Annotated in this window: 82 protein-coding genes, 2 tRNA genes and 2 pseudogenes (1 of these 86 running past the window's edge); 43 read left to right on the top strand and 43 right to left on the bottom strand. The window is 41.1% G+C overall.

Annotated features, from left to right (window positions below):
* A pseudogene (locus ACTF5Q_RS05710) lies at positions 1-188 on the bottom strand (UDP-2,3-diacylglucosamine diphosphatase); the annotation flags it as partial.
* A 337-nt stretch (positions 189-525) separates the two neighbouring features.
* Here ACTF5Q_RS05710 and ACTF5Q_RS05705 point away from each other — a divergent pair.
* Entirely contained in the window at positions 526-975 is a 450-nt protein-coding gene (locus ACTF5Q_RS05705) for a GFA family protein (RefSeq protein ID WP_438953690.1), read from the top strand.
* Positions 976-1,073: 98 nt separating this feature from the next.
* A complete protein-coding gene (locus ACTF5Q_RS05700; protein WP_153697240.1) occupies positions 1,074-1,361 on the top strand; it encodes a hypothetical protein in 288 nt (95 codons plus the stop codon).
* A gap of 219 nt (positions 1,362-1,580) precedes the next feature.
* Here ACTF5Q_RS05700 and ACTF5Q_RS05695 read toward each other — a convergent pair whose 3' ends face one another.
* The 8 genes from ACTF5Q_RS05695 to ACTF5Q_RS05660 form a co-directional block, all read right to left on the bottom strand.
* Entirely contained in the window at positions 1,581-1,958 is a 378-nt protein-coding gene (locus ACTF5Q_RS05695) for a nuclear transport factor 2 family protein (protein ID WP_438953689.1), read from the bottom strand.
* Between the two features lie 308 nt (positions 1,959-2,266).
* Complete coding sequence (locus tag ACTF5Q_RS05690) at positions 2,267-2,692, bottom strand: plastocyanin/azurin family copper-binding protein (RefSeq protein WP_438953688.1); 426 nt, start codon at positions 2,690-2,692, stop codon at positions 2,267-2,269.
* Between the two features lie 198 nt (positions 2,693-2,890).
* Positions 2,891-3,049, bottom strand: a complete 159-nt coding sequence (locus ACTF5Q_RS05685; RefSeq protein ID WP_438953687.1) for a hypothetical protein — start codon at positions 3,047-3,049, stop codon at positions 2,891-2,893.
* Between the two features lie 134 nt (positions 3,050-3,183).
* A complete protein-coding gene (locus ACTF5Q_RS05680; protein ID WP_438953686.1) occupies positions 3,184-3,447 on the bottom strand; it encodes a hypothetical protein in 264 nt (87 codons plus the stop codon).
* Entirely contained in the window at positions 3,440-3,898 is a 459-nt protein-coding gene (locus ACTF5Q_RS05675) for a DAK2 domain-containing protein (RefSeq protein ID WP_438953697.1), read from the bottom strand. The genes ACTF5Q_RS05680 and ACTF5Q_RS05675 overlap by 8 nt, the downstream gene beginning before the upstream one ends.
* Positions 3,899-4,400: 502 nt before the next feature.
* Positions 4,401-4,476 (bottom strand) — tRNA-Thr (locus ACTF5Q_RS05670).
* Between the two features lie 71 nt (positions 4,477-4,547).
* The gene (locus ACTF5Q_RS05665; RefSeq protein WP_438953696.1) at positions 4,548-6,089 is read right to left on the bottom strand and encodes an ABC transporter permease; all 1,542 of its coding nucleotides are present in this window, start codon (positions 6,087-6,089) and stop codon (positions 4,548-4,550) included.
* A gap of 287 nt (positions 6,090-6,376) precedes the next feature.
* Positions 6,377-6,631, bottom strand: coding sequence for a DUF2312 domain-containing protein (locus ACTF5Q_RS05660; RefSeq protein ID WP_438953685.1), 255 nt, complete (start codon positions 6,629-6,631; stop codon positions 6,377-6,379).
* A 103-nt stretch (positions 6,632-6,734) separates the two neighbouring features.
* On the opposite strand from ACTF5Q_RS05660, the gene ACTF5Q_RS05655 reads away from it, so the two are divergent.
* From ACTF5Q_RS05655 to aat, 14 genes are all read left to right on the top strand, one after another.
* Positions 6,735-6,953, top strand: coding sequence for a hypothetical protein (locus ACTF5Q_RS05655; protein ID WP_438953684.1), 219 nt, complete (start codon positions 6,735-6,737; stop codon positions 6,951-6,953).
* Between the two features lie 63 nt (positions 6,954-7,016).
* Positions 7,017-7,880, top strand: a complete 864-nt coding sequence (locus ACTF5Q_RS05650; protein ID WP_438953683.1) for an MBL fold metallo-hydrolase — start codon at positions 7,017-7,019, stop codon at positions 7,878-7,880.
* A gap of 37 nt (positions 7,881-7,917) precedes the next feature.
* A complete protein-coding gene (locus ACTF5Q_RS05645) occupies positions 7,918-8,343 on the top strand; it encodes a YeeE/YedE family protein (RefSeq protein WP_438953682.1) in 426 nt (141 codons plus the stop codon).
* Complete coding sequence (locus ACTF5Q_RS05640; protein WP_438953681.1) at positions 8,340-8,771, top strand: DUF6691 family protein; 432 nt, start codon at positions 8,340-8,342, stop codon at positions 8,769-8,771. Before ACTF5Q_RS05645 ends, ACTF5Q_RS05640 begins: the two co-directional genes overlap by 4 nt.
* A 20-nt stretch (positions 8,772-8,791) precedes the next feature.
* Complete coding sequence (locus ACTF5Q_RS05635; protein WP_438953680.1) at positions 8,792-9,229, top strand: TIGR01244 family sulfur transferase; 438 nt, start codon at positions 8,792-8,794, stop codon at positions 9,227-9,229.
* A 161-nt stretch (positions 9,230-9,390) separates the two neighbouring features.
* Entirely contained in the window at positions 9,391-10,746 is a 1,356-nt protein-coding gene (locus ACTF5Q_RS05630) for a substrate-binding protein (protein ID WP_438953679.1), read from the top strand.
* A gap of 103 nt (positions 10,747-10,849) precedes the next feature.
* Positions 10,850-11,881 (top strand): branched-chain amino acid ABC transporter permease, encoded by a 1,032-nt coding sequence (locus ACTF5Q_RS05625; protein ID WP_438953678.1) that lies wholly within the window; start codon positions 10,850-10,852, stop codon positions 11,879-11,881.
* 2 nt (positions 11,882-11,883) lie between these two features.
* Positions 11,884-13,080 (top strand): branched-chain amino acid ABC transporter permease, encoded by a 1,197-nt coding sequence (locus ACTF5Q_RS05620; protein ID WP_438953677.1) that lies wholly within the window; start codon positions 11,884-11,886, stop codon positions 13,078-13,080.
* Between the two features lie 10 nt (positions 13,081-13,090).
* Complete coding sequence (locus ACTF5Q_RS05615; RefSeq protein WP_438953676.1) at positions 13,091-13,849, top strand: ABC transporter ATP-binding protein; 759 nt, start codon at positions 13,091-13,093, stop codon at positions 13,847-13,849.
* 11 nt (positions 13,850-13,860) lie between these two features.
* Entirely contained in the window at positions 13,861-14,598 is a 738-nt protein-coding gene (locus tag ACTF5Q_RS05610) for an ABC transporter ATP-binding protein (RefSeq protein ID WP_438953675.1), read from the top strand.
* 63 nt (positions 14,599-14,661) lie between these two features.
* A complete protein-coding gene (gene acs, locus ACTF5Q_RS05605) occupies positions 14,662-16,605 on the top strand; it encodes an acetate--CoA ligase (RefSeq protein ID WP_438953674.1) in 1,944 nt (647 codons plus the stop codon).
* A 173-nt stretch (positions 16,606-16,778) separates the two neighbouring features.
* Positions 16,779-17,267 (top strand): acetyl-CoA carboxylase biotin carboxyl carrier protein, encoded by a 489-nt coding sequence (gene accB, locus ACTF5Q_RS05600; RefSeq protein WP_438953673.1) that lies wholly within the window; start codon positions 16,779-16,781, stop codon positions 17,265-17,267.
* Positions 17,268-17,276: 9 nt separating this feature from the next.
* On the top strand, positions 17,277-18,623 hold the full coding sequence (gene accC / locus ACTF5Q_RS05595) for an acetyl-CoA carboxylase biotin carboxylase subunit (protein ID WP_438953672.1): 1,347 nt from the start codon (positions 17,277-17,279) through the stop codon (positions 18,621-18,623).
* A gap of 92 nt (positions 18,624-18,715) precedes the next feature.
* Positions 18,716-19,357 carry a leucyl/phenylalanyl-tRNA--protein transferase gene (gene aat / locus ACTF5Q_RS05590; RefSeq protein WP_438953671.1) on the top strand — a complete coding sequence of 214 codons (642 nt, stop codon included), beginning with the start codon at positions 18,716-18,718 and terminating at the stop codon, positions 19,355-19,357.
* Here the strand turns inward: aat and ACTF5Q_RS05585 are convergent.
* The 5 genes from ACTF5Q_RS05585 to ACTF5Q_RS05565 form a co-directional block, all read right to left on the bottom strand.
* On the bottom strand, positions 19,306-19,692 hold the full coding sequence (locus tag ACTF5Q_RS05585; RefSeq protein WP_438953670.1) for a DUF2155 domain-containing protein: 387 nt from the start codon (positions 19,690-19,692) through the stop codon (positions 19,306-19,308). The genes aat and ACTF5Q_RS05585 overlap by 52 nt on opposite strands.
* Entirely contained in the window at positions 19,692-20,141 is a 450-nt protein-coding gene (mlaD, locus tag ACTF5Q_RS05580) for an outer membrane lipid asymmetry maintenance protein MlaD (protein ID WP_438953669.1), read from the bottom strand. Before mlaD ends, ACTF5Q_RS05585 begins: the two co-directional genes overlap by 1 nt.
* A gap of 13 nt (positions 20,142-20,154) precedes the next feature.
* Positions 20,155-20,538: an NADH:ubiquinone oxidoreductase subunit NDUFA12 gene (locus ACTF5Q_RS05575; RefSeq protein ID WP_438953668.1), complete on the bottom strand. Its 384-nt coding sequence runs from the start codon at positions 20,536-20,538 to the stop codon at positions 20,155-20,157.
* A gap of 71 nt (positions 20,539-20,609) precedes the next feature.
* On the bottom strand, positions 20,610-21,878 hold the full coding sequence (clpX, locus tag ACTF5Q_RS05570) for an ATP-dependent Clp protease ATP-binding subunit ClpX (protein ID WP_438953667.1): 1,269 nt from the start codon (positions 21,876-21,878) through the stop codon (positions 20,610-20,612).
* A 117-nt stretch (positions 21,879-21,995) separates the two neighbouring features.
* Positions 21,996-22,622 (bottom strand): ATP-dependent Clp protease proteolytic subunit, encoded by a 627-nt coding sequence (locus tag ACTF5Q_RS05565; RefSeq protein ID WP_438953666.1) that lies wholly within the window; start codon positions 22,620-22,622, stop codon positions 21,996-21,998.
* A gap of 187 nt (positions 22,623-22,809) precedes the next feature.
* Between ACTF5Q_RS05565 and ACTF5Q_RS05560 the strand changes: the two genes are divergently transcribed.
* Positions 22,810-23,823: a GlxA family transcriptional regulator gene (locus ACTF5Q_RS05560; RefSeq protein WP_438953665.1), complete on the top strand. Its 1,014-nt coding sequence runs from the start codon at positions 22,810-22,812 to the stop codon at positions 23,821-23,823.
* Between the two features lie 56 nt (positions 23,824-23,879).
* Positions 23,880-25,061 carry an FAD-binding domain-containing protein gene (locus ACTF5Q_RS05555; protein ID WP_438953664.1) on the top strand — a complete coding sequence of 394 codons (1,182 nt, stop codon included), beginning with the start codon at positions 23,880-23,882 and terminating at the stop codon, positions 25,059-25,061.
* 90 nt (positions 25,062-25,151) lie between these two features.
* On the opposite strand, the gene ACTF5Q_RS05550 is transcribed toward ACTF5Q_RS05555, so the two are convergent.
* The 11 genes and pseudogenes from ACTF5Q_RS05550 to ACTF5Q_RS05500 form a co-directional block, all read right to left on the bottom strand.
* Complete coding sequence (locus ACTF5Q_RS05550; RefSeq protein WP_438953663.1) at positions 25,152-26,414, bottom strand: FCSD flavin-binding domain-containing protein; 1,263 nt, start codon at positions 26,412-26,414, stop codon at positions 25,152-25,154.
* A 22-nt stretch (positions 26,415-26,436) separates the two neighbouring features.
* A complete protein-coding gene (locus ACTF5Q_RS05545) occupies positions 26,437-26,697 on the bottom strand; it encodes a c-type cytochrome (protein WP_438953662.1) in 261 nt (86 codons plus the stop codon).
* Positions 26,698-26,883: 186 nt separating this feature from the next.
* Positions 26,884-27,645 (bottom strand): annotated as a pseudogene (locus ACTF5Q_RS05540) (c-type cytochrome); the annotation flags it as partial.
* Positions 27,629-28,891: a sulfite dehydrogenase gene (soxC, locus tag ACTF5Q_RS05535; protein WP_438953661.1), complete on the bottom strand. Its 1,263-nt coding sequence runs from the start codon at positions 28,889-28,891 to the stop codon at positions 27,629-27,631. The gene soxC and the pseudogene ACTF5Q_RS05540, both read right to left, overlap by 17 nt.
* A 34-nt stretch (positions 28,892-28,925) precedes the next feature.
* A complete protein-coding gene (gene soxB, locus ACTF5Q_RS05530) occupies positions 28,926-30,623 on the bottom strand; it encodes a thiosulfohydrolase SoxB (RefSeq protein ID WP_438953660.1) in 1,698 nt (565 codons plus the stop codon).
* Positions 30,624-30,719: 96 nt separating this feature from the next.
* Positions 30,720-31,559, bottom strand: a complete 840-nt coding sequence (gene soxA / locus ACTF5Q_RS05525) for a sulfur oxidation c-type cytochrome SoxA (RefSeq protein ID WP_438953659.1) — start codon at positions 31,557-31,559, stop codon at positions 30,720-30,722.
* Between the two features lie 49 nt (positions 31,560-31,608).
* A complete protein-coding gene (gene soxZ / locus ACTF5Q_RS05520; protein WP_153697144.1) occupies positions 31,609-31,938 on the bottom strand; it encodes a thiosulfate oxidation carrier complex protein SoxZ in 330 nt (109 codons plus the stop codon).
* 15 nt (positions 31,939-31,953) lie between these two features.
* Positions 31,954-32,376, bottom strand: a complete 423-nt coding sequence (gene soxY, locus ACTF5Q_RS05515; protein WP_438953658.1) for a thiosulfate oxidation carrier protein SoxY — start codon at positions 32,374-32,376, stop codon at positions 31,954-31,956.
* Between the two features lie 27 nt (positions 32,377-32,403).
* Complete coding sequence (gene soxX / locus ACTF5Q_RS05510) at positions 32,404-32,859, bottom strand: sulfur oxidation c-type cytochrome SoxX (protein ID WP_438953657.1); 456 nt, start codon at positions 32,857-32,859, stop codon at positions 32,404-32,406.
* A gap of 118 nt (positions 32,860-32,977) precedes the next feature.
* A complete protein-coding gene (locus ACTF5Q_RS05505; protein WP_154032574.1) occupies positions 32,978-33,532 on the bottom strand; it encodes a thioredoxin family protein in 555 nt (184 codons plus the stop codon).
* Positions 33,533-33,572: 40 nt separating this feature from the next.
* Positions 33,573-34,310 (bottom strand): cytochrome c biogenesis CcdA family protein, encoded by a 738-nt coding sequence (locus ACTF5Q_RS05500; protein ID WP_438953656.1) that lies wholly within the window; start codon positions 34,308-34,310, stop codon positions 33,573-33,575.
* A 123-nt stretch (positions 34,311-34,433) separates the two neighbouring features.
* Here ACTF5Q_RS05500 and ACTF5Q_RS05495 point away from each other — a divergent pair, with 123 nt between their 5' ends.
* The 3 genes from ACTF5Q_RS05495 (at position 34,434) to ACTF5Q_RS05485 (ending at position 36,309) form a co-directional block, all read left to right on the top strand.
* Positions 34,434-34,781 carry a hypothetical protein gene (locus ACTF5Q_RS05495; RefSeq protein ID WP_438953655.1) on the top strand — a complete coding sequence of 116 codons (348 nt, stop codon included), beginning with the start codon at positions 34,434-34,436 and terminating at the stop codon, positions 34,779-34,781.
* Between the two features lie 68 nt (positions 34,782-34,849).
* On the top strand, positions 34,850-35,191 hold the full coding sequence (locus ACTF5Q_RS05490; protein WP_438953654.1) for an ArsR/SmtB family transcription factor: 342 nt from the start codon (positions 34,850-34,852) through the stop codon (positions 35,189-35,191).
* A gap of 59 nt (positions 35,192-35,250) precedes the next feature.
* Positions 35,251-36,309: a YeeE/YedE family protein gene (locus ACTF5Q_RS05485; protein ID WP_438953653.1), complete on the top strand. Its 1,059-nt coding sequence runs from the start codon at positions 35,251-35,253 to the stop codon at positions 36,307-36,309.
* On the opposite strand, the gene ACTF5Q_RS05480 is transcribed toward ACTF5Q_RS05485, so the two are convergent.
* The 11 genes from ACTF5Q_RS05480 to ACTF5Q_RS05430 all read right to left on the bottom strand — a co-directional run bounded on the left by ACTF5Q_RS05480 (position 36,276) and on the right by ACTF5Q_RS05430 (position 49,360).
* Positions 36,276-36,911: a riboflavin synthase gene (locus ACTF5Q_RS05480; protein WP_438953652.1), complete on the bottom strand. Its 636-nt coding sequence runs from the start codon at positions 36,909-36,911 to the stop codon at positions 36,276-36,278. The genes ACTF5Q_RS05485 and ACTF5Q_RS05480 overlap by 34 nt on opposite strands.
* Positions 36,912-37,059: 148 nt before the next feature.
* The gene (gene ribD / locus ACTF5Q_RS05475) at positions 37,060-38,163 is read right to left on the bottom strand and encodes a bifunctional diaminohydroxyphosphoribosylaminopyrimidine deaminase/5-amino-6-(5-phosphoribosylamino)uracil reductase RibD (protein ID WP_438953651.1); all 1,104 of its coding nucleotides are present in this window, start codon (positions 38,161-38,163) and stop codon (positions 37,060-37,062) included.
* 8 nt (positions 38,164-38,171) lie between these two features.
* A complete protein-coding gene (gene nrdR, locus ACTF5Q_RS05470; RefSeq protein WP_438953650.1) occupies positions 38,172-38,636 on the bottom strand; it encodes a transcriptional regulator NrdR in 465 nt (154 codons plus the stop codon).
* Between the two features lie 112 nt (positions 38,637-38,748).
* Positions 38,749-39,168 (bottom strand): secondary thiamine-phosphate synthase enzyme YjbQ, encoded by a 420-nt coding sequence (locus ACTF5Q_RS05465; protein WP_438953649.1) that lies wholly within the window; start codon positions 39,166-39,168, stop codon positions 38,749-38,751.
* Between the two features lie 29 nt (positions 39,169-39,197).
* Positions 39,198-41,177 (bottom strand): RNA polymerase sigma factor RpoD, encoded by a 1,980-nt coding sequence (gene rpoD / locus ACTF5Q_RS05460; RefSeq protein ID WP_438953648.1) that lies wholly within the window; start codon positions 41,175-41,177, stop codon positions 39,198-39,200.
* A 107-nt stretch (positions 41,178-41,284) separates the two neighbouring features.
* The gene (gene dnaG, locus ACTF5Q_RS05455) at positions 41,285-43,222 is read right to left on the bottom strand and encodes a DNA primase (RefSeq protein ID WP_438953647.1); all 1,938 of its coding nucleotides are present in this window, start codon (positions 43,220-43,222) and stop codon (positions 41,285-41,287) included.
* A 61-nt stretch (positions 43,223-43,283) separates the two neighbouring features.
* Entirely contained in the window at positions 43,284-43,838 is a 555-nt protein-coding gene (locus ACTF5Q_RS05450; protein ID WP_438953646.1) for a sarcosine oxidase subunit gamma, read from the bottom strand.
* Entirely contained in the window at positions 43,831-46,764 is a 2,934-nt protein-coding gene (locus tag ACTF5Q_RS05445; RefSeq protein ID WP_438953645.1) for a sarcosine oxidase subunit alpha family protein, read from the bottom strand. The genes ACTF5Q_RS05450 and ACTF5Q_RS05445 overlap by 8 nt, the downstream gene beginning before the upstream one ends.
* Positions 46,761-47,033, bottom strand: coding sequence for a sarcosine oxidase subunit delta (locus ACTF5Q_RS05440; protein ID WP_438953695.1), 273 nt, complete (start codon positions 47,031-47,033; stop codon positions 46,761-46,763). Before ACTF5Q_RS05440 ends, ACTF5Q_RS05445 begins: the two co-directional genes overlap by 4 nt.
* Positions 47,034-47,078: 45 nt before the next feature.
* Complete coding sequence (locus ACTF5Q_RS05435) at positions 47,079-48,332, bottom strand: sarcosine oxidase subunit beta family protein (protein WP_438953644.1); 1,254 nt, start codon at positions 48,330-48,332, stop codon at positions 47,079-47,081.
* Between the two features lie 80 nt (positions 48,333-48,412).
* Entirely contained in the window at positions 48,413-49,360 is a 948-nt protein-coding gene (locus tag ACTF5Q_RS05430; protein WP_438953643.1) for an NAD(P)-dependent oxidoreductase, read from the bottom strand.
* A gap of 200 nt (positions 49,361-49,560) precedes the next feature.
* Here ACTF5Q_RS05430 and ACTF5Q_RS05425 point away from each other — a divergent pair, with 200 nt between their 5' ends.
* From ACTF5Q_RS05425 to ACTF5Q_RS05380, 10 genes are all read left to right on the top strand, one after another.
* Positions 49,561-50,847 (top strand): homoserine dehydrogenase, encoded by a 1,287-nt coding sequence (locus tag ACTF5Q_RS05425; RefSeq protein WP_438953642.1) that lies wholly within the window; start codon positions 49,561-49,563, stop codon positions 50,845-50,847.
* Between the two features lie 17 nt (positions 50,848-50,864).
* A complete protein-coding gene (gene glpX, locus ACTF5Q_RS05420) occupies positions 50,865-51,833 on the top strand; it encodes a class II fructose-bisphosphatase (RefSeq protein WP_438953641.1) in 969 nt (322 codons plus the stop codon).
* A 9-nt stretch (positions 51,834-51,842) separates the two neighbouring features.
* The gene (gene recJ, locus ACTF5Q_RS05415) at positions 51,843-53,594 is read left to right on the top strand and encodes a single-stranded-DNA-specific exonuclease RecJ (protein WP_438953640.1); all 1,752 of its coding nucleotides are present in this window, start codon (positions 51,843-51,845) and stop codon (positions 53,592-53,594) included.
* Positions 53,595-53,689: 95 nt separating this feature from the next.
* A tRNA-Glu gene (locus ACTF5Q_RS05410) sits at positions 53,690-53,764 on the top strand.
* Positions 53,765-54,091: 327 nt separating this feature from the next.
* Positions 54,092-55,120, top strand: coding sequence for a tripartite tricarboxylate transporter substrate binding protein (locus tag ACTF5Q_RS05405; RefSeq protein ID WP_438953639.1), 1,029 nt, complete (start codon positions 54,092-54,094; stop codon positions 55,118-55,120).
* 73 nt (positions 55,121-55,193) lie between these two features.
* Positions 55,194-55,751, top strand: a complete 558-nt coding sequence (locus ACTF5Q_RS05400; protein WP_438953638.1) for a tripartite tricarboxylate transporter TctB family protein — start codon at positions 55,194-55,196, stop codon at positions 55,749-55,751.
* 12 nt (positions 55,752-55,763) lie between these two features.
* Positions 55,764-57,254: a tripartite tricarboxylate transporter permease gene (locus tag ACTF5Q_RS05395; RefSeq protein ID WP_438953637.1), complete on the top strand. Its 1,491-nt coding sequence runs from the start codon at positions 55,764-55,766 to the stop codon at positions 57,252-57,254.
* A gap of 15 nt (positions 57,255-57,269) precedes the next feature.
* Positions 57,270-58,679 (top strand): acylating sulfoacetaldehyde dehydrogenase, encoded by a 1,410-nt coding sequence (sauS, locus tag ACTF5Q_RS05390; protein ID WP_438953636.1) that lies wholly within the window; start codon positions 57,270-57,272, stop codon positions 58,677-58,679.
* Positions 58,676-60,217 carry an AMP-binding protein gene (locus tag ACTF5Q_RS05385; RefSeq protein ID WP_438953635.1) on the top strand — a complete coding sequence of 514 codons (1,542 nt, stop codon included), beginning with the start codon at positions 58,676-58,678 and terminating at the stop codon, positions 60,215-60,217. The genes sauS and ACTF5Q_RS05385 overlap by 4 nt, the downstream gene beginning before the upstream one ends.
* A 24-nt stretch (positions 60,218-60,241) precedes the next feature.
* Positions 60,242-61,012 carry a sulfite exporter TauE/SafE family protein gene (locus ACTF5Q_RS05380; RefSeq protein ID WP_438953634.1) on the top strand — a complete coding sequence of 257 codons (771 nt, stop codon included), beginning with the start codon at positions 60,242-60,244 and terminating at the stop codon, positions 61,010-61,012.
* On the opposite strand, the gene ACTF5Q_RS05375 is transcribed toward ACTF5Q_RS05380, so the two are convergent.
* Positions 61,009-63,954 (bottom strand): FAD-binding and (Fe-S)-binding domain-containing protein, encoded by a 2,946-nt coding sequence (locus ACTF5Q_RS05375; protein WP_438953633.1) that lies wholly within the window; start codon positions 63,952-63,954, stop codon positions 61,009-61,011. The two genes, ACTF5Q_RS05380 and ACTF5Q_RS05375, sit on opposite strands and share 4 nt — an antisense overlap.
* A gap of 106 nt (positions 63,955-64,060) precedes the next feature.
* Here ACTF5Q_RS05375 and ACTF5Q_RS05370 point away from each other — a divergent pair, with 106 nt between their 5' ends.
* Positions 64,061-65,266: a pyridoxal-phosphate-dependent aminotransferase family protein gene (locus ACTF5Q_RS05370; RefSeq protein ID WP_438953632.1), complete on the top strand. Its 1,206-nt coding sequence runs from the start codon at positions 64,061-64,063 to the stop codon at positions 65,264-65,266.
* A 15-nt stretch (positions 65,267-65,281) separates the two neighbouring features.
* On the opposite strand, the gene rpe is transcribed toward ACTF5Q_RS05370, so the two are convergent.
* The 4 genes from rpe to ACTF5Q_RS05350 form a co-directional block, all read right to left on the bottom strand.
* Positions 65,282-65,974, bottom strand: coding sequence for a ribulose-phosphate 3-epimerase (gene rpe / locus ACTF5Q_RS05365; RefSeq protein ID WP_438953631.1), 693 nt, complete (start codon positions 65,972-65,974; stop codon positions 65,282-65,284).
* 86 nt (positions 65,975-66,060) lie between these two features.
* Positions 66,061-67,620, bottom strand: a complete 1,560-nt coding sequence (locus ACTF5Q_RS05360) for a trimethylamine methyltransferase family protein (protein WP_438953630.1) — start codon at positions 67,618-67,620, stop codon at positions 66,061-66,063.
* Between the two features lie 91 nt (positions 67,621-67,711).
* Positions 67,712-68,398: an HAD family hydrolase gene (locus ACTF5Q_RS05355; protein WP_438953629.1), complete on the bottom strand. Its 687-nt coding sequence runs from the start codon at positions 68,396-68,398 to the stop codon at positions 67,712-67,714.
* A gap of 5 nt (positions 68,399-68,403) precedes the next feature.
* Entirely contained in the window at positions 68,404-68,682 is a 279-nt protein-coding gene (locus ACTF5Q_RS05350; RefSeq protein ID WP_438953628.1) for a DUF3572 domain-containing protein, read from the bottom strand.
* Between the two features lie 174 nt (positions 68,683-68,856).
* Between ACTF5Q_RS05350 and ACTF5Q_RS05345 the strand changes: the two genes are divergently transcribed.
* Both ACTF5Q_RS05345 and ACTF5Q_RS05340 read left to right on the top strand, forming a co-directional pair.
* Positions 68,857-70,746 (top strand): propionyl-CoA synthetase, encoded by a 1,890-nt coding sequence (locus ACTF5Q_RS05345; RefSeq protein WP_438953627.1) that lies wholly within the window; start codon positions 68,857-68,859, stop codon positions 70,744-70,746.
* Positions 70,747-70,830: 84 nt separating this feature from the next.
* Positions 70,831-72,273 carry an amidase gene (locus tag ACTF5Q_RS05340; protein ID WP_438953626.1) on the top strand — a complete coding sequence of 481 codons (1,443 nt, stop codon included), beginning with the start codon at positions 70,831-70,833 and terminating at the stop codon, positions 72,271-72,273.
* On the opposite strand, the gene ACTF5Q_RS05335 is transcribed toward ACTF5Q_RS05340, so the two are convergent.
* Positions 72,270-73,031 carry an NAD kinase gene (locus ACTF5Q_RS05335; RefSeq protein WP_438953625.1) on the bottom strand — a complete coding sequence of 254 codons (762 nt, stop codon included), beginning with the start codon at positions 73,029-73,031 and terminating at the stop codon, positions 72,270-72,272. The two genes, ACTF5Q_RS05340 and ACTF5Q_RS05335, sit on opposite strands and share 4 nt — an antisense overlap.
* A gap of 162 nt (positions 73,032-73,193) precedes the next feature.
* Here ACTF5Q_RS05335 and ACTF5Q_RS05330 point away from each other — a divergent pair, with 162 nt between their 5' ends.
* The 3 genes from ACTF5Q_RS05330 to arsC are packed head-to-tail and all read left to right on the top strand — an operon-like array spanning position 73,194 to position 74,927.
* Positions 73,194-73,541, top strand: a complete 348-nt coding sequence (locus ACTF5Q_RS05330; RefSeq protein ID WP_438953624.1) for a DUF952 domain-containing protein — start codon at positions 73,194-73,196, stop codon at positions 73,539-73,541.
* A complete protein-coding gene (locus ACTF5Q_RS05325; RefSeq protein WP_438953623.1) occupies positions 73,528-74,586 on the top strand; it encodes a quinone-dependent dihydroorotate dehydrogenase in 1,059 nt (352 codons plus the stop codon). Before ACTF5Q_RS05330 ends, ACTF5Q_RS05325 begins: the two co-directional genes overlap by 14 nt.
* Entirely contained in the window at positions 74,583-74,927 is a 345-nt protein-coding gene (gene arsC, locus ACTF5Q_RS05320) for an arsenate reductase (glutaredoxin) (RefSeq protein ID WP_438953622.1), read from the top strand. Before ACTF5Q_RS05325 ends, arsC begins: the two co-directional genes overlap by 4 nt.
* On the opposite strand, the gene ACTF5Q_RS05315 is transcribed toward arsC, so the two are convergent.
* Entirely contained in the window at positions 74,920-76,233 is a 1,314-nt protein-coding gene (locus ACTF5Q_RS05315) for an MATE family efflux transporter (protein WP_438953621.1), read from the bottom strand. The genes arsC and ACTF5Q_RS05315 overlap by 8 nt on opposite strands.
* A 157-nt stretch (positions 76,234-76,390) precedes the next feature.
* Between ACTF5Q_RS05315 and ACTF5Q_RS05310 the strand changes: the two genes are divergently transcribed.
* From ACTF5Q_RS05310 to ACTF5Q_RS05285, 6 genes are all read left to right on the top strand, one after another.
* Entirely contained in the window at positions 76,391-76,762 is a 372-nt protein-coding gene (locus tag ACTF5Q_RS05310; RefSeq protein ID WP_438953620.1) for a MerR family transcriptional regulator, read from the top strand.
* A 75-nt stretch (positions 76,763-76,837) separates the two neighbouring features.
* Positions 76,838-77,236: a MerR family transcriptional regulator gene (locus ACTF5Q_RS05305; RefSeq protein ID WP_438953619.1), complete on the top strand. Its 399-nt coding sequence runs from the start codon at positions 76,838-76,840 to the stop codon at positions 77,234-77,236.
* Between the two features lie 18 nt (positions 77,237-77,254).
* Positions 77,255-79,036, top strand: a complete 1,782-nt coding sequence (locus tag ACTF5Q_RS05300) for an acyl-CoA dehydrogenase C-terminal domain-containing protein (RefSeq protein ID WP_438953618.1) — start codon at positions 77,255-77,257, stop codon at positions 79,034-79,036.
* Between the two features lie 12 nt (positions 79,037-79,048).
* Positions 79,049-79,684 (top strand): glutathione S-transferase family protein, encoded by a 636-nt coding sequence (locus ACTF5Q_RS05295; protein ID WP_438953617.1) that lies wholly within the window; start codon positions 79,049-79,051, stop codon positions 79,682-79,684.
* Positions 79,685-79,694: 10 nt separating this feature from the next.
* Entirely contained in the window at positions 79,695-80,906 is a 1,212-nt protein-coding gene (locus ACTF5Q_RS05290) for an acetyl-CoA C-acetyltransferase (RefSeq protein WP_438953616.1), read from the top strand.
* Positions 80,907-80,914: 8 nt separating this feature from the next.
* Positions 80,915-81,718 carry the start of a 3-hydroxyacyl-CoA dehydrogenase NAD-binding domain-containing protein gene (locus ACTF5Q_RS05285; RefSeq protein WP_438953615.1) on the top strand. Its footprint extends 1,392 nt past the window's final position, so 804 of the gene's 2,196 nt are visible here — the first part of the coding sequence; the start codon lies at positions 80,915-80,917; the stop codon falls past the right edge of the window.

Here is an 81,718-nt window from a genome sequence, read left to right as displayed (position 1 = left end):
CAATGGATTTTCCCGACATGCCAGAAGTCAAATATATCTCCAACCAGATAAATTGTATCTACACGACACTCCCTCAGGAATTCGATTATTGCTTCCGGCTGGCAACCCCGCGCTCCCAGATGTAGATCTGAAATAAAAAGGGTTCTGTGAGATTTTACCTGATCTTTATTCGCAGATGGATATTGCAAGTACCCCTCTCCATTCCTACTCCAGCAAACTTACCTCTTTTAATTTACAACATATTGTTACCTTTTTATGACTGTTACATAAATATTGTGTGACATTAGCAATTTCGAGCCAATAGATAATCTGCCATGCGGTGATGATATATATCCGTGTTTCACCTAGTACGCGTACTCGTTCAGCACTCTTAAAAATATCTACGGCTGCCGCCCCACCCTAAAAAGAGAGCACCTTAATGTGTCTCAGGGTGTGTTGTGAGAGCATTTAAAGCAAGGGTAGTAAGCAATGCTTGAAGTGAATCAAACTAAGTGCTCTGTTGCTAGAAAAGCATGGAGAAAAAATATGCCCAAACATACAGGTGGATGTCTGTGCGGCAAAGTCCGTTTTGAACTCAGCAATGATCCAGAAGTGGCCTATGGCTGTCACTGTCGGTTTTGCCAGAAAGCCACAGGCACAGCGTTTCGCTCTGGTATGAGATATAAAAAAGGAAACGTTTCGTTAAATCACGCTGATCTAAAAACTTACATTTACACCAGTCCTGAACACGGTCGATCATTGAACGTTCACTTTTGCCCATCGTGTGGAACCACGGTAACAGTCACCACGGAACGTTTTCCTGAAGCCCAAGTGATGATGTTGGGAACATTGGACGACCCATCATCCATAACAGTGGATATGCACATGTTTGCAGATGAAGGTATGAAGTGGGTATCCTTCGGAGAAGATGATACGGTTTACGGCAAACATCGTCTTAATTCTGATGGCACTCCTGCAACGCCATTGAATGTTTGATAATGTTAACCAATGAAAAAGCTACTAGTTATACTGTCTGTTGTTCTCTTTGCTAATCAGGCGAGTGCAAGCGCAGATCAAGTTTATAGGAGTTAAAGTTGAATATAGTTACAGTCGTAAAATATAAGGTAAAAGATGGATATGTTGATGACTTCATAAAGGCTATTAACGAATATGATTACTCAAAAGCTCTTTCTATGCGTTTGATTTCCACTAGCGACAATGAGTTCATAAGCATTATGGAATATGATGAAATAGATAAAACAGGTGATGATGAAGTAGATGGAGTTAACTGGCTAGACACCGTAGAACATATGCTCGAGTTCTATGGAGAGAGCAGGACAGATTCATGTTCTGGCTTGGTGTTGGCTGCATATGACCAATAACAACTACTAACCCTACAAGCTACGATACACCGACATCCTGCTAATGTTTAACTGCTTGGCTATAAGCAACACCCTATCTGTGTAAGAGTACAACTACGTATATCCGTCACTTGCGAAGGGTCCTGCGTGCCCACCGCCTAAAATGAGAGCACCTTATTTAGCCTCAGGGTTATTACTAATTCTCTACCCAACCGTACTCGGCCATACAACTAGCAATATTCACATTGGTTTTAACGTCATTGCCCACTTTTGACTATCATCGAAGATGTGCATTTCTTTGACTTTGCCATCCTCCACAACATGATGGTGCCCTACAGACATTTCTAAACCATCAGCTTTAATTGTCCCCATGGTAAAAACATTATTTCCTTCAGCAAACATTTTGACCTTTTCAAAGGCCACACCATCGGGAAAGTGCTTTCCAACACGTGCCATCATTTGCGTCATTAAAGCGTCACGACCATGATACGTACCTGACACAGCATGCATACCATTCATCACACAGATGCAATCCTCTGAAAAAACAGAGGCAAATTTCTCCATATCACCACTAGCAAATGCATCGTATATGACTTGGACAGTTTCTTTGGGGGTCATTACTTTTCTCCTGTTTATCTAAACAGAGGATAATCATCCAATTGTAACAATCGTTTATAGTGTAGATACTGTACTTGAATTCCAATTTCCCTACCCAACTCACAATACCCCTGCTCACTCACAAAGGCGCTTATTTGGATCAGTTCGTTTGCTACGAGTTTAGCGTCTTATATTGCATGATTTTTAACTTTGGGTTTTCTTATTTTAACAAAGAGGAATTTTACGCTTTATCAGAAAAGCAGCATGCCAAAGCTTGCCCAGTAAATGCCTTCAGACCTGCAATTAATGACAACTCGTTTTGGACTGGATTAGCCCAGTTGCTCCATTAGTTCAGCAAGTTTCTCCTGAGCTTTTTTACCGCGAACTTTGGCACCTGATATATCGTTTTGACCGTCACCTACAACGACTACACCCAGCATACCCATCGTTTTGTGGGGTGTGCACTGGTATAAATAAACCCCTGGAGTATCGAATGTAATGCTAACGTCTTTACTTAATTTTGATTTCTTCGGAATATCATATCCATCTGGCGCAGCAATTATCTCAACATTGTGGCCCTTGGATGTTGGTACCCATGTGACCGAATCGCCAACATCCATACGTACCACGTCCTGTGAGTATACCATTTTCGCACCATCGTCGCGTTTGTTCAGCATATCTACGGTTATGTCGGCGGCCTGTGCAGAAAATGCCGGTGTAAAGATTAGTGCCGCTGTAGCTAAAATGTTTTTCATTGTCCTATCCTCTAAAAATTTTGTAATTACCGCTTGCGCGTTAACGTCACCGTAAAGCGAGCGCGCAGTTGAAATATTATAGTGAGCCTACCAATCTAACGAATGCTGAAGAAGCAGTGATATTAGCCGTTGAAGGTAGAGATGGGGCTAGTTAAACTGCCCAAACTATTTTATATAAACTAAAGCTTTTCAACAATTTTACCTTGTTTGAACCCAATGGTCACTGGTTGCGCACAGAGTTGATTTTTTGTGAGATGGATTGTCTTTCAATCGATCTGTAGCCCTAGCGGATATGTATGCAAGCACACTAAAGGTTCCAAGTGTGCCAAACGCCAATATAGTCATGAGTTCACCCATGTTGTTCTCCTGTAAAATAATTAAAACATTACCTGTTTCGTCATATAAAATAATCAATTAAAAAAATTATTTTATATCTAAGTATTTTAAATAAACATTTGTTTTCATATACTTAGAATATATGTGGCATGCTGTCACATAATTAACGAAAGAGAACTGCGGCAAGTAGAAAATACAACAGAAGTCCTATCCAACCAAAGCTTGAAGCGAACAATGCCACTGCAAAAATAATTAGCACAGTAAAGGTTATTTCCGCATAAGTACGGTGCTTTTTCTGTTGTTGGGATACCGGACTCTTGAATTGCACTCGAAATCTGCGATCTAGAAAACTCGAAGGGCCATTGACACTCTACCGCATGAAAGCCGTCGCGCGCTGCGCCGCCGATCCGTTCAACCATCTAAGGGACCGATAATTCGCAACACAGCGACCATCCCTGGATCCTCTAGACCTATCGATTTGTCTGCAAACATGCGTGCGCGGCCAATCTTGTTAGGCAGACCTCGGAAATCCTTTATGGCTTTGACTGCAGCTTGGTGAGCTATCTCGTGCAAATTGCATGAAACACCTCTCGCCGCAATCTCTGCGCGAATGGCCTCCAGAGAATCCAGTGCCGTTTTATCTCCAAGGTTGCTGCGACCGCGGGACAAAAGCGCCTTGTTAACTGTGTCAATGTAATCGACGACCTCACAGGCTTCGATTTTGTCACGACCGACTGTCTCTTTTCCTATCGTCATGAAAGCCACGGCCATGAGAGTCCCGAAGCTAGAACCTGACGCGCGGGAGCAAGCCATCGCGCATGCTTTGAAATGATCGCTAGGTGTGCCCGAATAGTTTCGGGCTCTGCTCAGTACGAGTGATTGGTACGGCCTGCTGATATATTGTTCGACCGATACCCTGAGTTAAAATCATTAAAAAGCAAATAAAAGTATATCGCGCACAGGCGCACTTCGTAAAATTGGCTAGCAGCCTTAACACACCTTCATGACAAACATGACAAAACTCACCTTATCCACCGTTCTATCGATATATGCGCCACCTCCCCACTACGCCTGATAAAGGGGAGTTTGTCATTTCTGTTGTTGGATAACGCTAGGATACGGTAATTTCGCAAAATCAGTGAGCACTGGTATGGATTGCGTTTAGTCACGCAACTGGGACTCAATACAACAAGCCCCTTTCACACAAAAAGGCACAGGTAGCGAACGGGCGCGCGCGCGTTGCAAATGTGGTGCTGTAAATCAAGTAGCCAATAACGCTAAATAACGTAATCAGAACATCATTTGTCTGGCTCATTGTCTGGCTGAAAATTAGATCAAATTAACGCATATTTGGCTAAGTCATTGATTTGAATGGTGCCCCCACACGGACTCGAACCGCGGACCTACTGATTACAAATCAGTTGCTCTACCAGCTGAGCTATAGGGGCACATCGGCGTCATTAAATAAACACTGCGAAATTAGCAAGATTAAAAATAAATTTCTTTTGAGTTTGTCTTTCTACTTCAGTCTATTCGCCCTTGCCAGAAGGACTACAGCACAGAGTCCTACCAACGAAATATATATTGCAGCAGGTGCGGCATTCACCAAATCCTCGAGACTGGCTTGCTCATGTACACGAGTAGACAAGGTATTAAAGTTAAATGGTCTTAATAACAAAGTTGCCGGCAATTCTTTTACACAATCGACAAAAATCAAAAGCATCGCAGAACCGAGTGAGCCTTTTATTATTGGCAAGTATATTCTTTTTAAAATAGATGCTCTATTTTTCCCCAGAGATCGTGCTGCATGCTCCAAATTTGGAGAAATTCGCCCAAGTGCTGCTTCTGTTGCTCCCTGACCAATCGCGAAAAACCTTACAATGTACGCAAGGATTATTGCAAACGAAGTTCCAGTAAAAATTAAACCTACATCAATTTGCGTTAAATAATAAATCGCATCAGCTAAGGCATTATCCAAGGTTGCAAGCGGAATTAGTATGCCAACACCAAGAACAGCTCCGGGCACGGCGTATCCAATTGTTGTCACCGGCATTGTGACTTTTGGCACTTTACCTTTGATCGATTTCATTCCAAAAACCATAAAAATGCTCAGAATTACTGTAAAAATGGCTGCGATTGTTCCAATAAATACTGTATTAAATGTAGCATCGATTAATCCTTTATCCATAAACAATTGAGGATTACTCATGGAATGCTCAAGTAAAATTATCAGCGGCAATGCAAAGCCCAATAAAACTGGCGCTAGACAAGATAAAAAAGCCAAAATATTTGATAAACCCCTCAACCTAATTTTCTGGACTGCCTTTTGCTTCGAAGACATGTTGAAGAATTGCATTTTCCTTCTGGAAAGTTTTTCAAGGCTAACCAGCAAAATCACCATCGTTAAGACCACACAAGCAAGCTGTGCTGCACCGCCTACATTACTTGATTGCAACCAGACACTAAATATACCAGTAGTAAGTGTTTGAACAGCAAAGTAATCTACTGTTCCAAAGTCATTTACTGTCTCCATCATCACAATAGCTACCCCTGCAGCTATCGCTGGTCGAGCAAGTGGTAAGTTTATTTTGAAAAAACGCTGCGATGAAAGTGCCCCCAAGGAACGGGCTACTTCTTCAACACTTGAGGTTTGGTCTCGGAATGCTGCTCTCGTTAACAAGTAAACATAGGGGTAAAGAGATAAGCTTAATACGAAAACAGCCGCCCCAAAAGATCTAATCTCAGGAAACCAATAATCTCTGGCACTTGACCAACCAAAAACACCCCTAAGAACTGACTGAACTGGACCCGCATACTCTAATAAGTCAACTAGAGCGTAGGCTCCAACATATCCTGGGATAGCCAATGGCATCAGTAGCGCCCATTGCAACCATCTCGACCCAATAAACCTGTACCTGACTACAAACCAGGCCGTCAAAGTTCCAATTACTCCAGCGATGGCGCCGACAGATATCATAAGTAGAACTGTAGTAGAAATGTATCGCGGTAGAGTGGTGGCAATTAAATGAGGCCAAATATTATTGGCTGGGAAAAGTGCCATAAAAATGACTGATACTATTGGTAACAATATAAGCGCCGAAATAGATAATGCGCAGATCGCCCAACCAGCATTGGCATTCACTAATAATTTATTTTGACCAGATATGGACGAATTTAAAAAAGCCAATTTTGAATTCCAAATAATAGGTAAGCTAGTTAAAACTTTGAGCGCAAACCTAGTGATAGATGTATAAGAATGTAAATATTAATGTACCATAAATTTTGTCGCAGCAATCTGCAAGTTGCTAGCAATTCATGTCTATCTTAAGGCTCTATCAATTCAATAGTTTACATACCTAGAGCTGATTTATACATACTAAGAACAGCCTCTTCCTCAGCCAAATCCTGCAAATCTCTTCTTCTAAGCACAACTAATTTTCGCAAAATCTTTGTATCATAACCTCGACCTTTAGCTTCAGCCATAACCTCTTTTTGTTGATCTACGATACTTCGTTTTTCTATCTCTAGATTTTCGAACCTTTCAACGAACTGTCTTAACTCATCAGCTGTAACTCGATATGCACTACCACTATTCTCATCCATAATTAATTCCCTTTTTTGTTGTCCGGGTTACTCTGTGGTTGTAAATATAACAAGGTTTCGAATAAGCTTTTTATAATAATTTTTTTAACAGTAGTTGAGGCACATGATATTTGTACTTGTTTGGGGAGGAGCGGCATTATCAATATTTGGATTAATTGGTCTATTATTCAGTATGTATAAGGTTGCGTTGGCTAAAAAAAAGGGTTCATCAGATGAAGAACTACGTGAGTCTATTCAAGCAGCGATGCCCCTTAACTTAGCATCCTTATTTCTGTCGGTTTTAGGCTTAATGTCAGTTACCATCGGAGTTCTAGTTACCTAATAAAGAAATTGATTCATATTCAAAATTTGATATATGTTATATAACACTATAAAAGAGGAATGTATGGCACCCGATATTACATCATTTTTTGACGAAGCTACCAATACTATTTCGTATATTGTTTGTGATCCCAATGGTTCAGCCTGCGCTATAATCGACAGTGTCTTAGATTTTGATTTTGCTTCAGGTCGCACTGATACAAGATCTGCCGACAAACTGATAAACTTCGTAAAAGAAAACAAACTTGATGTGCATTGGCTCTTAGAAAGCCATGTACACGCCGATCACCTTTCAGCTGCGCCGTATATTCAGATGGAAGTTGGTGGAAAAATTGGCATTGGATCACATATTACCGATGTCCAAAAAACCTTTGGAAAAATTTTTAATGAGGGAACAGAATTTCAACGTGATGGCAGCCAATTTGACAAGTTATTTGTAGAGGAAGATACGTTTCATATTGGACAGCTGCGAGGAGACGTTTTGCACACTCCTGGTCATACACCAGCTTGTATGACTTACGTAATCGGTGATGCTGCGTTCGTTGGAGATACCTTATTTATGCCTGATTTTGGAACCGCAAGATGCGATTTTCCGGGTGGATCTTCAGAAAACCTTTTCTCGTCAATCCAGAAAATTTTATCCCTTCCTGATGCTACTCGTATTTTTGTTGGTCATGATTACAAGGCACCAGGTCGTGAGCATTATGCATGGGAGACCACCGTGGGCGAGCAAAAGAAAAAAAATATTCATATTAAATCAGGAAAATCGAAAGAGGATTTTGTTAAATTGCGAGACGAGCGTGATGCTAAACTTGCAATGCCTAAGCTTATAGTTCCCTCACTTCAGGTAAATATGAGGGCAGGTAATATGCCTGAGCCTGATGCGCAAGGCGATGTGTTTCTAAAAGTTCCAATTAACAAAATGTAATTGAATACCAACTACGCCGAAGGATTGAAATAATCAAATGATTATAGACTGGATTTATGGACTAGTGGGTGGGCTGTTGATTGGCCTAGGTGGGTTAATATTACTAATTTTTAACGGGCGTATTATGGGAGCGAGTGGAATTTTAGGCCAGCTAATCGAAGGCAAACAGGACACGGAAAACCTTGAGAGAATTGTATTTTTAATTGGAGTTATCGCTGCTCCTTTGATTATATTACAATTTTCAGATTTCAGCACAACAAATGTGACCAGTAATACGATCCAGCTTGTCCTTGCTGGGCTATTGGTTGGCGCGGGCACAAGGATTGCTAATGGGTGTACATCTGGCCATGGGGTTTGCGGCATATCGCGTTTGTCGTTACGGGGCCTGCTAGCAACTGCTGTCTATATTTCTGCAGGCGCCCTGACAATGGTAACTCTGAGGACTTTTTGGGGATTAATATGATTAGGTTACTAGTATCTTCTGTATCGGGTTTGTTCTTTGGTTTTGGCCTTTTAATTTCAGGGATGACAGACACCGCAAAGGTACAAGGTTGGCTTGATATATTGGGCCAGTGGGACCCAACATTAGCTTTTGTAATGGGGGGAGCTATGATTCCAATGGCTGCAGCGTGGGCTATCATTGCTAAGAAAGCACCCGTATTCGACTTAAGCTTTTCTATGCCATCAAACAAAACAATCGATTTTAAGTTACTATCCGGGTCAGTTTTATTTGGCATGGGATGGGCGTTAGCGGGCCTATGTCCAGGACCGGCCATCGCGGCATTGGGTTTTGGAGGTAATGGAATTATTCTGTTTTTTGTCTCAATGATAGTTGGTATGATATTAACAAAACCAATGCGAATGGGATCAATATCAACTGCAGATGGCTAGGTCAGTTAGGAATAGCAAAATTGAATACTATCTTTATTGATAAAAACTATCACGTTTCACCACAAATTGAACCACATCAAATCGCGGAAATTGCTGAGAAAGGTTTCGTTAAAATCATTTGCAACAGGCCTGATGTAGAAGTTCCAGACTCGTATAACAGCTCACTGATGGCAAAGTTAGCAACGGAAGTAGGAATTGATTTTGAAGTGTTAGAACTTACACATCAGACGATGACCGTTGAAAATGTTAAAAAACAGAGAGAATTTTTTATCAATGCAAACGGACCTGTACTGGCATATTGTGCGTCAGGTACGAGGTGCAGTGTCATATGGGCTTTGGGTGAGGCAATGTCAGGAACAGATGTAAATTATATTTTAGATCAAGCAGCAGCCGCGGGTTACAATTTAAGCGGGTTGAATTCATCACTCCAGAGCTTGTCAGAAAAAAATACTCAATAGTTTGAATGTTTTATTATTTTTGGTAAATTTCATTATTGTAAAAAATATTTGTTGGTCATATTGACACACCCGTTGTTCAGATTATCTCTCTCGAACGCATGGGCGACCATGTCCGAACACATTTATATCAAGTGTGATTATATTATATTACGGAGGAATATATGACTAAAACTAACCTTACACGCAGAAGTGTAATGCAGACCGGTGCCGTCGCGGGCGCAGGGTTGGCTCTGCCGACTATTTTAACAGCAGGAAGCCACGCAGGGTTCGCTAATGCCCCAACAGGTTCAACTGTAACATTAGGATTTAATGTTCCACAGTCTGGACCCTATGCAGATGAGGGAAATGACGAGCTAAAAGCTTATAAACTTGCAGTAGAACACTTAAATGGTGAAGGCGACGGCGGAATGCTGCAAACTTTCAGCTCAAAGGCCTTAGATGGTACAGGAATTTTGGGCAAAAAGGTTGAATATGTAACTGGCGACACGCAAACTAACGCCGATGCGGCGCGTGCTTCAGCACGCTCTATGATCGAAAAAGATGGTGCCATAATGATCACCGGTGGATCTTCTTCAGGGGTTGCTGTTGCGGTGCAATCACTGTGCCAGGACGCTGGTATAATCTTCATGGCTGGTTTGACACACTCAAACGATACTACTGGCAAAGACAAAAAAGCGAATGGGTTTAGACATTTCTTCAACTCATACATGACGGGGGCGGCACTTGCGCCTATACTGGCAGACCGTTACGGTGCTGACAGGAAAGCATATCACCTCACTGCAGACTATAACTGGGGTTACACGACTGAAGAAGCTGTTCGAAATTCAACAGAAGCACTAGGATGGGAGACTGTGGCAGCAGTGAAAACTCCACTGTCACAAACAGACTTTTCATCGTATGTAGCTCCTGTTCTTAATTCTGGGGCAGACGTTCTTATTCTAAATCACTATGGCGGTAATATGGTTAATTCGCTTACATCTGCTGTTGAGTTTGGTCTAAGAGCTGCGCAAGCTAACGGTAAAAATTTCGAAATCGTTGTACCATTATATTCCCGTCTCATGGCGAAGGGCGCAGGTAAAAACGTTGCCGGTATCTTTGGAACGACTGGATGGCATTGGTCATTGGAGAATACCGCAGGCTCCCGATACACCGGAACAAATGCATTCGTTAAATCGTTTGGTGAAAAGTATGGTTACCCGCCATCTCAGGCAGCACACACATGTTACTGCCAGGCATTACTTTACGCAGATGCAGTGCAACGTGGAGGCTCATTCAATCCGTGCTCCGTTGTTGAAGCCCTTGAAGGTTTTGAATTCGATGGCATGGGCAATGGCCCAACACTTTATCGCGCTGAAGATCACCAGTGTATCAAAGACGTTTTGGTCGTTAGAGGGAAAGAGAACCCTGCGAATGACTTTGACTTACTTGAGCTTGTGGACATCACGCCTGCGGAAGCAGTCACTTTTGACCCTGCAATCTTTGGCGGAAACTTGGGTTCGTGTAATCCAGGCGCATAATTTTAATAAGGGCTCCCATATTAAATGGGGGCCTTTTTCCCTTTTACGGTGAAATATTATTTAATAGTGGATGGGTACCTTATACGCCATTCTTGGGGGTTTTATGGACCAAATTATTCTTCAGATACTTAACGGTTTAGACAAAGGCAGTGCTTACGCTCTAATTGCGCTTGGCCTTACTTTAATTTTTGGCACACTCGGAGTAGTAAACTTTGCCCATGGCGCTCTGTTTATGCTTGGAGCTTTTTGTGCCATCACATTTAATCGCATCCTAACAATTTCTCATGTAGTAGTAGATGAAACTCAAAAAGATTTTCTTGGTAATCCCTTAAAAGTTGATATTCCGTATATTTACGATTGGTTTGGGGAGAGCACAGGTCAAGCGCTAATAAATTGGTCAGTCCCACTAGCTATTCTCTTTGCGATACCGGTCATGATTATAATCGGCGTAGTAATGGAACGGGGCTTAATTAAACATTTTTATAAGAGACCGCATGCTGACCAAATTTTAGTCACTTTCGGCCTCGCTATCGTACTGCAAGAAATTGTTAAATATTATTTTGGTGCCAATCAAATTCCTAATCCAGCCCCTGAAGCATTCACCGGATCATTTGATTTTGGCGCAGCCGTAGGCCTAAAAGCAGGTTCGATTATTTATCCATACTGGCGAATAGTGTACTTTAGTTTTGCAATGTTACTCATTGGATCGGTGTTTGCATTTTTACAATTTACGACTTTTGGTATGGTCGTTCGGGCTGGTATGGCGGATCGAGAAACAGTCGAACTCCTTGGAATAAATATAGACAAAAGATTTACTATAATGTTTGGCGTTGCGGCCGCTGTTGCCGGCCTAGCTGGTGTTATGTACACACCGATCAACTCTCCAAACTACCATATGGGCATGGATTTTCTCGTCATTTCATTTGTTGTCGTCGTTGTTGGAGGTATGGGATCACTACCTGGAGCTGTAGCAGCTGGCCTTCTTCTTGGCATATTGGAAAGCTTTGCTTCTATGAGACAAGTTATCGAAGCTCTGCCAGGTATTAATCAGGTTGTGATTTATCTTGCAGCAATTGTCATTCTATTGACACGACCCCGCGGTTTGATGGGCCGAAAAGGCGTCATGGAGGAATAATCATGTTAGGACTAAATAGAAAAGATGCCAGTTTATTGCTTATTGTGGCTATACTCGTCGCTTTAGCGCCAATATTTTTGAACCCTTTTCCTGAGCAATCAGGATTAGCGCAGTTTAACGCTGGGTACCCAGATTTAATGCAACGCTTTGTGATATTTGGTATATTTGCAATTGGCTTCAATATCTTGTTTGGACTAACCGGATATTTGTCGTTTGGGCATGCGGCGTTTCTTGGAGCGGGATCTTATGCTGGTGTTTGGATGTTAAAACTACTCACCATAAATGTTATTCCAGCCATAATTATTTCAACTGCTGTGGCGGGAATATTTGCACTATTCATCGGCTTTATTTCATTACGTCGATCGGGTATTTATTTTTCCATATTAACACTAGCATTTGCACAAATGTCGTACGCTCTGGCTTACTCGGTCCTAACTCCGATTACGGGAGGAGAGACAGCTCTGCAAACCAGCCTTAACGACCCACGAATTTTAGACGGCGGCAATACATCTGGAAATATTCCTGCTCCGTCTATATTTGGATTGCAAATGAGCGATAGCATTCAGGTAGCGTTGGGGGGGTGGTTATGGACCTTTAACGTAGGATACTACCTTGCAGCACTTGTAATGTTATTTTCATTCTATCTATCAATTAGGATTTTCAGATCTCCATTTGGAATTATGCTTCGTGCTATCAAATCAAACCAACAAAGATTAAATTATACTGGGTTAAACACCAAACCCTACATGCTGGCATGCTTCGTTATATCTGGAATGTACGCCGGTTTGGCGGGTGGTTTAATGGTTTCGATGGATCCTCTTGCCGGGGCCGAAAGAATGCAATGGACAGCTTCGGGAGAAGTTGTCCTGATGACCATACTTGGTGGCGTTGGTACATTAATCGGTCCGGTACTTGGCGCTGGTTTAATACAATACCTTGAAAACATTTTTTCGAAAATCAATGACAACATTTTGCATCAGTGGTTTGCGTTTCTGCCAGACGGGGCCGAAGATTTTTTTGTGTCGATTATTTACCCATTCGTAGGCAAAGGGTGGCACCTTACTTTAGGACTAATGTTCATGGCAGTGATTATCTTTTTACCTGGCGGATTAGTGGAACTTGGGCAGAAGTTGGCTTCTATTTTTAAGAAGAGAGGTTCAACACCAAGTAACAATCCAAATACAGAACCTGCGGAATAGAGGAAAATACATGGGAATCCTAGAGGTACAAAATGTAGGAAAGCGCTTTGGCGGATTACAAGCGCTGCAAGATGTAAATCTGAGCGTCAAAGAAAACACAATTCACGCGATAATAGGTCCAAATGGTGCAGGCAAGTCGACTTTGCTAAATTGTCTTGTAGGCAAACTTATGCCCGATACTGGTACGGTCCAATTTGATGGAAATTCAGTTCTTGGAAGATCTCCTTACGAGATAAACCAGATGGGAATATCTCGCGTTTTTCAAACACCTGAAATATTTGGTGATTTGACTGTAATGGAAAACATGATGATCCCAATTTTTGCCAAGAGGGACGGATCATTTGCATTGGATGCATTATCAGATTTCATGAAGCACAAGGATATATTGGAAGCTGCTGAAAAAGTCTTAGAAGAGATGAATATGTTAAATAAGCGGTCGATGCAGGCATCGTCTATGTCCAGAGGGGATAAAAGACGTTTAGAAATTGGAATGTGTTTAAGCCAAGAACCTCGCTTACTTTTATTGGATGAACCAACGGCTGGCATGGCTCGTGCTGATACTAACAATACAATAGACTTGTTGAAGCAAATCGGTGATGAGCGCGATATAACAATTGCGATCATTGAGCATGATATGCATGTGGTTTTCTCGTTAGCCAATAGGATTACAGTCTTGGCGCAAGGAACTCCATTGGTCGAAGATGTACCAGATAAAATTAAGGGACATCCAAAAGTAAAAGAGGCCTACCTTGGTGAAACGGCGCATTAGGGAGATACTTGATGAGTAAAAATTTAGCCTTAGAAACACATGCACCAGCATATTTATCTGTTCACGATATACACGCTTACTATGGCGAAAGCTATATTGTACAGGGTGTAAGCTTCAATGTGCATGAAGGGGAGATACTTGCGCTTCTTGGTCGAAATGGGGCAGGAAAAACCTCAACCCTAAGAACTATAGCAAGATTAGACAATCCTGAGCTTTTAAAAGGCGAAATATGGCTAGATCATAAAAATTTGCATGCCATGAAAAGCTATGAGGCTGCAACTAATGGAATTGCGTTAGTACCAGAAGATCGGCGTATAATTCCAGGGCTGTCAGTGGAAGAGAATATTCAACTCGCGCAGATAGCTGAACCGATAGGCTGGGGCCTCGATAGAATATACGATCTTTTCCCTCGACTAGGCGAGCGAAGAAAGCAAGAAGGGACTACTTTATCAGGAGGAGAACAGCAAATGCTCTCAATAGGTAGAGCCCTAGCGAGAGACATCAAAGTTTTACTTCTTGACGAACCCTATGAAGGACTAGCCCCTGTAATTGTTGATGAAATTGAAAAAACTTTAAACGTGATTAAAGAACAAGGTATCACGACCGTTATTGTGGAACAGAATGCTGTAAGGGCTTTAGAACTTGCTGATCGGTCAGTTATACTAGATACAGGTGGCGTCGTCTTTGACGGCACTGCAAAAGAAGTTTTAGATAACTCAGAATTACGCGCAGAATACCTGGCAATCTAAGAAATTTTTCTGGAAAGACAGTTCCATAGCTGTTTAAATAATAAAAAGTAACAGGAAAGTAAAATGTCTGATCAAATTTACCCACCAAGCGCGGACTTCGTTGCAAACGCTAAAATTAAGAAGTCAGACTATGACAATATGTATGCCGAGTCCATCAATAACCCAGATGACTTCTGGAGCGTACATGGTAAACGTGTTGATTGGATTAAACCATATTCAAAAATTAAAGATGTTGATTATTCCTACCCTAATGTATCTATAAAGTGGTTCGAGGACGGTCAACTAAATGTATCGGCAAATTGTATTGATAGACATCTAGAAGGGCGTGCAGAACAAACTGCAATCATATGGGAAGGTGACAATCCAGATGATAGCAAACACATCAGTTATTCTGAACTTCACCGCCAGGTATGTAAACTATCAAATGTTTACAAGAAACTTGGTGTTAAGAAAGGTGACAGGGTAGTACTCTATATTCCAATGATACCAGAAGCAGCATATGCGATGCTGGCGTGCGCAAGAATTGGAGCAATTCATTCAATTGTCTTTGCAGGCTTTTCCCCTGAAGCATTAGCGTCTCGCATAGAAGATTGTGGAGCGTCACTACTAGTTACAGCTGATGAAGCACCTCGCGGAGGCAAAATAACACCACTTAAAACAAATGTGGATAAAGCTTTAAATATTTGTGGTGACATCACGACTCTTGTCGTTGAAAGAACAAACGGCGATGTGCCAATGAAAAATGACCGTGATTATAGCTACAGCGCTCTTATGGCGGATGCATCAGAAGATTCTACTCCCGAGGCGATGAAGGCGGAGGACCCCCTTTTTATTTTATACACGTCTGGTTCAACTGGAAAACCCAAAGGCGTTTTGCATACGTCGGGAGGCTATCTAGTTTGGGCATCGTTAACACACGAGTATGTTTTTGACTATCATGACGGAGATATATACTGGTGCACAGCAGACGTAGGATGGGTGACTGGACATAGTTATATCGTTTATGGGCCACTGGCAAATGGTGCCACAACGGTAATGTTCGAAGGAGTACCAACTTACCCCGATGCATCTCGTTTCTGGCAAGTTTGTGACAAACATAAAATTAACCAATTCTACACAGCACCGACAGCGATACGAGCATTAATGGGGCAAGGCTCCAAATTTGTTGAAAAATGTGACTTATCGTCGTTAAAAGTGCTTGGAACTGTAGGTGAACCCATCAATCCTGAGGCTTGGAATTGGTATAATGAAGTAGTGGGTAAAGGCAGGTGTCCAATCGTTGATACATGGTGGCAGACCGAAACTGGAGGCCATTTACTTACTCCCATACCTGGTGCAATTGCTACGAAGCCAGGGTCGGCTACCTTCCCATTTTTTTCGATACAACCAGTAATTCTCGATCCTCAAACCGGTCAAGAATTAACAGATAAGGAATGTGAGGGCGTATTGTGTATAAAAGACAGTTGGCCCGGCCAAATGAGAACTGTTTATGGTGATCACGAGAGGTTTATCAAAACCTATTTTTCAGATTATAAGGGTTACTATTTCACAGGGGATGGATGCCGCAGAGACGCGGATGGTTACTACTGGATTACTGGACGCGTAGATGATGTAATAAACGTTTCAGGGCATCGAATGGGAACTGCTGAAGTAGAGAGTGCGTTAGTCGCTCACGAACAAGTTTCCGAGGCGGCAGTTGTGGGTTACCCTCACGATATAAAGGGACAAGGAATATACTGTTACGTCACTTTAATGGCAGGTGAAAAACCGACAGAAGAATTACGAAAAGAGCTTCGTGACTGGGTCCGTAAAGAGATCGGTCCAATTGCATCACCGGACTTGGTTCAGTGGGCACCCGGTCTGCCCAAGACGCGTTCAGGGAAAATAATGCGCCGCATTTTAAGAAAAATTGCTGAGGACGATTTTGAGAGTTTAGGAGATACTTCTACTTTAGCTGAACCAGCTGTTGTTGAGGACTTAATCGAAAACCGAATGAATAGAAAGTAAAGCGTGAGATTATATCACGATAGATTGTGAAATTCGTAGGCTTTAATAAAATTCTTCCCTTTTATTGCAAAAACTGGCACACGCAGTAGCGTGTTCGCCCCTTTTCTTTGATCATTCTTTAATTTAGTTGTAATATGAAAGGATAGGGCAAAATTGCGTCGTATAGGAATAACATGACAAAAAAAAATCGAGATCAGGACGTAGAATTTATTCAATCGCTAGCCAAACTTCTGAACCAAAATAAGCTAACAGAACTGGAAGTAAGCCGCGAATACGGGGAAACAGATAAGATAAACGTGCGGGTCAGTAAGTCTGGATCACCACAAGCTTATCAGGTTGCAACACAACAACCCAGTATGGCTCCTGCTATAGCACCGATTGCGCAAGAAGGATCTTTGGATCAAAATATCAATGACCCAGTTTCACATCCGGGAGCCGTTACCTCACCAATGGTGGGTACAGTCTATATGCAAGCGGAGCCTGGAGCTGAGCCGTTTATATCTGTTGGAAGTTCAGTGTCGGAGGGAGACACGTTGCTGATCGTCGAAGCAATGAAAACAATGAACCAAATTCCATCACCAAAGTCAGGGACAGTTAAACGCATATTTGTTGAAGACGGTGCTGCAGTTGAATTTGGATCACCATTAGTCGTTGTGGAATAAGAGCACCGAATGTTTGACAAAATTTTAATTGCGAACCGTGGCGAAATAGCACTCCGGGTCATTCGCGCATGTCAAGAAATGGGCATTCAAACAGTGGCAGTGCACTCTACTGCAGACAGTGATGCAATGCATGTTCGTATGGCTGATGAGAGTGTATGCGTTGGACCTCCTTCGGGTCTAGAGTCTTATCTCTCAATGCCAGCTATCCTTGCAGCATGTGAAATATCAGGCGCACAGGCAATACACCCAGGTTATGGATTTCTTTCTGAAAATGCTAACTTTGTTCAAGCGGTGGAAGATCATGGGCTTAAATTCATCGGACCAACTGCCAAACATATTCGAATTATGGGTGATAAGATTACAGCAAAAGATACTATGAAGGAACTTGGGGTACCATGCGTGCCTGGATCTGAAGGCGGTGTAGATAGCCTAAATGATGCGCATGGAGTAGCAGCAGATATCGGATATCCAGTGATTATCAAGGCAACTGCGGGTGGCGGTGGTCGAGGAATGAAGGTTGCCAGAACTGCTAAAGAACTAGAAAGTGCTTTCTTAACTGCTAGGGCGGAAGGCAAGGCTGCTTTTGGCAATGACGAAGTTTATATAGAGAAATATCTCACAACTCCCAGACATATAGAGATACAGGTCTTTGGTGATGGCAAAGGTAGAGCTGTACATTTGGGTGAACGAGACTGTTCACTTCAGCGACGCCATCAAAAAGTTTTAGAGGAAGCGCCAGGCCCTTGTATCTCAGACAAAGAACGGAAGTTAATTGGAAAAACATGCGCAGATGCAGTTGCTAAAATTGATTACATTGGTGCCGGCACCATCGAATTTTTATATGAGAATGGAGAATTTTACTTCATTGAAATGAACACACGACTTCAAGTTGAGCACCCAGTAACGGAGGCCATATTTGGCGTGGACTTAGTGAGAGAACAAATTTGCGTTGCATCAGGACAACCACTTTCATTTGTACAGGAGCAGCTTGAAATAAATGGCCATTCAATCGAAGTACGCATTAATGCTGAAAAATTACCTAACTTTTCACCTAGTCCGGGAAAAGTAACCGCTTATCACGCTCCCGGTGGACTTGGAGTAAGAATGGATAGCGCAATTTACAATGGCTACTCAATTCCACCTTACTACGATAGTCTTATCGGAAAATTAATCGTTCATGGTGAGGATAGAAAAGAAGCAATAGCACGTTTAAGACGAGCTTTGGGTGAATTAATCATAGATGGTATAGACACTACTGTTCCATTATTTGAAGAGCTTCTTAATGAGGATGATATCGTAAACGGTGATTATAATATTCATTGGTTAGAGAAGTGGTTAGATAGTAGATTCAAGTAGGGATCTATTCCGAGCTATTTAATTATACATTTGCTTTGTATCGGTTTGTTTGCCAATCTCAAGGCACATAACAATACTGAAGTAATTATTGTATGACTGGAGAGCTGACACCAGACATTCTGCTATCCGCATATCGTGCGGGTATTTTCCCTATGGCCGAAAGTGCGACCGACGAAAACATCTTTTGGGTAGATCCAAAATATAGAGGAATTATGCCACTGAATAACTTCCATGTTTCAAAGTCTTTACGACGAGCAATATTAAAACTGGATTATCAAATTTCCGTAAATACAAGTTTTAAGGAAGTAATAAAAATGTGTGCTGAGAGACCCGAAACATGGATTAATCATGATATACTAACCAATTATTGTCTATTACACCAAATCGGCCATGCGCATTGCCTTGAAGTTTGGTCTGACAAAAAACTAGTTGGAGGTATATACGGCGTATCGATTGGAGCAGTATTTTTCGGTGAAAGTATGTTTTCAAAAAAAAATAATGCATCTAAAATAGCGCTTGCTTATTTAGTAGATAGACTAAAAAAAACAGGCTTTAAACTTTTTGATACTCAATTTTTAACACCACATTTGGCCAGCCTGGGTGCTATTGAAATTCCAAAGACAAAGTACAAAGTTTTGTTATTCCAAGCAGTTGAAAAAACTGCAAATTTCAATGCAAACGACTATTCACCCGATGCATCAGCCATAGCGCAACGAAGGGCCCAAACATCATAACGGGCATGGTCCAAAGGGTTCAATGCAGGTGAAGAGGCTATCATCCATCCGTCAAAGATATTTTTCTGCTCTGGATCTTCACTTATTACCAGACGTACGAACGCATCTCCTGCAGGATTATTTAGAGGAAAACGGCAACCTTTTAATAGTACTGATAGGGTTCCAAAAATAGCAGTATCTCCAGAATAAAGTGGAATGTCTTTTACCTTCCCACTAACTTTATCCAGTCCCCTTAGGATGGCTCCATCTGCAATTTCCGTTTTTACTTCTTGGGATACCAAAAACCCTGGCAAAAAGAGACTAAAAATTAAAAACCAAAGAACTGGTTTAAACATTATTCATCCTTGCCAGTGACAAACTTCATAAGTAATGAAATGAAACTTACTGCACCCTGCGTTTCACCAAACTCTGAACCATCTGTCATAAAGTCGAAGGATCCGCCTGGTAGTATTTCAACAAAACTTCCACCCAAAAGTCCTTCAGATGATATAATTGCAGCACTATCATCAGGCATCTGGTATTCTGGCTTTATAGACAATCGAGCAATAGCCTGAAAAGTTTCTGGATCTAAACTCAAATTTGAGACACTACCAATTTTAACTCCGGCTAGCCGGACATCTGTCCCAACCGTAATACCTTCAGCTGACCTAAACTTCGCATTAACTGTATACTGACCAGCGCTGAATCCAACGTCTGAGAACCTCCAAAGGAAGACCGCAAAGATGATTGCGATACCTAGTACCATTGCCCCGACGATTGTCTCTGCTACATTCCTCGACATCATTCATTCTCTTATGTCACTGTGGAATCCATGGTTCATAATCAGCAGCTTTTGTTTCTTTCGCACTCCGCATTGATCCAGAAGGTGCATAAGCTAAAGGAGATCCTGTCAAATTCTCCTGATGCGGTTTCTCCCATTTCTTTTTCACGACACTTTCTTCGGATGGTGGTTTATCCCAAGTTTTGTGAAGCCATCCATGCCATTCTGGACTAACCCTGCTAGCCTCCACTTCTCCATTATAAATGACCCATCTACGATTATCTTGACGATCACGGAAGTACAAGTTCCCCTGATCATCTTCTCCAACCTTTACACCTTTTCTCCAGGTAAAAATTTGTGTTCCAATTGTCTGACTGTTCCACCAGGTGAAAATTCGCGAAAAGAAACTTCCTAGTCCCATAAAATTCTCCAGCAATATTTTGCCATTTAAAAACTAATTCAACGATATGCTTTGTTTACTTAACACTTTAGTTAACTTGCACTAGCAGGCTCTTTCTGTTTGTCGGCGTAAATCATAAGCGGCTTGGCTTCCGTTGAAGTTATTACTTCATCGTTGATTACTACTTCACTTACCTCTTCCATGCCTGGCAATTCAAACATAGTATCTAGTAACGTATTCTCTAATATAGAGCGTAATCCACGAGCTCCTGTTTTTCGCTCTATCGCTTTCTCAGCTATTGCCTCTAATGCATCGTCGGTGAAGGTTAGTTTAGTATCCTCAATCTCAAAAAGTCGTTGATATTGTTTAATTAAAGCATTCTTGGGCTGGGTCAAAATCGTAACAAGAGCATCTTTATCCAAGTCCTCCAATGTAGCAAGAACAGGTAAACGCCCAACAAATTCTGGGATTAGCCCAAATTTCAATAGATCTTCAGGTTCTAGTTGCTTAAATATCTCCCCAATACCACTTTCATCAATATCACGCACATCGGCGCCAAAGCCCATAGCACTGCCCTTGCCGCGTTGAGAAATCACTTTATCCAAGCCAGCAAAAGCGCCACCACATATAAATAATATATTTGTTGTATCTACCTGTAAAAATTCCTGCTGAGGGTGTTTTCTTCCGCCTTGCGGCGGTACGCTCGCAACCGTACCTTCCATTAACTTTAGTAAAGCCTGCTGAACCCCTTCACCGGAAACATCTCTGGTGATAGAGGGATTCTCTGATTTTCTAGTAATTTTATCGACTTCATCAATATAAACTATACCGCGTTGAGCGCGCTCAACATTATATTCAGCCGACTGAAGAAGTTTTAAGATAATGTTCTCAACATCTTCTCCCACATAGCCAGCTTCAGTTAATGTAGTAGCATCAGCCATCGTAAAAGGAACATCTAATATACGAGCAAGAGTTTGTGCTAACAAAGTTTTTCCACACCCCGTTGGGCCAATTAAAAGAATATTAGACTTTGAGAGCTCTATATCACTGGATTTTGATGAGTGATTGAGTCTTTTGTAATGATTATGTACGGCTACTGACAGCACCCTTTTAGCCATTTCTTGGCCTATCACGTAGTCATCCAAAACATCACAGATTTCTCGTGGCGTAGGAACTCCGTCAGTAGATTTTAAACCAGTTGCTTTAGTTTCTTCACGAATTATGTCCATGCATAATTCGACACATTCATCACAGATAAAGACAGTCGGGCCAGCAATAAGCTTCCGAACCTCATGCTGGCTTTTTCCACAAAAGCTGCAGTAAAGGGTATTTTTGCTATCCGAACCTGACCTAGATGACATATTACTCCTTTCAAAGCCCTAAAGTTCTATTATTACAGCCTTCTTCTTTACTTTAATTGTAGGGCACTCAGTAGCAAGCTACAATGGTATTTTAAATTTTTATAATTAGCTATTGTATTATTTTTCATCATCACTTGTACGCTTTGTCACGATTTCATCAATGAGGCCCCACTCCTTAGCATCTTCAGGAGACATAAAGTTATCCCGTTCAAGGGCTGCTTCGACAGTCTCAAATTTTTGTCCAGTATGATGAACATAGATTTCATTCAATCGTTTCTTGAGCTTTAAAGTTTCTTCAGCGTGTATCATTATATCGGTCGCCTGCCCTTCATAACCACCAGAAGGTTGATGAACCATCACTCGGCTGTTTGGTAGCGAGAAACGCATACCCTCCTCCCCAGCAGTCAGCAAAAGCGATCCCATGGAGGCCGCTTGCCCTATAACAAGTGTAGATACTTTTGGCTTAATATACTGCATTGTATCATAAATGGACAAACCTGAAGTCACTACTCCACCCGGGCTGTTTATGTACATACTTATATCTTTGGTAGGGTTTTCAGCCTCAAGGTGAAGCAGTTGAGCCACTACCAAACTAGACATTCCATCATGAACTGGACCATTTAGAAAAATAATACGTTCTTTAAGCAGTCTTGAGAAAATATCATATGCTCTTTCGCCACGACTAGTTTGTTCCACAACCATAGGAACTAAGGTATTCATATAAACGTCAATTGGATCTTTCATAGATTCTCTGCCTATTATTTTGTAAAGTTCATTTATTGTTCTAGTATTAGCAAAGGGTGGCTGCAATAGCTCAAGCCTAAAAGATTTTATCAAAACTACAGTTTTTCTGGTATCTCTTCTAAAATGCAGGTTCTTGCTAGATAATTAACTTAACTTTACATTTTACATCGCGCGTGGATTAATTCACATGATAAATGATAAATTTGTTTCTAAAGGTGCTGCAAGTTTTACCCTAGATGACAATAGGGAAAAGCAAGTATTTTATTTTTTATTACTACCAAAATTAACAATGCTTGCTTTCAGCTCTGCATTAGAGCCTTTAAGAATTGTCAACCAGCTGACACAAAAAGAGATTTATAATTGGCATATCCTAACACCTGGAAATATGCCTGTTACTTGCTCAAACGGGGTGGTTATAAATCCAGACACAGAATTAGAGGACGTTCAAAAAAATGCTACCATTTTTGTCTGTTCGGGTGTGGAGCCCATGTTTACTGCGGATAAGCAAGTTATTAATTGGATTCGCAAACAACACAGAATGGGATCTAAATTTGGAGGAATTTGTAGTGGCGCCTATGCTCTAGCTAAGGCTGGAATAATCGGACCCTCCAAATTTACTCTACACTGGGAAAACCAACCGGGTTTTATTGAGACTTTTCCAGAGCTATCACCAACACAAAGTCTTTTTGAAATTGAAAAAAACTTAATTACCTGCGGTGGTGGGAGTGCTGCGACTGATATGATGTTGCATTTAATAGAGGAAAGCTTAGGGAGGGAGGTCGCGATTGTTGTTGCGGATATGTGCATTCACAAAAGAGCAAGTGGTCAAAAGGCTCCACAAAAATCCTCGTTATCCGTAGCACTTGGATCCCGCAATCTTCATCTTATTTCGGCTATTCAAGTAATGACGGAAACTGTAGAAGAACCCTTACCATTAGTTAAAATGTGTGAAATTCTAAAAATATCTCGTCGTCAATTAGAGCGGCTATTTAAACGGTATACACAACAATCTCCAATCCAGTTTTACTACTCTCTGCGGCTTGAAAAAGCGCATGCACTTTTAAATGAAACAAATATGTCAATAACAGAAATAGCAACAGCGACAGGCTTCAATAGCGTATCTCATCTATCACGCCAATTTAAGGCAAAATATAGTATCTCCCCCACTTCTTTCCGAAAAGGTTGGCATCTGAACACTTGATTGAATTTTTAATAAACCCTTCTAATTCAAAGAGAGTTGTTAGATTACGAGATGACATGAATAATCATAAAATTATACCTACTAGAGAAGCTGGCCTCGAACGGTTGAAGGCTTTCTTACCTTCAGCTGGCAAAAACTACGCCGCGTTTAGAAACTATGATCTCGGTCAAGAGAAACATTTTAATGTGTCGATGCTTTCTCCCTACATACGTCACCGAGTTTTAACCGAAACCGAAGTCTTAAAATCTGTCCTTCAGTCGCATTCACAAAAAAGCGCAGAGAAATTTATACAAGAGATATTCTGGCGAACTTATTGGAAGGGCTGGTTAGAGATGAGGCCAACAGTTTGGGCTGAATACTGTTCCAACCTAAATAAGCTCTATGATCAATTACAAACACAATCTGGCCTTCGAAGATCTTGGGAGGATGCCTGCTCAGGAAACACTGGTATAGATTGCTTTGATAGCTGGGCGAAAGAATTGTTTGAAATAGGCTATTTACACAATCATTCCAGAATGTGGTTTGCGTCTATTTGGATCCATACACTGGAGCTCCCTTGGGAGCTCGGAGCAGATTTTTTCCTCCGTCATTTACTGGATGCTGACCCCGCATCGAATACTTTGAGTTGGCGGTGGGTTGGTGGAGCTCAAACTATTGGGAAGACGTATATGGCTTCTGCGCAAAACATTCAAAAGTTCACAAAAGGCCGCTTTTACCCAAGAAATTTATCCCGAACTCCTAAAATGATCCAGAGCAGCAATAATCCTGATCGGCTACCTATTTCATTTGATGCTGTTCCAGATAATCCCAAAAATTATGCAATTTTGCTTCATTGGGAAGACATGGATTGGTCAGGATTAAAAGACCTCCTACCAAATGCAAAAAAAATATTCTGTTTGGTTCCAAATAACGAGCCAAAACCATTAATTGCATCTAATTTACAACAAAATTTTAGAAAAAAATTAGTAGACGACTCTTTAATGCGTTGGCAAAAGAACTTTGGATCAGTTAAATTTATAGAGAACTTAGAGGCTTTGAAAAGTGATGCCTTTGACTCCATTTTTACGAATTATATCACAGTGGGTCATACACGCGACTTTATACAAAACTTTGACTGGGGAAGTACAAAATTGATTAAAATCGCACACGACTATGACCGCAGAACCTGGCCTCATGCAACCCATGGATTTTTCCGGTTTAAGGACCAAATAGGGAATTTTTTATTAGCTTTGAATTAATACTATCGTACAAATTCAAATAATATAATTGTAAAACGAGTTTTTATTTAACCCCCAAGTTGACATGGGGGTTAAATAAATATCAATTTATTAGCTAAACATATCAGCGGTAATACCAGAATACCAACCGATAGACTCTTCGTAGGTTGCTTTTCTTAGATCTGCCGCTTCGCCAGTTTTACTTACAAAGCCATCTATTTTAGCAATTTTCTCGTCAGTAGCTTCGTAAGTAGCTCCCACTTTTACACCATCATTAGTGTCAATCAACGACCAACATGTGTTAGAGAATTTAGCAGGAAATACTTTAGAACCTGTCAGTGCTCCTCGAACTGCCATAGCAGCCACTTTTGCTTGTGAGTTCGCTGAATATCCAGATTTAGGCATATCGCCTTGTGCGGAAGCATCTCCAAGCACATGGATGTTTTCATCAATTCGACTTTGCATCGTATGCCCCGATACTGGCGCCCAATTCCCTTCGGTGATACCAGCGATTTCACAAATCCTACCTGCTTTCATAGCGGGTATTACGTTACAGGCATCAACCTTTGTAACTTCTCCATCTATTGTCACAGTCATTGCATCTGGATCAACAGAGACATTACCACCTCCAAATTCAGATCCAATCCAGTCAATCATTCCAGAATAATGGTTGCCCCACCCTTCTTGAAATAAACCCATTTTAGAAAATTTTGGTTTTGGATCAGCCACTATTATTTTAGCTGTTGGATTTTTTGCCTTAAGTAGATGAGCGGTCATTGAAATGCGCTCATATGGCCCTGGAGGGCATCGGTATGGATTAGGTGGTGCTACCATCGCAAAAATACCACCTTGAGGCATCGCTTCAATCTGAGCTTTTAGCAGTTCTGTTTGAGAACCAGCTTTATAAGCATGTGGCATTTTGTTTTGAGCATTTATAGTCCAGCCTTCGACTGATCCATCAATGAAATCAATTCCAGGTGACAAAATTAAGCGATCATAATTTAATGTCGAACCACCAGCTAAACTTACAGTCTTTGCACCTCTGTCTATACCAACAGCCCAATCATGTACCACGTTGATACCGTATTCGGTAGCAAGGTTACCATAGCTGTGACCGATACTATCCAAAGTTCTAAACCCACCGATGTATAGGTTAGAAAAAAAGCAGGTATAATAACTTCTTGTTGGCTCAACCAAAGTTACATCGATTGCACCTTTACTGTCTTTTGCAATATAACGGGCAGCGGTTGCACCGCCTGCACCACCGCCAACGACAACAACCCTTGGCTTGCCACTGGCCATAACGGTTGGTGCAGTTAATGCAGCAGCTATTGCAGCACTACTCCCTATAAAATTTCGTCTGTCTAATTTCATGTTTTACCTCCCATTGAAAACATTAATTTAGTCCTTCAAAATATGCAGCCAACGCTGCAATTTCTTCATTCGATAGTCTTTTTGCCATCATTTGCATAACTGGGTTTTTACGTACTTTCTGTTTATACTCATGCAATGCAATTATTATATCCCGCTTCGATACTCCAATGATGGATGGCACACCAGGAGCTGAGCCCTCTACCTTGTGACATGTCTTACAATCACTCGCTAAATACTCACCGTATTCGGGATCACCCACGATGTTTAGGATTTCAGCTGGCAATTCAATTTCCGCAGAATACACTAAACCTGAATAAAAAAAGCAAACTATCGCTGTAAGTATTCCTTTTAAATGGCACGGCATTCTTTATATTAATCTCTCGCTAGCTAATTTATTATGTTATTTCAGCAAAAAAGTCTCAATAATTCAACATTTTTATGTATTCTTTGTTTTCAGCAAATTTCACGAGCCATCATCTTCGGGTGTCACGTCCAGAACACGCGCCCGCATCGAAACCTCAACATTCAGTTTACAATCTTCCATACATGGATCTCTACTAAATAACGGGTATTCTGTCACATTCCTATCATCAATGATAAAACCCTCTGCGTTAGGCATTTCCACGTCTAAGAAGTTTTCATTTGATAAAACAAAGTCTTCATCATCGATGATATCATTCGAATAAAGAATGTAAGCCAGCATCGCATAAACATCATCATCACTTAAACTTTGTGCATACCCGAATGGCATCGATCTGTGAATATAATCCCACGCAGTTGAAAGATAGGGCCAATATGAGCCTACAGTTTTTAAAGGATCTTCGTCTGCAAGAGTACCCTCTCCGCCAGCTAACTCTGGCCATCTATCTACACCCTCTGCAAAATCCCCATGACAGGCTCCACATTGTTCAGAAAATATTTCTTCGCCATAGCTCACAGAACCTGAACCGACGGGAAGCCCTGTTCCATCAGGCGCAATTTCTAAATCCCAGGCAGTTATTTCCTCGTCCAAAGCTTTTCTTCCCAAACCCAACGTACCGCCTAACTCTCTTGGTGCATTAGATGCATTAGCAGCGGCTATAATTCTTAAATCAAAATCATATTCGGCATTTACCGTTCTTGGTTTAGTAGGTAATTTGGTAATATTCCTGTCGGCAAAGTTATAGGCCAGGGAAAAAATAAAAACTAAGCTCAAACTTGACAGAAAAAATAAGTTACGAGACTTCGACATTTTCAACCTCCCCACCTTTCTTTACCCACCATGTTTGAATGCAATTATTATGATAAATCGAATTAAGGCCACGGACTTTTCTCAACTGCTCTTTGGTCGGCTGAACATATCCAGTCTCATCATGTGCTCGACTTTGAAGAAACATCTCCTTACCATTCCAATCAATATCTAAATAAAAACGTGTTAAAGCCTTTGTCTCTCCAGGCTTTGCAAGTCTTGCTTGATACCAATTCTTACCACCATCGAGAGTAACATCAACGCGAGTTATAGCGCCGTGCCCTGACCAGGCTAAACCAGACACAACTAACGGGCCAGATTTGTGTTTAATGGGGGCTTGTGGGCTTGGAGATGTTATCACAGATTTAGCATCCATGACCCATGTCCACTTCCTGGATGTGCCGTCTGCCAACGTGTCAGTGTATTTGGATGTTTCTTCACGACTTTCTATGGGTTGATCCGTTACCTCGACGCGTCGCAACCACTTTACCCACATGTTGCCTTCCCAACCAGGTACGACTAGTCTAACAGGATAGCCATGCTCTTTACGCAAAGCCTCACCATTTGCCTTGAAAGCCACAAAAACATCATCCAGAGCTTTTTCTATTGGGATAGAGCGGCCATTGGATGATGCATCGGCACCTTCAACAAAGACCCACGAACCCTCGGGTTTTATTCCAGCTTCGTTAAGTAGAGTACGTAACGGAATACCTGTATACTCCATGTTGTGAATCATACCGTGGGTAAATTGAGCCCCATTCAATTGGGCTCCAGCCCATTCCATTCCCGTATTGGCAGCACATTCACAAAAGTATACGTGGTTCTCTCTAGGAAACCGCTCAAGATCTTCATAAGTGAAAATCAATGGTTTCTCTACCAACCCATTAATCATAAGCCTGTAGTCTTCTTTTCTAAGTTCTATAGCTCCTGAATGATGCCTTTCAAAAGCACACCCTTGAGGAGTGATTGTTCCATCCAGTGCGTGGATGGGGGTGAAATTCACTGAACTAATTGTATCCGCGGTGAGCCACTCTACATTTCTGCGAACAACATCAGATTCAAAATCAATCGGCAGTCCGTATGGTGTAGCGTCTACACCATCACCAGTAAACTGAGCCCATTCCTGCATTTCAGTAATCAATGGATCTGGTTCGCTTGCATTTGCTGTCGTACTGGCAGTCAAAGCGGCGCCCCCGACTGCTACTGAGCCTTTTAAAAAAGATCGTCTGGAAGTCTTTATTTTTGTCATATTTATATCAATCTCCAACCAATAGAAAAGCGCATTAAGCGCCTATTACTTGAACAGAATTATTAGGGTTAACTTTTACAATACCATTTCGGCGAATATAATTTTCCACCAGGTCCCAAACCTGCGGTCCCTCCGTACCCTCATTAATTGAAGCCCATCCGGCCACTACATAGTTTTTATAGGGATCAATCTTTTCTCCAGTTTTAAGAAGTGTTAAATCAGTTATTCTCTCACCTTGGGGCTTGTTAATATCTATTCGGTATCCCATACCACCAATACGAACCATGTCTCCACCCTGTTGGTAGTAAGGATCTGGGTTAAAAAGGTTATCGGCAACATCTTCTAAAATTATGTGTATGAATTCACCGGTCATCTCAGTTCGGTAGACCTTGCCGTAGCTCATGGAAGTAACATTCCAGATATCTTCTCTGGTAATGTCTTGTCCTGGCAAAATCGAGGGACCCCACCTTACACCCGGTGACATCGAAATATCTGCTTCACGCTCCTCGATTAAAGCCTGACATATCAAGTCATCCCAAGTACCATTAAAATTTCCTCTGCGATAAAGCAAACTTTCAGACTGTCCAATTACTTCAGACAATTGATCGATATAAGGTGCTCTTTCTCCATCAATGAGAGCGGCCATGTCGGGATCCGGTGTAATAACATCCGAAAAAATCGGTATCAACTTATGTTTGAACCCCATCATCTGCCCGTTACGAACATCCAAATCGATCCTACTTACAAACTTACCGTTGGATCCAGAAGCTACTATTACCGTATCATTGACCAATACTGGCTCTGGAAGAGCGTCATGAGTATGACCTGATAGGATAATATCAATGCCAGTTACAATGCTGGCCATCTTTTTATCTACGTCAAAACCATTGTGAGATAAAACTACAACAAGATCTGCGCCTAATCCACGAACTTCGTCAACCATCGCCTGCATGTTTTCATCTCTAATTCCAAAACTGTACTCTGGAAACATCCAGCTTGGATTGGCAATGGGCATATATGGAAACGCTTGACCTATGACGGCAATTTTTGACCCTCCTCGCTCAAAAAATGTATAAGGCTTAAAATACTCTGCTGGTTCATCCCATTCAGCGTCAAATATGTTTTGACCTAATGCAGGAAAGGGAAGAGTATCAATTATTTCATGTACTCGGTCAGAACCTAGGGTAAATTCCCAGTGGAATGTCATAGCCTCTGTATTGAGCGCGTTCATAACATTAACCATGTCCTGGCCTTGGGTATGGTGACACGTATATGAACCGTGCCAGGTATCACCTCCGTCCAAGAGAATAGCATCTGGCCTATCAGCTCTGATGGATTTAACTACGGTCGCTACTCTATCTAAACCACCTACACGACCATATTCTCTTGCTAGAGCAGAAAAATCGTTATGTGTTAATGCATAGTGGGAACGGCTTCCATCATCTATTCCGTACATCTTTCTAAAATTAGCGCCAGTAATGTGTGGGACCTGGCCAAGAGCACTTCCTACACCAAGATTAATCTCTGGCTCACGAAAGTAAATTGGCTTGAGCTGTGCATGAATGTCGGTAATGTGAATGAGCGACACATTTCCGTATGTGTCAAACCGCAACAAATCATCTTGAGACAGTTTTTGTTGCGCTGCAAGCTTTGAAAACGAACCAAAACCAGAGGCTCCATAAATTGCTGATGTTGCCATTCCTACTTGTAGAAAATCTCGACGGGAAAACATAGTCTACACTCATTTATTATAAATTACATATTCGCATATTTGAATTTGTTTTGCAACAAAAACCCCCAGCCCATTTCTGGGCTGGAGTTTTCAAATTTAGTTTCGGACTGAAGGGGTCTCGATCATCAATCCGTTTGAGCGAGAAGCAACGTACAGTTCGAGGGCCTTGAATTCATCACTTCCCTCTTTGAAAGGTGTTGCTCTGATATTCTTCATACAACCCTTAAATCGACCGTGAATTGTATTAAGTTTGGCATTTTTCAGACGATATGTAGGAAATCCATTAATTTGACCCTGAGATAGATGGTCAGCCCTAATCATATTACCATAATTATCTTCATGGCAATTAGAGCAAGACATATCTAACTGACCAACCCTCTGATAATATAACTCTTTACCTTTTTCCCACATACTTGTAGCAGGGCCATTTATTGCAACGTCAACTGTCATTCCCCGTGACTGAAGGCCAATCAAACCGATCATTCCAGCCATTTTACCACCAGACCATTTCCATTTCTCAGCACCCATTCTTTCAGTTCGGCAATTGTTGACTAATTCGGGTATCGTCTCCAATTCGCCACTGCCGTTCACCCTTGGCATAGAAGCTCTTAAACCTTTAAAAACTTCTGGGGATTCATGACATGATACGCACGCCTTTCCAGCTGACCCGTCCACTGCGTTAAAAGTATCAATGGCCTGATCAATAAAAACAAATGCTGGATTATCAAAATCATCCATTTGAAGTGCCTGTGTTTCATCAGTTCTAAATGTCCATCCAGAATAAATTGTATCAACATTTTCTAAATGCGCTGGCGCCGCTACCGATGTCACGAACGGCTCCTCATTAATAGTAAGCTGTGAGTCCTCACCTGCAATTGTAACAATAGGCGTTGCTACAAGTCCTGCCATCGCAAGTATTATTTTTATAAGCTTCATAACTTTTCTCCCAATAAAAGTTGCACAATTTATCCTACCCAAAGCAATATTATGCCATTTCTACTTTCTTTTTAGTCTCATATACCGACCCATCATCATCGTACCAAGTAAAGTGAAATTCACCTGCTTCAGGAACAACGGCATCAAATGAAAAATACGGGTTGGTTGAAATAGCTCCACCCATCTCAACATCTACTACTGTTTTACCATTAAATGCGCACGTGAAACGATGAATAATTGAACGAGGAATCTTATTACCATCACTATCTTTTCGTTGACCACTCTCCATTTTGTGGCTGATCAATGTTTTCAAAGTCACCATTTCTCCCGCTGATGCAGTTTTAGGAACCTTAACTCTTGGTTTTACACCTTTTGCCATTGTAATATCTCCTCTTTAGCCGCCGCAGCCGCCAATTGTTACTTTTACCATTTTTGAGACTGCTGCAAAAGAGCCATCAGCCATTTCTGCAACTGCTACTACATCTTGAGTGCCAGCCAAACGAATTCGCGTAGTTGCCGCTTGCGCAGCTGCTCCATCGCCAAACTTAAATTTAGCTACACCTGGCAAAGGGTTTCCAGCAGCCATAATTGTAATTACTACGGCACCTGGCGCATCCACAGAAATTGGAACTGTGTTTCCATTTTCAGCAATTTCAGGTGCAGTGAGGTCTATGCCTGATGTGGCTGCATCTGCTCCACCTGTAACACCCATTATTAACTCATTTACAGGTATTGCCGCTGATGACAGCGACGGTAAAATAGTTGTAAGCGCGGCCGCTCCACCTATCACCATTGTATCACGTCTTGTGACTTCCATTATACTCTCCTTTTATACAGTAGCAGCTTATTCTTTTAAGGTCGAAAGATAAGCCAAGACATCTTCAACTTCTTGTGCTTCAAGTATTGTTTTCCCGATAAACTTTTTCAAAGTTCTGTTATACCCTGCGTCTTTGTAAAATGCTGGCATAATAGTACCTTCGAACATCATTTTGGAATTCACCAGAATACCTCTTAACGCTTCCGTTTCATAACGATCTGCCACACCATCAAGCTCTGGCCCAACCTCACCGTGAAATGTTTGCTCGCTCATTTCAGTATTCACGTGGCATGCTAGGCAATTACCTTTTTTTCGGTTCATGAACAACTTCCGACCGTTTGCTGCATCACCTGCAACCCCAGTCAGAGATGCTTGAATTTCTCCACTCTCTCCAAATTGTACGTCCGAAGGCGCAATTGATCCCGCGAAGGAAGCACTGCCCAGTAACGCTGCTGCAAATGCAGTCTTTGCAAATAGTTTCATATTACCTCCCTAAGCTACAGTAAGGTTACCCTACCTTGCTGCTCTCAGCATAGGACACAAAATATGAATCGCGCAACAACAAATTCCAAAAATTGAATAACTATATTTTTTGATATCTCTAGTCAGATTTGGCAGCGCGTCTTTCATTAACCATTCTGGCATGGTATCTCTGAAAATCCTCATCATTATCAAGGAGATAACGCTCTTCGCGCACCCATGTAAAAAGATCTAAAGTTGTACCTGGATGAAAGGCCCCCGGCATCATTGCCACCGCTGCTTGTTGTGCAGTAGCATCTGCCTTTACCTCTTGAGGTAGAAAAATAATTGAAGGTGTGAATAGAATCCCCCATTTTCGTGCCATATCTTTTTCGGGCAAGATTTCACCATCAAAATCTGTAACCTCAATATCTCCATGAAGATTTAACTGCACCACAAAAAAATTATCCTCAATGTAATTTGAAATATTTTCTTTTGAAAAAACCTCTTTGTGCATCTTAGTGCAATATATGCAGCCAATTTGCTCAAAAAATAAAACTAGCCGCTTCCCTTCAGCGTTTGCCTCTTCTAAATCCTCACGCAAATCCTTAAAAGTATCTTGCATCCATTTTGTCTTATGAAGACCATCATCTCCAACCTCTAGAGCTATAACTTGAGTAACAAAAAGTGGGGACATAGCGAGTAGTAAAATTTTTAAAAACTTATTGAACATCGTTTTATACTCCAAACAAATTAGGGAAAGAGACCAACATCCAGTTGGCTAAACCATTAATTGAGTCAGTTATCAAAAGGCCTGCAAAAAAGATTAGTAGCAACCCCATAAACTTTTCTACGTAACCAAGATAGGAACGAAACCGTGCCATAAAATGCAGAAAAGGATTTATGAACCAGGCGGCAATTGTAAAAGGCATGGTCAAACCGACCCCAAAAACAAACAATAACAGCAAACCGCGATAAGCTGTTGTTTCCAATGAGGCCGTCATAATAACAGCAGTTAACACCCCCCCGACACACGGTGTCCAACCTGCAGCGAATGCAACACCAACGACAAAGGAGCCCAGTACATTCATCTTCCGAGTATCTCCAAATTGAATTTGAAACTGACGATCTAGAAATGCAATTTTTATGATTCCTAAGAAATGAAGGCCCATTATTAAAATGATTGCAGCAGCCACCCATCTGAATTCATCTTGATAACTGCGAAAGGTTTGCGAAATAGAAAATGCCGCTGCACCTAGAAGAACGAAAACGCTTATAATCCCAAACGAAAAGCTAATTGAAGATATTAAGGCGCGTCTTCGAATATCATACGGCGTGGTATCATTCGCCTTCAGAGCTGCAAGACCAGATCCTGCCATGTAACTCAAATAAAAAGGGACAATCGGCAATATACAAGGAGAGAAGAAAACAACTAATCCGCCAATGAAAGCTCCCCATACTGAGACGTCCAACATTGGCAAATCCTTGTCTAATTCACATATTCATATTATAGAAGATGTAAGAAGTTGCGTCAATCACGGCTTAGCTCCATGAGAATTTTACTAAAATCACTTACATTCTTCACACTGGCACTTTTTTTGAGTTCTAATTTTCTAAACGCAGCCGATAAGTTCAATCTAATCTACGTTGAGCAGCAGGGATGTATTTATTGTGAGATATGGGATGAAGAATTATCCGCTATTTATCCAAAGACTGATGAAGGAAACTTTGCCCCATTAGTGCGAGTTGACATTAGTGAGTATGAAGAAAAAATTGAATTTGTTAACCCCGTTGTTTTCACACCTACCTTCATACTTACAAAAAATTTAAGAGAAATCGCTCGAATAGAAGGGTATATTGGGGACGATTTATTTTGGGGAATGCTGGAAGTGGTACTTAAACGAGAAACAAATTTTGACGAAGATTTAATAAAAGTAAATGAATAAAATCAAATAGAAATTGAACGCAAAAGCAATTTAGACTAACTTAAAGCAGACTTAAGGATTGAATTGTAATGACACTCCCAGTCATAACAGAGAATATGTCAGAGGACGAACTGGACGCTGTCGTGGAAAAAGCTACTAGTGCGTCTGCTTTTTTAAAGGCGATAAGTCATGAAGGACGTCTGATGATTTTATGTCATTTGGTTTCCGGTGAAAAAACTGTGACAGAACTTGAAGATCTTATTTCAGCAAGACAAGCCGCAGTATCACAACAGTTATCACGGCTGAGGCTTGAGGGACTTGTAGTTCCAAGACGCGATGGGAAAACTATTTATTATCGCCTCGCCGACGATAAGCCTAAACGCGTGCTAGAAGTGGTATATGACCTCTTTTGTGCTGAGAAAGATGATTAATATTGTTGTTTTGATCTGCAAGTAGAAGATCACCTACTAATGTGGGAGTAGTATACGCTATGCTTGAGGCTCTGGATGGAAATGAACTTTCGGCTCTTATTGGTTTAATCGGAGGTATTCTTTTAGGATTAGCGGCTCGCATGGGTAGATTTTGTACACTTGGAGCAATTGAAGATGCAACTTATGGTGGCTCACAAATAAGGATCCGCATGTGGGCAATCGCACTCGGCCTTAGCATTATATCCGTGCACTTTTTATCAAATTTTGGACTAATTAATAGTTTAGAAAGTCTATACCTTTCCAGTGAATGGAACCCATATTCTTCAATAGTAGGAGGTCTTCTTTTTGGATATGGAATGGCAATCTGTGGCAATTGTGGATATGGAGCTCTAGCTCGTCTCGGAGGAGGTGACTTACGCTCATTTGTAATTGTTTTAGTGATGGGAGTTTCTGCTTATATCACCATATCCGGGCCACTAGCAAAAACACGCGTGAGCTTATTTCCTGTGATGCCACTGGAGTCTCCCACCCCACCAAGTTTATCATACCTTGGGTTTCATAGCTTTGGAATTAATCCAGTACTTGGAGGTTCAATAATAGGAGTAATTTTTCTAATTTACGGCTTTTATAACTGGAAAAACAAAATACAATGCAGCTCTATTTTTTGGTCGGTAATTGTAGCGATAGCTATTGTTGCTGGGTGGCTAGGGACATCATGGGTAGCTTCGATATCATACGAGCCAAGTGCAATTCAGTCTTTCACATTTGTTGCACCAGTAGGTGAAACTATTCTTTACGCCATGTACGGAAGTGCCATGAATATAAAGTTTGGTATCGGAGCAGTACTCGGAGTACTAATTGGTGCGTTTATCGGCTCTCTGATAAAAGGTCATTTTCGCTGGGAAGCATGTGAAGACCCACGAGAACTGAAGCGTCAAATCCTTGGCGCCTCAATAATGGGAGTTGGCGCTGTAATATCTTTCGGCTGCTCTGTTGGCCAAGGCTTAACAGCATTCAGCACTCTAAGTTATTCTGCTCCAATAACATTATTCTGCATATTTGTAGGAGCGCGAATTGGTCTTTTTCAACTGATTGAGGGATTTCGGCTAGCCGAGTGAGCGGTCTCTTCATTCACTTCTTTCAATCGTGCCACGTAGCGAGCCAGCGTATCAATCTCTAAGTTTAAATGGTCACCAATTTTTGAAGAGCCCCAAGTAGTTACTTCTTTAGTATGTGGAATTACATTTACTCCAAATTTTGATGAATGAACCTCGTTTACAGTTAGAGAAGTTCCATTTAGGGCGACCGACCCTTTTGGAGCAATAAATTTTTGCAAATCTGAGGGTGCTAAAAAAACAAACCTAGTACTGTCGCCTTCATCCTTCATATCGACTATTTCAACGACCCCGTCGACATGCCCAGACACTATATGCCCCCCAAGCTCATCTCCAACTCTAAGAGCTCTTTCCAGGTTAAGGCTCGTTCCAATCACCCATGTGTTAAATTTCAAGTGGGTCTTTTCAACACTTTCTGCGCTAATCTCTACGTCAAACCAATTAGAACCAGTATTGATTACTGTTAAACAAATTCCGTCACATGCAATAGAAGCACCGATCGCTACAGTACTCATATCATAATTTGTCTCTACACGTGCCCTTAAATCGCCTCGCTTTTCAAGCTCAATAATTCTTCCTATGTCGGTTATTATTCCAGTGAACATGCTACAATCCTTCCGACCTATTTTTTGAAAATTAGAATTTCAATACCTAACTAATCTGGATATCTGGAACTTACCTAGTTAAAAGCAAGATTAGAAGTGCTAGTTTCAAACTAAATTGTTATGATTTTTATACTTTTCTAGAGCTTGATTATTTTACAAACCATCGGGTCATTATATCACCACCCAGAGTTACGGATTCCATTAACTCTAAACGTCTAGCGTCTTGGAGTTTATCAAGTCCTAACGATGCAACTGTCGGCAAACCATCCTCTCCTATAATGATTCCTGCTGTGAAAATAATCAATTCATCTACAAGATTGTTTGACAGCAAGCCTGCGGCTAGATTACTCCCACCTTCGCAATAAACTGAAGTAAGCCCTTCAAGTGCCAAGTTTTTAAGTGCGTTTTTGAGTACAATCTTACCATTGTTAGATTTTGCTTCCAGCAGCTTTGCTCCCTCTTTGGCCCATGTCTCTTTTGTTCCTTCATTTGTATCAGCACCATGGATGATCCAAGTGGGATGTGCCTTCATAGAAGTGAATATTCTGCTATCGTGAGGTAGGTTGATTTTATTCGAAATTAGCACTCGAACAGGGTTTGCTGAACGCGCAATATTTCTTACAGTCAGTCTTGGATTATCTTTCCGAACGGTTCCTGCACCAACCATTATTGCGTCGTTAGACGATCGTTGAAGGTGGACTACTTCTCGCGATTTCTCATTTGTAATCCACTGACTGTCACCTGTTCGTGTAGCAATCCGCCCATCAAGACTAGTTGCTAATTTTAAAGTTACCTTAGGTCTACTTTCGTTAATTTTAGTCAAAAAACCACTATGATCATATTTTGCTTTTTCAGAAAGAACCCCAGTTGTGACTTTAATTCCAGCTGATTTTAACATTAACAAACCAGAACCGTTCACACGCGGATCATCATCTCTAATTGCCACTACAACATGGGCAACACCTGCATCTATTAGAGCTTTTGCACAAGAACCTGTCTGGCCCTCATGCGAGCAGGGCTCCAATGTTACAAAAACAGTTGCTCCTTCAGCCCGATTACCAGCTTGGGCCAATGCCTGAGTCTCGGCATGTGGCCTACCACCATCCCCAGTATTTCCTCTCCCAACTACAACACCATCGTCCACAATAACGCAGCCGACTGAGGGATTAGGCCAGGTTTTACCAAGCCCGCGGCGACCAAGAGACAAAGCTACAGACATATAATGTTCATAAGCCAATGACTGACTAACCATGCTAAAGGCTATTCTTCGACTGGTTTTGGGCGTAGCTCACTAACAAATTTGTCAAAATCATCTGGGTTTTGAAAATTCTTATAAACACTCGCAAACCGAACATAGGCAACAGTGTCAATCCGCGCCAAGGATTCCATAACAATTTCACCAATTTGATTGGAGGGAATATCTGTTTCGCCCGAGCTTTCCAATCTGCGCACAATTCCAGAGATCATTTGATCCATGCGCTCATGCTCAACTGGTCTCTTTTGCAGCGCAATTCGAATAGATCTTTCAAGCTTTGCTCTATCAAATTCTTCTCGACGCCCACTAGACTTTATGACTACTAGGTCCCGCAATTGCACCCGCTCATACGTTGTAAATCGGCCTCCGCAAGCGGAGCAAAATCTTCGTCTGCGAATTGATACATGATCTTCAGCAGGCCTGGAGTCCTTGACTTGAGTATCAATATTACCACAAAAAGGGCAGCGCATTGATCTTCCTTTCAATCAGTTTCATCGAGCATGGGCTGTTGTTCCCAGCTTTCTACCAACAACATATTGTGTCATCATACTATTTGATACACTTTTTTTTCTTCTAGTAAAATTATATGTCGCTTTGCAGCTTTGCTACAACTTCTCTAATCTTTGGAGCTTTCCTATGTTCAAATAAATATATGCCTTGCCATGATCCTAGAGCCAATTCGCCTTTTATTACAGGAATGGTCAAGGAAACTTGACCCAGAGAGGCTTTTATATGCGCTGGCATGTCATCTTCACCCTCGTACCGGTGTGTAAGGTAACTCATGCTGGGATCTGAACTTGACGAAACTAATCGCTGAAAAAAATTATTCAGATCGGTTTTTACTTCCGGATCAAAATTCTCCTGAATGAGTAGACTTGCGGAAGTATGTTTCACAAACAGATGCAATATACCGTCACCAAAAACCCAACTCTTTAGGTCATCGGTAAACTCATAAAGGCCTGATCCCTTTGTATTGATTACGATCTTTTTAAGTTTCGCCAAATTTCCTGTTTACCACTAAAATTAACGCTCTACTGGTCCAAGAAACTTCTTAACTTACGAGACCGACTAGGATGTTTCAGTTTCCTAAGAGCTTTGGCTTCAATTTGCCTAATCCGCTCTCTCGTCACACTGAATTGCTGGCCTACTTCTTCTAACGTGTGATCAGTATTCATACCAATACCAAACCTCATTCGCAAAACACGTTCTTCACGAGGCGTTAGTGATGATAATACTCTAGTCGTCGTTTCTTTAAGATTTTCTTGAATCGCACTGTCGAGAGGCAGAACTGCATTTTTATCTTCTATAAAATCTCCAAGCTGACTATCCTCCTCATCACCAATAGGCGTTTCGAGTGAGATAGGTTCTTTAGCAATTTTCATAACCTTGCGAACTTTTTCAAGCGGCATCTGTAGCTTTTCTGCCAACTCCTCGGGAGTAGGTTCTCGACCTATCTCGTGCAGCATTTGACGGCCAGTCCTGACCAACTTGTTTATAGTCTCAATCATATGGACAGGAATCCGAATTGTTCGTGCTTGATCTGCTATCGAACGAGTAATGGCCTGCCGAATCCACCAAGTGGCATATGTCGAAAATTTATAACCACGCCTATACTCAAATTTATCAACCGCCTTCATTAACCCAATGTTACCCTCTTGAATCAAATCAAGAAACTGTAAGCCACGATTTGTGTATTTTTTTGCAATCGAAATCACCAACCTTAGATTAGCTTCAACCATTTCTCTTTTCGCTTGGCGGGCTTCCTTCTCACCTTTTTGGACTTGTGCTACGATCCTACGAAACTCTGCTATATCCAATCCAATATACTGGCCGACCTGCGCCATATCCGCCCTGAGTTCTTCCGCTTTTTCACGCGACTTTTCGATAAACATTTGCCAGCCACGACCACTTTTTTCCGCCATGCGATCCAACCACCCAGGATCCAATTCATGACCTCGATACTCTTCAATGAAATCCCGACGGTTTATACGTGCCTGATCAGCCAACTTGACCATCGCCCCATCGATTTGCATAATTCTACGATTGATACCGTATAGCTGATCGATAAGTGCCTCTATTCTGTTATTATGAAGATGTAATTCGTTTACAAGCTGCACAATTTCAGCTCTCAGCAACTGATATGTTTCCTCTTCATCAGTAGTAAAATTCATGCTCTTGTTCAAAGCTGCAGAAATGCGAACGTCCTGCATTGTAGAAAGACGCTCGTAGTCATCCGCTATACGGTCTAAAGTTTCTAAAGCTTGAGGTTTAAGGGCAGCTTCCATAGCAGCCAAAGACATATTTGAATGTTCATCATCCTCGTCATCATCGTCGTCATGAATAATCGGATTTCCATCAGCATCTAATTCTGGCTCATTATTTTTTACTGCCGCCTTTTCAGCAGTCACATTTGCAGTATCTATAACTGGCTCATCATCTTCGCCTAGCTGATTTCCGAAAGTTGCTTCAAGATCTATGACATCCCTAAGCAAAATATCTTCATTAAGCAATTCATCGCGCCATATTGTTATAGCTTGAAAAGTTAGAGGACTTTCGCACAACCCTGAAATCATTGTATTTCGACCAGCCTCGATGCGCTTGGCAATCGCAATTTCACCTTCTCTGCTGAGTAATTCAACGGATCCCATTTCCCGCAAGTACATGCGAACAGGATCATCTGTTCTATCTAACTTTTCAGTGTCTCCTGATGAAAGAGCAACATCCTTGGTTCCGGCTGTTGTTACTAGTTCAGTATTTCTATTATCTTCTTCTTCAGCCTCATCATCTTCGATAATATTTATCCCCATCTCCGATAACATCGACATAACATCTTCAATTTGTTCCGACGATACTTGATCGGGAGGCAATACATTGTTTAATTGATCATATGTGATGTACCCACGCTCACGAGCCTCTGCGATCATCTTCTTGACTGCAGATTGACTCATATCTAGGGAGAGATCTGCTTCTTGATCTTCTGATTTTTTATCCTCAGTATCTTTGGCGGCCATTCACAACTCCCAATAATGTTGAATGATTCGTTTTGCGAGAATCAATATACAAATTCACTGATTCGGCCACCCAAATGAACGATAAAAAACATTTTTTGTCGGCTCAGTTAGCTTTTTTTCTTTCCAAAGCTAATGGTTTTCCGGATTTCATCTAGTTTGAGACGTTCTTCTCGGTTTATGTTCAAACCGTTTTGCGCTTGCTCATAGTTGATTGTATCCTCCTGAACGGAACTAACTGTTCGCTGTTTTGCGTTGTTTGCCATTTCAAGTCTAGAGAAGTCTCTTTCATGCCATTCTTCGGGTGGTGTATTATTAATTTCATCCACTTCTACTGATAGACCTCGTTCACTATTGAGCTTTGCAAGTTCCTCCCTCAGAGTTTGTTGACCCATTTCTATTGTACCTTTTACGCGAAGACAGGGTAAAACTCTCAGGTGTGATAAGCTCAAAAGTTTCTCAACTTTCTCACCACCAATTTTCTCCATAAGTTTATTCTTTATTTCGGTTTTGGTTCCTTTGTCTATTTTGACCAGTTCCTTTAGGATCAAATCACAATCGGGACTTGCGAGATCTATCATTACTAACTCATCGTAGAATATCTCAATCAGTTCCGGAAAATTCATCAAGACCGCTATAATTGTAGACTCGCGAATTTGCGCTGATACTGTTTTTTCGTCTGCCGCCACTAAGAAAGATGACTTCGTATAGCTTTGTGGCATCAATCTAGAATTACTTTTAAATTCAGTCTTTCCGGTATTTTGTCTTCCAAAAAATTGCCTACGGGCTTGAAAAAGTGCATCCCTATAGTGATTTTTAAGATTTTTTTCCTTTATTAATGCAATCGCATCCGCGAGGGATTTATCCAATCCAGCTCGCCTCTCGGGACTATCGAAGCTTTTACTTTCTGTTTCTCTTCTCCAGATCAAATCTACCATAGGAACTGCTTCATCGATTAGATTTTTAAATACGGAAGCCCCGTCATTTCGAATTAAGTCGTCAGGATCCTTACCCTCTGGCATAATTGAAAACCTCAATGCCTTACCAGTTCTAAGAAGTGGGAGAGAAAGGTCAATTAATCTGTAGGCAGCACGCAATCCTGCTTTGTCACCATCCAAAGCGATAATTGGCTCGGGTGATATACGCCACATAAGTTGCAATTGTTTTTCAGTAATCGCAGTACCAAGCGGAGCGATAGCTCCATTAAAATTTCCTGAATCTAGGGCAATTACATCCATATACCCTTCGGTAACAATCAAGGGCTCACCCCTTCCAACAGCAGACCTTGCACTTACTAAGTTATAAAGATTACTACCTTTATCAAACAAAGGTGTTTCAGGAGAATTAAGATATTTTGCCCTAGCCGCAGGGTCCAGAGATCTTCCGCCAAATGCAATACACCGTCCCCTGCTGTCACGAATTGGGAACATTACTCGCCCCCGAAAACGATCATATAACCGATTACTCTCATCAGATTTTACAGACATGCCAGTTTCAATAATTGCTTCCAAATCATAACCCTTGTCTATCAATTTCTGAGTAAGAATAGTTTGATCTGCAGGCGCAAAACCTATTTCAAAACGCTCAATAGCATCTGAACAAATTCCACGCTTTTTTAAATACTCGAGTGCATGCTTTCCCTGATTTGAATTAAGTGTGAGGCGAAAAAAATTTACAGATTGCTCCATAATCTCGAGCAATATTTTATTTCGATCGGCTTTTTCTTTGGACTTTGGATCAAATTCAGGCATCTGAAGGCCAACTTCTGAAGCTAGGATCTCTACCGCCTCAATAAAGTTTACATTCTCTGTTTCTTTAATAAAACCGATCGCATCACCTTTAGCTTGACAACCAAAACAGTAATAAAACCCTTTATTATCATCCACATGAAAACTTGCTGTTTTTTCTTGATGAAAAGGACAGGGAGCCCACATATCCCCTCTAGCCTGATTGGATTTACGCAAATCCCACTGGACTTTACGCCCCACTACATCAGAGAGGCAAATTCTAGACCTAAGTTCATCTAAGAATCCATTCGGCAAGCTCATGATTAATCATCAGTCTTTCTTGTATGGTTGTCCAGTCAAACACTTAATCAATAATAGCAACCTAAAAATTTTGTTTAATGACATTCACAGTCTTTTTCATTGAATGCGTTATTTCACTAACCAATGTCTGTGACATTGACCTATAACCGTATATATCAAATTGCTCTTTACCGCTTCTATGAATGGTTACATGCAATAACCCCAGCATGGATCTAGCAACATACCCAGTTTTAAACTTGCTGAAGCGAACATCAATTGGACAGAGACGCTGCAATACCTCTTCCACATATTTGCCTTTAAACCTTAACGAACACCAAGCATCACTTTGATCAATAACGGCGGCTAAATCAGTTAGTGCGAGATTAGGTTTTTCGCCGACTAACAAAGTGAAACTTCCAAACCAAATAGCTCTTACCCCTGAATTTCCCGTAGCCCTGCAAACCTTGGGCAGAAGTATCCCGTGGTTTTCTTTTAGAATTGCAGAGCATTTTTTTTCAAATCCAGGATATGGTGAGATTGAAAAAAGGTAAGAGGGGTCCAATTCGACGAGTTCTAATCCATCAAATTTTACAGGGCATAACCCTGCCGCAGGACTTAATGCCGATAAACTACGCATGCATTTTGTTTCCATCTGGATCATAGAATACAGGATTGCAAACCTCACATTCTAACTGGGTGTCAGCCATAAAATTTACGGCATTTATGCGCTCTCCCCATCGCTCTGGTCCACGCCTAAAGAAAGCTAGCCCAACGTAGCAATTCTCAACAGGTGAAAAGGCTGCCGAAGATATAAAGCCTTGATTATTATCAGCCAGAGGTTCATCGTATATGTTGAAAAGCTGTGATCCCGCCTTTAGGCTACTTGTAGATCCTTTCATTTTTAATCCAACCAGCCGCTCTCTATTGGGATCTAGTAGCCCTGGCCTTTGTGCCATTTTATTTCCAATAAAATCTTTTTTCTGACTTAGCATTCTTTGCATGCCAACGTCATAGGCCGTAGCCCTTCCATCAATTTCAGCATGTGTGATAAATCCTTTCTCCAGGCGCATAACATTCATGGCCTCCATGCCATAAATACCACCTCCATGCTGATCCGCTTCTAACTTGAGAACATTAAAGAGGCTAGCGCCATATCGTGAAGGTATGGCCAGTTCAAATCCTAACTCACCAGAAAATGAAATTCTAAAAAGGCGTGCTTTTACACCCATGACTTTAACTTCACCACAGGCCATGAAAGACCAATCCTTTTTATTAAGAGGCTCATCCAAAATTGATGAAATAACGTCTCTGGACCTAGGGCCAGAAACAGCAAATTGCGCCCATTGCTCTGTCACTGATACAAATCTAACATCTAAATCTGGCCTGTAGGCTTGGTGAACAAAATCTAAATGTCTCATAACAGAACCTGCCGCAGCAGTAGTAGTAGTCATAAGGTATGAGTTTTCTGATAGCCTTGCTGATGTGCCATCATCCATTACGAATCCATCTTCTCTTAACATCAGCCCATACCGAACTCTGCCCACAGCCAGAGAGCTAAAGGAGTTAGTATACACAAAATCAAGAAATTTACCGGCATCTTTCCCTTGAAGTTCGATTTTGCCAAGCGTTGAAACATCACATATCCCAACATTTTTTCGAACACTTAAAACTTCACGATTACAAGACTGCAACCAATCATTCTCACCAATTTTGGGATAATAGCTTGGACGATACCACAAACCAGCTTCAATCATAGGTGCAGCGAGCGCAATCGAGGTAGAATGCGTTGTCGTAAATCGCTCCGGAGCAAATCCTTTATCTCTTCCTGAGGAGCCAATCGCCCCTATAGATATTGGTGTGTAGGGTGGCCTGAAGGTTGTAGTACCAGTGCTTTCGATACTCTCACCACTGGCATCAGCAAGCAGCGCAATCGAGATAACATTCGAACCTTTACCCTGATCAGTTGCCATCCCTTGTGTCGTATAACGTTTCATATGTTCGACACTACTAAAATTTTCGGCTACTGATTGCTTTATGTCTTTTGTAGTTACGTCATTTTGAAAATCTAACCAGGCTCTTTTATGCCCCTCCACAGCCCAAAGTGGACTAATATTATAATCTGCATCCGAGGCCTTGGGGGGCGATTTACTTTTTATCTTAATGCCTTTTGAATTCAATAGTTCATTTACTACTTCTAATACAGATTTAAAGCAGGCCGATGTTGTGAAATGACCATTTGCTGAACCTACAACTTTCATACCGGGAACACTGTTCTCCTTAGAAGTAAAGGCGGCAATTTCACTGTTCCATTCAGGCTTTGAATTGGTATGACAACTTAAATGTATACTTGGGTTCCAACCACCGGCCACCCCAAGACAATCTGTTTGTATTCTCCGTTCCCCTTTTTCATCTCTTATACAAATATGCTCAAGCGCTAGTCTTCCACCTGTATCATAAACTTCAGCCCCTCGAAAAATTGGAAAATCACCCTGGATACCGGCATCACTTCTACTATCGATATAGGCGGCTATTTCCACACCAGCATTGTTTAAATCGTACGCTGTGTTGAAAGCATCATCATTGTTACCAAAAATCGAAACAGATTTTCCTGCCGATACACCATAATGATTTAAGTAACCACGAACTGCACTTGCCATCATAATTCCAGGACGATCGTTATTGCCAAAAGCAATATGACGTTCGATTGACCCAGATGCCAAAATGCTGCTGGAGGCAACTATACGGTGATAACGATCTAGAACAGCATCATTTTCAGAATTTTGAACGTGGTGAGAAAGTCGCTCTAATACACCAAAAGTCCCCTGATCATAGACGCCAAAAACTGTCGCTCGCGAAATCATTCTGACATTATCTAGTGATTTCAACTCAACCAGACAGCTATCGACCCAATCTTTACAATGATCCCCATCTATAATTGTATTTTCAAAACGAAGCTGGCCACCGAAGATTGCATTTTCATCTACCAGTATTACATCCAGGCCGGCCCTTGCCGTTAGTAAGGCGGACAGCAATCCAGATGGACCGCCTCCAATAATCAAAAGATCGCAAAAAAGAAAATTTTGATCATAATTATCATCATCAGTTTTAGAATCTAGCCGTCCTAGGCCAGCTGCGCGACGAATTATTGGTTCATACAAAGCCTCCCAAAACCTTGGAGGCCACATGAAAGTTTTGTAGTAGAAACCAGCGCTTAAAAAGCGAGCAGCAATATCATTTGTGGCCAGAGCATCAAATTTTAGATTTGGCCAAGAATTCTGACTGGTTACTATTAAACCTTGATATATTTCTTGCACTGTAGCCCTAACATTAGGTTCTACTCTTCTACCCTTATGCACTGAAATAAGTGCATTTGGTTCTTCAGAACCGATGCCTAATATACCTCTAGGCCGATGATATTTAAAAGAGCGGCCGACTAAATAGACATCATTTGCAAGAAGTGCTGAAGCAACAGTGTCGCCGAGAAAGCCTTTATACGGCTTTGAGTCAAAATAAAAAGTTATCTCCTTATCTTGGTTCAAAATTCCCTGTGAAGCTATTCTCATGCCCGCACTTCGCCCGTATTTTTCACCAATTCTGTCTTTATAATTTCATGAGTCACCGTATTTCTGGTTACAACTAGCCAGCTATTACAGCCTTTCTCATGATACCATAAATCACGAATTTCGCCCGCTGTATTATCCCTAAGATGTAAAAACTCGTGCCAATCAGAAAGACTATCCTCCAGATTTGGCCGGTGTAAATCCTGTGCAGATCCGCGGTAGTAAAATTCCCTTATGTCTCTTTCGCCACAGTTTGGGCAGAGTATTCTCATTTCAATCAACTCATTCTCTTAAAACATTGTCTTTATCATTTATCTCTAATGCAGGTTGTGTTGCGAACCTGTACCTTCCTCATCCATCAAATGGTATCCAGTTTGAAAACGCTCAAATCTAAAATTCTTTGCAGTATGAAAATGGTTATCAGTAGCTATTAAGTGGGCATAAGCGTATCCGGAAGCTGGAACAGCTTTAAAGCCTCCATAACACCATCCACAATTTATAAATAATCCGCCAACTGACGTTTTATCAATAATTGGGCTACCATCGGGCGACATATCCATTATTCCGCCCCATGATCTTAAAACCTTCGCCTTACCAATCATCGGCATCAGTGCCATACCAGCCTCGAAAACATGCTCCAGTAACGGCAAATTACCTCTTTGAGCATAGGATGCATATCCGTCCAAGTCGCCACCGAAAACAAGGCCACCTTTATCAGATTGGCTAATATAAAAATGGCCCATTCCGAAGCTGACCACATTGTTAATTATGGGCTTGAGTCCTTCGGTTACAAATGCTTGTAAAATATGACTTTCTATCGGCAGTCGGATACCCGCCAACTGAGCTACTTGGCTTGAACGACCAGCGACAACAATCGCAACTTTATTTGCTTCAATTATTCCCCGAGTTGTCTCAACACCAGTTATTCTTCCACTGTTTATGTTGAAGCCAGTTACCTCACAGTTTTGGATTAAATCAACGCCCCTTTGATCTGCAGCTCGAGCATAGCCCCACGCCACCGCATCATGCCTTGCGGTCCCAGCTCTTTTTTGTAGCAAACCACCATAAATTGGGAACCGGGCACTGTTATAATTTAGATACGGTAAAAGTTTTCGCAGGTCTTGCACAGACAACATTTGAGCGTCATCCCCCCTGCTTCTCATTGCATTGGCTCTCCGTACAAATGCATCTCGTTGTCCATCTGAATGGCACAACATTATAAGACCACGTTGGGACATCATAACATTGTAATTGAGATCTGCTTCTAACCCCTCCCAAAGTTTTAGGGAATGACTGTAAAATTCAGAATTTCCAGGTAATAAATAATTAGATCTTACGATAGTGGTATTTCGGCCAATGTTACCACTACCGAGATGTCCTTTTTCAAGGACTGCAACATTTCTTATTCCATGGTTTTTAGCCAAATAGTAAGCAGTGGATAAACCATGACCACCACCACCTACTATTATCACATCATATTTAGATTTTGGACTAGGGTTCCTCCAATGCGGCTCCCAATTCATATTGCCCGTAAGACCTTCTTTAAATATGCGCAATGCTGAGAAGCGCATTCTGTCCTCCATGCTTGCCAGGCAACAAAGTTAGCCAATGACAATACTTTCGTAAAATACATTCTCTCTTTAATGAATAGCTAAACTTTATTCACTTTTACCTCATAACCTGGCTCTTCCGGTTCTTTATCTATCATTTCTGCTGGGAACCCTGGGGCCGTTATATCCAAACCTGTCACACTTTCTAATCTTTTTATGATATTGGGAGACAGCTCTCTCGAGCCAAACCGTTTTATTCCATCTTCAAAAACCTTAATCAACAAAGGATTTAAATCAAGTGGTACATTTTCTCTATCTGCAACTGCTTGAAATAAACCAATATCCTTCGCCACTAAATCCATTGTAAACGAGATGTCTCGGCTGCCATTTAATATAACTTGGCTCTCAGTTTCATGAACAAACGAAGTGCCAGATGAAATTCTAATAGCCTCATAGGCATTTCTCAAATCCAAACCTGCAGCCTTAGAAACCGTAAGGGCCTCTGCACATGATACTAAATTTGCTGTAGCAAGAAAGTTGGTAATAACCTTAAGTATACTAGCACTACCTAGTTCGCCTGTGTGAAGAACCCGCCTACCCATAGTAGTTAACAAAGGTAAGATTATTTCAAATGTAGCTCGATCACACCCAGCAAAAATACTGATATTGCCGGTATTTGCGCGGTGGCAGCCTCCAGATACTGGACAATCAACAGCTTTACCGCCCCTACTGATAACTTCCGCCCCCAGACGCCTTACTTCGGCATCATCTGTTGTCGACATTTCCAACCAGGTTTTTCCCTCTTTTACGAAAGGAAGCATTAACTGCATAACCGAATTGGAGGCGGCAGGACTAGGCAAACAAGTTATTACAAGATCACATAAACGCATTAAATGTGCGGGATCTTCACCAATTCCGGCACCTTTCGATGCAAATTTTTCTACTAACTGACTGTTCAAATCAAAAACGGACAAATCAACTCCATTCCGAAGAAGGCTTCCAGCTAACTTACTGCCGACATTACCCAAACCTATAAAACCAATTTTCATTCTTTTCTCCATAGGTCTAATATGGCCAGCAAATCTTTTTGAGCTTTTCTAAAAGCGACAAATAATGCATTTATAACTTCAAATTAATTATCCATTCTCAAACTATATTATGAGTAATGTGATATCGGTCAGCTGTTGCTTAATATTATCTTTACGGTTAAATCGCATCTGTAGCGCGGAACTCAGTGAAGGAACCCACAATGACCAATCCAATAAAAATCGGTATTGCCGGATTGGGAACGGTAGGCATTGGCGTAGTAAAAATTATCCAACAAAATGAGAAAATACTACAGGCTAGGACAGGCAGAAAAATTGAAATTGTCGCGGTGTCAGCAAAAACGAAAACTAAAAATCGTGGCGTTGATTTGAGCAAGTACCAATGGGAGAGTGATCCAGTCTCATTAGCTAAAAGAAAAGATATTGATATTTTCGTTGAGCTAATTGGGGGCCACACAGGGGCGGCAAAAGATTCCATTGTTGCAGCCATTGATACTGATAAAGACATAGTAACAGCAAACAAAGCATTATTAGCGCACAGCGGACAAGAACTGGCTGAAAAAACAGAAGGTAAAAACAAATTACTCCGATTTGAAGCAGCTGTAGCAGGGGGTATTCCGGTCATTAAGGCTTTAACTGAAGGACTTGCAGGCAACAGGTTAACTCGTGTTATTGGTGTAATGAATGGAACATGCAATTATATTTTGACACGTATGCAGTCATCCGGGTTGAATTACGAAGAAATATTTAAAGAAGCTGAAGCTCTAGGATATTTAGAGGCTGATCCTACTCTTGACGTTGGTGGGATTGACGCTGGGCATAAACTTGCTTTGCTCGCCTCAATTGGATTTGGAACAAAAGTAAACTTTGATGCTGTAGAATTAGAAGGCATAGGACAAGTCTCAATCGATGACATTAATCATGCAGCAGACATGGGGTTTCGAATTAAGTTACTTGGTGTTGCACAACTTAATGGGGACGGCCTCGAACAGCGAATGTCACCATGCTTAGTGCCTGCCACTTCACCACTTGGCCAACTGGAGGGTGGGACAAATATGGTGATGCTCGAGGGCGACCATGTTGGACAGATTATACTTAGTGGTCCCGGAGCCGGAGAAGGTCCCACCGCAAGTGCTGTCATGTCAGACATTATAGATATTGCGAGAGGTGTAAGACTACCTACTTTTGGACAACCGGCAAATACCCTAAAGAAAAGCCATCCTGTTAAATCCAATACCCACGCACCTTACTACTTGCGCTTATCACTCTCAGATAAGCCAGGTGCATTGGCTAAAGTAGCATCGATACTTGGCGATTTTGGAATATCAATAGATCGAATGCGCCAATATGCTCATGCTGATGATCATGCCCCCGTTCTTATTGTCACGCACACCACTGAACCTCAGTTTATTGAGCAAGCTTTAGATAATTTACCTAAAACTGGGGTTATACACGATGAACCAGTCGCATTACGCATTGAACCACTTTAGAGCCAGCGAGCTTTTACATGAATAACCCAAAGATTGAATTCGATGACCGTATGCTTTCCCTTGGATTAGCAAGGGTCTCGGAAGCTGCAGCGATCGCATCCGTCTCGCTTATTGGACGTGGTGACGAAAAAGCAGCAGACGAAGCCGCCGTTAATGCGATGAGAGAGCAATTAAATTTACTTGATATATCCGGAACAGTTGTCATTGGCGAGGGTGAGCGTGATGAAGCGCCTATGCTTTATATCGGTGAAGAAGTCGGCACTGGTAATGGCCCAGGCGTTGACATTGCTTTAGATCCTTTAGAAGGAACTACATTAACAGCGAAAGACATGCCCAACGCTTTAACAGTAATTGCAATGGGGCCTAAGGGTTCTATGCTGCATGCGCCCGATGTTTACATGGACAAGCTGGCAGTCGGTCCCGGTTTTGAACCAGATTTGTTATCTCTTGATATGTCGCCTTATGAAAGAGTTCAGGTATTGGCTGAAGCAAAAAATTGCGATCCGAATGATATAACAGTTTGTATTCTGGAGCGCCCAAGACATCAGGAGATGATAGAGCAAGTGAGATCTACTGGGGCAGCGATTCGCTTAATTTCGGACGGAGACGTAGCAGGCGTTATGCATTGTGCTGAGTCTGAAATAACAGGCATCGATATGTATATGGGGGTGGGAGGAGCTCCCGAAGGGGTCCTTGCTGCAGCGGCTCTTAAATGTATGGGTGGGCAAATCCACGGCAAACTAATATTTAGAAACGACGATGAGAAGTTCCGTGCAGAAAAAGCAGGAATAAATAACCTGTCCCAAATTTATTCAAGAGATGATATGGTTACACAAGATGTTATTTTCGCTGCGACAGGAGTCACTAGTGGGTCACTCTTGGAGGGTATAAAACGCGAAATAACCCATATTACTGCCGAGACAATTTTGATGCGATCAAAAACCGGTTCAGTTCGGCGGATGATTTATCGCGTGCCAAAAAAATAAGGTTCCATTATGGCATTTTTAGGTGTCCATAACTCAATTACGGGAAGGAAATGGATTGGGCCTAATGATGAGCAACACAGGCGTGCAGAAGCCATATCACAAATTACTGGACAAAAGCCACCTGTAGCCAGTGTTTTGGCAAGATTAGCAATCTCTCCCGAAAACGTGGATACGTATTTAAATCCTCTTATCAAAAACTTACTTCCAGATCCAAAACAATTACTTGATGTATCGAAAGCGGCTGAGCGGCTGATACGTGCTCTCGACCATAGGGAAAGAATTGTAATTTTTGCTGATTATGATGTTGATGGGGCGACTTCTGGGGCAATGCTTGTTTCTTGGTACCGGTTTTTCAATTTGGAACCAGATATTTATGTACCCGATAGGATAAAGGAGGGTTATGGGCCCAATGAACAGTCTATGAAAGCACTGTCTTCTAAAAATGACCTAATCATTTGTGTTGATTGTGGGACCATGGGTCATGAGGCTTTGGAGACCGTAAATGAAGGTTGTGATGTAATTATTTTAGATCATCACTTAGGCTCCGAAGTCGATCCCAAATGTCACACTATTGTAAATCCAAACAGACAAGTTGAAAGTGGCAATTTATCATATTTATGCGCTGCAGGGGTAGTATTTTTATCTTTGGTAGAATGCGGCCGTCAATTGAAGAATAGTGGCAAATCGTCACCCAATCTCATGGATTACTTAGATTTAGTTGCTTTGGGGACAGTTGCGGATGTCGCACCTTTAGTAGGCGCAAATAGAGCTTTCGTTCTTCAAGGTCTAAAAATTTTATCGAAAAGACAGCGATTAGGTTTAAAAGTTCTTATGGACAAGTCAGCTCTGAACTCAAGTCCTACGTCGTATCATTTAGGATATCTATTAGGCCCAAAATTGAATGCACCTGGACGAATGGGTCCCGCAGATTTAGCATTGAGGCTTTTGTGCTCGGAGTCGGTTCCAGAAGCCAATGAACTTTGTGAACAAATAGAAGAGTATAATATTAAGAGAAAAGAGATAGAGAATATCGTCCGAGAAGAAGCACTAGCACAAATCGATAAAAACCAGTCTGAAGAAACAATCACTTGGGCAGCGGGGGACGGGTGGAATCCGGGAGTTGTTGGAATTGTCGCATCAAGGCTAAAAGATAAATTCTCTAAGCCTGCAATTGTACTTGGTTTTAATGGCGATCAAGGTAAAGGATCCGGCAGATCCGTTGCTGGTTTTGATTTAGGATTCGCAATTCAACGCCTACAGCATGAAGGGCTCATACAAAAGGGAGGCGGGCATAAAATGGCTGCAGGCTTAAGCCTAACAAAAGAGCAACTAAACCCAGCAATGAGTAGATTGTGCGAACTTGCTAAAAAAGAAGAATTTATGAATTCAGAAGCTCAAGAGGTTCTGGTGGATGGTGTCCTTTTTATTGGTGGTGTAAAGATTGATCTTATTGAGGAATTGGAAAGTTGTGGGCCTTTCGGTTCTGCAATTCGAGAACCAAAGTTTGCATTTTGCGATGTTAGTTTGAGTTTTACTAAAAGGGTCGGTGAAAATCACCTAAAAGTTCGTTTTTCAGATGACAGTGGCAAAACAATGGATGCAATATGTTTCAGGGCTTTTGAAGGAAATCTAGGGCAAGCTTTAATAGAGCATGGTGGTAAAAAAGCGCACTTGATTGGAAAATTAGACGTTAACCATTGGCAGGGCAGAAAATCTCCTCAACTTATTATAGAGGATGCAGCCTGGCCGGAAGAGTTGTAGATACAGTAGCAAGAATGTAAAAAAAAATATGTTCATGCATTTTCTACTTGCACAGCTTCAATGGTTTACATAATAACAGCGAACACAGGCAGAGCGGCCCGTTCGTCTATCGGTTAGGACGCCAGGTTTTCAACCTGGAAAGACGAGTTCGATTCTCGTACGGGCTGCCATTAACACGGTTAAAGCCAGAAAACTCACTTTTATTGACCTTACTTTGATATGATTGATTTGTATTCATGTTGAATTTTAAGTGGAATCGACTTTCTTCAAAATGCCATCATTATTAACCAACAGGAACTTTTTTTTCCCATGGGTTGATTTTTAATAAGCCTGGCTCTAGGCTGATAAGGTCTCGTTACAGTATGTGGGCAATTAACGGTGGAGGAATTACTTGTTTAAAAAATTACTAAAAGCGATTTTTGTTGACAAAATGAACAACACAGCCACCATCAAAAAATGTGATTTAATCTGAATCATTAATCACGGGGAGGAAAAATATGAACTTTAATTTCAGAACACCAATTTCGGCTGTTGTAACAGCAGCTGCACTTACTGCTTTTACCGGCGCTGCTCTGGCGGGTGAGTGTAGAGTTTCAGAAGCGAGCATGGCAAAACCAGGAGGTTTTCCTGATCGAGCTTTGACAATGATAGTACCATATGGGCCAGGAGGTGGTTCAGGACAGGTCGCTGCTGCCATGGCAGAGGCAGTAACAGAATTAACTTCTGTAAGTATAAATCGCGATCATAAACCAGGTGGCTCAGGCACTGTGGGTATGACCGCATATATGGCGGCACCAGCCGATGGATATACAGTTTTAGAACACATCGATGATGCGTCATCTGCACATGCTTTAGATTCGAGCAAACCCAATCCTGCGGTTGATTTGATTCCGCTTGTTATATCTCAAGTTACCTTTTCACAAATTTACATCAGAACCAATGAAACTCGATATACAGACTGGCCTAGTTTTGTTGAATGGGTTCGAGCACAAGATGGAAAAGCCACTATAGCAAACGTGTCGAAAGAAGGGTCCATGGAGCGCGTAATAATGAAATTTATTACTGAAGCCTCAGACATGGAAATACAACAAATTTCATTTGACAAAGGTGCACCAAGATACGGGGCACTGCTTGGTGGCCAAGTTGATGCTCTCTTTGAACAGCCAGGTGATGTGCGAAAATTTCTAGATGCTGATAATTTTAAACCAATACTAACAGTGTTCAATGAACGCCCAGGTGCATTTAGCGATGTTCCGACGCACAAAGAGATGGGCATGGATTTTGAACCGTTACTTCGTTTCAGAGGTTTTTATGTTCATAAAGATGCGCCCTCTGACAGAGTTGACTGGTTAAAATGGGCTTTCCAGCGTGGTTATTGTGAGGATAGTTATCAAGCATTCAATGAGAGTAAATTCATGACTGTAATTGACAGCTACCGCGATACGGACGGTGCCATAGAGATGATCAATGGTGCTATAGCTCAGTATCGAGACGTTTACAAACAAATGGGTTTAGACGTTAAATAAAAGAACCTATTAACGGTTAAAAAAATAAAAGTCCGCGACATCTGTCGCGGACCTGTTATTTGAAAGAATATTCATGGGCAATCTTAAAAATTCCGATCTGGTTGAGATAGTTTTCTGGCTGCTGATAGCAGTAATTTTCTTTTCGGTAAGTTTTAACTTCAATCAACCAATTGAGATTTATAAGTTCGGCGCGACTGGATGGCCTCGGGTGATTCTGGCACTTATAGGTTTAGCCGCACTTGGCAATCTGTACCATTCTTTCAAGAATGGATCAAAAACTCAAAAAGGTAGAGTTGGCGCCAGCGAGGCACCAGATCAAGTCTATTATTCTTCTTTGACCGATTATTTAAAAACAGCATGGATCCTTGTTATTCCACTTCTCTATGCAATCTCTTTAAAACCTGTCGGTTTTTATTTTGGCACACCATTCTTTATTGCATTGGTAATGCTTGCTTGGGGTGAACGCAGAGTCAAATTCATTTTACTGAGCACTTTATTTATCTACGCGCTCTTAATTATACTTTTCATGTTCATTTTAAATGCCCCTCTTCCGCAAGGGAATGTATCACCGTTTTATGATTTCAGTGCTTTTATGTTAAAAATGAAAACACAATTTGATCAACTTTTTTGATGGTAGTATTAAATGCTCGATAATTTTCTTACCGGAACTGCTACACTCTTTGGGGATCCATTTACTGTAGGAATTTTTATTTTTGGTGTAATAGGTGGTATGCTTTTTGGAGCGATACCAGGCGTGAGTATGCTGACTCTTGCCGCAATCCTACTTCCCTTTACCGCGGACTTATCACCATCTCAAGGTGTCATGCTTTTTGCGGTGATTTACTGTACCGGAACTTACGGCGGAGCAATAACGGCCATTTTATTTAATATTCCTGGTGCTCCAGAAAACGCACCAACAGCTTTTGATGGGTATCCAATGACGCAAAAGGGTATGGCAGGAAAAGCAGTTGGTGCTGCAGTGTTATGCTCAGCCGTTGGGGGGGTTGCATCAGCAATTGTGATGATGAGCGCAACGGAACCACTTGCTCAATGGGCAATTATGAACATTGGCCCTCCAGAAATCTTTGCATTAGTTTTTTTTGGTCTAGCTGTTGCTTCATCTGTTGGCGGGCGAACTATTTGGAAAGGTTGGTTGTCAGTACTTTTAGGACTGTTAATAGCAACAATTGGCCAAGACCCCGTTGGCGGCATAAACCGTTTCAACTTTGGTTTCAGTGATCTGGCAGCAGGCATTGCTTTTGTACCCGCAATTCTCGGTTTTTTTGCTGTTTCAGAAATTTTTGTTCAAGCAGAAAAGAAGGTGAGTGGTAACTACAGCGCTCCAAAGTTTAGTGTGGACTTCCCCACATTTTTTGAGCTTTGGGCTCACAAAATTGCAGTAATTAGATCGATATTAGTAGGTTTCTTTTGCGGCATACTACCCGGAATTGGCGCAACGCTGGCAGCATTTATGGGTTACGGAGAAGCAGTGCGTTGGTCTAAAAATAAATCTGACTTTGGAAAGGGAAAACTCGAGGGAGTTATTTCTTCAGAGACGGCAAATAATGCAGCAACTGGTGCAGCAATGATACCATTATTAGCATTAGGGCTTCCCGGTGGCGCCTTAACGGCAATGATGGTTGCAGTCTTTCAAATGCACGACCTAGAACCTGGACCATTAGTTTTTTATAACTCACCAGATTTAATTTGGATTGTTTTTGCAGGTATGTTTTATGCTAATCTGTCTATTCTATTTATTGGCCTATTAGAAACAAAAACCATTCTTTATTTGCTGAAGATTCCATTCCAATTCCTGGCACCCATGATTTTAATGCTGGCAAGTATTGGAGCTTACATAAGCAGGGGTTTAGTTCTAGATGTCATAGTAATGTTTGCAGCTGGTGTGATTGGTTTTCTACTGCGCCGGTCCGGATACTCAATACCAGGAATAGTATTAGGCCTAATTCTAGGAAAGATTGGAGAGCAAAATTTTGCTCAAGGCATGCAAATGGTTCATTATGATTTAGGAACCTATTTCTCAAGACCAATTTGTACAATTTTAATTATTGCTGGAGTATTAACATTAGTTAAAAGTCTGCACTCAGCCTTCTTTGCTAAGCATGTTGAGTCATAAATAGAAGGATGCAAGTTGGTTGACGATATAGAAATCCAAGAAATAGATAAACTTGTTGCCACAGCAAGAAAGGCACAGCAAAACTATGAGGCGAGAGGATCACAGGAAATATTCGACTTAGCCTGTCAGGCAGTAGGTTGGGCCTTGATGCAACCCGAGAACAACAGTGACCTTTCAAAACTTGCTGTTAGTGAAACTGGGCTTGGAAACGTTCAAGATAAAATTCAAAAAAATCATAATAAAACCCTCGGTCTTTTACGGGACCTTAAAGACATAAAATCTTTCGGGCATATCTATGACGATGATGTGAAAGGATTATCTGTTTATTTTCGACCCAAGGGTGTTATCGCGGCAATTGTACCATCGACCAATCCACTAGCAACGCCAACTAATAACATAATAAATGCGCTTAAAACAGGTAATTCAATTATTATTGCGCCATCCCCAAAGGGTGCCGCACCATTTTCCGTGTTATTAAAACACATTCGAAAAAATTTAGCAGATGTAGGCATAGACCCTAATTTGGTCCAAATGCTGCCCGCTCCGCCCTCAAAGCCTAAAACCCAACGGTTAATGGAACTGGCAGACCTACTAGTTGTCACCGGATCCCAGAATAATGTTCAAGCAGGATACTCCTCTGGGACACCCGCTCTAGGTGTGGGACAGGGAAATGTAGTCACAATTTTAGATGAAACCGCAGACGTTGATGATGCTGCGGAAAAAATTGCTAAGTCTAAAACTTTTGATAATGCCACTTCGTGCTCATCAGAAAATTCAGTAATTGTTGTACGTTCCATATATAACGAGGCACTTGTTGCCCTTAAGAGGGCTGGTGGCTTAGTATTAGACGAAACGGAGACGGAACGAGTCATTAATTTACATTGGCAGAATGGTAAAATGAATGCTGCGCTTCTTGCTCAAGATATCGATGTTATACTTGATAAGACCGAGCTAACAGACAGGGCGGACGAAAACACACGTTTTCTAATCTTGCCGACAGCAGCAGCAGGGCAGAATGCGATTGCCAGTGGCGAGAAAATGTCACAATTCCTAACACTTTATCAGGCAGAAGACTTTGACCACGCTTTAAACTTAGCAATCAAAATACAAGAGTATCAAGGTGCTGGCCATTCACTAGGCCTCCATTCTAAAAATGATGAAAGGGCCCACCAGTTGGCGATGGAAGCAAAAACCTGTCGCGTAATCGTTAATCAAGCACACTGCTTCGCAACCGGCGGTTTTTTTAATAATGGCTTACCATTTTCTTTATCCATGGGTTGCGGGAGTTGGGGTGGAAACTCAATAGATGGAAATCTCAATTGGGAGCACTTCGTCAATAAAGTTAAAATCGTACGTGTCATCGAAGAAAATAAACCTGATTTAGAAGATGTATTTGGCGAATACTGGACCAAAGTCTTGCCATGAGCTACATCACTTCACCCTCAACCTTAATTGAGCAAGTTGATTACAATGGAAATAATTTTGGAAATTTAACATGGTTAATTTCTCCTGAAAGTGGATCAACAGTATCGTACGCTTCAGCCAGAAATAAAATAGTAGAAATAGCGAACCATCTGAAAGGCAAGGACTTACCACCGGGATCAAAAATTGCAGTTGCTGCCAATAATGGTATCGGCTCTTGTTTGACTACACTTGGCATAATCTATGCTGGCCACATAGCGCTTCCATTGAATCTAGTCGCTGGTGCTAAAATTATCGCCTACACAATTAATCATTCTGAAACAGTTTTGATATTCACCGCAGATGAGTGTAAAACCCTGATTTCTGAAGCTTTATATGACTGTGAAAATGAGATAGACATAATAAGCTTAGACCCAGAGTTTGGTCCACTGTGGACGGAAGAAATTCCTGAAGAACCCTTCGAACCACTAACAAATATCGCAACTGAAGAAGTAGCGGTAATAATGTATACATCAGGCACAACGGGCAACCCAAAAGGCGTCATGCTTAGCCATTCAAATTTACTTGCTGCAGGTCGCTATATTTCGTCAGGGCATGATGTGGCGCATAAAGACGTAGCACTATGTGTTCTACCCATCTATCACATAAACGGACTTTGCGTGACTGTTATGGGAACGCTTGCCTCAGCTAGTACTCTAGTCATACCCCACCGTTTTTCAGTGAGTGCTTTTTGGAGGCTAATAGAAACCTACAGGTGCAGTTGGTTTTCTGCTGTACCAACACAGTATTCTTACATTCTTCATAACAAAGATATGCCAGGAAAAATCTCTTGCTTGCGCTTTGCTAGATCTGCTTCTGCCCCACTATCCCCAGAGATACATCGTAAATTTGAAGAGCGCTTTAAAGTGCCAATAATTGAAACAATGGGGCTAACCGAAACAGGTTCGCAAATTTCCACAAACCCATTGCCACCCCAAACTCGAAAGATAGGCTCTCCTGGCAAAGCATACGGAAATAAACTTATGATCGGGAATAATGCCGGTGATGAAATGGCGCGAGGCATTACAGGGGAAATATTAGTTAAAGGTGATAACGTAATGAAGGGGTATTTCAAGCAGCCGGATGAAACTGCCAAAACAATTAATGAAAACGGCTGGCTTAAAACAGGTGACTTAGGCTACATGGATGAGGATGGCTATATTTTTGTAACTGGTCGTATAAAAGAATTAATAATTAAAGGTGGTGAAAATATAGCTCCAAGAGAAATTGACGAAGCACTACTGGATCACGAAAGTGTGCTTGAGGCGGCGGCTTTTGCAGTGCCATGTGAAAATTATGGTGAAAGAGTAGAAGCGTGCGTTATCCCAAGAGAAAGTATTAAACTGAACTTAAAAAGTCTGGATGAGCACTGCATAAAAAATATTGGTAAATTCAAATCACCTGATAAAATTCATGTTATGAAGGATCTGCCAAAAGGTCCGTCGGGAAAAATCCAGCGTTTGAAATTGTACAATCTTGTTTACCCCAAAGCAAAAATATAAATCGGGCTCTATTCGGAGGTAACTTTGGACGTTAACTTACTTGAATACATTTTCCCATCAAACAATCTAAGTGTTTTGGCGTTTATGTTAGTAACGTTTTTTTTATCTGGAATTGTAAAAGGTTTTTTGGGTATCGGGCTACCAGCGGCGGCTATGGCTTTACTTACACTAGTTTTAGAACCAACTCACGCCATTGCTCTTTTGGTGCTCCCGATTCTATTCACCAACCTTTTTCAATTCTTTAGGTCCAAACATAGAATAGAGTCGTTTCAAAAATATTGGCCGATGGGCATTACTATATTGATCAGTATATTTGTTACTTCTTTATTTATGTCCTTATACCCTAAAGAATTACTGACAATTTCGATTGGCATCGCGATGGTCATATATGCTTTGAATGGCTTGGTTGGTCTAAAATTAAAAATTAATGGTGGAAATGCACTACAATTTTTTTTTGGAATGATCTCAGGTATTCTTGGAGGACTAAGTTCGATATGGTCTCCTCCAGTAGCCATGTATCTAATAGCTAGAGGCCTAGACAAGGAAAGATTCATTTCAGCGTCCGGATTTTTATTTCTGGTCGGCGCCGCCCCATTCGCAATTGGCTTGTATATTGGCGAGGTATTAACTCTTCAGATAATTGCCCAATCAATTTTTGGTCTGTTATTTGTATTGCTAGGTTTCTACTTTGGGGAAAGTTTAAGAAAACGTGTAACTCAAAATTGGTTTGAAAAAGCTTTATTGACAGCTTTCTGCATAATGGGAGTAAGGTTAATTGGCGTAGGCTTATTTTAATTATTACTTCCTGCCAACTGCTGGTCTAAAAATTTTGCAACATGAATTGCTTTTCGTCCAGATCCATCAAGAATTTGACTACGACATGACGTGCCATCTGCGATAATTAAAGTATTTTCGTCAGCCTTTCGGACCGTTGGAAGGAGATTTAGTTCAGCCATCTTAACAGAATAGTCAAAAGTATCTGCGGCATAACCAAAATCTCCCGCCATTCCGCAACAGCTTGTAACGATTGGCTCTACCTCTAAACCATCGATATGAGAAAGTATTTGTTCAACGGGACCCATTGCATCAAAGGCTTTTTGATGACAGTGTCCATGTAAAAGAGCTTTGGTTTTTCTTGGTTTAAACGCAATTTTATTCACGTTTTTCATTAAAATTTCTTCAAAAGTCATAACATGCTTGGCAACAAGATCTGCGGCCTCCGAATTAAGTAACTTTGGGATTTCGTCCTTAATCGTAAACAGGCATGACGGCTCCAAACCTACTATGGGTATTCCTTCAGACGCATACGGCAAATATGTTTCTACTAATTGCGTTGCAGTCGCCCTAGCCATATCTATATTTCCGACAGATAAATGTGTTTTGCCGCAGCAAATCTTATTTGATTTAACGGTTTTTGGAATTGGGGCAAATGGAGTGTAACCCGCTGCTTTTAAAACATTTATAGCACTTCTTAAATTTTCTGGCTCAAAATATTTGTTAAACGTATCCACAAATAAGATTATTGGTAATTTCCCCACCGGTTCACTATCAATCTCTGAACTCTTAAAATAGTCGTTCCGCCATATCGGCAATCTTCTTCTTGATGAAAAGCCTGTTAGTTTTTCACTTAAAAATGGAAGACCGGGCACTTTGTCTCTAAGGTTCATGATCCAAGGCACTTTAGCCGCTAGTGACGCATAATTTGGTAAATACGCAATTAACCGATCATGTATCGAGAGCGAGTTCTGAGCAGCCCTCAGGGCATTAATTTCTATCTTCATTGAAGACATATCCACGCCAGTTGGGCATTCTCGCTTGCAAGCCTTGCACGAAACACAAAGCTTTAAACTTTCTTCCATATGATTGCTTGTCATTGCATCAGGACCAAGCTGGCCTGACATAGCTAGTCTTAGTATGTTTGCTCTTCCTCTTGTACTATCTTTCTCATCACCGGTAATCCGGAAGGAAGGACACATAACCCCTCCAACCAGTTTACGACAAGCACCGTTATTATTACACATTTCAACGGCACCCTGAAATCCATTCGCAGCACCAGACCATGCTTTCCAGTCTAATTTGGTGGGAAAATCCTTTACTTGATATCCGGGAGCATAACGAAATAAATCACGTGCATCCATTTTAGGGGCATTAACTATTTTACCGGGATTAAATAAATCAGTTGGGTCCAAAATTTTTTTCAATTTTATAAAGGCTGTATTTAATTTTTCACCAAACATTATTGGGTTGAACTCAGATCTTGAAATTCCATCTCCGTGCTCACCTGAATGAGAACCCGAAAACCTCTTAACCAGCTCAAACGCCTCAAGAGCTATGGCACGCATTTTTGCTACATCAGAACTACTTTTCATGTTTAAAACTGGTCGAACATGCAGACAACCAACAGATGCATGAGCGTACCAAGTTCCATTCGTGCCATATTTTTTAAATATATCTGTAAGTCCATGTGTATACTCCGCCAAGTGCGGCAAAGGGACTGCACAATCTTCGACGAAAGAGACTGGTTTTGCCTCAGATTTCATCGACATCATGATATTCAAACCAGATTTCCGCATTTCTGAAATTCTATTTTGTTCTGATGATGGCTCGATAACAACTACACCCTGATCAATTCCAGATTCTTTCAAATTTTCTGATTTACCTTTAGAGATAATAGAAACCATTATTTCCTTAAGTTGTTTTACTTTTGATAAATTCTCTGACCAACTCTCCTCGGCAAATTCAACAACCAGGATTGCTGCTGGATTACCTTTTACATAGTCTTCAACTGTACTCTTAAATAAGGGAATTGTGCGGGCCAATGCGATCATCGTTTCATCGATTAATTCTACTGTCATCGGGTTTAAACCAACTATATGTTGAGCCGAGTCCATTGCTGAATAAAAGCTACTGAAGTGACAAAGAGCCATTATTTTTGGAGGTGGTAAGGGAGATAGTCTTAGTTCAATTGCACTTGTATAATTAAGTGTGCCTTCAGAGCCTACAATCAAATGTGCCAAATTGATATCCGAGGTAGCAGCATTACTCCCAGGGCGCTGGGAAAGTGTTCCTTCCAGAAGGGCGTCTAAATTATATCCACCTACTCTTCTTAGGACCTTTGGAAATCTTTTCTCAATCTCGGCTTTATTATCTAACCCCAATTGCAAAAGATCGGGCACGATTTGATCAAGGCCAAATGTATGTTTGGGGAGAATTCCAAAACGGGCAGTCTCAGAGTTGGCCATTATAACATCAACTGAATTTACGTTATCACGCATTATCCCATAACGAATTGATCGACCCCCAGCAGAATTATTGCCGACCATACCACCAATAGTCGCTCGACTTGAGGTAGACACATCTACTGGGAAAAATAGTCCGTGTGGTTTCAAAAATCGGTTTAATTCATCAAGGACAATACCTGGCTCAACTACGCATCTTTTCGAACTAGGATCAAAGTCTAAAACCTTATTTAGATACTTGCTGTTATCAATAACAATAGACCTATTTACTGTTTGCCCATTTTGCGAAGTACCACCCCCTCTAGCTAAGACTGATAGCCGATTTTTTTGAGCAAAGCAGATGACTTCTTTTGCGTCTTCGATAGACTTTGGGATGACTACTGCTTTGGGCATTAGTTGGTAAATTGAAGCATCAGTAGAATATCTTCCAAGATCAAAGGAACTTTCCAAAAGATCTCCTTCAATTGACCTTTTCAAAACTGAAAAATCTGAAGCCATCAGATCGTAAAATCCTTCCCTTATCATCCGTTGATTTGTATCATACTTGCATTAGTTGAATTAACAATATGGCGTGAGCCGAGAACATCTCAAGATCAAAATAGTAATGAAGAAGCGTGACAAAATGCCAAGTAAATACACCCCAGGCAAACATTTTCTGCAAATTCCCGGTCCGTCTAACGTGCCAGATAGAATTCTGCGTGCAATGGATTTCCCAACTATTGATCACAGGGGCCAAGACTTTTTTGATCTTTCAAAAAAATGCCTTTCGGGCATGAAGAAAATTTTTAAAACGAACTCTCATGTGATTATTTATCCCGCGTCCGGCACTGGTGCTTGGGAAGCTGCCCTTACAAATACCATGTCCACGGGAGATACTGTGCTTATGGTAGAAACTGGGCATTTTGCGAGTTTATGGTGTAAAATGGCAAATCGATTAGGCATTCTTACCGAACTTATTCCTACAGACTGGCGCCGAGGGGCAGTCGCAGATCAAATAAAGGATCGCCTTATAAAAGATAAAAAAAATAAAATAAAAGCAGTCTGCGTGGTTCACAACGAAACATCTACTGGTTGTATGTCTAATATAAGAGAGGTGCGAGAAGCTATAGACCAATCAAATCATGGAGCTTTACTAATGGTGGATACGATTTCATCCTTAGCATCCTCAAATTATTGTCATGACGCGTGGGGTGTTGATGTTACGGTAGCAGGCTCGCAGAAGGGACTTATGTTACCACCGGGACTTTCGTTTAATGCAGTCTCAGAAAGGGCACTTTCAGCATCAAAAAGCTCAAATATTCCTGCATCATACTGGGCGTGGGATGACCATATCGCATCGAACAAGACTGGCGCCTTCCCCTACACCCCAGCCACAAATCTATTTTTTGGCCTAAACGAAGCTCTGGAAATGCTATTTGACGAAGGTATTGACCAGGTTTTTAAAAGGCACGAGAAACATGCCAAAGCCACAAGATTAGCTGTTCAAGCATGGGGTTTGGAAGTTCTTTGCCTTGAACCCAAAGATCACTCTAATACCCTTACAGCCGTGCTCCTGCCAGATGGTCACGATGCTGATAAATTTAGAGAAATTGTCTTACACAACTACAATATGTCATTGGGAAACGGCTTATCCAAACTATCAGGAAAAGTTTTCCGGATCGGACATTTGGGTGACTTCAATGACCTGATGTTAGTAGCGACACTTGGAGGAATAGAAATGGCGCTAGGTTGTACCAAAATTCCTCATCAGGCAGGGGGAACATTGACCGCAATGCAGTTTTTAAAAGAAAAAAATAACCAAGATTTTTAACAAAGGTAGCGAATATTATACTTCAAATGTATTCCGGATCGCTGATATATTCTCGCCGTATACCGCTGGTTTTTGAACAGAACCACCCTCAAATACTGCTGAACCGGCAACCAAAACATTTGCGCCTGCCTCTACGAGGCTTGCCGCAGTTTCAGTATCAACACCACCGTCAATTTCTAAATAAATTGGCCGTGATCCAATCATTGATTTTAACTTTTCTATTTTCTGCAATTGAGACCAAATGAAACTTTGACCACCAAATCCTGGATTTACAGTCATTACGCAAATTAGGTCAACGGAGTCCAACAGATATTCTACACTTTCTGCAGGTGTGCTAGGATTCAGAGCTATACCTGCTTTGCAACCAGCAGCACGAATTGCCTGAACTGTACGATGTGGGTGATGTGTAGCCTCGTAATGAGCTGTAATAATATCCGCACCAGCTTCTGCATATGCGGCTATATATGGCTCAACTGGACTAATCATTAGATGTACATCCATTACGGTCTTCACATGAGGACGTATAGCTTTGCACAAGGCTGGACCAAATGTTAAATTGGGAACAAAATGTCCATCCATTACATCGACATGAATCCAGTCGGCTCCCTGCTCCTCAACAGCCTGAATTTCTCTTCCAAAATCCGCAAAGTCCGCAGCAAGTATAGACGGTGCGATTTTTACATCTCTTCCCATGATGATGAAGTCCATTCTGTTATGTCACGGAGGGTACTAGCTAGTTTCTAACTTAAACACCAGAAAAAGAATTCTAAAATTCAAAAATATTTGGACAAAGATCAAAAATCAGTTGGGGCACCACCCTCTACTTTTCGACGATCTACAAATTCCCTTAATTCTTCCTCTATTCCTTGATCGATCAATGGTTCTGAAAACTCATGAAGGATTTGTTCATATAGCTTATATGCACGTTCAGGAGTCCATACTGCACCTGAAGCCTCCCACGCCTCATAATTTTTCCAATCAGACAAAAAGGGCTGATAAAAAGCACTTTCGTAACGGCTTTGAGTATGTTCTACACCAAAAAAATGTCCAGTACTGCCAACTTCTTTAATTGCTGAAATTGCGATACTGTCAGTATCTGTTGCGTGTATTTTGGGGTCCATATACCTCTGGATTTGCTGTATAATTTCACAATCCATGATAAATTTTTCTGGACTTGCAATAAGACCTCCTTCCAGCCATCCAGCTGCATGATATATTATATTTGATCCTGATTGTACTGCAGCCCACAGGCTGTTAGAAGTTTCCCAAATAGATTGACCATCAGGCACGTTTGCTGCGCATACTCCAGATGACCTCAATGGAAGACCATAGAAACGAGCTAATTGACCTGTCATTTGGGTTGCCCGAATGTATTCTGGTGTCCCAAATGCCGGAGCGCCAGATTTCATATCAACATTAGAAGTAAAAGTTCCTATTGCACATCCAACACCAGGATTAATGTACTGGGCGAGTGCTATGGCACTTAAACCCTCAGCAATCGATTGCGCAACTGCACCTGCCATTGTGACTGGCGCCATCGCTCCAGCTAGAGTAAATGGTGTTACTATCAAACCTTGATTTCGTCTGGCCAATCTCATCCATCCATCAAGCATAGGCTGATCATGCTTCAGCGGAGACGTTGAATTAATATTTGTATACATTTTTGGACTGCTATCGAACTCTTCATCTGTCCATCCACCAGCAATTCGTACCATTTCCATAACATCTTCTACTCTCTCTTTTCCTAAGCTGTAGGCATGGGGTGCTTTGTCAGTGACAGTTAATTTGTCATAAAGAACATCAAGATGGCGTGTGCTAGGATGAAGATCTACTGGTTCGACTGGGTAGCCTCCAACAAAGTGAATACAATTGAAATATTGACTAAGCTTAAGTAAATTTTTACAAGTCTCTCTCGTGCCAGGCACTTTTCGACAGATTTTTGTATCCCAGTAATTTGGTGGAGAGGAAACATTCCCAAATAATATTTTGTTCCCACCCACAGTAATTTTCTTTTCTGGATTTCGTGGTGTAATATCAAATTTCGAAGGCGCTTTATTTATCATCTCCATTATAAATTCGCGATCAAATTTAACATTTTCTCCTGAAACGAGGCAGCCAGCTTTTTTTAGTATTTCCTTAGCTTCTTGATTAAGTATTTCCAGTCCAATTTCTTCTAGTATTGTCATTGCACCAAGATGGATTGCTGTCACGCCCTCCTCATTCAACGGCTCGGTGGGCATGTCTATATTTGTAGTAAGGTGCCAAGGCAGCTGAAGAATAGATGAACCACCCCTTCTACCAGCATTGCCAGCTCGCCCACCACCCCTTTTTTGTCTGGATTTGGTTACAGTCATATGCTTGCTCTCGTTTTCTTATTTCTAAGACACCGAGCTGTACGAATTATTTCCTGTTCTTTTGCGACAATCTGAGTCGCATTAAACATAATTAAGTTAAGAGTGTTTCTATCTTTCCTATATTATCAAGCACACAATCGGAATAAGGCGCCAGATCAGAATGTGAAGCTAAGCCAGTAAGAACACCAATTTTGTACATACCCGCTTTTTCAGCAGCGAACAAATCATGAGTACTGTCCCCCACCATGGCCACGCTGTGCGGTGCAATCGAGAAAAGCTCAGAAAATTTTAAAAGAGGCCCAGGCTCTGGCTTTACTCCAAAACCGCTGTCATATCCCGCAATAAAGTCAAAGTATTTGTGAATTCCAGCAGTCTTTAGATGGGAATGCGCCACAGCCTCAAAATCATTTGTTACAAGACCTATTTTCAAACCCTTCGAGGTTAAATTTTTAAGAAATTTCTCTAATGGAATTACCTCAATAAGTTTCACTTTTTTTGCAGAATTTAACAAAAAACTCTCAATTTCATGTTGGCTCATATCATTTATAATTGGCGCAATTTTTTCTGCCGCCTGTTCAGCTGTTCCCGCTATTAACAAACTTGACTTTAAAAAGGACTGATTTTTCTGATCGTACCCTAATGCTTTTGCAACCAACTTTTTCTTTGCTGAATTATCACCACAAAGATATTCGATTGCATCCGATGTCCAGTTACTCCATGTCTTATGGAAATCAAAAAGAGTTCCATCTTTGTCAAACAAAATACCATCGAAATGCATACGGCTCAGGTCCAATTTACTTTTTCACCACCTGGCAAAAGTTGCCTAACAACAGACATCGCTTCAGGCTCTAGCCCCATGGCTTGACAGGCGTCAATAACCCAATTGTCATCAAGCAATAAAAAATCTAAAACAGCTGCTAAAAATACCCCATCATGGAATTCGTTCTTAATCGTTATTTCAGATACTCCAGTCGATGCCATAAAAACTTCCACAAGATCGTGCTTTGAAATAAGCCAGTCTGTGGCTTTTAATGCATAAATTTCTGCTTCTTCAATGGTCATAATTTATATTTAAAGCAAACTGTCAGCCGGCTGTTCCAAAATGCTGTTAGATATATTCATAGCTATCATCAGGTGATATACAACAGGTAATTCAAAATCTTCTCTATGCCCCTTGCCGAAACCAGAAATTAAAGCATTATTCGCAAGTGTTTATTTGCATTTAAGGGGGAGCCCATGAGCTATAAAAAAGTATATAATAGCTGGAAAAACGATCCAGAGGCTTTTTGGATGACTGCCGCAGATGCTATTGACTGGGTGACCAAACCTTCAAAGGCACTGTTTGCTGACAATGCGCCCTTGTACGAATGGTTTAGCGATAGTGAGGTAAATACTTGCTATAACGCCGTTGACAGGCATGTTTTAAACGGAAGAGGTGATCAAAAAGCTATTATTTATGACAGTCCAATGACTGACACAAAATATTCAATAACCTTTTCAGAACTGTTGGAAAAAGTTGCAGTCCTCGCTGGGGCTTTAAAAAATAAAGGAATTTCTAAAGGTGATCGAGTCATAATTTATATGCCCATGATCCCTGAGGGAATAATTTCCATGCTGGCTTGTGCAAGGATAGGAGCAATACATTCGGTAGTATTTGGGGGATTTGCTGCAAATGAACTTGCTGTAAGAATTGACGATGCTAAACCAAAAGCAATATTAGCAGCTTCATGTGGGTTAGAACCAAATAGGATTGTTGAATATAAACCATTAATTGACCAAGCAATTGAATTGGCAAGCCATAAGCCACAAACTGTAGTCATATTTCAACGAGCAGAATGCAAAGCAGAATTACTTGATGGGCGTGATCACGACTGGAATGTTTTTCAGGAGAATGCGGAGAAAGCTCCCTGCGTACCAGTTAAAGGTAGCCATCCTGCATATATTCTTTACACGTCCGGGACAACAGGTGCTCCAAAAGGAGTGGTTAGACCAACAGCCGGTCATCTAGTTGCTCTCAATTGGACTATGAAGAATTTTTACAACGTAGATCCCGGAGAGGTTTTTTGGGCAGCTTCTGATATTGGATGGATAGTTGGCCATAGTTACATTTGTTACGCACCTCTCATACATGGAAACACGACACTAGTTTTTGAAGGTAAGCCGGTTGGGACACCTGATGCAGGCACGTTCTGGCGCGTTATAAGCGAGCATAAAGTTAGTAACTTCTTTACGGCACCAACAGCTTTTAGAGCAATTAAAAGAATGGACCCAAAAGGAGAGCTAAAGAAAAAATATGACTTGAGTAACTTACGTGCCTTATTTTTAGCAGGAGAAAGAGCAGACCCAGATACGGTGAATTGGGCAGAAAACTTGCTGCAGATACCAATCATTGATCATTGGTGGCAAACAGAAACAGGCTATGTAATTGCTGGAAATCCATTGGGTATAGAAAAATTGCCAATAAAAGTTGGAAGTCCAACAGTTCCTATGCCAGGTTTTGTCATAAAAGTTCTAGACCGCTCCGGGAGCGAGCTACCTGCAGGACAATTAGGTTCAATCGCTATAAAATTACCTCTGCCGCCTGGCACACTTCCAACACTATGGAACGCCCAGGATAGATTTGAGTCATCGTATTTAAATACATTTCCAGGATATTACGAAACTGGTGACGCGGGCATCATTGATGACGATGGATATATTTATATTATGGCCCGAACCGATGATGTAATAAACGTAGCCGGTCATCGCCTATCAACTGGAGCAATTGAAGAAGTATTAGCAAACCATCCTGATGTAGCAGAGTGCGCAGTTATTGGAGTATCAGACAACCTAAAGGGTCAATTGCCTGTAGGTTTTTTATGCCTTACAGCTGGGGTTGATCGAGATCATATGATCATAGGAACTGAATGTGTAGAAATGGTGCGTAAGCAAATTGGCCCAGTAGCAGCATTTAAGAATGCATTAGTTGTTGATAGATTACCTAAAACAAGATCTGGCAAGATATTGCGAGGCACAATGGTTAAAATAGCAAATAATGAAGAATTTAAGCTCCCTGCAACTATTGACGATCCAGTTATTTTACAGGAAATTAGGAATGCCCTGTTTAAAATTGGTTATGCAAAATAATTCTAACGGCTCCTCACTTGCAGTAAAATCTAATTGATCTTGGATAGCTATTGTTTACGCTATAAATAAATTATGGTGTGGGACATGTTGAATAAACCTATTTGGGCTCTTACTGCCAGTGAGCTTTGTAAAAAAACAAAAAATAACGAATTAAGTGCTACTGAAATAACTGCTGCATGTCTTGAGCAGACAAAAAAAGTAAACCCACAATTGAATGCTATTGTAGATGACATGTCCGACGAGGCTATCAAACACGCAGAAAGCCTTGATAGCGAAGTAGCTGCAGGCAAACCAAAAGGACGACTATTTGGTGTCCCGGTAACTGTTAAAATAAATGTAGACCAGAAGGGATACGCCACAAGCAACGGTGTAACGGCATTAAAAAATTTAATAGCCAAGACCAACGCTCCAATAGTTGATCATCTCATGGATGCAGGAGCGGTTTTTGTTGGTAGAACTAATACTCCAGAATTTTCTTTTAGAGCTGATACAGAAAATCCTTTATACGGACGAACAAATAATCCTTGGGGCAATCATTTGTCCCCAGGTGGCTCTTCTGGTGGCGCCAGTTCTGCAGTGATGGCTGGAATGTGCACTTTGGCTCATGGAAATGATATTGGAGGTTCACTTCGCTTTCCATCTGTAGCAACTGGCGCAGTGACACTAAAACCTGGCCTAGGAAGGGTGCCGGCGTGGAACTCAAGTCAAACTAGTGAGCGAGGAATTCTTGCACAATCGATGTCAGTACAAGGTTTAATTACAAGAAGTGCCTATGATCTTCAATTAGCCATGCCAGAAATAATTCAATCAGATCTTAGAGACCCATTTCATGTTCCAATGCCTTGGGATACTTCTCATTTATCAGAAAATTCGCGGAAAGTAGCTCTTTGTTTTGAGACGCCAGGCTTCAAAACGGATCCTGAAATCGTCAAGGGTTTAAAAATAGCCGCTGATGCATTGAGCAATGTTGGGTTCGAGATACACGAGGTTACTCCACCACTCTTAGAAGAGACTGCAAAAACCGGGTACAGTGCACTACTGGGAGAAGTACAAGCTCTTTTAGGAGAAGATATAAGAAGAAATGGTTCTGAAAAAATACAAATGATTTTTGATGAATATTTTCGCCAATTTGAACCTTATGACGGGAAAAAGCTTTTAACAGCGATGGCAAACCGAACTCATTATGCTCGGGAATGGTCACTGTTTATGGATGAGTATCCGCTAATTATTTCAAATTTAATACCAACTAGCTTTTTTTATCCAGATCGAGATTCTGAAGGAAAGGCAGGTGTAACTGAGGTTTTAGGTGCAGCACTCTGGTCATATTCAATGAATTTTATTGGTCATCCAGCTGGTATTGTGCCAACACACATTGCTAATACTAAAGCAGGCCCTGTCCCAATTGGAATTCAAATCATTGGAAAACGTTGGCGCGAAGATACCGTTGTTGCGGCTTTGATTGCGATTGAAGAATACTGCGGTACTTTTTACGAAAAGCTATGGGAGAAATTAGGTTGGTTGAATTAAACAAATTGTTCTTGAATTAGTCGCTCATCTAGCCCGTGGCCTTCATTAAAAAGAATTCTATGCTGGATCTTAGTCTCTGAACTAATTTCAACTTTTTTGACATTTTTAAAAGATATACTGTCAGCATCTGCCATTACAGGTCTTTTAGTATTATCAAGTACATCGATCCGAACGACTGCAGTTTTTGGTAACAATGCACCACGCCATCTACGCGGTCTGTATGCGTTTAAAGCAGTCATCGCGAGAACATCTGCGCCCATGGGGAGTATGGGCCCATGAGCAGAATAATTGTATGCGGTTGATCCTGCTGGCGTGGCAACTAAAACACCATCGCATACTAGTTCATCCATACGCTGTCGGTTATCAACCCATATTTGCAACTTGGCAGCTTGTGGCCCAGCTCTTAAAAGCGATACTTCATTTATCGCCAGTGCTGTTTCAATTTTTCCATCAACTAGTGTAGCTTTCATGATAAGAGGATTAATTATTTGCTCCTCAGCATTAGAAAGTCGCAACGGCAATGCATCCGTTTCATAAGCGTTCATCATAAAACCAACAGTTCCACGATTCATCCCATACACTGGGGCACGAAAATTCTGACAAAGGTGTAAAGTTTGAAGCATAAAACCATCGCCACCCAACGCGACGATATAGTCAGCCTCCTTGAAATCACATTGTCCGTAGATTTCTGTCAGCTCATGCAATGCAGCTTGTGCACTATCCGTATCAGCAGCTAAAAATGCAATTTTTTCTGACATATTTGTATCCTTAATGGATTTAATAACAATCTATCTGTTTTACTTGTATGAATCAGCATAAACGAGATAAAAATACAAGTTAATCAAAAGTTGTTCTGGCTTTTTGCTCATTTGGCCCTACCGGCCTTGACCAAATAATAATATTTAGGCATCACACGAATTATGTTGATATTTAAGATTTTCTTACCGGATCAATGGAAAGTTTTTACAAAAGATGGGCAAACCACAGGAGCGCCTGTTGATATATCAGATGGATACATACATTTCTCTAAAGCGTCACAACTCATGGAAACCATGAGTAAACATTTTTCGGATCACGAAGATTTGGTATTAGCTGCTTGTAAAACAGAAAAATTTTCAACAGACCTTAAATGGGAGCCTTCCCGCAGAGGGCAAGATTTTCCACATTTGTACAGAGAGCTCCTAATGGCTGACATAGAATGGCATACTAATTTAAAAAAGAAAAACGGTCATCATTCGTTGCCGGAGGGTATTAATGAAATTATCTGAAAAAATTGCCCTCCAATTATTATCAAACGTTGACCCAGAAATAGCTCACAACTTAGCTATCAAAGCTCTAAAATTTGGGGTTATCCCAAGCACCCCAGGTTTTCACGCAAAAACTTTGGAACTTAGCGTTGCGGGATTGAAATTTAACAATCCATTAGGTTTAGCTGCTGGTTTCGATAAGAATGCAGAAGCTATTAAACCCCTTATGAAATTTGGATTTGGCTTCATCGAAATTGGGGCTGTCACCCCTCTTGCTCAACCCGGAAATCCTAAACCGCGCCTGTTCAGGCTTAACGAAGATGAAGCCATTATAAATCGGTTTGGATTTAACAATGATGGCATGCTTGCAGTCGCAAAAAGATTGTCTAAACGCCCTTCAAACGGGATAATTGGCTTAAACCTTGGAGCTAATAAAACCAGCGCTGATCGCATCGGTGATTTTGCAAATGTGTTTAAAACATGTTGTGAATTTGTTGATTTTGCTACTGTCAATGTTTCATCACCAAATACTGAGAATTTAAGAAAGCTCCAATCAGAAAAAGCATTACGTGAATTATTAAACGGAGTAATTGCTTGTCAGGATAATTTAAAATCAAGGGTTCCTGTATTTTTAAAAATAGCACCAGACCTTAAACAACATGAACTAGAAAACATTGTTTTGGTTGCGAAGGACACAAATATTGACGGAATTATCGCGACGAATACAACCACCCAGCGAGACAATCTAAAAAGTATTTATCAACATGAAAAAGGTGGGCTATCGGGAGTACCAATATTTGAGATGTCAACGCGTGTGCTTGCGCAACTTTATTCTATTACAGAGGGTAAAATACCATTAATTGGTGTCGGTGGCGTATTTACAGGCAAACAATTATTTCAAAAAATTCAGGCTGGAGCTTCCTTAGTGCAAATATACTCTGCCCTTATTTATGCAGGTTTTTCTGTTACAAACAAAATTCTTAGAGAATTAGATTTCTATTTAAGAGAAAATGGTTTCAAAAATGTGGAAGAAGCCGTCGGAACTCGCGCAAAGGAATGGCTATGAAAACAATCTGGCATAACCCAAGATGTTCAAAGTCAAGGACTGCCTTAAATTTACTCAAAGATATGTCTGTTGATGTTCATGTATTTCATTACCTAAATGAAATCTTTACCTACGAAGACCTGATGTCCCTAATAGAAAAGTTGTCAATCCCTGTTATAGAGCTTGTGCGCACAAACGAGAAAATATTTCGCGCTTCAGGGTTGAGCCGCACTAGTAAAGATGAGTTACTTATTGAGGCAATGTTACAAAACCCAATTTTGATTGAACGACCTATTATAATCTCTGGTGACAAAGCAGTGATAGGACGTCCTCCAGAGCGAGCTTTGGAGTTATTTAGATAATTGAACTTTCTAATTTTGGATATTTTGTAAGTAGTGATATGCCTCGTGCTGCATATGAGACTAAGAGTGCGACCCAAAGACCGTAAAACCCGTATAAGTTAATAAAAATATATGCAGATAGCGCGTAAATAATTAGTGATAAAAACATCATATTGCGCATATCAACCGAGCGAGTAGCGCCAACAAAAATACCATCCATTAAAAAAGGTAGTGCCCCAAAGATAGGGCCAAGAACAATGAAAATTAGAAAATTTTCAGAAACCAGTCTGACCTCATTGGATATTGTCATTATTGCAATAAAAAATCCCCCCAAAAAAGCATAAGTAACCGCCATAAAAACAGCGATTGTAAAGGTCCACACTCCCGACTTAACTACGGCATCTCTGAGCATAGAGCGACTAGATTTACCGACAGCCTGTCCCACTAAAACCTCTGCTGCAAAAGCAAAGCCATCCATCCCATAAGCAGAGATATGCAAAAATTGGAGTAGAATTTGAGTTGCCGCTAATTCAACGTCACCAAATTTTCCTGAGGTCATAAGGAAAGACACAAATATTATTTCGAGCATAAATGACCGTAAAAAAATATCTCTATTTACTAACAAAATAGCAATCACTTTTGTCTTAGAAAATATCAAAGACCAGTCTATTTTTGGAAAATTATGGGATAGTGCGAAACATATTCCCAAGCCCATAAAAAAAGCAAACCATTCAGCTATAAAAGTAGCCCATGCAACACCCTCGACACCCCACCCCATACCTAGCACAAACCAAAAATCTAGAGCTGCATTCAAACCATTCATTGCCAACTGTAATATCAATACATATTTGGTTTTCTCTAATGCGATTAGCCATCCCATGATTGCATAGGTAGCAATTATTGCTGGCGCAGAGAAAATACGAATACTCATATAATCTAGCGCTAATAACTCAACTTCAGCGGAACTCGGAGATATTAGAAAAGATAACCAAAATAATATTGGGTGTATTAAAATGACAAAAAAACCACACGCTAAACCAATTAAAAGGCCACGGACAAGTAGAGCTAACACTTCGGATGTATCATCTCTGCCATATGCTTGGGCTACAAACCCTGTGGTGCCCATTCGCAAGAAACCAAACAACCAATAAACTGCACTGAGGATTATCGCACCGATCCCAACTGCCCCAATTGCAACGGCATTTCCAAGCTGCCCAATCACACCAGTATCAATAGCGCCGAGGATTGGAATCGAAATATTGGATAGCACAATAGGAAGCGCTATGGACATTACGCGGCGGTGGGTTATGCCTATCGAAGAATCCAAATCCTATCCCTTCAGATATTAAGTATGATAACCCTTAAGCAGGTACCAAATATTGGTAGATTTAAAATTGAATCTTATGGGTTACTAAAATTATTCTCATCGACCTTGATGGATTAGTAAGACAGCACTACACTTGGCGCAAGACTTGAGGTGTTGTATGAGTGAAGGTAAGCTTTCTTTCAAGGAAATGTGTGCAAAATTCGAGGTGACACCACGAACTTTACGGTACTACGAATATATTGAATTATTGAATCCAGAAAGGGTTGGACGCTCACGTTTTTATGGTGCCAGAGAGTGTGCAAGAATGACATTGATTTTGCGCGGCAGGAAATTTGGATTTCAATTAGAAGAACTCAGACAGTGGCTATTAATTTATGATAAAGAGGGAACAGACGCCCAAATGCATGTATTCATTGATATGGCTGATCGTAAACTTATTGAACTTTTCGAACAACAAAAGCAATTGGCTGAGACAATCAAAGAATTAGAAGAGCTCCGGAAATTAACTAAAAACTCTTTAGAGAACTAAGTTGACGTAACGTTTGTTTACGTAAACGTTAACTTTTCTAGTTTATCAATTAAGATGAAACAAAAAGAGTTAAAGATGAGTGACCCGTTAAGCATCCGTGAAATGTGCGTCGAATATGGAGTGACCGCTAGGACACTGCGGTTTTATGAAGCTAAAGAGCTTCTATTTCCTATTCGAGACGGTCAAAGGCGACTTTTTACAAAACGTGACCAAGCACGTCTTAAATTGATTATTAAAGGAAAAAGGTTTGGTTTCTCGCTGGAAGAAATCAGACAATTGCTTGACTTATATGACATGGGTGATCAACAGCAGACACAGCTCGTCAAAACGTATGAATTGGCAAAAGAAAGACTGAAACAACTTGAGTCACAGCACTATGAACTTGGCGAAACGATTAAAGAGTTGAAGGAACAATTGGTTCTCGGAAAAGAACTTATGGTTCAAGCCAAGTTGTCTTATGAGCCAGCCGAATAGTAAAATGGAACCAAAATAATGCCAAGCTACTCCGCACCAATTGAAGATATAAAATTTGTATTACAGAACGTATTAGAAATTCACGATAGTCCGATACCAGGGTACAGCGAACTGGATAACGAGTATTTAAATGCGATTTTAGAAGAAGCTTCAAAAATTTCTAATGAGGTACTGGCACCATTGAATTCTATTGGAGACGAACATGGGTGTACTTTTGAAAATGGTGTAGTTTATACGCCACCTGGTTTCAAAGAAGCCTTCAATCAACTCAAAGATGGTGGGTGGACTGGAATTGATTGTGATGTAAAATTTGGGGGCCAAGGTCTGCCGTATCTGGTCAGCATTGCAGTTGGAGAAATGTTTGCTAGTGCAAACATGGCACTTGGGATGTATCACGGCCTAACACATGGTGCTTATTCTGCAATTTATTCTCATGGCAGTGATGAACAGAAAAAAAAGTACTTGCCGAATTTGGTAAATTGCAAATGGACAGGTACAATGAACCTGACTGAGCCTCATTGTGGGACAGATCTAGGTCTGATGAGGACAAAGGCCGTTAGGAGATCTGATGGAACATTCCAAATAAGTGGACAAAAAATCTTTATTTCCGCAGGTGATCACGACCTTGCAGAGAATATCATACATTTAGTTCTTGCGAAAATACCAAATGGACCTGATGGCGTAAAAGGCATATCACTTTTTATTGTCCCAAAATTTTTGGTGAACGACGATGGCTCTTTAGGAGCCCGCAACCAAGTATCGGTGGGGAAAATAGAAAAGAAAATGGGAATCCATGGAAATGCTACGTGCGTAATGAATTATGACGGAGCAACCGGATATTTAGTGGGTGAAGAACATAAGGGTATGAGAGCGATGTTCACTATGATGAACGAAGCCAGGCTTGGGGTGGGTTTGCAAGGCCTCTCACAAGCAGAGTTGGCTTATCAAAATGCTCTTGCATATGCTAAGGACCGTTTACAAGGAAGAGATGTCACAGGTAGTAAGAATCCTGATGGATTAGCTGATCCAATCATTGTCCATCCAGATGTTCGACGGAATTTAATGGATCAGAAATGTTTCTCGGAAGGAAGTAGAGCATTCATCCTTTGGGGTGCAAGTATCATAGACAAAGCTAATCGAACCTCAGATATCAATGCCGAAGGTTTAATAGGACTTTTAACACCTGTCATTAAAGGATTTTTAACTGATAAGGGTTTTGATATGACAATTCAAGCCCAACAAATATTTGGCGGACACGGATATATAGAAGAATGGGGAATGTCTCAATTTGCACGAGATGCACGTATTGCTATGATCTATGAAGGCGCGAATGGTATTCAGGCTTTGGATTTGGTCGGACGAAAATTGCCTCAGGATCAAGGCAAAAATATGATAGCATTCTTCACAATTTTGAAGACTTACATAAAAGAAAATAAAAATAAATTGGAAGAATTTGATGATATATTTCTAGAACCCATGAAATCTGCGACAGCCGATTTAGAGGGTGCTGTCCTGTATTTCATGGACAAAGGGATAAAGAATCCAAACGATGCACTTTCTGGATCTTATGACTTCATGCACCTGTTTGGATACGTATGTCTTGGTTTTATATGGTGTAGAATGGCTAAGGCATCATTTGAAGCAAAAACCTCAGGAGCACATGATAATGATTTTCATCAAAGCAAGATTTCAACTGGCCAATATTTTATGGAAAGACAGCTACCATTTACAAAGCTACACCTAGCACGCATCAGAGCAGGATCCGACGCAGTCATGAAATTGAATCCAGAAAATTTCTAAGTAGGATACATTATGAAATTCCAACTACATTCATTTGGTGAAAGCGGGCATTCCTATAAAATTGCTCTGGCCCTTCATTTCGCAAAAGTCGACTGGCAGCAGATCTTCATCGACTTTTTTCGGGGTGAAGCAAGATCGGAAACTTATAAAAATGAAATAAATGCAATGGCTGAAGTTCCTGTTCTTGTACATGGTGATAAAAAAATTTCACAATCAGGCGCTATATTAGACTATCTGCATGGGAAAATAGGCATCTATTTTGGGGAAAATGAACAAGAACGTTCTGAAATTTTACGATGGGTATTATGGGACAATTCGAGATTATCAGGGAGCCTTGGACCTACTCGGTTTTTAATGAATTTTATTCCGAAAGACAAAAAACCCATCGAAGTAATTAGTTATCTTCAGAAGCGAAATAGTACTGCTCTTTCTATATTGGAAAGTCACCTCAGTATGCAAAATTGGATTGCAGCAGATCAGTTCAGCGCTGCCGATTTGTCCTGTTGTTCATATCTATTCTACCCAGAAGACTTTGGTTTTAATAGAAAATCTTATCCGAATATCGATCGCTGGTTATCAAACATTGAAACATACGAAAATTGGAAGCACCCTTACGACTTACTTGAGCGAGCATATCCACCGAAGTAAAGGATTTAATATGAAAGAAGTTTTTATTTATGATTCAGTCCGTACTCCTAGAGGCAGAGGACGGAAGGACGGCAGTCTACATGAAGTAACCGCTCTTGCCTTATCTACAACAGTTTTAAACAATATTAAAAAGCGAAATGAATTAGACGGACATTCTATTGAAGACGTAATATGGGGGAACGTTACTCAAATTGGAGAACAAGGGGCTTGTCTCGCAAGAACAGCAGTTTTGGCTTCTGAATTAGATGAAAACGTACCTGGCATTTCGATTAATAGATTTTGTGCTTCAGGATTAGAGGCAGTCAACCTCGCAGCCAATCAAATTCGAGGAGGAGCTGGAAATTGTTACATTGCTGGTGGTGTAGAAAGCATGAGCCGAGTTCCAATGAGTAGTGATGGCGGCGCTGTTGCTGTTGACCCAAGCTTTACCATGAATAATTATTTTGTACCGCAAGGGATTAGTGCTGATTTGATTGCCACAAAGCATGGTTTTTCTCGCGATCAAGCAGATGAATTAGCAGTAGAAAGTCAAAAAAGAGCAAGTATTGCCTGGAATGAAGATAGATTTTCTAAGTCAATTGTACCGGTAACTGACATCAATGGATTAACAATTCTTGAGCACGATGAATATATAAGAGCTGATACCGATATGCAAAAGCTCGGTGCATTAAAATCAGCATTTCAGGATATGGGAGAGACGATGCCCGGTTTCGACAAAGTGGCTTTAATGAAATATCCAGAGATAGATAAAATTAATCACATTCATCATGCCGGTAATAGTTCAGGCATAGTCGATGGAGCTGCAGGAATATTAATTGGTGATCAGGATTTTGGTACAGCTCGAGGATTGAAGCCAAGAGCTAAAATTCGGGCAACATGTAAAGTAGGTACTGAACCAACTATCATGCTAACTGGACCGGTCCCAGCCACGAACAAAATTCTCTCAGATAGCGGACTTAAAATCAGTGACATTGATCTTTTTGAAGTAAACGAAGCATTTGCCTCAATAGTTCTCATGTTTGAGCAGGCGTTTGACGTAAATCATGATAAAGTGAATGTGAACGGTGGATCAATCGCGATGGGACACCCACTCGGCGCCACTGGGGCAATGATTTTAGGAACACTATTAGACGAATTGGAACGTCAAGATAAAACAATAGGTCTCGCTACTCTATGCGTAGCATCCGGGATGGGTGCCGCAACAATTATTGAGCGAGTTTAAGGTATAAAATGGCAGATTTTACAATAAAGATAGACACAGATCAGATAGCTACCATTTTGTGGGATTGCCCCGAAAAGCCTTTTAATATCTTAAATTTCGAAGCTATTAAACTTTTGGATAGCCTAGTCGATGAAGTCCTATTAAATGATAATATAAGTGGCGCTATAATCACGAGTGCAAAACCTGATTTTGCTGCTGGAATGGACCTCAAAGTTTTAGCAGATTTAAAAAATTCAAATGGTGCCAATCCTACCCAAGGTTTGTTCGACGGGTTCATGCAAATGCATACAATTATGCGTAAAATCGAACGCGCAGGAATGGATCCCAAAACAAACAAAGGTGGAAAACCTATTGTAACAGTTCTTCCGGGAACCGCGCTCGGAATAGGCTTAGAAATTCCACTCTGCACTCATCGCATTTTTGCTGCAAATAATAATAAAGCGAAAATTGGGTTACCTGAAATTAAAGTGGGTATTTTCCCGGGAGCTGGAGGAACAACAAGGTTAGTTAGAAAATTAGGCATATTTGGAGCATCAGAGTTTCTGCTTGAAGGGAAAACTGTAGACCCAATCAAGGCAAAATCATCAGGAATTATCGATGAGGTTAGCGATACTCCCATGTCAGATGCAAAAGCTTGGGTTCTGTCGGCAAGTGATGCGGATATAGTTAAGCCATGGGATCAAAAAGGTTATAAACTACCTGGCGGCGCACCCTATTCCCCATCTGGCTTCATGACTTTTGTCGGCGCTTCTGCTATGGTTACTGGTAAAACCATGGGCGCTTATCCTGCACCGAAAGCCTTAATGAGTGCC

The sequence above is a fragment of the Candidatus Salinivivens marinus genome (genome assembly GCF_965655845.1).
GTDB lineage: Bacteria > Pseudomonadota > Alphaproteobacteria > Rhodobacterales > Rhodobacteraceae > Salinivivens > Salinivivens marinus.
This window is presented reverse-complemented; position numbering and strand designations above follow the sequence as displayed.

Coding starts and splice junctions, on each gene's coding strand:
- ACTF5Q_RS05705 (WP_438953690.1), top strand. CDS start 526: ATGCCCAAACATACAGGTGGATGTCTGTGCGGCAAAGTCCGTTTTGAA.
- ACTF5Q_RS05695 (WP_438953689.1), bottom strand. CDS start 1,958: ATGACCCCCAAAGAAACTGTCCAAGTCATATACGATGCATTTGCTAGT.
- ACTF5Q_RS05690 (WP_438953688.1), bottom strand. CDS start 2,692: ATGAAAAACATTTTAGCTACAGCGGCACTAATCTTTACACCGGCATTT.
- ACTF5Q_RS05685 (WP_438953687.1), bottom strand. CDS start 3,049: ATGGGTGAACTCATGACTATATTGGCGTTTGGCACACTTGGAACCTTT.
- ACTF5Q_RS05680 (WP_438953686.1), bottom strand. CDS start 3,447: ATGGTTGAACGGATCGGCGGCGCAGCGCGCGACGGCTTTCATGCGGTA.
- ACTF5Q_RS05665 (WP_438953696.1), bottom strand. CDS start 6,089: ATGGCACTTTTCCCAGCCAATAATATTTGGCCTCATTTAATTGCCACC.
- ACTF5Q_RS05660 (WP_438953685.1), bottom strand. CDS start 6,631: ATGGATGAGAATAGTGGTAGTGCATATCGAGTTACAGCTGATGAGTTA.
- ACTF5Q_RS05655 (WP_438953684.1), top strand. CDS start 6,735: ATGATATTTGTACTTGTTTGGGGAGGAGCGGCATTATCAATATTTGGA.
- ACTF5Q_RS05650 (WP_438953683.1), top strand. CDS start 7,017: ATGGCACCCGATATTACATCATTTTTTGACGAAGCTACCAATACTATT.
- ACTF5Q_RS05645 (WP_438953682.1), top strand. CDS start 7,918: ATGATTATAGACTGGATTTATGGACTAGTGGGTGGGCTGTTGATTGGC.
- ACTF5Q_RS05640 (WP_438953681.1), top strand. CDS start 8,340: ATGATTAGGTTACTAGTATCTTCTGTATCGGGTTTGTTCTTTGGTTTT.
- ACTF5Q_RS05630 (WP_438953679.1), top strand. CDS start 9,391: ATGACTAAAACTAACCTTACACGCAGAAGTGTAATGCAGACCGGTGCC.
- ACTF5Q_RS05625 (WP_438953678.1), top strand. CDS start 10,850: ATGGACCAAATTATTCTTCAGATACTTAACGGTTTAGACAAAGGCAGT.
- ACTF5Q_RS05620 (WP_438953677.1), top strand. CDS start 11,884: ATGTTAGGACTAAATAGAAAAGATGCCAGTTTATTGCTTATTGTGGCT.
- ACTF5Q_RS05615 (WP_438953676.1), top strand. CDS start 13,091: ATGGGAATCCTAGAGGTACAAAATGTAGGAAAGCGCTTTGGCGGATTA.
- ACTF5Q_RS05610 (WP_438953675.1), top strand. CDS start 13,861: ATGAGTAAAAATTTAGCCTTAGAAACACATGCACCAGCATATTTATCT.
- acs (WP_438953674.1), top strand. CDS start 14,662: ATGTCTGATCAAATTTACCCACCAAGCGCGGACTTCGTTGCAAACGCT.
- accB (WP_438953673.1), top strand. CDS start 16,779: ATGACAAAAAAAAATCGAGATCAGGACGTAGAATTTATTCAATCGCTA.
- accC (WP_438953672.1), top strand. CDS start 17,277: ATGTTTGACAAAATTTTAATTGCGAACCGTGGCGAAATAGCACTCCGG.
- aat (WP_438953671.1), top strand. CDS start 18,716: ATGACTGGAGAGCTGACACCAGACATTCTGCTATCCGCATATCGTGCG.
- ACTF5Q_RS05585 (WP_438953670.1), bottom strand. CDS start 19,692: ATGTTTAAACCAGTTCTTTGGTTTTTAATTTTTAGTCTCTTTTTGCCA.
- mlaD (WP_438953669.1), bottom strand. CDS start 20,141: ATGATGTCGAGGAATGTAGCAGAGACAATCGTCGGGGCAATGGTACTA.
- ACTF5Q_RS05575 (WP_438953668.1), bottom strand. CDS start 20,538: ATGGGACTAGGAAGTTTCTTTTCGCGAATTTTCACCTGGTGGAACAGT.
- clpX (WP_438953667.1), bottom strand. CDS start 21,878: ATGTCATCTAGGTCAGGTTCGGATAGCAAAAATACCCTTTACTGCAGC.
- ACTF5Q_RS05565 (WP_438953666.1), bottom strand. CDS start 22,622: ATGAAAGATCCAATTGACGTTTATATGAATACCTTAGTTCCTATGGTT.
- ACTF5Q_RS05560 (WP_438953665.1), top strand. CDS start 22,810: ATGATAAATGATAAATTTGTTTCTAAAGGTGCTGCAAGTTTTACCCTA.
- ACTF5Q_RS05555 (WP_438953664.1), top strand. CDS start 23,880: ATGAATAATCATAAAATTATACCTACTAGAGAAGCTGGCCTCGAACGG.
- ACTF5Q_RS05550 (WP_438953663.1), bottom strand. CDS start 26,414: ATGAAATTAGACAGACGAAATTTTATAGGGAGTAGTGCTGCAATAGCT.
- soxC (WP_438953661.1), bottom strand. CDS start 28,891: ATGACAAAAATAAAGACTTCCAGACGATCTTTTTTAAAAGGCTCAGTA.
- soxB (WP_438953660.1), bottom strand. CDS start 30,623: ATGTTTTCCCGTCGAGATTTTCTACAAGTAGGAATGGCAACATCAGCA.
- soxA (WP_438953659.1), bottom strand. CDS start 31,559: ATGAAGCTTATAAAAATAATACTTGCGATGGCAGGACTTGTAGCAACG.
- soxZ (WP_153697144.1), bottom strand. CDS start 31,938: ATGGCAAAAGGTGTAAAACCAAGAGTTAAGGTTCCTAAAACTGCATCA.
- soxY (WP_438953658.1), bottom strand. CDS start 32,376: ATGGAAGTCACAAGACGTGATACAATGGTGATAGGTGGAGCGGCCGCG.
- soxX (WP_438953657.1), bottom strand. CDS start 32,859: ATGAAACTATTTGCAAAGACTGCATTTGCAGCAGCGTTACTGGGCAGT.
- ACTF5Q_RS05505 (WP_154032574.1), bottom strand. CDS start 33,532: ATGTCCCCACTTTTTGTTACTCAAGTTATAGCTCTAGAGGTTGGAGAT.
- ACTF5Q_RS05500 (WP_438953656.1), bottom strand. CDS start 34,310: ATGTTGGACGTCTCAGTATGGGGAGCTTTCATTGGCGGATTAGTTGTT.
- ACTF5Q_RS05490 (WP_438953654.1), top strand. CDS start 34,850: ATGACACTCCCAGTCATAACAGAGAATATGTCAGAGGACGAACTGGAC.
- ACTF5Q_RS05485 (WP_438953653.1), top strand. CDS start 35,251: ATGCTTGAGGCTCTGGATGGAAATGAACTTTCGGCTCTTATTGGTTTA.
- ACTF5Q_RS05480 (WP_438953652.1), bottom strand. CDS start 36,911: ATGTTCACTGGAATAATAACCGACATAGGAAGAATTATTGAGCTTGAA.
- ribD (WP_438953651.1), bottom strand. CDS start 38,163: ATGGTTAGTCAGTCATTGGCTTATGAACATTATATGTCTGTAGCTTTG.
- nrdR (WP_438953650.1), bottom strand. CDS start 38,636: ATGCGCTGCCCTTTTTGTGGTAATATTGATACTCAAGTCAAGGACTCC.
- rpoD (WP_438953648.1), bottom strand. CDS start 41,177: ATGGCCGCCAAAGATACTGAGGATAAAAAATCAGAAGATCAAGAAGCA.
- dnaG (WP_438953647.1), bottom strand. CDS start 43,222: ATGAGCTTGCCGAATGGATTCTTAGATGAACTTAGGTCTAGAATTTGC.
- ACTF5Q_RS05450 (WP_438953646.1), bottom strand. CDS start 43,838: ATGCGTAGTTTATCGGCATTAAGTCCTGCGGCAGGGTTATGCCCTGTA.
- ACTF5Q_RS05445 (WP_438953645.1), bottom strand. CDS start 46,764: ATGAGAATAGCTTCACAGGGAATTTTGAACCAAGATAAGGAGATAACT.
- ACTF5Q_RS05440 (WP_438953695.1), bottom strand. CDS start 47,033: ATGAGAATACTCTGCCCAAACTGTGGCGAAAGAGACATAAGGGAATTT.
- ACTF5Q_RS05435 (WP_438953644.1), bottom strand. CDS start 48,332: ATGCGCTTCTCAGCATTGCGCATATTTAAAGAAGGTCTTACGGGCAAT.
- ACTF5Q_RS05430 (WP_438953643.1), bottom strand. CDS start 49,360: ATGAAAATTGGTTTTATAGGTTTGGGTAATGTCGGCAGTAAGTTAGCT.
- ACTF5Q_RS05425 (WP_438953642.1), top strand. CDS start 49,561: ATGACCAATCCAATAAAAATCGGTATTGCCGGATTGGGAACGGTAGGC.
- glpX (WP_438953641.1), top strand. CDS start 50,865: ATGAATAACCCAAAGATTGAATTCGATGACCGTATGCTTTCCCTTGGA.
- recJ (WP_438953640.1), top strand. CDS start 51,843: ATGGCATTTTTAGGTGTCCATAACTCAATTACGGGAAGGAAATGGATT.
- ACTF5Q_RS05405 (WP_438953639.1), top strand. CDS start 54,092: ATGAACTTTAATTTCAGAACACCAATTTCGGCTGTTGTAACAGCAGCT.
- ACTF5Q_RS05400 (WP_438953638.1), top strand. CDS start 55,194: ATGGGCAATCTTAAAAATTCCGATCTGGTTGAGATAGTTTTCTGGCTG.
- ACTF5Q_RS05395 (WP_438953637.1), top strand. CDS start 55,764: ATGCTCGATAATTTTCTTACCGGAACTGCTACACTCTTTGGGGATCCA.
- ACTF5Q_RS05385 (WP_438953635.1), top strand. CDS start 58,676: ATGAGCTACATCACTTCACCCTCAACCTTAATTGAGCAAGTTGATTAC.
- ACTF5Q_RS05375 (WP_438953633.1), bottom strand. CDS start 63,954: ATGGCTTCAGATTTTTCAGTTTTGAAAAGGTCAATTGAAGGAGATCTT.
- ACTF5Q_RS05370 (WP_438953632.1), top strand. CDS start 64,061: ATGAAGAAGCGTGACAAAATGCCAAGTAAATACACCCCAGGCAAACAT.
- rpe (WP_438953631.1), bottom strand. CDS start 65,974: ATGGACTTCATCATCATGGGAAGAGATGTAAAAATCGCACCGTCTATA.
- ACTF5Q_RS05360 (WP_438953630.1), bottom strand. CDS start 67,620: ATGACTGTAACCAAATCCAGACAAAAAAGGGGTGGTGGGCGAGCTGGC.
- ACTF5Q_RS05355 (WP_438953629.1), bottom strand. CDS start 68,398: ATGCATTTCGATGGTATTTTGTTTGACAAAGATGGAACTCTTTTTGAT.
- ACTF5Q_RS05350 (WP_438953628.1), bottom strand. CDS start 68,682: ATGACCATTGAAGAAGCAGAAATTTATGCATTAAAAGCCACAGACTGG.
- ACTF5Q_RS05345 (WP_438953627.1), top strand. CDS start 68,857: ATGAGCTATAAAAAAGTATATAATAGCTGGAAAAACGATCCAGAGGCT.
- ACTF5Q_RS05340 (WP_438953626.1), top strand. CDS start 70,831: ATGTTGAATAAACCTATTTGGGCTCTTACTGCCAGTGAGCTTTGTAAA.
- ACTF5Q_RS05335 (WP_438953625.1), bottom strand. CDS start 73,031: ATGTCAGAAAAAATTGCATTTTTAGCTGCTGATACGGATAGTGCACAA.
- ACTF5Q_RS05330 (WP_438953624.1), top strand. CDS start 73,194: ATGTTGATATTTAAGATTTTCTTACCGGATCAATGGAAAGTTTTTACA.
- ACTF5Q_RS05325 (WP_438953623.1), top strand. CDS start 73,528: ATGAAATTATCTGAAAAAATTGCCCTCCAATTATTATCAAACGTTGAC.
- arsC (WP_438953622.1), top strand. CDS start 74,583: ATGAAAACAATCTGGCATAACCCAAGATGTTCAAAGTCAAGGACTGCC.
- ACTF5Q_RS05310 (WP_438953620.1), top strand. CDS start 76,391: ATGAGTGAAGGTAAGCTTTCTTTCAAGGAAATGTGTGCAAAATTCGAG.
- ACTF5Q_RS05305 (WP_438953619.1), top strand. CDS start 76,838: ATGAGTGACCCGTTAAGCATCCGTGAAATGTGCGTCGAATATGGAGTG.
- ACTF5Q_RS05300 (WP_438953618.1), top strand. CDS start 77,255: ATGCCAAGCTACTCCGCACCAATTGAAGATATAAAATTTGTATTACAG.
- ACTF5Q_RS05295 (WP_438953617.1), top strand. CDS start 79,049: ATGAAATTCCAACTACATTCATTTGGTGAAAGCGGGCATTCCTATAAA.
- ACTF5Q_RS05290 (WP_438953616.1), top strand. CDS start 79,695: ATGAAAGAAGTTTTTATTTATGATTCAGTCCGTACTCCTAGAGGCAGA.